94 protein-coding genes, 5 tRNA genes and 1 riboswitch are annotated in these 100,640 nt (G+C 70.9%); of the genes, 33 read left to right on the top strand and 66 right to left on the bottom strand.

Features of this window, described 5'->3' with window-relative positions:
* Positions 1-814, top strand: an 814-nt coding sequence (locus K4G64_RS03330) for a hypothetical protein (RefSeq protein ID WP_260459930.1), incomplete at its 5' end; no start/stop codon positions are given.
* Between the two features lie 59 nt (positions 815-873).
* Here the strand turns inward: K4G64_RS03330 and K4G64_RS03325 are convergent.
* Positions 874-2,313, bottom strand: a complete 1,440-nt coding sequence (locus tag K4G64_RS03325) for a gamma-aminobutyraldehyde dehydrogenase (protein WP_221754487.1) — start codon at positions 2,311-2,313, stop codon at positions 874-876.
* Positions 2,314-2,477: 164 nt separating this feature from the next.
* Here K4G64_RS03325 and K4G64_RS03320 point away from each other — a divergent pair, with 164 nt between their 5' ends.
* From K4G64_RS03320 to K4G64_RS03290, 7 genes are all read left to right on the top strand, one after another.
* Entirely contained in the window at positions 2,478-3,017 is a 540-nt protein-coding gene (locus K4G64_RS03320) for an Lrp/AsnC family transcriptional regulator (protein WP_221754486.1), read from the top strand.
* A 19-nt stretch (positions 3,018-3,036) separates the two neighbouring features.
* A complete protein-coding gene (locus K4G64_RS03315) occupies positions 3,037-4,398 on the top strand; it encodes an aspartate aminotransferase family protein (protein WP_374206350.1) in 1,362 nt (453 codons plus the stop codon).
* A gap of 206 nt (positions 4,399-4,604) precedes the next feature.
* Positions 4,605-5,354, top strand: a complete 750-nt coding sequence (locus K4G64_RS03310; RefSeq protein ID WP_221754485.1) for an ABC transporter ATP-binding protein — start codon at positions 4,605-4,607, stop codon at positions 5,352-5,354.
* Positions 5,336-6,988, top strand: a complete 1,653-nt coding sequence (locus tag K4G64_RS03305; protein ID WP_221754484.1) for a hypothetical protein — start codon at positions 5,336-5,338, stop codon at positions 6,986-6,988. The genes K4G64_RS03310 and K4G64_RS03305 overlap by 19 nt, the downstream gene beginning before the upstream one ends.
* A 114-nt stretch (positions 6,989-7,102) precedes the next feature.
* Positions 7,103-7,510: a VOC family protein gene (locus K4G64_RS03300; protein ID WP_221754483.1), complete on the top strand. Its 408-nt coding sequence runs from the start codon at positions 7,103-7,105 to the stop codon at positions 7,508-7,510.
* Between the two features lie 30 nt (positions 7,511-7,540).
* The gene (locus K4G64_RS03295) at positions 7,541-8,662 is read left to right on the top strand and encodes an LOG family protein (protein ID WP_221754482.1); all 1,122 of its coding nucleotides are present in this window, start codon (positions 7,541-7,543) and stop codon (positions 8,660-8,662) included.
* A gap of 146 nt (positions 8,663-8,808) precedes the next feature.
* Complete coding sequence (locus K4G64_RS03290; protein ID WP_221754481.1) at positions 8,809-9,513, top strand: LAETG motif-containing sortase-dependent surface protein; 705 nt, start codon at positions 8,809-8,811, stop codon at positions 9,511-9,513.
* A 123-nt stretch (positions 9,514-9,636) separates the two neighbouring features.
* Here the strand turns inward: K4G64_RS03290 and K4G64_RS03285 are convergent, their stop codons facing one another.
* The 5 genes from K4G64_RS03285 to rlmN form a co-directional block, all read right to left on the bottom strand.
* Positions 9,637-10,437, bottom strand: a complete 801-nt coding sequence (locus K4G64_RS03285; RefSeq protein ID WP_221754480.1) for a maleylpyruvate isomerase family mycothiol-dependent enzyme — start codon at positions 10,435-10,437, stop codon at positions 9,637-9,639.
* A gap of 25 nt (positions 10,438-10,462) precedes the next feature.
* A complete protein-coding gene (locus K4G64_RS03280; protein ID WP_221754479.1) occupies positions 10,463-11,482 on the bottom strand; it encodes an ABC transporter ATP-binding protein in 1,020 nt (339 codons plus the stop codon).
* The gene (locus K4G64_RS03275; RefSeq protein WP_221754491.1) at positions 11,482-13,083 is read right to left on the bottom strand and encodes an iron ABC transporter permease; all 1,602 of its coding nucleotides are present in this window, start codon (positions 13,081-13,083) and stop codon (positions 11,482-11,484) included. Before K4G64_RS03275 ends, K4G64_RS03280 begins: the two co-directional genes overlap by 1 nt.
* 38 nt (positions 13,084-13,121) lie before the next feature.
* Complete coding sequence (locus K4G64_RS03270; RefSeq protein ID WP_221754490.1) at positions 13,122-14,159, bottom strand: thiamine ABC transporter substrate binding subunit; 1,038 nt, start codon at positions 14,157-14,159, stop codon at positions 13,122-13,124.
* A gap of 124 nt (positions 14,160-14,283) precedes the next feature.
* A riboswitch (TPP riboswitch) is annotated at positions 14,284-14,390 on the bottom strand.
* Positions 14,391-14,444: 54 nt separating this feature from the next.
* Positions 14,445-15,551 (bottom strand): 23S rRNA (adenine(2503)-C(2))-methyltransferase RlmN, encoded by a 1,107-nt coding sequence (gene rlmN / locus K4G64_RS03265; RefSeq protein ID WP_142159051.1) that lies wholly within the window; start codon positions 15,549-15,551, stop codon positions 14,445-14,447.
* A 1,086-nt stretch (positions 15,552-16,637) separates the two neighbouring features.
* Between rlmN and K4G64_RS03260 the strand changes: the two genes are divergently transcribed.
* Positions 16,638-17,243, top strand: coding sequence for a dihydrofolate reductase family protein (locus K4G64_RS03260; protein WP_221754478.1), 606 nt, complete (start codon positions 16,638-16,640; stop codon positions 17,241-17,243).
* 94 nt (positions 17,244-17,337) lie between these two features.
* Positions 17,338-17,493 (top strand): hypothetical protein, encoded by a 156-nt coding sequence (locus tag K4G64_RS03255; protein WP_221754477.1) that lies wholly within the window; start codon positions 17,338-17,340, stop codon positions 17,491-17,493.
* 35 nt (positions 17,494-17,528) lie between these two features.
* On the opposite strand, the gene K4G64_RS03250 is transcribed toward K4G64_RS03255, so the two are convergent.
* The 6 genes from K4G64_RS03250 to rpsB all read right to left on the bottom strand — a co-directional run bounded on the left by K4G64_RS03250 (position 17,529) and on the right by rpsB (position 22,826).
* Positions 17,529-17,978: an SRPBCC family protein gene (locus K4G64_RS03250; RefSeq protein WP_031103422.1), complete on the bottom strand. Its 450-nt coding sequence runs from the start codon at positions 17,976-17,978 to the stop codon at positions 17,529-17,531.
* Between the two features lie 118 nt (positions 17,979-18,096).
* Positions 18,097-19,224 carry a phosphatidate cytidylyltransferase gene (locus K4G64_RS03245; protein ID WP_221754476.1) on the bottom strand — a complete coding sequence of 376 codons (1,128 nt, stop codon included), beginning with the start codon at positions 19,222-19,224 and terminating at the stop codon, positions 18,097-18,099.
* Positions 19,224-19,781, bottom strand: coding sequence for a ribosome recycling factor (frr, locus tag K4G64_RS03240; RefSeq protein ID WP_006136598.1), 558 nt, complete (start codon positions 19,779-19,781; stop codon positions 19,224-19,226). The genes K4G64_RS03245 and frr overlap by 1 nt, the downstream gene beginning before the upstream one ends.
* Before the next feature lie 165 nt (positions 19,782-19,946).
* Positions 19,947-20,705, bottom strand: a complete 759-nt coding sequence (gene pyrH, locus K4G64_RS03235; RefSeq protein WP_030852122.1) for a UMP kinase — start codon at positions 20,703-20,705, stop codon at positions 19,947-19,949.
* Between the two features lie 184 nt (positions 20,706-20,889).
* Entirely contained in the window at positions 20,890-21,726 is an 837-nt protein-coding gene (tsf, locus tag K4G64_RS03230) for a translation elongation factor Ts (RefSeq protein ID WP_221754475.1), read from the bottom strand.
* Positions 21,727-21,899: 173 nt separating this feature from the next.
* Positions 21,900-22,826 carry a 30S ribosomal protein S2 gene (gene rpsB / locus K4G64_RS03225; RefSeq protein ID WP_221754474.1) on the bottom strand — a complete coding sequence of 309 codons (927 nt, stop codon included), beginning with the start codon at positions 22,824-22,826 and terminating at the stop codon, positions 21,900-21,902.
* Between the two features lie 274 nt (positions 22,827-23,100).
* On the opposite strand from rpsB, the gene K4G64_RS03220 reads away from it, so the two are divergent.
* Positions 23,101-23,682 carry a M23 family metallopeptidase gene (locus tag K4G64_RS03220; RefSeq protein ID WP_221754473.1) on the top strand — a complete coding sequence of 194 codons (582 nt, stop codon included), beginning with the start codon at positions 23,101-23,103 and terminating at the stop codon, positions 23,680-23,682.
* A gap of 482 nt (positions 23,683-24,164) precedes the next feature.
* Here the strand turns inward: K4G64_RS03220 and K4G64_RS03215 are convergent, their stop codons facing one another.
* The 17 genes from K4G64_RS03215 to K4G64_RS03135 form a co-directional block, all read right to left on the bottom strand.
* On the bottom strand, positions 24,165-24,722 hold the full coding sequence (locus tag K4G64_RS03215) for a TetR/AcrR family transcriptional regulator (protein WP_221754489.1): 558 nt from the start codon (positions 24,720-24,722) through the stop codon (positions 24,165-24,167).
* Between the two features lie 93 nt (positions 24,723-24,815).
* Complete coding sequence (whiG, locus tag K4G64_RS03210; RefSeq protein ID WP_031103428.1) at positions 24,816-25,658, bottom strand: RNA polymerase sigma factor WhiG; 843 nt, start codon at positions 25,656-25,658, stop codon at positions 24,816-24,818.
* 272 nt (positions 25,659-25,930) lie between these two features.
* Positions 25,931-27,091 (bottom strand): DNA-processing protein DprA, encoded by a 1,161-nt coding sequence (gene dprA / locus K4G64_RS03205; RefSeq protein ID WP_221754472.1) that lies wholly within the window; start codon positions 27,089-27,091, stop codon positions 25,931-25,933.
* Positions 27,088-28,713 carry a YifB family Mg chelatase-like AAA ATPase gene (locus tag K4G64_RS03200; protein ID WP_221754471.1) on the bottom strand — a complete coding sequence of 542 codons (1,626 nt, stop codon included), beginning with the start codon at positions 28,711-28,713 and terminating at the stop codon, positions 27,088-27,090. Before K4G64_RS03200 ends, dprA begins: the two co-directional genes overlap by 4 nt.
* Complete coding sequence (locus tag K4G64_RS03195) at positions 28,714-29,115, bottom strand: YraN family protein (RefSeq protein ID WP_221754470.1); 402 nt, start codon at positions 29,113-29,115, stop codon at positions 28,714-28,716.
* Between the two features lie 76 nt (positions 29,116-29,191).
* A complete protein-coding gene (locus K4G64_RS03190) occupies positions 29,192-29,500 on the bottom strand; it encodes a DUF2469 domain-containing protein (RefSeq protein WP_003993268.1) in 309 nt (102 codons plus the stop codon).
* A 56-nt stretch (positions 29,501-29,556) separates the two neighbouring features.
* Positions 29,557-30,081 (bottom strand): NUDIX hydrolase, encoded by a 525-nt coding sequence (locus K4G64_RS03185; RefSeq protein WP_221754469.1) that lies wholly within the window; start codon positions 30,079-30,081, stop codon positions 29,557-29,559.
* Positions 30,071-30,850 carry a signal peptidase I gene (gene lepB, locus K4G64_RS03180; protein ID WP_221754468.1) on the bottom strand — a complete coding sequence of 260 codons (780 nt, stop codon included), beginning with the start codon at positions 30,848-30,850 and terminating at the stop codon, positions 30,071-30,073. Before lepB (K4G64_RS03180) ends, K4G64_RS03185 begins: the two co-directional genes overlap by 11 nt.
* A 51-nt stretch (positions 30,851-30,901) precedes the next feature.
* Positions 30,902-31,861: a signal peptidase I gene (gene lepB, locus K4G64_RS03175; protein ID WP_221754467.1), complete on the bottom strand. Its 960-nt coding sequence runs from the start codon at positions 31,859-31,861 to the stop codon at positions 30,902-30,904.
* On the bottom strand, positions 31,749-32,843 hold the full coding sequence (lepB, locus tag K4G64_RS03170; RefSeq protein ID WP_221754466.1) for a signal peptidase I: 1,095 nt from the start codon (positions 32,841-32,843) through the stop codon (positions 31,749-31,751). The genes lepB (K4G64_RS03175) and lepB (K4G64_RS03170) overlap by 113 nt, the downstream gene beginning before the upstream one ends.
* Entirely contained in the window at positions 32,836-33,561 is a 726-nt protein-coding gene (lepB, locus tag K4G64_RS03165) for a signal peptidase I (RefSeq protein WP_221754465.1), read from the bottom strand. The genes lepB (K4G64_RS03170) and lepB (K4G64_RS03165) overlap by 8 nt, the downstream gene beginning before the upstream one ends.
* A gap of 45 nt (positions 33,562-33,606) precedes the next feature.
* On the bottom strand, positions 33,607-33,957 hold the full coding sequence (rplS, locus tag K4G64_RS03160; protein ID WP_030852073.1) for a 50S ribosomal protein L19: 351 nt from the start codon (positions 33,955-33,957) through the stop codon (positions 33,607-33,609).
* Positions 33,958-34,093: 136 nt separating this feature from the next.
* Positions 34,094-34,927, bottom strand: coding sequence for a tRNA (guanosine(37)-N1)-methyltransferase TrmD (gene trmD, locus K4G64_RS03155; RefSeq protein WP_221754464.1), 834 nt, complete (start codon positions 34,925-34,927; stop codon positions 34,094-34,096).
* Positions 34,927-35,487, bottom strand: coding sequence for a ribosome maturation factor RimM (rimM, locus tag K4G64_RS03150; RefSeq protein WP_221754463.1), 561 nt, complete (start codon positions 35,485-35,487; stop codon positions 34,927-34,929). Before rimM ends, trmD begins: the two co-directional genes overlap by 1 nt.
* 82 nt (positions 35,488-35,569) lie before the next feature.
* Positions 35,570-35,809 (bottom strand): RNA-binding protein, encoded by a 240-nt coding sequence (locus tag K4G64_RS03145; protein ID WP_003973401.1) that lies wholly within the window; start codon positions 35,807-35,809, stop codon positions 35,570-35,572.
* Positions 35,810-35,811: 2 nt separating this feature from the next.
* Complete coding sequence (gene rpsP, locus K4G64_RS03140; protein ID WP_030852064.1) at positions 35,812-36,228, bottom strand: 30S ribosomal protein S16; 417 nt, start codon at positions 36,226-36,228, stop codon at positions 35,812-35,814.
* Positions 36,229-36,522: 294 nt separating this feature from the next.
* A complete protein-coding gene (locus tag K4G64_RS03135; RefSeq protein ID WP_184908477.1) occupies positions 36,523-37,125 on the bottom strand; it encodes a hypothetical protein in 603 nt (200 codons plus the stop codon).
* A gap of 558 nt (positions 37,126-37,683) precedes the next feature.
* On the opposite strand from K4G64_RS03135, the gene K4G64_RS03130 reads away from it, so the two are divergent.
* Positions 37,684-38,538 (top strand): class I SAM-dependent methyltransferase, encoded by an 855-nt coding sequence (locus K4G64_RS03130; protein WP_221754462.1) that lies wholly within the window; start codon positions 37,684-37,686, stop codon positions 38,536-38,538.
* A gap of 136 nt (positions 38,539-38,674) precedes the next feature.
* On the top strand, positions 38,675-39,277 hold the full coding sequence (locus K4G64_RS03125; RefSeq protein WP_221754461.1) for a hypothetical protein: 603 nt from the start codon (positions 38,675-38,677) through the stop codon (positions 39,275-39,277).
* A gap of 83 nt (positions 39,278-39,360) precedes the next feature.
* Here the strand turns inward: K4G64_RS03125 and ffh are convergent, their stop codons facing one another.
* From ffh to K4G64_RS03100, 5 genes are all read right to left on the bottom strand, one after another.
* The gene (ffh, locus tag K4G64_RS03120) at positions 39,361-40,911 is read right to left on the bottom strand and encodes a signal recognition particle protein (RefSeq protein WP_221754460.1); all 1,551 of its coding nucleotides are present in this window, start codon (positions 40,909-40,911) and stop codon (positions 39,361-39,363) included.
* Positions 40,912-40,992: 81 nt separating this feature from the next.
* Positions 40,993-43,440 (bottom strand): [protein-PII] uridylyltransferase, encoded by a 2,448-nt coding sequence (locus tag K4G64_RS03115; RefSeq protein ID WP_221754459.1) that lies wholly within the window; start codon positions 43,438-43,440, stop codon positions 40,993-40,995.
* 38 nt (positions 43,441-43,478) lie between these two features.
* Positions 43,479-43,817 (bottom strand): P-II family nitrogen regulator, encoded by a 339-nt coding sequence (locus K4G64_RS03110; RefSeq protein ID WP_215206978.1) that lies wholly within the window; start codon positions 43,815-43,817, stop codon positions 43,479-43,481.
* Positions 43,814-45,157, bottom strand: a complete 1,344-nt coding sequence (locus K4G64_RS03105) for an ammonium transporter (RefSeq protein WP_221754458.1) — start codon at positions 45,155-45,157, stop codon at positions 43,814-43,816. The genes K4G64_RS03110 and K4G64_RS03105 overlap by 4 nt, the downstream gene beginning before the upstream one ends.
* A gap of 338 nt (positions 45,158-45,495) precedes the next feature.
* Positions 45,496-46,992, bottom strand: coding sequence for a hypothetical protein (locus K4G64_RS03100; RefSeq protein ID WP_221754457.1), 1,497 nt, complete (start codon positions 46,990-46,992; stop codon positions 45,496-45,498).
* A gap of 445 nt (positions 46,993-47,437) precedes the next feature.
* Between K4G64_RS03100 and K4G64_RS03095 the strand changes: the two genes are divergently transcribed.
* Positions 47,438-48,103 carry a bifunctional DNA primase/polymerase gene (locus K4G64_RS03095; protein WP_221754456.1) on the top strand — a complete coding sequence of 222 codons (666 nt, stop codon included), beginning with the start codon at positions 47,438-47,440 and terminating at the stop codon, positions 48,101-48,103.
* A gap of 173 nt (positions 48,104-48,276) precedes the next feature.
* Here K4G64_RS03095 and ftsY read toward each other — a convergent pair whose 3' ends face one another.
* On the bottom strand, positions 48,277-49,476 hold the full coding sequence (ftsY, locus tag K4G64_RS03090; RefSeq protein WP_189594217.1) for a signal recognition particle-docking protein FtsY: 1,200 nt from the start codon (positions 49,474-49,476) through the stop codon (positions 48,277-48,279).
* Positions 49,477-49,626: 150 nt separating this feature from the next.
* Between ftsY and K4G64_RS03085 the strand changes: the two genes are divergently transcribed.
* Positions 49,627-50,598: an LLM class flavin-dependent oxidoreductase gene (locus K4G64_RS03085; RefSeq protein WP_221754455.1), complete on the top strand. Its 972-nt coding sequence runs from the start codon at positions 49,627-49,629 to the stop codon at positions 50,596-50,598.
* Between the two features lie 544 nt (positions 50,599-51,142).
* Here K4G64_RS03085 and K4G64_RS03080 read toward each other — a convergent pair.
* The 4 genes from K4G64_RS03080 to K4G64_RS03065 form a co-directional block, all read right to left on the bottom strand.
* On the bottom strand, positions 51,143-52,561 hold the full coding sequence (locus K4G64_RS03080; RefSeq protein ID WP_221754454.1) for a sugar porter family MFS transporter: 1,419 nt from the start codon (positions 52,559-52,561) through the stop codon (positions 51,143-51,145).
* Between the two features lie 222 nt (positions 52,562-52,783).
* Positions 52,784-56,389: a chromosome segregation protein SMC gene (smc, locus tag K4G64_RS03075; RefSeq protein WP_221754453.1), complete on the bottom strand. Its 3,606-nt coding sequence runs from the start codon at positions 56,387-56,389 to the stop codon at positions 52,784-52,786.
* 212 nt (positions 56,390-56,601) lie between these two features.
* The gene (locus K4G64_RS03070; RefSeq protein WP_030852030.1) at positions 56,602-56,805 is read right to left on the bottom strand and encodes a hypothetical protein; all 204 of its coding nucleotides are present in this window, start codon (positions 56,803-56,805) and stop codon (positions 56,602-56,604) included.
* Between the two features lie 379 nt (positions 56,806-57,184).
* A complete protein-coding gene (locus K4G64_RS03065; protein ID WP_190902770.1) occupies positions 57,185-57,466 on the bottom strand; it encodes an acylphosphatase in 282 nt (93 codons plus the stop codon).
* A 161-nt stretch (positions 57,467-57,627) separates the two neighbouring features.
* On the opposite strand from K4G64_RS03065, the gene K4G64_RS03060 reads away from it, so the two are divergent.
* Both K4G64_RS03060 and K4G64_RS03055 read left to right on the top strand, forming a co-directional pair.
* The gene (locus tag K4G64_RS03060; protein WP_221754452.1) at positions 57,628-58,770 is read left to right on the top strand and encodes a CAP domain-containing protein; all 1,143 of its coding nucleotides are present in this window, start codon (positions 57,628-57,630) and stop codon (positions 58,768-58,770) included.
* A gap of 168 nt (positions 58,771-58,938) precedes the next feature.
* The gene (locus tag K4G64_RS03055) at positions 58,939-59,337 is read left to right on the top strand and encodes a helix-turn-helix domain-containing protein (RefSeq protein ID WP_190902768.1); all 399 of its coding nucleotides are present in this window, start codon (positions 58,939-58,941) and stop codon (positions 59,335-59,337) included.
* On the opposite strand, the gene mutM is transcribed toward K4G64_RS03055, so the two are convergent.
* The 8 genes from mutM to recG all read right to left on the bottom strand — a co-directional run bounded on the left by mutM (position 59,327) and on the right by recG (position 66,735).
* Positions 59,327-60,187 carry a bifunctional DNA-formamidopyrimidine glycosylase/DNA-(apurinic or apyrimidinic site) lyase gene (gene mutM, locus K4G64_RS03050; protein WP_221754451.1) on the bottom strand — a complete coding sequence of 287 codons (861 nt, stop codon included), beginning with the start codon at positions 60,185-60,187 and terminating at the stop codon, positions 59,327-59,329. The two genes, K4G64_RS03055 and mutM, sit on opposite strands and share 11 nt — an antisense overlap.
* A gap of 106 nt (positions 60,188-60,293) precedes the next feature.
* Positions 60,294-61,142, bottom strand: coding sequence for a ribonuclease III (rnc, locus tag K4G64_RS03045; RefSeq protein WP_190902766.1), 849 nt, complete (start codon positions 61,140-61,142; stop codon positions 60,294-60,296).
* 7 nt (positions 61,143-61,149) lie between these two features.
* Complete coding sequence (gene rpmF / locus K4G64_RS03040) at positions 61,150-61,323, bottom strand: 50S ribosomal protein L32 (RefSeq protein ID WP_003951102.1); 174 nt, start codon at positions 61,321-61,323, stop codon at positions 61,150-61,152.
* Positions 61,324-61,325: 2 nt separating this feature from the next.
* On the bottom strand, positions 61,326-61,976 hold the full coding sequence (locus K4G64_RS03035; protein ID WP_221754450.1) for a DUF177 domain-containing protein: 651 nt from the start codon (positions 61,974-61,976) through the stop codon (positions 61,326-61,328).
* A gap of 128 nt (positions 61,977-62,104) precedes the next feature.
* Positions 62,105-63,193, bottom strand: coding sequence for an ATP synthase F0 subunit B (locus tag K4G64_RS03030; protein ID WP_221754449.1), 1,089 nt, complete (start codon positions 63,191-63,193; stop codon positions 62,105-62,107).
* Positions 63,194-63,314: 121 nt separating this feature from the next.
* A complete protein-coding gene (gene coaD, locus K4G64_RS03025; protein WP_185012222.1) occupies positions 63,315-63,794 on the bottom strand; it encodes a pantetheine-phosphate adenylyltransferase in 480 nt (159 codons plus the stop codon).
* Positions 63,795-63,820: 26 nt separating this feature from the next.
* A complete protein-coding gene (gene rsmD, locus K4G64_RS03020) occupies positions 63,821-64,408 on the bottom strand; it encodes a 16S rRNA (guanine(966)-N(2))-methyltransferase RsmD (protein WP_221754448.1) in 588 nt (195 codons plus the stop codon).
* Between the two features lie 107 nt (positions 64,409-64,515).
* A complete protein-coding gene (recG, locus tag K4G64_RS03015) occupies positions 64,516-66,735 on the bottom strand; it encodes an ATP-dependent DNA helicase RecG (RefSeq protein WP_221754447.1) in 2,220 nt (739 codons plus the stop codon).
* Positions 66,736-66,922: 187 nt separating this feature from the next.
* On the opposite strand from recG, the gene K4G64_RS03010 reads away from it, so the two are divergent.
* Together K4G64_RS03010 and K4G64_RS03005 are read left to right on the top strand one after the other, a co-directional pair.
* A complete protein-coding gene (locus K4G64_RS03010) occupies positions 66,923-68,761 on the top strand; it encodes an HSP90 family protein (protein ID WP_221754446.1) in 1,839 nt (612 codons plus the stop codon).
* Positions 68,758-71,697, top strand: a complete 2,940-nt coding sequence (locus K4G64_RS03005; protein ID WP_221754445.1) for a tetratricopeptide repeat protein — start codon at positions 68,758-68,760, stop codon at positions 71,695-71,697. The genes K4G64_RS03010 and K4G64_RS03005 overlap by 4 nt, the downstream gene beginning before the upstream one ends.
* A 42-nt stretch (positions 71,698-71,739) precedes the next feature.
* Here K4G64_RS03005 and K4G64_RS03000 read toward each other — a convergent pair whose 3' ends face one another.
* Positions 71,740-73,551 carry a DAK2 domain-containing protein gene (locus K4G64_RS03000; protein ID WP_221754444.1) on the bottom strand — a complete coding sequence of 604 codons (1,812 nt, stop codon included), beginning with the start codon at positions 73,549-73,551 and terminating at the stop codon, positions 71,740-71,742.
* A gap of 268 nt (positions 73,552-73,819) precedes the next feature.
* On the opposite strand from K4G64_RS03000, the gene rpmB reads away from it, so the two are divergent.
* Positions 73,820-74,005, top strand: a complete 186-nt coding sequence (gene rpmB, locus K4G64_RS02995; RefSeq protein ID WP_004924906.1) for a 50S ribosomal protein L28 — start codon at positions 73,820-73,822, stop codon at positions 74,003-74,005.
* 174 nt (positions 74,006-74,179) lie between these two features.
* On the opposite strand, the gene thiD is transcribed toward rpmB, so the two are convergent.
* Together thiD and K4G64_RS02985 are read right to left on the bottom strand one after the other, a co-directional pair.
* Positions 74,180-74,971 (bottom strand): bifunctional hydroxymethylpyrimidine kinase/phosphomethylpyrimidine kinase, encoded by a 792-nt coding sequence (gene thiD / locus K4G64_RS02990; protein WP_221754443.1) that lies wholly within the window; start codon positions 74,969-74,971, stop codon positions 74,180-74,182.
* Complete coding sequence (locus K4G64_RS02985; RefSeq protein WP_221754442.1) at positions 74,968-75,933, bottom strand: thiamine-phosphate kinase; 966 nt, start codon at positions 75,931-75,933, stop codon at positions 74,968-74,970. Before K4G64_RS02985 ends, thiD begins: the two co-directional genes overlap by 4 nt.
* 206 nt (positions 75,934-76,139) lie before the next feature.
* On the opposite strand from K4G64_RS02985, the gene K4G64_RS02980 reads away from it, so the two are divergent.
* Positions 76,140-76,373 carry an Lrp/AsnC family transcriptional regulator gene (locus tag K4G64_RS02980; RefSeq protein ID WP_031106939.1) on the top strand — a complete coding sequence of 78 codons (234 nt, stop codon included), beginning with the start codon at positions 76,140-76,142 and terminating at the stop codon, positions 76,371-76,373.
* 20 nt (positions 76,374-76,393) lie between these two features.
* Positions 76,394-76,912 carry a DUF3515 domain-containing protein gene (locus K4G64_RS02975; protein ID WP_308122200.1) on the top strand — a complete coding sequence of 173 codons (519 nt, stop codon included), beginning with the start codon at positions 76,394-76,396 and terminating at the stop codon, positions 76,910-76,912.
* Positions 76,913-76,993: 81 nt separating this feature from the next.
* Here the strand turns inward: K4G64_RS02975 and K4G64_RS02970 are convergent, their stop codons facing one another.
* From K4G64_RS02970 to K4G64_RS02960, 3 genes are read right to left on the bottom strand one after another with little or no spacing between them, the layout of a single operon-like run.
* Positions 76,994-78,151: a D-alanine--D-alanine ligase family protein gene (locus K4G64_RS02970; RefSeq protein WP_221754441.1), complete on the bottom strand. Its 1,158-nt coding sequence runs from the start codon at positions 78,149-78,151 to the stop codon at positions 76,994-76,996.
* Between the two features lie 59 nt (positions 78,152-78,210).
* A complete protein-coding gene (locus K4G64_RS02965) occupies positions 78,211-79,221 on the bottom strand; it encodes an NAD(P)H-dependent glycerol-3-phosphate dehydrogenase (RefSeq protein WP_104781452.1) in 1,011 nt (336 codons plus the stop codon).
* Positions 79,218-80,003, bottom strand: coding sequence for a 1-acyl-sn-glycerol-3-phosphate acyltransferase (locus K4G64_RS02960; protein WP_221754440.1), 786 nt, complete (start codon positions 80,001-80,003; stop codon positions 79,218-79,220). The genes K4G64_RS02965 and K4G64_RS02960 overlap by 4 nt, the downstream gene beginning before the upstream one ends.
* Positions 80,004-80,161: 158 nt before the next feature.
* On the opposite strand from K4G64_RS02960, the gene cofC reads away from it, so the two are divergent.
* Positions 80,162-80,800: a 2-phospho-L-lactate guanylyltransferase gene (gene cofC, locus K4G64_RS02955; protein WP_221754439.1), complete on the top strand. Its 639-nt coding sequence runs from the start codon at positions 80,162-80,164 to the stop codon at positions 80,798-80,800.
* Between the two features lie 9 nt (positions 80,801-80,809).
* Entirely contained in the window at positions 80,810-81,013 is a 204-nt protein-coding gene (locus tag K4G64_RS02950) for a hypothetical protein (RefSeq protein ID WP_221754438.1), read from the top strand.
* Positions 81,014-81,084: 71 nt separating this feature from the next.
* On the opposite strand, the gene K4G64_RS02945 is transcribed toward K4G64_RS02950, so the two are convergent.
* The 4 genes from K4G64_RS02945 to leuC all read right to left on the bottom strand — a co-directional run bounded on the left by K4G64_RS02945 (position 81,085) and on the right by leuC (position 84,398).
* A complete protein-coding gene (locus K4G64_RS02945) occupies positions 81,085-81,726 on the bottom strand; it encodes an HU family DNA-binding protein (RefSeq protein WP_221754437.1) in 642 nt (213 codons plus the stop codon).
* 136 nt (positions 81,727-81,862) lie between these two features.
* Positions 81,863-82,093 carry a hypothetical protein gene (locus K4G64_RS02940; RefSeq protein ID WP_221754436.1) on the bottom strand — a complete coding sequence of 77 codons (231 nt, stop codon included), beginning with the start codon at positions 82,091-82,093 and terminating at the stop codon, positions 81,863-81,865.
* 277 nt (positions 82,094-82,370) lie between these two features.
* On the bottom strand, positions 82,371-82,964 hold the full coding sequence (gene leuD / locus K4G64_RS02935) for a 3-isopropylmalate dehydratase small subunit (protein WP_221754435.1): 594 nt from the start codon (positions 82,962-82,964) through the stop codon (positions 82,371-82,373).
* Positions 82,965-82,970: 6 nt separating this feature from the next.
* The gene (gene leuC, locus K4G64_RS02930; RefSeq protein ID WP_221754434.1) at positions 82,971-84,398 is read right to left on the bottom strand and encodes a 3-isopropylmalate dehydratase large subunit; all 1,428 of its coding nucleotides are present in this window, start codon (positions 84,396-84,398) and stop codon (positions 82,971-82,973) included.
* Positions 84,399-84,593: 195 nt separating this feature from the next.
* Here leuC and ndgR point away from each other — a divergent pair, with 195 nt between their 5' ends.
* A complete protein-coding gene (ndgR, locus tag K4G64_RS02925) occupies positions 84,594-85,310 on the top strand; it encodes an IclR family transcriptional regulator NdgR (protein WP_003993203.1) in 717 nt (238 codons plus the stop codon).
* Between the two features lie 182 nt (positions 85,311-85,492).
* Here ndgR and K4G64_RS02920 read toward each other — a convergent pair.
* The 9 genes from K4G64_RS02920 to K4G64_RS02880 all read right to left on the bottom strand — a co-directional run bounded on the left by K4G64_RS02920 (position 85,493) and on the right by K4G64_RS02880 (position 89,597).
* Positions 85,493-85,565 (bottom strand) — tRNA-Glu (locus K4G64_RS02920).
* 28 nt (positions 85,566-85,593) lie between these two features.
* A tRNA-Gln gene (locus tag K4G64_RS02915) sits at positions 85,594-85,665 on the bottom strand.
* A 20-nt stretch (positions 85,666-85,685) separates the two neighbouring features.
* Positions 85,686-85,758: transfer RNA gene (locus K4G64_RS02910), tRNA-Glu, on the bottom strand.
* Positions 85,759-85,798: 40 nt separating this feature from the next.
* Positions 85,799-85,871: transfer RNA gene (locus K4G64_RS02905), tRNA-Glu, on the bottom strand.
* Between the two features lie 21 nt (positions 85,872-85,892).
* Positions 85,893-85,964 (bottom strand) — tRNA-Gln (locus K4G64_RS02900).
* Positions 85,965-86,054: 90 nt separating this feature from the next.
* Positions 86,055-86,786, bottom strand: coding sequence for an HAD family hydrolase (locus tag K4G64_RS02895; protein WP_221754433.1), 732 nt, complete (start codon positions 86,784-86,786; stop codon positions 86,055-86,057).
* A gap of 193 nt (positions 86,787-86,979) precedes the next feature.
* Positions 86,980-88,464, bottom strand: coding sequence for a glutamate--tRNA ligase (gene gltX, locus K4G64_RS02890; RefSeq protein WP_221754432.1), 1,485 nt, complete (start codon positions 88,462-88,464; stop codon positions 86,980-86,982).
* Positions 88,457-89,233, bottom strand: coding sequence for a fumarylacetoacetate hydrolase family protein (locus K4G64_RS02885; RefSeq protein ID WP_031109874.1), 777 nt, complete (start codon positions 89,231-89,233; stop codon positions 88,457-88,459). Before K4G64_RS02885 ends, gltX begins: the two co-directional genes overlap by 8 nt.
* Before the next feature lie 172 nt (positions 89,234-89,405).
* Positions 89,406-89,597 carry a hypothetical protein gene (locus K4G64_RS02880; protein ID WP_221754494.1) on the bottom strand — a complete coding sequence of 64 codons (192 nt, stop codon included), beginning with the start codon at positions 89,595-89,597 and terminating at the stop codon, positions 89,406-89,408.
* Between the two features lie 602 nt (positions 89,598-90,199).
* Between K4G64_RS02880 and K4G64_RS02875 the strand changes: the two genes are divergently transcribed.
* The 8 genes from K4G64_RS02875 to K4G64_RS02840 form a co-directional block, all read left to right on the top strand.
* Positions 90,200-94,105 (top strand): nitrate- and nitrite sensing domain-containing protein, encoded by a 3,906-nt coding sequence (locus K4G64_RS02875; RefSeq protein ID WP_221754431.1) that lies wholly within the window; start codon positions 90,200-90,202, stop codon positions 94,103-94,105.
* A 9-nt stretch (positions 94,106-94,114) separates the two neighbouring features.
* The gene (locus K4G64_RS02870) at positions 94,115-94,528 is read left to right on the top strand and encodes a roadblock/LC7 domain-containing protein (RefSeq protein WP_030231800.1); all 414 of its coding nucleotides are present in this window, start codon (positions 94,115-94,117) and stop codon (positions 94,526-94,528) included.
* A 110-nt stretch (positions 94,529-94,638) separates the two neighbouring features.
* Entirely contained in the window at positions 94,639-95,034 is a 396-nt protein-coding gene (locus tag K4G64_RS02865) for a DUF742 domain-containing protein (protein ID WP_030851927.1), read from the top strand.
* Positions 95,015-95,590, top strand: a complete 576-nt coding sequence (locus K4G64_RS02860; protein WP_104781463.1) for an ATP/GTP-binding protein — start codon at positions 95,015-95,017, stop codon at positions 95,588-95,590. Before K4G64_RS02865 ends, K4G64_RS02860 begins: the two co-directional genes overlap by 20 nt.
* Positions 95,591-95,965: 375 nt before the next feature.
* On the top strand, positions 95,966-99,280 hold the full coding sequence (locus K4G64_RS02855) for a nitrate- and nitrite sensing domain-containing protein (protein WP_221754430.1): 3,315 nt from the start codon (positions 95,966-95,968) through the stop codon (positions 99,278-99,280).
* 10 nt (positions 99,281-99,290) lie between these two features.
* Positions 99,291-99,704, top strand: a complete 414-nt coding sequence (locus tag K4G64_RS02850; protein ID WP_003993185.1) for a roadblock/LC7 domain-containing protein — start codon at positions 99,291-99,293, stop codon at positions 99,702-99,704.
* 94 nt (positions 99,705-99,798) lie between these two features.
* Complete coding sequence (locus K4G64_RS02845) at positions 99,799-100,377, top strand: DUF742 domain-containing protein (RefSeq protein WP_097220932.1); 579 nt, start codon at positions 99,799-99,801, stop codon at positions 100,375-100,377.
* Positions 100,358-100,640 (top strand): ATP/GTP-binding protein (locus K4G64_RS02840; RefSeq protein WP_221754429.1); only part of this gene is annotated, 283 nt, incomplete at its 3' end. The genes K4G64_RS02845 and K4G64_RS02840, both read left to right, overlap by 20 nt.

Below are 100,640 nucleotides of genomic sequence, written 5' to 3'. Positions count from 1 at the left end.
TGCAGATCGTCGGCAGCGTCAGATGGGTAGAAGGGACAGGGCCCCCGGCGAGGAGCACGGGATCGACGGTGGCACCGCCTGCCCCTGGTGCGCCACGCGCAACCGCCCGGAGCGGCACTTCTGTGCCCGGTGCGCGATGCCCATGGCCGGTGACGGACCCGCCCCGGCCCCACTGCCCTGGTGGCGGCGGCTCGGCCCGTTCGGCAGCCGGGAGACGCCCTGGGCGGGCGACCGTCCCCGGCTGCGCCGCACCTTCGACCGTGTCCTGTCCTGGCTGGGCATCGCGCTGGTGCTGGCCCTGCTGATCGCGCTGGTGGTCAACATCCCGCAGGGCATCCAGGCCACCCGGGACCACTTCGCCAAGCGCGCCCCGGTCTCCCCGGACCGCTACAGCGCCTCGCGCTCCTACCCGGGCCACAAGCCCGACCTGGTCTTCGACAAGCTGAACGACACCTGGTGGGGCCCGGGCGTCTCCGAGTCGGCTCAGGGCCAGTACATAGAGGCGCGCTTCGACGAGCCCACCCGGCTGCTGGACCTGATCATCACGCCGGGCACGTCCACACGCGCCGATCAGCTCTCCAAGTCGGCGCTGCCGCACCGCCTCACGGTCACCGTCACCGGAAAGGACGGCAAGACCACATCCCGCGGCCTGACCCTCGACCAGGGGGCGGGCCCGCAGCGGCGCGCCTTCCGCGTCGGCGAGGTGACCGCCGTCCGCTTCACCATCGATTCCGCCTACGGCACCTCGGCGAAGAAGCAGGTCGCCATCGCGGAGATCGAGTTCTTCGGCCCGTCCAGCGCGAACAACACCTGAGCGCACGGCGGCCCCGGACGGATCCTGCCGTCCGGGGCCGCTCGCTCGGGTCGGGGCGCTTACGCGTCCAGCGACGTCATCACGTGCTTGATGCGCGTGTAGTCGTCGAAGCCGTAGCCGGAGAGGTCCTTGCCGTAGCCGGACTTCTTGAAGCCGCCGTGCGGCATCTCGGCGACCAGCGGGATGTGGGTGTTGATCCACACGCAGCCGAAGTCGAGCTTCTTGGACATCCGCATGGCGCGGCCGTGGTCCTTGGTCCACACGGAGGAGGCCAGCGCGTACTCGACGCCGTTGGCCCACTCCACGGCCTGCTCCTCGTCGGAGAAGGACTGGACGGTGATGACCGGGCCGAAGACCTCGTTCTGGATGATCTCGTCGGTCTGCTTCAGGCCCGAGACGACGGTCGGGGCGTAGAAGTAGCCCTTGTCGCCGACCCGCTTGCCGCCGGCCTCCACGCGCGCGTGCGCGGGCAGCCGCTCGATGAAGCCCTCGACCTGCTTGAGCTGGTTGGGGTTGTTGAGCGGGCCGAACAGCACGTCCTCGTCGTCCGGCTGCCCGGTCTTCGTCTCGGAGGCGGTCTTGGCCAGCGCGGAGACGAACTCGTCGTGGATGGACTCGTGGACGAGCACGCGGGTGGCGGCCGTGCAGTCCTGGCCGGCGTTGAAGTAGCCGGCGACCGAGATGTCCTCGACGGCCTTGGCGATGTCGGTGTCCTCGAAGACCACGACCGGGGCCTTGCCGCCCAGCTCCAGGTGGACGCGCTTGACGTCCTTGGCGGCGGACTCGGCGACCTGGATGCCGGCGCGCACGGAACCGGTGATGGAGGCCATCGCCGGGGTGTCGTGCTCGACCATCATGCGGCCGGTCTCACGGTCGCCGCAGATGACGTTGAAGACGCCCTTGGGGACGATCGAGCCGATGATCTCGGCCATGAGGACCGTCGAGGCCGGGGTGGTGTCGGACGGCTTCAGCACCACGGTGTTGCCCGCCGCGATCGCCGGGGCGAACTTCCACACGGCCATCATCATCGGGTAGTTCCACGGCGCGACCTGCGCGCAGACGCCGACCGGCTCCCGGCGCACGATGGAGGTCAGGCCCTCCATGTACTCACCGGCCGAGCGGCCCTCCAGCATCCGCGCCGCGCCCGCGAAGAAGCGGATCTGGTCGACCATCGGCGGGATCTCCTCGGAGCGGGTCAGCCCGGTCGGCTTGCCCGTGTTCTCCACCTCGGCCGCGATCAGCTCCTCGGCGCGCTCCTCGAAGGCGTCCGCGATCTTCAGCAGGGCCTTCTGCCGCTCGGCGGGCGTGGTGTCGCGCCAGCCGGGAAAGGCCTCGGCGGCCGCCGCCATAGCGGCGTCCACGTCCGCCTGCCCGGACAGCGGAGCGGTCGCGTACGCCTCACCCGTCGCGGGATTGACCACCTCGGTGGTCCGTCCGTCGGCGGCGTCCCGGAACTCACCGCCGATGTAGTTGCGCAGACGACGAAGCTCGGTGCTCACTGCCGGCCCTCCAGTTCGGATGTCCAGTACTTGAGACACCCACCCTAGTCGGCCGACCCACGTTTTCAACACCCCCACTCCCTTCGATCGTGCGGAATCCGCAGGAGTCGGGGACTCAAACAACGGATTTCATCGCTCCAGGCTTGCGGAAGTGTCGAGACCTCGTGCACAGTGACCTCGTGGCCAGTCGAAGCGCAGACCAGAAGGGCTCGCGGGAGTCCCGCGAGCCCTCCCGCGAGTCCAGGAACGGCAGCTCGGCCCAGCTGGACGCCGTCTCCCTCGCCATCATCGAGCAGCTCCAGGAGGACGGCCGCCGGCCGTACGCCGCCATCGGCAAGGCCGTGGGCCTGTCGGAGGCGGCCGTGCGCCAGCGCGTCCAGAAGCTGCTCGATCAGGGCGTGATGCAGATCGTCGCCGTCACGGACCCGCTCACCGTGGGCTTCCGCAGACAGGCGATGGTCGGCGTCAACGTCGAGGGCGACGTGGAATCGGTCGCGGACGCGCTGTCGGCGATGCCCGAATGCGAGTACGTGGTGATGACCGCGGGCTCCTTCGACCTGATGGTGGAGATCGTCTGCGAGGACGACGACCACCTTCTGGAGGTCATCAACAAACGCATACGGGCGGTGCCCGGAGTGCGCTCCACCGAGAGCTTCGTCTACCTCAAGCTCAAGAAGCAGACCTACATGTGGGGAACCCGATAATCGTGAGGACCCGATAGCCGTGAGCAAGGACCTCTCCCAGTCCGCGTACGACCACCTGTGGATGCACTTCACGCGCATGTCGTCGTACGAGAAGGCCCCCGTGCCCACCATCGTCCGGGGCGAGGGCACGTACATCTACGACGACAAGGGCAAGCGCTACCTGGACGGCCTCGCCGGCCTCTTCGTGGTGCAGGCCGGGCACGGCCGGGTCGAGCTCGCCGAGACCGCCTTCAAGCAGGCCCAGGAGCTCGCGTTCTTCCCGGTGTGGTCCTACGCCCACCCCAAGGCCGTCGAGCTGGCCGAGCGCCTCGCCGGGCACGCGCCGGGCGACCTCAACAAGGTCTTCTTCACCACCGGCGGCGGTGAGGCGGTCGAGACCGCCTGGAAGCTGGCCAAGCAGTACTTCAAGCTGACCGGCAAGCCCACCAAGCACAAGGTCATCTCCCGCGCGGTCGCCTACCACGGCACCCCCCAGGGCGCCCTGTCCATCACCGGTCTGCCGGCCTTGAAGGCTCCCTTCGAGCCGCTGGTGCCGGGCGCGCACAAGGTGCCGAACACCAACATCTACCGCGCCCCGATCCACGGCGACGACCCGGAGGCCTACGGCCGCTGGGCCGCCGACCAGATCGAGCAGCAGATCCTCTTCGAGGGCCCGGACACCGTCGCCGCGGTCTTCCTGGAGCCGGTGCAGAACGCGGGCGGCTGCTTCCCGCCCCCGCCCGGGTACTTCCAGCGGGTCCGCGAGATCTGCGATCAGTACGACGTGCTGCTCGTCTCGGACGAGGTCATCTGTGCCTTCGGCCGTCTGGGCACGTACTTCGCCTGCGACAAGTTCGACTACGTGCCGGACATGATCACCTGCGCCAAGGGCATGACCTCGGGCTACTCCCCGATCGGCGCGTGCATCATCTCCGACCGCCTGGCCGAGCCGTTCTACAAGGGCGACAACACCTTCCTGCACGGCTACACCTTCGGCGGCCACCCGGTCTCCGCGGCCGTGGGCCTGGCCAACCTCGACCTGTTCGAGCGCGAGAACCTCAACCAGCACGTCCTGGACAACGAGGGCAACTTCCGCGCCACCCTGGAGAAGCTCCACGACCTGCCGATCGTCGGCGACGTCCGCGGCAACGGCTTTTTCTACGGCATCGAGCTGGTGAAGGACAAGAACACCAAGGATTCCTTCAACGACGAGGAGACCGAGCGCGTCCTGTACGGGTTCCTCTCCAAGGCGCTGTACGACAACGGCCTGTACTGCCGGGCCGACGACCGCGGCGACCCGGTCGTCCAGCTCGCCCCGCCGCTGATCTCCGACCAGTCGACGTTCGACGAGATCGAGCAGATCCTGCGCGCCACGCTGACGGAGGCGTGGACGAAGCTCTGACGCCCGTCGCTCAGATCGTCTTCCTGGATGATCAACACCGGCCCCGGTGCCGCCCGTTCGAGTGAGAAACGGCGGCCCGGGGCCGCGTGCTGTCCGGCGTCCCGCCGCCTTCTGCCTAGCGTGCCCAGTGACCGATCGGCCCTGCCTTCGTTCCCCCGCACGGGGGATGGCACGGGAACTACGGATCTGAACCGAGGTGTACGCGCATGGAGGCCCCGCCGGACAACGACGTGCTCTGGGCACGCGCCCTGCACTTCCAGCACGACGACGGCTCGCCCGCGCTCTGCGGCGTCTCGCTCGGCGTGCGCGAGGGCGAGATCCTCGCCCTGAGCGGCCCGCGCGGCAGCGGCAAGACGACCCTGCTGCGGTGCCTGTCCGGCCTGGTGCCCGTACGGCGCGGCGAGGTCTGGTTCAACAGCGTGCCCGTGCACACCATGGGCCCGCTCACCCGCGAGCGGCTGCGCCGCGACCGCTTCGGCTGGATCGATCCGGCCCCCTCCCTGGTCCCGGAGCTCAACGCCTGGGAGAACACCGCCCTGCCGCTGATGCTGCGCGGCACCAGCCGGCGCCGCGCCAAGACCGCCGCCCTGGAGTGGCTGGAGCGCCTGGACATCGGCGACAGCGCCCGCAAACGGCCGCACCAGCTGGTGCAGGCCGAGCGGCAGCGGGTCTGCATCGCCCGCGCCCTCGCCCCCGCGCCGTCGGTGCTGTTCGCCGACGAGCCCACGGCGCCCCTGCACCGCGCCGACCGCACCCATGTGCTGCGCACCCTCACCACGGCGGCCCGCTCCCACCGCATCACCGTCGTCCTGGCCACCCATGACGCGGAGACCGCGGCCCTCGCCGACCGCACGGTGTCGCTGCTGGACGGGCGGCGCGTGCAGACGGTGCACCTGCCGCCGGTCGCCGAGCCCCGCGAGCCGGAAGGCCGGGCCGCGTGCTCGCTCTCCGTCTGACCCGCGGCGCCCACCCCGCCGTCCAGCTGCGCCGCCTGATGGTCGCGGCGGCCTCGGCGGGCACGGCCTTCCTGCTGCTCGCCGCCCTCGGCTACGCGCTGGGCCACCCCGGCTCCCCCGGCGCCGCCCTGCTGCGGCTGGCCTGGTGCGCGGCCCCGCTGGCCGCCACGATCTACTTCGCGGTCGCCGTGGCCCGTACCGACCCCGGCACCAGGCCCCGCGCGGGCCTCTCGGCGATCGGTCTCGGCCCGGTGCGCATGATGGCCGTCTCGGCGACGACAACGGCCCTGTCCTGCACGCTGGGCGCGATGCTCGCCCTGCTCGTCTTCCTGCACCTGCGGGGCGACCTGACGGGCATGCCCTTCGACGGTGCCGCCGCCGAGTCCCTCGCCGCGGACCGCCCCCTGCCGCTGCCGGGCGCCCTGACCCTGCTGGCACTCGTGCCCGTCGGCGCGTCGGTGGCGGTGGCCCTGGCCCTGCGCCCGCGCGAGGCGAGGGCCACCGGGCCCGGGGCGGCCCGGTCGTACGGCCGCTTCGGCACGTACCGACGCACCAGCACCCGCGAGACCTCCGGGGCGTACGGCCGGTTCGGCCGGCAGATCATCCGGCCCACGAAGGGCGCCCAGGCCACCGCGGGTGGGGCCGAGACCGCCACGACGAGCGGCCCGCCCGCGGCCCGGGCCGGCGGATCCGCGCCGGCGGCGGTCACGGGGCCCGGCGGCGCCGTGAGCGCGGTCGCGGACCCGCCGGCTCAGCTGCCCGGCCACATGCTCGACGACGCGGCCCAGCCGGGCGCCCCGGAGACGGGCGCCGGTGACCCTGCCGGGCTGCCCGCATCCCCTCACCCGGACGCGGCGGGCGCGCGCGGCCCGGCCGGCGATCCCGGCCCGTGGCTCAGCCCGCGCGCGGCGGCGCCGGACGCGGCCGGAGCCATCAGCCCCGCCGGCGCCCTGGCCGGACACCCCGGCCCGGGCGACGCGATGTCCGACGCCCCCGATGACTCCACGACCCCTGACGCGGCTCTGCCGGACACCATCGCCGCCCCCTCCGGTCTCCCCTGGGGGATCACCGTGCTGGCCGCGGGCCTCGCCGTGGAGAGCTACACGAGCCGTACCTCCCCGACGCCGCCCGACCTCTCCTTCTCCGGTGCGTCCCCGGGCGTGATGGCGGGCTGGGCGCTCGCCGCCGTCGGCCTGGCGCTGGCCGGTCCCGGCCTGACCCATCTGTGCGGACGGCTGCTCCAGTCGGCCCGCCCCGGTGCCCTGCGGCTCCTGGCCGGCCGCATCCTCATGGCGGAGTCCGTCCGCATCGGACGCCCCCTCGGGGTCGTCTGCGCGGTGCTGTCCGCCGCGTGGGCCATGGCGCTGCTGCATGCCCCGGACGGGCTCTCGCTCGGCCCGCTCACCACCCTCGGCGTGGTCCTCGTGACCGGCTGCACCACGGCGACGCTCCTCACGGCGGCCGTCGAGGCCCGGCAGGCCCGCGCCGCCACCACCGCCGCGCTGCTGCGCCTCGGCGCCCCCGCCACGATGCTGCGCAGCGCCGCCGCTGTACGTGTCGTCGCGCTGCTCGCCCTGTTCGGTCCGCTCACCCTGACGGTCGCGGAACTGGCGGCACTGCCCCTGGCGCGCTGAGCCCCGCGCCCTGCTGAGAACTCGTACGGGAAAAGTCCCCGTACGGCGATGAGTTCCGGACCGACCCCCGGTCTATCCCGCGTAACGACACGGACGTGATGGGAGAGACCTCGCATGTACCAGCAGATGATCTTCGTGAACCTGTGCACCGGCGACCTCGGCGCCTCGAAGAAGTTCTTCACGGAGCTGGGCTTCACGATCAACGAGCAGTTCAGCGACGACACGACCGCCTCGGTGGTGATCAGCGAGACCATCGTGGTCATGGTGCACACCAGGGAGAAGTACCTCCAGTTCACCAAGAAGGAGGTCGCGGACTCGAAGAAGACCAGCGAGGTGCTGATCGCGCTGAGCTCCGAGAGCCGCGAGAAGGTCGACGAACTGGTCGAGAAGGCGGTCGCCGCGGGCGGTTCCATCTCGGGCGAGACCCAGGACCACGGCTTCATGTACGGCCGCGCCTTCGACGACGTGGACGGCCACACCTTCGAGGTCGTGTGGATGGACCCCGCGGCCGTCCAGGGCTGACGGTGTGGGGACACGACCTAGCATGGGCGGGTGCAGACGATGCCCGCCCATGCGGCCCACCACGACGACCGTGAGATAGAGACCCTCGAGGAGTTCGACGCGACCGTCTCGGCGCGCGGCACCCTCGCCGGATACCGCGTCCAGGCCGTCGACCTGACGGACCGTACGCGCGAGCTGCTCACCACGGACACCGCGGGCGCGGTCTTCCTCGGCTGCGCGATGCGCGAGGACGCGGACGCGAAGGTCCGGGTCGATGGCGCCCTGGTCTTCCCGCCGGTCCCGAGCCTGCCGTTCGACCCCTACCGCGGTCTGGTCTACTCCCCGGACGAACTCTTCGCGTCGCTGGCCGACGGCTATGAGGCCACACCCGACGCCCTCGCCTACGCCTGGTTCCAGCGCACCAAGGCGGACCGCGACATCTACGCGTCCATGCTGCGCTCGGTCCACGACGACTCCGTCTCGGACGCGCTCGACGAACTCCTGTCCGGGGCCCGGGTCATGGGCGTCATGGGCGGCCACGCCATGGCTCGCGGAACCGAGGAGTACGCGGGAGCGGCCCGGCTCGGCCGGGAGCTGGCCCGCGCCGGCTTCACGATCGCCACCGGTGGCGGCCCGGGCGCCATGGAGGCGGCCAACCTCGGCGCGTACGCCGCCCCCTTCGACGACGAGATGCTCACCGAGTCGCTCGAACTCCTCGGCAAGGCACCGCACTTCACCCCGTCGATCACCCAGTGGGCCTCGGCCGCCTTCGAGATACGCGCCCGCCGGCCCCAGGGCGGCCGCTCGGTGGGCATCCCGACCTGGTTCTACGGCCACGAGCCGCCGAACGCCTTCGCCTCCCACATCGCCAAGTACTTCGCCAACGCCACCCGCGAGGACGGCCTGCTGGCCCGGTCCAACGCGGGTGTGGTGTTCCTGCCGGGCGCCGCGGGGACGCTGCAGGAGATCTTCGACAACGCGACGCCCAACTACTACGAGTCGCGCGGCGAGCCGACGCCGATGGTGCTGGTGAACCGCGTGCACTGGACGGAGAAGTTGCCCGCGTGGCCGTTGCTCCGGTCGCTGGCCGCAGGGCGCTCGATGGAGGCCCGGATCGCGCTGGTCGACCGGATCGAGGAGGCACCGGAGGCCTTGAAACGTCTCGGCGGTTAATAAGAAGGCAAAGCAAGTGCTTGCGACCTGCATATGCGTTGACACTACTTATGCGACGCTTATAGACCTGTGAGTCTCCCGGTAGTGCTGATGCCCAGTCAGCACTGCCTCAGCCCCCCGCTTTAGCAATCCTGTAAAGGACAAACGTGGCAGTTCTGTCCGTATCCCACCGCGCGCGTGCCGTGCGGGTCCTCGGTGTCCTCTCCGCCTCGGCCGCGCTCGCGCTCGGCACCGCGGGCAACGCGCTCGCCTGCGACATCACCGAGTTCTCCGCCGAGGCGAAGTGCGACGGCGACAAGGGCGTCATCACCGTCACCGACGTCGACCCCGCCGGCATCCCGGCCACGGTCTCCGTGTACCTGCAGAACAACGGCGCCGACGCGAGGAAGGTCGGCACACAGGTGGTCAAGGGCTCGCGCGAAGGCACCACCATCACCTTCGCCGACGACTGGAAGCCGAACGCCGAGTACCGCATCCACGTCAAGGCCGCCCGCTACGTGGACGAGGACATCAAGCCCAACCTCGTCACCCCGGCCACCGCCTGCAAGAAGGAGGAGGAGCCCCCGGCTTCGACTCCCCCGGCTTCGACTCCCCCGGCGACCCCGACCCCGTCGGCCTCTCCCTCCAAGCCGGCGGAGGAGACCGAGACCCCCGCTCCGGAGCCGTCGGAGAGCCAGAGCACCTCGCCGGCGGGCAACGTGCCCGCCCCGGCCGGTGACTCCAACCTCGCCGAGACCGGTGCCAACTCCAGCACCGGCCTCATCGCCGGCATCGCGGCGGCCCTGGTCGTCGTCGGTGGCGGCGCGGTGTTCTTCGGCATGCGCCGTCGCGGCACCAACGGCGACAGCTGACACCCGCGCACACCGTGCCGTGGCCCGTCCCCCATCAGGGGGGCGGGCCACGTCCCGTACCGGGGGCCCACGTCCCGTACCGAGGGGCGGGCCACGTCCCGTGTCAGGGGGACGCGGCCCCTTTCACCCGAACGTCGCCCGCTCCAGCCAGAACTCCAGCAGCTCCCGCTCGCCCAGCACCTCCAGCTCCGGCGCGTCCAGCGGCAGTCGGCGGTAGAACGCCAGCAGGACGGAGGTGAGCGGCCCGCGCAGGGCCACGGTCGCCTTCCGATGGCCCCGGCTCCAGGCGACACCGTCCTCGGTGAGTTCGACGAGCCACTCGGCGTTCACCTCCGGCCCGGTGTCGGTGGCGTGCAGGTGGATGCTGCGGCCGGAGCCGCGCAGTTCCTTCGCCGCGTCGTGCGGCACCGTCCGCTGCACGTACTCCACGATCTGCAGCCACTCGTCGATCGCGTCGGCGGCCACCTCGGGCGCCACCTCGTAGGGCAGCCCGGCCGCGAGCGTTGCGTCCGCGCGGTGCACGGTGATCTCGTGCGTCATCCGGCGGGCCCAGAACCCTGCGGTGAGGATCCCCGCCCAGCTCCACACCTTCGTGTCCGGCCCGGCCTCCCGCAGGGCGGCGACGACCTGTTCGCCGCTCTCCGCCAGCCAGGCGTCCAGGACGTCGGCGTCCCCCCGGGGCCCGGGCCCGGCGAGACCCGGTACCCGCTCCTCGGGCACCTCCTCGTCGGCCCGGGTCCGCACGATGAACTCCACCCAGCGCAGGGCGCCGCCCATGTGCCGTACGAGGTCCTCCAGCGACCAGTCCGGGCAGGTCGGCACGGTGCCGGACAGATCGGCCCCGGAGGTCACCACGGACCTCAACAGGTCCACCTGGTGAGCGATTTCGTCGCAGTAGCGGTCGTGTGCGAGTAGCGGCGTCATGCCCGGCACAGTAGGCGGCGGAGGATCAGCCGAGCACCACGATTTCGGCCGCGTCGAACTCCACGCCGACCTCGTCCCCGGTCTCCGGCGCGTCCCGCAGCGCGCACGCCGCCTCCAGGCGCGGGGCGTCCGGGGGCTGGAGGTGCACGGCGACATGGGTGCCCCGGAAGGTGCGCGCGGCCACGGTACAGCGCAGCCCCGCGTCGGCGGGCACCAGGCGCACCCCGGCGGGCCGCACCAGCAGGGTCCGGGTGCCCTGCGGGGTGTCCTCCGGCACCGGCACCTTGCCCCACGGCGTGTCCGCGGCCTCGGTCCCCACCGTCGCCTCGACGACGTTCTCGAAGCCGAGGAAGCGGGCGACGAACGCGTCGGCGGGCCGCTGCCACACCTCCAGGGGCGTACCGGACTGGGCGATCCGCCCGTCCCGCATCACCACGACCCGGTCGGCCAGCGCGAAGGCCTCCCCCTGGTCGTGGGTCACGGCGAGCACGGTGGTGCCCAACCGGCCGAACAGTTCCTTCAGTTCAACGACGAGACGCTCCCGCAGCGACCGGTCGAGCTGTCCGAGCGGCTCGTCCAGCATCAGCAGCCGGGGGCTCGGGGCGAGGGCCCGGGCCAGTGCCACCCGCTGCTGCTCTCCGCCGGACAGCGCGGCGACGGCCCGGCGGCCCGCGCCCGGCAGCCCCACGAGGTCCAGCAACTCCTGCACCCGCTCGGCCTGTCGCCGCTTGGGCTCGCCGTGCATCCGCAGTCCGAAGGCCACGTTGCCGCCCACGTCCCGCTGCGGGAACAGCTGGTGGTCCTGGAACATCAGGCCGACTCCGCGCCGGTGCGCCGGCAGACCCGCCTGGTCGTGCCCGTCGAGCAACACCCGGCCGGAGTCGAGGGGTTGCAGTCCGGCCACCGCCCGGAGCAGGGTCGACTTGCCGCTGCCGCTGGGTCCGAGCACACACACGATCTCGTGCTCGGCGACCTCCAGATCGACGGCGTCCAGCACGGCCCGGCCGCCGAAGCGGACCGTCGCGTCCCGCAGGGCCAGCAGCATCAGAACTCCCCCGTCCGGTCCGTGCGGAGCCTCTCCAGCACCAGCAGGGCCACGGCGCACACCACCATCAGAATCGTCGAAAGGGCCATCGCCTGGCCGTAGTTAAGGTCCCCGGGCCGCCCGAGCAGCCGGGCCACGGCCACCGGCAGCGTCGGTCGGTCGGGCCGTGCGATGAACACCGTCGCCCCGAACTCCCCGAGGGACACGGCGAAGGCGAACCCGGCGGCGATCAGCAGCGCCCGCCGCACCAGCGGCAGGTCCACCTCCCGCCACACCCGCCAGGGCGAGGCCCCGAGCACCGAGGCCGCCTCCCTCAGCCGCACGTCCACGGCCCGCAGCACGGGCAGCATGGTCCGTACGACGAACGGCACTCCGACCAGCGCCTGCGCGAGCGGCACCAGGATCCACGAGGACCTGAGGTCCAGCGGCGGCTCGTCGAGGGAGATCAGGAACCCGAAGCCTACGGTCACCGCGGACACCCCGAGCGGCAGCATCAGCAGCGCGTCGAAGCCGCGCACGAACCGCCCGGCGTCCCGGCGGGTGAGCGCGGCCGCGGCGAGCCCGCCGATCAGCACGGCGATGAGCGTGGCGGCGACGGCGTACGACAGGGAGTTGCCGATCGCCTCGATCGGCGGAACCAGGAACACTCCCCCGTCCTCGCTGGTCAACGCCCGGTAGTAGCCGAAGCCCGGCGCGTCCAGGGACCGCTGCACCAGCACGGCGAGGGGCAGCACCAGGAGCACGCCGACGGTGACCAGCACCCCGCCCAGCAGCGCCCACTGCCCCGCTCCGCGCGGTCGGCGCGAGGTCACGGACGCGTCCACGAGCCGCAGCGCGGTCTCCCGCCGCCGCACGGTCCAGGCGTGCACGGCGAGGATCGCGCCCACCGCGACGAACTGGATCAGCGTCAGCACGGCCGCGGTCGACAGGTCGAAGATCTCCGAGGTCTGCCGGTAGATCTCCACCTCCAGGGTGGAGAAGGTGGGCCCTCCGAGGATCTGCACGACACCGAAGCTGGTGAAGGTGAACAGGAAGACCATCAGCGCGGCGGCGGCCACGGCCGGGGCGAGGGCGGGCAGGGTGACCTGCCGCCAGGCCCGCATCTGGGAGGCCCCGAGCATCCGCGCGGCCTCCTCCTGCCGCGGGTCGAGCTGCGCCCAGAGCCCGCCGACGGTCCGCACGACGACCGCGTAGTTGAAGAAGACGTGCGCGAGCAGGATCGCCCACACCGTGGTGTCCAGGCGTAGGCCCCACAGCTCGTCGAGCAGCCCGCCCCGGCCGACCAGCGCGAGGAACGCCGTACCGACGACGACCGTCGGCAGCACGAACGGGACGGTGACGACCGCCCGCAGGACCTGCTTGCCCGGGAAGTCGAAGCGTGCGAAGACGTAGGCGCCGGGGAGCGCGACCAGCAGCGTGAGGGCGGTGGAGACCAGCGCCTGCCAGGTGGTGAACCACAGGACGTGCCGGACGTCGGACTGGGCGAGCACTTCCCCGATCCGAGCGAGGTGCCAGGTGCCGTCGGCCTTCAGGCCGCGCGCGACGATCGCGGCGACGGGGTAGGCGAAGAAGACCGCGAAGAACACGACGGGCGCGGCCAGCAGGCCGAACCGCGCCGTCGTGCCCCGCCGCCGGGCGGCTACTTCAGTACGAGTGAGGTCCACGACTTGACCCACTGGTCACGGTGTTCGGCGATCTTCGCCGGGTCCATGGTCTCCGGGTCCTTCGCCTGCGGGCCGTACTTCACGAACTCCGGCGGCACCTGGGCGCCCTCGGTCACCGGGTACACGAACATGTTGAGCGGCATGTCCTCCTGGAACCTCTTGCTGACGAGGAAGTCGAGGAGGGCCTTCCCGCCCTTGGTGTTCTCGGCGTTGGCGAGCAGCCCCGCGTACTCGACCTGCCGGAAGCAGGTGTCCTCGGCGACGCCGGTCGGGGCGGTGGTGGGCTTCGGCTTGGTGTACAGCACCTCGGCGGGCGGCGAGGAGGCGTACGACACGACGAGCGGCCGGTCGCCCTTGGCCTTCTTGCCGCTGCTGGAGCCGGAGAACTCCTCGTTGTAGGCCTGCTCCCAGCCGTCGACGACCTTCACGCCATTGGCCTTGAGCTTCTTCCAGTAGCCCTCCCAGCCGTCGTCCCCGTACTTCGCGGCGGTGCCGAGCAGGAAGCCGAGGCCGGGCGAGGAGGCGGAGGCGTTCTCGGTCACGAGCAGGTTCTTGTACTGGGGCTCGACCAGGTCGTCGAGGCTCTTCGGCGGCTCGAGCTCGTGGTCGGCGAAGTACTTCTTGTCGTAGTTGACGCAGATGTCGCCGGTGTCGATGGGCGTGACCCGGTGCTTGTCCTGGTCGACGCGGTACTCGGGCTTGATCGTGTCGGAGCCCTTCGGCTCGTACGACTGGAACAGCCCGTTGTCGAGTGCCCGCGAGAGCAGCGTGTTGTCGACGCCGTAGAAGACGTCGCCCTGCGGGTTGTCCTTGGTCAGGATGGCCTTGTTCACGGCCTGCCCGGCGTCGCCGTCCTTCAGGACGTCGACCTTGTAGCCGGACTGCTTCTCGAAGGCCGCGATGACGTCCTTGGAAACGGCCCACGAGTCGTGGCTGACGAGCGTCACGGTCTTGGAGTCACCGGACCCCTGACCGCCGTCGGACGATCCGCACGCGGCGAGCGCGCCGGCCATGCCGAGCCCGACGACGACGGCTGTCAGCCGCTTCTTGTTGTTGCTCACTGGATTCCTCCTGGAGTGACCAGGAGAAGACGCGGCCCTGCCCGGGACTTCCGTGGTCCCGGGCAGGGCGCAACAGCTCGAGTGGTGACCGATCTCCCTACCCAGAATGACCTGGGCCAGGTTCGGAGGGTCTGCGGCCGTGTGCCGCACTCTCAGCGCTGTGGCGCTCCCCTGTCGGAATATGCAGGTGTGGATGGTGCAGGTGTCGCATATGCAGATGTGCTTACGACAGTCAGACTACCGTTCGGTGGCCGCGAGCTGACCACACGCCCCGTCGATCTCCTGACCACGGGTGTCCCGGATCGTCACCGGCACACCATGGGCGGCGATGGCCTCCACGAACGCCTTCTCGTCCTCGGGCCGGGAGGCGGTCCACTTCGACCCGGGCGTCGGGTTCAGCGGGATGAGGTTGACGTGCACGGGCCTGCCCTTGAGCATCCGGCCGAGCCGGTCACCACGCCAGGCCTGGTCGTTGATGTCCCGGATCAGCGCGTACTCGATGGACAGCCGCCGCCCCGACTTGGCGCTGTACTCGAAGCCGGCGTCCAGCACCTCGCGGACCTTCCAGCGCGTGTTCACCGGCACGAGGGTGTCGCGCAGCTCGTCGTCGGGGGCGTGCAGCGAGATGGCGAGGCGGCACTTGAAGCCCTCGTCGGAGAACCGGTGGATGGCCGGGACGAGCCCGACCGTCGAGACGGTGATGCCGCGCTGGGAGAGGCCCACACCGTCGGGCTCGGGGTCGGTGAGCCGCCGGATGGCGCCGGCGACCCGGTTGTAGTTGGCGAGCGGCTCGCCCATGCCCATGAAGACGATGTTGCTGAGCCGCGCCGGGCCTCCGGGCACTTCCCCGTCCCGCAGCGCCCGCATGCCGTCCACGATCTGGTGCACGATCTCGGCGGTGGACAGGTTCCGGTCCAGTCCCGCCTGCCCGGTCGCACAGAACGGGCAGTTCATCCCGCATCCGGCCTGCGAGCTGATGCACATGGTCACCCGGTCCGGGTAGCGCATCAGCACGGACTCGACGAGCGTCCCGTCGAACAGCCGCCACAGGGTCTTGCGGGTGGTGCCCTGGTCGGTCGACAGATGCCGCACGACGGTCATCAGCTCGGGCAGCAACGCCTCCCGCAGCTTCCCCCGGGCACCGGCCGGAATGTCCGTCCACTGCTCCGGATCATGCGCGTACCGCGCGAAGTAGTGCTGCGAGAGCTGCTTGGCACGAAACGGCTTCTCCCCGACAGCCGCGACGGCCTCCTTGCGCTCGGCAGGAGTGAGATCGGCAAGATGCCGCGGCGGCTTCTTGGCTCCGCGGGGGGCTACGAAAGTGAGTTCTCCGGGCTTAGGCATGGCCGTACCAGTGTCGCAGATCCAATCGGGTGACCTGCGGCTGCCGCTCGCCGGGTGTCGACGGCGGTCGTCACCGGTCACGGCCGAGCGACTCCGGACGACCCCGGGACGGCCCGGCCCGATCACCCGTTGGCGAGGAACCAGGTCAGAGATATCCGCATTTGCCTGACAGGAGACACCCACCAAGGGAAAATCATTTGTCCGCACAGGCCAATGGGGTGGGTAGACAGTGAAGCAATCCGACGGCGCGCCCACCGGATCCCGCATCAAAATGCGAGCCAAGATGGCCATTCGGAACTTGAGGGCACTCACTCGACACAGGCCTGACGATAGGGTCAATCATGCGGGCGCGTTTCATCATCGTCACGTTGCTGACCGCTGACAACGACTCGATCACCTCTGCGTCGATTCGCTCCATTCGAGTTGCGAACCTGATGGCATCGATCCAACTCAGGTCACCACCGGCGCATCGGATGCGAACATCTACGTGGTGGTGAACGGCCCCGAGTTCGACAACGAAAGCCGCGGGCAAGGCTGGACTCTCTCATCATGGGATAAAAATATTGCGTTCACTGGGACGCAATAGAAGAGGCGCCATCCTCGCCGGCCCGGTTCACCGACAACTGGTGGATCTGGAAAGACTCCAACTATGGAAACGTGCGACTTCGCAGCGTCGACGAAGTAAGCAACTCCGAGCATCGGACCTTCTTGACCGGACTTCGTCTCGGTGTCGCGGGCGCTGGTCTGTTCATCGCCATCGACAGCCTGTTCCCCCTGCTGGCCAATCGACGAAGGAAGCTTGATCGGTCGCCCCCGACCAGCATGTGCCGGAGCCCGACCTCCGCCTTCACGAGCAAGAAGAGCAGTCACCCGAACCGACACAGCGTTTGGTTCCTGCGAGAGCAGCTACACGGGTGGGGTTGGGGATAGGGATCGCTGTAGCCGCACGCTACGTTCGCCGCCTGTCACAACGCTGATCCCTGCCTGCACCCGCAGGTCCGTACGCTGCCTGGATCGCACAGCGCGGCGATGAGTTTGTGGCTCCGGGCCGGTCCAAGCTCGTGACACCGAGGAAAGGACATCGCCATGTCGGAGCTTCTCGTCGACTTCATCACCTCCCTCGACGGTTACGCGTCGGGAGAGGGATGGCCCGGCTTCTGGGGCCTCGAGGGGCCGGAGTACCTCGCATGGCTGGGCGAGCAGCCCGAGGTCACCTACCTGATGGGAGCGAACACCTACCGCCTGATGTCGGGCTTCGCCGCCGGCGAGGTACCGAGTGGCCAGGACGAGTTCAGGCCCGAGGAGGAAGCGTCCGTCGACGAGCTCACGCAAGCGTCCAAGGTGGTGTTCTCCTCCTCACTCGAGGAGCCACTGACGTGGGCCAACTCCACACTCGTCCGCGACGACGCCGTCGAGGCGGTCCGCGCCATGAAGTCGAAGGGCTCGGGGCTCCTCAGCACGATCGGCAGCCTCAGCCTGAGCCGGTCCCTGCTACGAGCGGGCCTCGTCGACCGCTTCCGGGTCGTTATGTTCCCGGTGATCACCGGGGCCACGGGCGAGGAACGCATCTACGACGGCTATCCGGACGTCGCCCTCGAGATGATCGAGCACCGCACCTTCGACGGCCGCATCCAGCTGGTCGAGTACAAGCCCCGCGTACTCGAGCACCCCCCGCTCGGCGCCCCTGCGTGACGTCACCACGACCACCGGCCTGGACAACCGCCAGACCGGCGTCGACGGGAGCGGAACCACGTGTTCCCGCCAGAGCACCGGGCACGCGCGAGAAATGACCTCCTTCTACGCGGCATCGGTGGAGCTCGCAGGGAAGTGGCAGGGCCCGCCGTGGTTCAAGTGGGCCTTCCTGGGTGTATGGGCGCTCTGCGGGGTGTTCGTGCTGTTCAAGCTGCGGCAGAACGGCTGGAGGTTCCCCCGGCGGCGGTGAGGCACGCGGACTGCGCCGTCGGGGAGCGTGACGTTCTACTCGCCCGTGTGCTCCAGCCGGTCCTTGAGGAGCTGCTCGTTGCGCGGGAGTTCCTTGCGGACCTGGGGGCGTACGACGAGCGGGACCAGGACCTTGCCCATGCCGTGGCCCTCGAAGTCGATGTCGATCGTGACATGGGAGCGGCGGCCCTCGTCGTAGGGCTCGACCTCGCCGTGCACCTGCGCCCGAACGGGGCCGTCGACACCGCGCATGCCCCAGCTGTGCGGCGGGTCGTACTCGGTGACCTCCATGGTCATCGGCATGACGCGCCGTCCTACGTGCCGGGTCACCCGGACCTTCGAGCCGATGCCGACGGGTCCCTCGTCGAGACGCTCCGCCGACACGGCGCTCAGCTGCCACTCCGGCATGTGCCCGGCATCCATGACGTACTGGTAGACCTCCTCGGGGCGGCGGTCGACATCGATGCTCTCTCGGATGATGGCCATGATGGCCTCCTTTGGGAGGTACATCTGAATCGTCCCACTTCGTACCTCCATGGTCTCCCCGAAACGTCGGAGAGCCCCTGCCCGGTCGGGCAGGGGCTCTCCGGCAAGGCCGGTCGGATCAGCCGGATCCCACGAACAGCACGAGCAGCAGCCACACCACCGGAGCCGTGGGCAGCAGCGAGTCGAGCCGGTCCATGATGCCGCCGTGGCCCGGCAGCAACGTGCCCATGTCCTTGATGCCGAGGTCCCGCTTGATCATGGACTCGCCGAGGTCGCCCAGCGTGGCGGTGACCGCGACCGCGAGGCCCAGCACCAGACCCTGCCACCAGGCCCCGTCGTCGATGAGGAACTGCATGCACAGCGCCCCCGCGACCATGGCGAAGGAGACCGCGCCGAGCAGGCCCTCGCGGGTCTTGCCGGGGCTGATGCGCGGCGCGAGCTTGTGCCGGCCGAACCGCCAGCCGACGGCGTAGGCACCGGTGTCGCTGACGACCGTGAGCAGCAGGAAGGTGAGGACCCGCTGCGGCCCGTCGTCCGCGGTCAGCATCATCGCGACGAAGGTCGCCAGGAACGGCACGTAGAACGCCGCGAAGACGCCCGCGGTGACGTCCCTCAGGTAGCCCTCGGGCGGTTCGGTCATGCGCCAGACCAGGACGGCCAGTGCCGTGAGCGCCATCGCCACCCACGCGCCCTCGGCGCCCCGGACGTACCCGGCGACGACCATCGCGGCACCGCCGAGCGCGAGCGGCACGAGGGGCGCCCGGATACCCTTGCGCTCCTCCAGCCGCTTGGTCAGCTCCCACAGGCCCACCACGACGGCCACGGCCACGACACCGACGAAGACGGCCTTGACGACGAACAGCGACGCGACGATCACCGCACCGAGCCCGACACCGACCCCTATCGCGGCGCTCAGGTCGCGGCCCGCGCTCTTCTTCGGCGGCTTGGGCGCCGGCTGCGAGGCGTCGGGCATGAGCTCCGGATTCGTGTCGTTTCGGACCGGGGCGCCGCTCAGCCGAGCAGCCCCCCGGTCGTCATCCTGGTTTCCGCCGAATTCGGTCACGTCGGGCACGATGGGCATGGGGCGAGTCTGAGGCGCTTCATACGCATCGTATGCGGGACCCGCCGGAGCGGCCCCTTGGACGTGCCCGTGGCCCGGACCCCGGACGTGCCCGTGACCATGCCCTTGGTCGTTGGGCCCCCAGTACCCGGCCTGTGGCGGCGCCCCCCAGGAAGAGTCGTTCATCAGACCTCGAGCAGCTCCGCTTCCTTGTGCTTCAGGAGCTCGTCCACCTGCGCGACGTACTTCGCGGTGGTGTCGTCGAGCTCCTTCTCCGCACGGCGGCCCTCGTCCTCGCCGACCTCGCCGTCCTTGATCAGCTTGTCGATGGCTTCCTTGGCCTTGCGGCGCACGGAGCGGATCGAGATCTTCGCGTCCTCGCCCTTGCCCTTGGCGACCTTGATGTACTCGCGGCGGCGCTCCTCGGTCAGCTCGGGGAACACCACCCGGATGATGTTGCCGTCGTTGCTCGGGTTGACGCCCAGGTCGGAGTCGCGGATCGCCTGCTCGATGTTGCGCAGCGCGCTCTTGTCGAAGGGGGTCACCACGGCCATACGCGGCTCGGGCACGGAGAACGAGGCCAGCTGGTTGATCGGCGTCGGCGCGCCGTAGTAGTCGGCCACGATCTTGTTGAACATCGCCGGGTGCGCACGGCCGGTGCGGATCGCGGCGAAGTCCTCCTTGGCGACCACGACGGCCTTCTCCATCTTCTCCTCGGCCTCGAGGAGGGTCTCTTCGATCACCACTTGCTCCTGCGTGTCTTGAGTAGGCCCGGCTGCGGTTCCATGTGGGGCGGCGGCCGGCTGCGTCGCGTCTTCTTCCTGCACGGTTCCCGACCGGCGGGACATTGTCCATCCCCCGGCCCGGCTCCGTCCCGTCCGTCCCCCGGACGGGGTTGTTCTCGGGTCTCAGTCCCGGCTGCCGGGGTCCCCCACCAGCGTGCCGATCTTCTCACCCTTGACGGCACGTCCGATGTTGCCCTCGGCCAGCAGCTCGAAGACCACGATCGGGAGCTTGTTGTCGCGGCACAGCGTGACGGCCGTGGCGTCGGCGACCTTCAGATCGCGCGTGATGACCTCGCCGTAGCCGAGGTGGTCGAACTTCACCGCGTCCGGGTTGGTCTTGGGGTCGGAGTCGTAGACCCCGTCCACGCCGTTCTTGCCCATCAGCAGCGCCTCGGCGTCGATCTCCAGGGCGCGCTGGGCGGCGGTGGTGTCGGTGGAGAAGTACGGCATGCCCATCCCCGCGCCGAAGATGACCACGCGGCCCTTCTCCAGGTGCCGCACGGCGCGCAGCGGGATGTACGGCTCGGCGACCTGGCCCATGGTGATGGCGGTCTGCACCCGGCAGTCCACGCCCACCTTCTCCAGGAAGTCCTGGAGGGCGAGGCAGTTCATGACCGTGCCGAGCATGCCCATGTAGTCGGAGCGGGCCCGGTCCATGCCGCGCTGCTGGAGTTCGGCGCCACGGAAGAAGTTGCCACCGCCGATGACGATCGCGATCTCCGCGCCGTCGCGTACGACGGCCGCGATCTCGCGGGCGATCTTGTGCACCACGTCGGGGTCGACGCCAAGGCCGCCGCCACCGGAGAAGGCCTCTCCGGACAGCTTCAGCAGAAACCGGCCGCGCACTTTGCCGTCGTCGCTCTTCTGGGCCTTGGTCGTCATGGGGGATCCCGCCTCTTTCACGTGTTGCACATACCAAGAAGGCCATTGCCGGTGGGGCGTGGTTCGCATCCCATACGGCAATGGCCTCCTCGTCAGATCTGCTGTCGTCCGCCACTCATGTGGCGGCGTACGCGGACGACTGCTGTCGACCCTATAGGGGTCGGGCGTCGATCGCGGTACGGACTCAGATGCCGACCTTGATGCGCGTGAAGCGCTTCAGGGTGACACCGGCCTCGTCCAGAACCTTCTGGACCGACTTCTTGTTGTCGAGCGCGTACGGCTGGCCGAGCAGCGTGGCGTCCTTGAAGAAGCCGTTGAGGCGACCCTCGACGATCTTCGGCAGGGCGGCCTCGGGCTTGCCCTCGGCGCGGGTGGTCTCCTCGGCGACGCGGCGCTCGGACTCGACGACCTCGGCCGGCACGTCCTCCTTGGAGAGGTACTTCGGCGCGAAGGCGGCGATGTGCTGGGCGACGCCCTTGGCGATCTCGGCGTTCGGCTTGTCCAGCTCGACGAGGACACCGATCTGCGGGGGCAGGTCGGGCATCGTGCGGTGCATGTACGCCGTCACGTAGCCGTCGGCGTACTGCGCGAAGCGGTCCAGGACGATCTTCTCGCCCAGGTTGGCGTTGGCCTCGTCCACGAACGCCTGGACGGTCTTGCCGGGCTCGATCTCGGAGGCGAGCAGGGCCTCGAGGTCGGCCGGGGAGGTCTTGGCGACGTGCTCGGCGATGGTCTTGGCCACGGCCTGGAACTTGTCACCCTTGGCGACGAAGTCCGTCTCGCACTTCAGCTCGACGAGGACACCGGAGGAGTTGTCGTCGGCGATGATCGAGACGACGGCACCGTTCTCGGCGGAACGGCCCTCGCGCTTGGCGACGCCCTTCTGGCCCTTGATGCGGAGCGCCTCGACGGCCTTCTCGACGTTGCCCTCGGCCTCGTCCAGCGCCTTCTTGCAGTCCATCATGCCGGCGCCCGTGAGCTCACGGAGCTTCTTGACGTCGGCGGCGGTGTAGTTCGCCATGAGTCTGTGAATCTCTCTCGAAGTCTGGAAGATCGAAGATCTGCGGATGCGCCCATGGAGCCGGAAGGCGCTGTCCTTCCGCTGACCTACGGGTCAACGGCGGGAGCGGACTTCACCAGCGCCGAAGGCGCTGGTGGGTGCGGCCGCTCCCGCCGTCAACTCGGACTGACGGGTCAGGCCTGCTCGGCCTCGGCCGGCTTCTCGTCCTCGGCCGGCTTCTCGGCCTCGGCGGCCGGAGCAGCCTCAGCAGCCGGAGCGGCCTCGGCAGCCGGAGCGGCCTCGGCGGCGGGGGCGGTCTCGGCAGCCGGAGCGGCCTCGTCGGCCTTCTTCTCGCCCTCGAGCAGGTCGCGCTCCCACGCGGCCAGCGGCTCGCCCGCGGCCTTGTCGCCCTTGCCCTCGGTGGCGACACCGGAGCGGGCGATGAGGCCCTCGGCGACCGCGTCCGCGATCACACGGGTGAGCAGGGTGACGGAGCGGATCGCGTCGTCGTTGCCCGGGATCTTGTAGTCGACCTCGTCGGGGTCGCAGTTGGTGTCGAGGATCGCGACGACCGGGATGTTCAGCTTCCGGGCCTCACCAACGGCGATGTGCTCCTTCTTGGTGTCCACGATCCAGACGGCGCTGGGCACCTTCTGCATCTCGCGGATACCGCCGAGGGTCTTCTCCAGCTTGGCCTTCTCGCGCGAGAGCACGAGAAGCTCCTTCTTGGTCAGACCGGACGCGGCGACGTCCTCGAAGTCGATCTGCTCGAGCTCCTTGAGGCGCTGCAGACGCTTGTAGACGGTCGAGAAGTTGGTGAGCATGCCGCCCAGCCAGCGCTGGTTGACGTAGGGCATGCCGACGCGGGTGGCCTGCTCGGCGATGGCCTCCTGCGCCTGCTTCTTCGTGCCGACGAACATGACCGTGCCGCCGTGGGCGACGGTCTCCTTGACGAACTCGAAGGCGCGGTCGATGTACGACAGCGACTGGAGCAGGTCGATGATGTAGATGCCGTTGCGCTCCGTGAAGATGAAGCGCTTCATCTTCGGGTTCCAACGACGGGTCTGGTGACCGAAGTGGACGCCGCTCTCCAGCAGCTCCCGCATCGTGACGACGGCCATGGCCGTATCTCCTTGAATTTCTCGGTTGTGCCGCGGATGCCGGACGGCTTCCGCGCCTGACGCCCACTGCGCGCCGTTCCACGAGGGACCGAGGGGCGCTTGATACGGGCCCGTTGCCGGGGTTCGTATCGGGGCGTGCGAAGTCGACCCGATGACTCGGGTCGCCACCAGAAGTGTACGGGACCCGTGGGGTGCCGGGTGACGCCGATGTCCACAAGCGGGCGCCCGCCCACAGCCGCGAGCAGCGACGCCGGTGGTCCGGAACGCTTTCCGCATGCGAGCGAACCGTTGTGTGCGTGTCTGTGCACGCCTGATCCTGCTGGTGATCGTCACGGCGACGGCCCTGCTGGCCCCGCCGCCCCCGCTGTTCGCGGCGGACGCGCCTCCGGCCGGCACCGACCCGCCGGCCACCGTGCCGGCCATCGGCCGCGCCTGGCCCGTCGGCTCACGCCCCCGGGTCCTGCGGGGCTGGGAGCCCCCGGCGACGGTCTACGGCCCGGGCCACCGGGGCGTGGACCTGGCGGCACCGGCGGGCACCCCCGTTCGAGCGGTGGCCCAGGGCCGGGTCGCCTTCGCGGGCCGGGTGGCCGGCAGGGGGGTCGTCTCGGTGGACCTCACGGCTACGGGCGATCCGCCCCTGCGCACGACGTACGAGCCGGTGACGGCCACGGTCGAGGAGGGCGAGGAGGTGGAACCGGGCGAGGTGATCGCCACGGTGGACGCGACCGGCTCACACTGCACGGCACCGTGCGTCCACTGGGGCCTGCGCCGCGGCGATAGCTACCTGAACCCGCTGTCGCTCCTGCCACCGTGGCTCCTGCACCGGGGGCCGTCGAGACTGCTGCCGCTGGCGTAGCGGGGGGCCGCCGCCCGCGGCCGCGGGTTTGCGCGCCGCCGCTGGCACAGCTTCGGGTGTACGTGCCGCTGGCGTCGCTGTGGGTGCGCGCCACTGGTGTAGCCCCCTGCCGCTGGCGGGGCCGCGGGTGCGCGCCGCTGGCGTCGTCCCTGCCGCTGGCGGGGCCGCGGGTGCGCGCCGCTGGCGTCGTCCCTGCCGCTGGCGTGGCCGCGGGTGCCTGCCTCCAGCGCAGCCAAGGGCGCGCGTGTCGGTCGCGTACGCAGCTTCGGGTGCACGTGCATGGTGCAGGGCGCCGCCGGCCCAGTCACAGATGCGCGCGCCGCTTACGTAACCGCGGGCGCACGTACCGCCGGCGCAGCTACAAGTCTGCGTGCCGCGTACGCAACCGCGGGTGCACGTGCCACCGGCGCAGCCACGGGTGCCCCTGCCGTTCAGGCGACGGCCGCCGCCCTGCCGCGCCCCCCGGCCCCACCTCCGCGGCGTCAGCCCCGCACACCCCGCAGCGCCATCGACACAGCCGCATCGGTGATCGCCCCGGGCTCCTCCGCGGCCCCGAGCTCGATCCTGCGCACGGCCGCGTCCACCACGCCCTGGACCAGCATCGCCGCCAGCCGGGGCTGCTCGTGCCCGAGCTCGCCCAGCGCCTCGACGATCATCGCGACCAGTCCCCCGTGCGCCGCCCGGATCTTCTCCCGGGCCCCGGCGTCGAGCTCACTCGCGGAGATCGCGACCACGGCCCGGTGCCGCCGGTCGCCGACCAGCTCCAACTGCTGCCGCACATACGCCTCGACCTTGGCCTCGGCGGTCTCCGCCCGTTCCATCGCCGCCGACACGTCCGCCGCCCAGACCGGGAAGTCGACCTCGCACAGCTCCTCGACCACGGCAGCCCGCGACCGGAAGTACTCGTAGACGGACGAACGCGCGAGGCCCGTCCGCTCGGCGAGGGCCGGGAAGGTCAGCGCCTCCGTACCGCCCTCGGACAACAAGGAACGAGCCGCGTCCAGCAGGGCGGCTCGCTGCATCGACCGGTGCTCGGCCACGGAGGCCGCTCGAATCCTTGGCACGTCAACACTCTACGGACGCGTCCCCCCGGACGGGAGTGGTTGTCGCCGACCCGACGGCATCCGGGCAGGTCAGCGGCCGAAGCTCGCCAGTTTCGCTCTCAGCTGCAGCACCGACTTGGTGTGGATCTGACTGACCCGGCTCTCGGTCACGCCCAGCACGTTCCCGATCTCGGCCAGGGTGAGGCCCTCGTAGTAGTACAGCGTGACCACGGTCTTCTCCCGCTCCGGCAGCGTGTTGATCGCCCGCGCCAGGAACCTCCGCAGCTCCCGGTCCTCGGCGACCTCCACGGGGTTGTCGGCGGCGGTGTCCTCCAGCGTGTCCATGACGCTGAGCCCGTCGCCGCCCTCACCGCCCCCGTGCAGCAGTTCCTCCAGGGCCACCACGTTGGCCAGCGACAACTGGCTGAACACCGCGTGCAGTTCCTCGACGGCGATGCCCATCTCGGAGGCCACCTCGCCCTCGCTCGGGGTGCGTCGCAGCCGGGCCTCCAGCGTGGCGTACGCCCGCTCCACGTTGCGCGCCTTCTGCCGCACCGAGCGGGGGATCCAGTCCAGCGCCCGCAGTTCGTCGATCATCGCGCCGCGGATCCGGGTGATCGCGTACGTCTCGAACTTGATCTCCCGGTCGATGTCGAACTTCTCGATCGCGTCGATCAGCCCGAACACCCCGGAGGAGACGAAGTCCGCCTGCTCGACGTTGGACGGCAGGCCCACGCTGACCCGTCCCGCGACGTACTTCACGAGCGGCGAGTAGTGCAGGATCAGCTGCTCCCGCAGCCGCTCGTCCCCCGTCGCCTTGTACGACCGCCACAGCTCGTCGAGCGTCGAGGGAGCGGGCGGCCGCACGCTGCCACCGTCACGGGCGGCTGGGGGGATCGCCGCCCGGTCGGACCCGGAGGTGTGCTGGGGCATTCGTCGCCTTGTGCCGTTCTGCTGCGGAGTGGTGCTGCTGGGGTGGGCTGTCTGTCTGATGTCGAGTTGCCTGTCCGTGTCGGGACCCTCGTGAGCGTAGCGTGACTGCGGTGTCGCGGTGTGCGAAGAGCTGAGGCCAAGGCGAGCGCAGATACGTTCCTGAGGGCGTCCCGGCGGGGCGTGGCGATCGTCCGGTGTGATCACCGGATGGCCCCAACTGGGCGCATTTCCAAGGGTTCTCGGGGTTCCCCCGGACGGCCGAACACCCACGGTCAGCCCGGCCCGCGACCGCCGCGGACCGACATCACCGCCTGGCGTGTCAACTTCCAGCCATCGCCGTGTCGTTCGACGTAGCCGAGTGCTCGGAGTTCGTACAGTCTCGCGATCGCGTCGTCCGGTGCGGTCTGTGCGGAGCGCGCGATCTCGTCCGGCCGGGCCACCCCGCGTCCCGGAAGCGCGGCGAGCACCTGCCGGGCGGCAGGTTCCAGCAGGTCCCGGGGCAGGACGGGGCCGCGCCGGTCGGGGGCCAGTTCCCCGATGTCACCGACCAGTTCGACGACGTCCGCGACGTCGGTGACCAGGGCGGCCTCCCCGCGCAGCAGATCGTGCACTCCGGCGGAGAGCCCGCTGGTGGCCGGGCCCGGCACGCCCATCGTGTGCCGGCCCAGGCGCTGCGCGGCCCGCGCGGTGACCAGGGAGCCACTGCGGTGGGCGGCCTCGACGACCACCGTGCCGCGGGTGAGGGCCGCGATGACTCTGTTCCGCAGGATGAACCGGCTCGGCGTCGGATGGTCCCCGGGTGGCAACTCGCCGATCACCAGACCCTGTTCGGCGATCCTGCCGATCAGCTGGGTGTGGCCGCGAGGGTAGGGCCGGTCGACGCCGCAGGCGAGGACGGCGACGGTGGCGCCGCCGGCTCCGAGCGCTCCGCGGTGGGCGGCGCCGTCGACCCCATAGGCGCCGCCGGACACCACGACCCAGCCGTGCTCGGCGAGGCCGGCGGCGAGGGTCGCTGCCATATGGGCCCCGTACTCGGTGCAGGCCCGGGCGCCGACCACGGCGACGGACTTCAGCGCCCACATCCGCAGACTGGGCCGGCCGCGCACCCACAGTCCCAGGGGCCGGGCGTCACCGAGATCGTCGAGCTGCCCGGGCCACTCCGGGTCCCCGGGAGGGACGAACCGCACCCCGGCCTCCCGGGCGGCCTCCAGATCGCGGTCCGGCCGGGCGGCCTCCGCCCTGGCCAGGAGCCCGGCCCACCGCTTCCCGCTCGCCCCCGGGAGGACGGGCCCGCCCTGCCGTAGCCGCCGCACCACCTCCCCGGCCCCGAACTCCCGCACCCACCGCCCGCCGACGTCGTCGCCGGGCTCGAGGACCCGGGTGAGAAGGACCCGGCCGAGCAGCTCGCCGTCCGGTTCGCCGGCGGCGCTCATGTCAGCGCTCCGATGGCCATGGGGACGCCGCGCGGCACACCGGTGCGCAGCTGGAGCGCGAGGGCGACGTCCGTGGCGTCGGGCCGGTCGTGGCCGAGGAGGTCGGCGACGGTCCAGGCCACGCGCAGGACGCGATCGAGGCCGCGGGCGGTCAGGACACCCCGCTCCAGATTCCGCTCGGCCTCGTCCGTCGCGCCGGGCACGGCGTACCAGCGGCTGCGCAGCTCACGGCCGGGCACCTCGCTGTTCGTGCACCAAGGGGTGCCCGCGAGGCGCTGCACGGCCCGCTCGCGGGCCGCCCGCACCCGGTCGGCGACCGTCGCGGTCGACTCGCCCCTGGCCCCGACGGCGGTCAGCTCGGTGCGGGTGATGCGGTCCACCTCGACGCGCAGGTCGACCCGATCCAGCAGCGGGCCGGAGAGCCTGGTCTGGTAGCGGCGGATCGCCGAGGGCGGGCATTCGCACAGGTCGTCCCGCTGCGAGAAGCGGCCGCACGGGCAGGGGTTGGCCGCGAGCACCATGAGGAACTTGGCCGGGAAGCGCACCACTCCCGCGCTGCGGGCGATCACGACGTGCCCCGCCTCCAGCGGCTGACGCAGGGCGTCCAGGGCCTGGCTGTTGAATTCCGGCGTCTCGTCGAGGAACAGCACCCCGCGATGGGACAGCGACACCGCCCCGGGCCGTGCGATGCCCTGGCCGCCGCCGACGAGGGCCTGCATCGTGGCCGAGTGGTGCGGGGCGCAGTAGGGCGCGACGTCGATCAGCGGCTTGCCCGGGGGCAGCAGGCCCGCCACCGAGTGGACCGCGGTGACCTCCAGCGACTCCTGGCGGCCGAGCCGGGGCAGGATGGCCGGCAGCCGCTCGGCGAGCATGGTCTTGCCGGCGCCGGGCGGTCCTTCGAGGAAGAGGTGGTGCCCGCCCGCTGCGGCGACCTCCACCGCCGTGCGCGCAGAGGTCTGCCCGACGACGTCCGCCAGGTCGTGACCGTGGTCGTGCTGGGCGGCGCCGATGCCGTGCATCCCCGTGGCCGCGCCCGTGCCCGGTACGCGCAGTCCGGCGAGGAGTGGGTCCGGGCGGCCCTGCTCGTCCTGTTCCTCGTCCGGCACGGGCTCGTCCGCCAGGACGGCGATCAGCTGCCGCAGGCTGCGCACGCCCAGCACCGACACCCCGGGCACGAGGGACGCCTCGGCGGCGGCACATTCGGGCACCACCACCTGCTCGTATCCCGCGTCGGCCGCCGCCAGCACCGCCGGCAGCACCCCCCGCACCGGCCGCACCCGCCCGTCCAGCCCCAGTTCGCCGATCATCACGATGTCGGCGAGGACCCGGGGGTCGACGCGCTCCGCGGCACCGAGGACCGCCGCCGCGACGGCCAGGTCGAAGCCGCTGCCGGACTTCGGCACCGAGGCCGGGCTCAAGCCGACGGTGAGCTTCTTCTGCGGCCACTGCGCGCCCGAGTTGACGACCGCCGCGCGCACCCGGTCCCGGCTCTCCGTGAGGCTCTTGTCGGGCAGTCCCACCAGCGTGAAGGCCGCGACGCCGGGTTCGAGATCGGCCTGGACCTCGACGACCACGCCCTCGACGCCGACCAGCGCCACCGAACACGTACGGGCGAACGCCATTCAGGCCACCCCCCGTACATGCTCGACCACGGCGGCGCCGCGGGCCGGCAGCAGCACCCCGACCACGTCGATGCGGACCCCGCCGGGCGGCGCGCCCCCGTGTGTCTGGATCCACCGCTCGGCCAGGTCTCGCAGCCGCTCCGCCTTGTGCGGGGTCACGGCCGCCATCGGATGCTCGAAGGGGCCCTGCCTGCGGGTCTTCACCTCGCAGATGACCAGGACGTCCCCGTCCCTGGCCACGATGTCGATCTCGCCGGTCCGGCCGGAGCGCCAGTTGCGCTCCAGGACCGTCAGACCGGCCTCGGCCAGCCGCCGTGCGGCCAGGCTCTCCCCGTACTTCCCCATGGCACTGCGTGCCAGCTGTGCGGTCATGTCGGCACCACCTCCGGCGCCAACGATCACGCAGCCGCCCCCAAGAAGTGGATCTTGGTGGACGGCTCAGCGATTGTGGACAACTCCGTCACCCACTCGAGGAACCTCAGCCGCTCGGCAGCTCCAGGTCGCTCTTGTTGAGCTCCTCGATGTTCACGTCCTTGAACGTGAGCACCCGGACCTGCTTCACGAACCGCGCCGGACGATACATGTCCCACACCCAGGCGTCGGCCATGGACACCTCGAAGAACACCTCACCCTGGACCGAGTGCACCTGCATCTCGTAGTCATTGGTCAGGTAGAAACGCCGCTCGGTCTCGATCACATATTTGAACAGACCGACGACATCGCGGTACTCCCGGTAGAGCTTCAGCTCCATCTCGGTCTCGTACTTCTCGAGGTCCTCGGCGCTCATGGCATGTTCCCCTTCAGCCGTGCGATCCCCCCATTGTGCGCCAGTCCCGTGAGCCCCTAGACGATTTCCGGGTCAAGGATCACTGGCCTGGCCGGGGGACCTTCGTCGAGCAGCGTGTGCAGCAGCCCGGCGAGTCTGGTCGGATACACCGTCTCATGTGCCCGGCTCAGTTCCGGACACGTCCACCAGCGCGCTCCGGCGACGCTCCGCCGTTCCAGCTCGGTCAGCCCGGTGGCCGCCACCGTCGTGCGGTCCGTACGGGCCAGGTAGTACCACTCGTCCTGGTCCCAGCGGCGGCCGGCGAACGGGAAGGAACACCTGCGCCGCCACAGCACCGGGCCGAGCTCGACCCCGGTGATGCCCGTCTCCTCGGCGAGTTCCCGCAGGGCGGCCTGTTCACGGGTCTCGTCGCCCTCCACGCCCCCGCCGGGGGTGAACCACCAGTCGTCGGCCGGGTCGTCCGGTTCGTGCCCGTGCAGCAGCAGGATGCGGTCCCGCGGGTCGAGCAGGACGACCCGGGCGACCTTGCGCAGCCCGCCCTCGTAGGTGTCCTGGCCCGCTCCCGCGGCCTCAGCGGACACCTGCGGGCTCCGCGCTCCCCCGTCGGGCCCGGTCGGCGCCGGTGCGCTTGGCGATGGGTCCGTAGGCGCCTCCGCCCAGGACGAGCACCGCGCCGGCGATCACGAGAAGGATGATCGTCCGCAGCGGACCGGGCGAGGAGAGGGCGCCGAGCGGCTCGAAGCCGGTGGGGCGCTCCAGCATGCCCTTCATCGGCCATACGACGGAGTCGACACGGGCGTCCACGGCGGAGCGCGCCACGGTGCCGCTGGCGGCGTCGGTCAGGTGGGCGGTGGAGTCCACGGAGTTGCCCCGCTCGTCACCGAGCAGGAACAGCCGGCCCTTGGGGACGGTCACGGTCGGGAAGTTGCTCATCTCGGCCGGTGTGCCCTTGGGCAGGTACGTTTCGTCGATCTCCTTGCCGTTGACCTTCAGCTTGCCGTCCTTGCAGCAGGAGACGGTGTCGCCGCCGATGGCGACCACACGCTTGACCATCGGCGCGTTGGCCCACGTGGTGTCCTTGAAGACGACGACGTCACCGCGGCGCACCTCGCCGCCGTCGACGCGCTGCGCCAGGATCCGGTCGCCCGCGTCGATCGTCGGGGTCATCGAGCTGGTGGGCACGGTGTACGGCCGGTAGACCACCGCTCCCCAGGCGAATCCGCCCAGGAACAGCACGAGGCCCAGTGCGACGGCCAGCCCGGACAACCGCTGTCCGGTCCGGCTGCCCACCGGGCCCGTGCTCGAGCCGCCGCCGCGCGGGGCCGTGTGCGTCATGCTCTCGCCACCCATGGGTCCGCACCCTACCCGGGGGTACCGGCCGGGGTCAGCCCACGGCCGGGATCACTGCTTCCTGCGACGCCACCACACCACCGGCACCACACCGGCCAGTGCCAGGCCCTGCGGCGCGGCCGGCAGGCCCGCGGCGGCCTGCTGGTCGCTCAGCCCGGGCTGGTCGAAGGTGTCCGGGACCGGCAGCGTCCCCCAGCGGTCGATCGGCCAGGCCTTCACGATGGCGCGTCCGACGACCTCCTCGACCGGGACCATGCCGTGGTACTTCTCGGCCTGGTTGTAGCGCGAGTCACGCGAGTTCTGCCGGTGGTCGCCCATGACCCAGATGTAACCCTGCGGCACCTTGACCTTGAACTGGCCGCCCTGGTCGTCGTTCGAGCAGGGCGTGTTGCCGGGGTAGACGTACGGCTCGTTCAGTGCCTTGCTGTTGACCTTCAGCGGGCCGGTGCCCTTGCACTCGACCGTGTCGCCGCCGACCCCGATCACCCGCTTGATCAGGTCCTTCTCCTCCACCGACGGCATCAGGCCGATCCAGCTGAGGAAGGTCTGCAGCGCGTTGGGGTCGGGCGTCGGCTCGCCCCTGAGCCAGTTGCCGGGGTCGTGGAAGACGACGACCTCGCCGCGCTCGGGCTCGGAGCCGAACCAGGGGGTGAGCTTGTCGACCAGGACGCGGTCACCCTGCTGGAGGGTGTTCTGCATCGAGTCGGAGGGGATGGAGAAGGCCTGCACCAGGAAGGTCTTGATCAGCAGCGCCAGCACCAGCGCGATACCGATCAGGATCGGCAGCTCCTTCCAGAAGGAGCGCGGCTTCTTCGATGTCCGGGCCGTGCCGCCCGGCCCCTGGTCCTCGGCTGTCGTGTGCTCGCCCGTCATCCTGTCGTCCTCGGCCGTCCCGGAGTCACTCCCGGGGGTCACGGCGCTGTCCGCGGCCGGGACGGCGGATTCCGCGGGGCGTCCGCGATGCTCCTCGCCGTCGTGTCCGGACCGTGCGCCGACCGCCACATCCCCCACGCCAACTCCTCACTCTGTGCCGCCGCCTGCCCCACACACGGCGCAGGCCCACCACTCCCATAACGAGCGGGAGTTCCGCAGGAGTCGGGAGTTGGATCGTCTCGTTCGAATCGTAGGAGGCAACCCTATGCGACAGTTCGGGAGCTGCGGTCGACCCAGGGGCCGCGTCGGACACGGAAGCGTAGGTATTCGGTTCCTCCAGCATGTTCCAGTGTCCGAAGGGCCAGGCGATGACCATGGCGCGGCCCACCACCTCGCTCTCGGAGACCGTGCCCCCGTAGTCGGTGTCCTGGTGGGCGCGGGAGTCGGCGGAGTTGTTCCGGTGGTCGCCCATCACCCACAACCGCCCCTGCGGGACCGTGATGTCGAACGGCGTGTCGGACGGGGCGGCGCCGGGATACAGGTAGTCCTCGACCAGCGGGACGCCGTTGACGGTCACGCGCCCCTGCGTGTCGCAGCACTTGACGCGGTCGCCGCCGACACCGACGACACGCTTGATGAGGTCCTTCTCGTTCTCGGACGGCAACAGGCCGATGAAGGTGAGCCCTTCCTTGACCTGCTTGATGACGACGGGGTCCGACTTCTGCGTGGTGGGCTGCTCGTCCTGGAGCCAGCCGCCCGGGTCCTTGAACACGACGACGTCCCCGCGCTGCGGCTTCGAGCCGAACCACGGGGTGAGCTTGTCGACCAGGACGCGGTCGCCGATCTGGATCGTCTGCTCCATGGAGCCGGACGGGATGACGAAGGCCTGGACGAGGAACGTCTTCAGCACCAGCGCTATCAGGACGGCGACGCCCACGAGGAGCGGTATCTCCTTGACGGCACTGCGCCTGCGACGCCGCTTGACCCTGCGCTGCAGCTTGCGGCGCTCGGCACGCGTACGGCCGCTTCCCGACGGGCCGGCGGCGCGCCGGACACCGGTGGGCAGCAGGTTCTCCGCCGGTCCCGCTGGGACGCCGCGCGGTTTGCCGCGGTTACCCATGGGCGCCCGCCCTTCCGGGGGCGGGCACGCGCGCGTAGGCGTCGGGGCGCCGCAACCCGGTGGCGTGACCGAAGGGCCAGATGATCCAGTCGGCTCGGCCGATCACGTCGCCGACGGGGATCATGCCGCCGCCCGGCGAGCCGAGGTGGTCGCGGGAGTCGCTGGAGTCGCCGCGGTGGTCGCCGAGGACGAAGAGGGTGCCGCGGGGCACGACGACGTCGAAGGGCACCGCGGACGCGCTGTCGCCGGGGTACAGGAAGCCCGACTCGTCGACCGGCCGGCCGTTCACCTGGATTCTCCCCTCCCTGTCGCAGCAGACCACGTGGTCTCCCCCCACGCCGACAACGCGTTTGACGTAGTCCGCGTGCCCGAAGTACCCGGTCCCGTCGAACACGACGATGTCTCCCCGCCGCGGCGCGGCACCGAAACGGTACGCCAACTTATTTACGAGAACCCGGTCCCCGATCCTCAAAGCCCGCTCCATGGATCCGCTGGGGATCTGGAACGGGCGCACCACGAACGTGCTGAGCAACAGCAGGAACAACAGGCAGACCAGCAGGGTGAGAGTGATCCGGCCGCCCGGGACGTGGGCACTGAGGCGCGAGACCAACGCGAAACGCGACCGGTCCTCCGGCCCTGCGGGTTCCGAGGTCGTTGTCTCGGAGCCGGAAGGGCGGGAGGAGCGGTCGCGTTCCGTCGGCTGTGCTTCGGTGTCCATCGGAGCCAGATGCTATCCGGCCCCGACCTGAACCCCGGAGAGCGCTCAGTTCTCGCGCTTCTCCTTGATCTTCGCGGCCTTGCCGCGCAGCTCGCGCAGGTAGTACAGCTTGGCGCGGCGGACGTCACCCTTGGTGACGAGCTCGATCTTCTCCACGATCGGGGTGTGCACCGGGAAGGTGCGCTCGACGCCGACGGAGAAGGAGACCTTGCGGACCGTGAAGGTCTCGCGCACGCCGGAGCCCTGGCGACGGATCACAACGCCCTTGAACTGCTGCACACGGGAGCGGTTGCCCTCGATGACGCGGACGTGGACGTTGACGGTGTCGCCCGGACGGAAGGCGGGGACGTCGCTGCGCAGCGACGCGGAGTCGACGGTGTCGAGCAGGTGAGACATTTCGTCTGCTTTCCTCGCTGATGCCACAGGTCATCAACGGAAACTAGGTGTTTCGGGATCAGGTGTGTGCGGGTCGGGGCGGACGTCGTCTCCCCCTGTGGCAGGGGCGCACGCCGGACGGACGCACAACAGCTCGCTATTCTTCCACGCCGTCGGTCCTGCGCCAAAATCGGCCGTACGGCTCCCCCGCCGGGTCGGGTGCCCAGCCCAGGATGGAGAGCATCTCGCGATCCTTCTTGTCGAAGGCCTTGGGGTCGCACCGCTCGATGAGGTCGGGCCGGTGCGCGGTCGTGCGCTTCAGGGCTTCGTCTCGGCGCCAGCGGGCGATCTTGCCGTGGTGGCCGCTGAGCAGCACCTCGGGGATGTCCCGGCCGCGCCACTCGGGCGGCTTGGTGTAGACGGGCCCCTCCAGCAGGTTCGCCATGGCGCCGGGCGCGAAGGAGTCGTCGCGGTGGGACTCGGCGTTGCCCAGGACCCCGGGCAGCAGCCGCGCCACGGCCTCCGTGACGACGAGGACGGCCGCCTCGCCCCCGGCCAGGACGTAGTCGCCGATGGACACCTCGTAGACCGGCATCCGGGTCGCGTACTCGTCGACGACGCGGCGGTCGATGCCCTCGTAGCGGGCCGGGGTGAAGATCAGCCAGGGCCGCTCGGAGAGCTGGACGGCGAGTTCCTGGGTGAAGGGGCGGCCGCTGGGGGTGGGGACGATGAGGGCGGGCGCCCGGGCGCCCGTCTCGTAGCCGTCGGCCAGGACGGAGTCCAGAGCGTCACCCCACGGGTCGGTCTTCATGACCATGCCGGGGCCGCCGCCGTACGGGGTGTCGTCGACGGTGTTGTGCCGGTCGTAGGTCCACGAACGCAGGTCGTGGACGTGCACGTTCAGCTGTCCACGCGCGCGTGCCTTGCCGACGAGGGAGACGTTCAGCGGTTCCAGGTACTCGGGGAAGATCGTGACGACGTCGAGGCGCATTACGACTCTTCCTCGCCGGAGGCATCGTCCCGGCTGGAGGCGATCTCGGCGCGGTCGTCGATCAGGCCCGGCGGGGGGTCGATGACGGCCTTCTGCTCCTCGAGGTCGATCTCGGTGACGATCTCCTCGACGAAGGGGATCATCACCTCGCTGCCGTCGGGGCGTTCGACGATGAACAGGTCCTGCGAGGGCAGGTGGGAGATCTCCGTGATACGGCCGACCTCGGTGCCGTCCGCGGTGACCACGTCGAGATCCATGAGCTGGTGGTCGTAGTACTCGTCGTCGCCCTCGGGCAGTTCCTCCGGGTCGATCTCGGCGATCAGGAGGGTGTTGCGCAGGGCCTCCGCGCCACTGCGGTCGCTGACGCCCTCGAAGCGCAGCAGGAGACGGCCGCTGTGGACGCGACCGGTCTCGATGGTGAGCGGTCCCGCGCCGGCGGGATCGGTGGTGAGTACGGCGCCGGGGCCCAGCCTCAGCTCCGGCTCGTCGGTCCGTACCTCGACGGTGACCTCACCCTTGATGCCATGGGCACGGCCGATCCGTGCGACTACCAGCTGCACGTGTGCAATCTCCTGTCATACGACTGCGGGCCGGGGACGGCCCTCAGGCCTTCCCCGGCCCGAGCCGGTTGCGCGATAAGCGTCAGCGGACGTGGTCCACGTCGACGAGGTCGACGCGGACGCCGCGACCGCCGATGGCGCCCACGACGGTGCGCAGGGCGCGTGCGGTGCGGCCGTTGCGGCCGATCACCTTGCCGAGGTCGTCCGGGTGGACCCGGACCTCGAGCACGCGACCGCGGCGCAGGTTGCGCGAGGCGACCTGCACATCGTCAGGGTTGTCGACGATGCCCTTCACGAGGTGCTCGAGAGCCTCCTCGAGCATGCTCAGGCCTCGGTCGAAGCGGACTCGGCGGCCTCGTCCTTCTTCTCGGCCTTCTTCTTCTGGGTGATCGCCTCACCCTTGCCCTCGTCGTCGCCGCCGATGGCCTCGAACGACGGGCGCGCGGCCTTCTCCGGCTGCGTCAGCAGCGGAGCCGGGGCGGGCTCGCCCTTGAACTTCTGCCAGTCGCCGGTCTTCTTGAGGATGGCCATCACGGGCTCGGTCGGCTGGGCGCCGACACCGAGCCAGTACGCCACACGCTCGGCGTCGACCTCGATCACCGACGGGTTGTACGTCGGGTGGTACTTGCCGATCTCCTCGATGGCCCGGCCGTCACGGCGGGTACGGGAGTCGGCGACGACGATGCGGTAGTGAGGCGAACGGATCTTGCCCAGACGCTTCAGCTTGATCTTGACTGCCACGGGAGTGGGTTCTCCTGGTTTTGACGTGGTTGGGCACGGCGGAAATGCCGCGTGGGGATTTGCGGTACCCGAGTGCCCGATGGACGCGTCAGCCGGAGGCGAGAGGGTTCCTGTGCGACTGTCGAGTACAGCTAGCCATTGTGCCACACCCGGCGGGTCGCTCCGGGCCCGGGTCCGGAGCCGCTGTGCGGGCATGCCGAGAGCGCACCCGGCGCGGGTGGGGCGCGTCGGGTGCGCGTCACGGCCCGAGCCCTGCGCCACGGACCGGCAGCCACGAGATGCCGGTGCGGGACGTCAGCTCGCTGCGGCTCCCACGACGTCCGGGATCCGGAACGGCTTGCCGCAGCCGCCGCAGACGATGGGGGCCTGGGCGAGGACCGACGGGACGACGCGGACGTTGCGGCCGCAGTCACAGACGGCCTTGACGCGTACGCCGCCACCGGAGGAGCCGTGCCGGGCGGCCGGCCCCCGGAAGGTGCGGGAGGTGTCGGAGGAGGTCGCGGCGGTGTGTGCCTTCAGGGCGCGCTGGAGACGCTCCATCGTCGGGCGGTAGCGCCGCTTCGCCTCGGGGGTGAGCGTGACCAGGGAGAAGCCGCTGCTGGGATGCGGTTCCTCGGGGTGGTCCAGGCCCAGCTCCTCGGCGATCGCGAGGAATCTGCGGTTGTGGTAGCGGCCGGCACGGGAGGTGTCGCGGACGCCGCGCGAGGCGGCGATGCCATGGACTGCCTCATGGAGCAGTCGCTCGAAGGAGAGCTCGTGACCGCACGCGGACGACGACTCCCCGATCAGGGACTCTGGCGCGGCAAGGTCGGGCAGCTCGGGGTGGTACCGCTGAATATCGGCCCACGCCTGTGCCAGCTCTGCGGCGAGTACAGGTGGTGTCTGTGTCGTGCTCACGTAATGACAACGAGCCGGGGTGCCCCAGTGTTCCGATTCCGGGGCATCCCAAATAATTTGCACGTACCCGTCAGTTGCCTCTGATGCGTCCCGACGAGGGCGGGTGCGCAAATCTGTGGATAAGCCTCACAGCTCACCACAAGGTGGTGCGTAGTCCCGCGTACGCCCCGGCGCGTACGGCCTGTTCGCGCGCCGGTTCGGCGGGAGTCCGCTGATGCGCAAGAGGTGTTTCGGTCGCCTCGCGCCCCACAGGGCAGGCGCCTGCCTCACTCAGTCAGCGCGTGCGACGACCGCGACGTTACCGGGTACGCCGTCGGCGCCCGGCACCGACCCGTCCTCGGCCACGGACGGTGGACGATCATGCGAGATCACCGGCCCAGGTTGCCGGAATGTGAAATCTCGCCATAGGCACATGACAACTCATAAGCCCTGCCGCATTCCACTGGACGACACGTCGAGGGGGGAGTTTCCTGGCATACGGGGGTAGTGCGAGCGCACTGTCACGGGGGCCATGGAATCGGGCAAGAGGCAACTCTCGGCGGATTGGGGCGCTTACTTATGACACCTACGCTCGTGCGGCAGCACCTGCCTCACGCGGGGGCCGTACCCCGCGTGGACCTGCGTGCACGCGCGCGTGACTGGTCCGAGATCCAGGAGCGGATGCTCGTACCGCTCTACGAGGCCGTCTACGAGCGACTGGAAGTGGGTCCCGCCACGCGGCTGCTCGGCCTCGGCTGCGGTTCCGGGCTCTCCCTGCTGATGGCCGCCGCCCGGGGAGCGACGGTCACCGGTGTCGACATCTCCCCCGAAAGAATGGCCCTGGCGCGGGAGCGGCTGCTGCCCGAGACGCCGGGTACGCGTGCGCGGCCGGACATCCGGCTGGTCGACGGCTCGCCCCGGGACACCGCGGTGCCGGGCGCTTCCGGATACACCCTGGTGACGGCCTTCGAGCCGATCGGGTGCCTCGCGGGCGACTCCGAGGGCCTGGGCGGGCTGCTCGCGGAGGCGGCACCGCTCGCCCAGCGCGGTGCGGCCGTGGTGCTGGCCGGCTGGGGTCCGCCGGAGCGGTGTGCCACGGCGTCCGTGATGCGGGTGGCCACGAAACTGGCGGAGCCGCTGCGCCATTCGGGCAGCTGGCGTCCGGCCTGCCGCGACGACCTGGAGGACGTCGCCCAGCGGGCCGGTCTCAGGCCGGACGGGTCGGGGCGGGTGGCGTGCCCCTTCGGGTACGCCGACGTGGACAGCGCGGTACGCGGCCTGAAATCGACGGGACTGTTCGACGCGGCGATGACGGCGACGGACCAGGTGCAGGTGGACAAGGAGCTGACCGAGGCCCTGCATCCGCACCAGCGGCAGGACGGGACGGTGTGGATGCCGAACGTGTTCCGGTACCTGATCGCCCGGACACCCTGACGAACGCGTTTCCGATGCAGGTGTGAACAGTGTGAAGAAGGCACCACGAGGTGCCTTTGGTTTCACCAAGTGGATCATGAGCGCCTATGGTGATCCACCACTCGGGGGACCTACACATCTGCATACAGGAGCTGCTGTGCCGCACCACCAGACCGCGCTGCGCCTCGTCGCGCCCGTCGCCGTCCTCGCTCTCACGCTCACCGCCTGCGGAGGCGGCGACGACACCGCCGACGCGAAGAGCACGGGCACCGCCCGGGCGAAGGCCTCACAGACGCCGGAGCCCACCTCCGGCGGCGAGATGGGGACCGGCGAGAGCGCGACGGGCAAGGTCACGGAGGAGCCGGGCGAGGTCACCTACCAGGTGCTGGCGCAGAAGGTCGACGTGGGCACCGAGGCGGAGGCGGCGAAGGCCGTCTCGGAGCCCGACAAGGTCAAGGGCAAGCTGCTGGCCGTCGCTCACCTGAAGTACACGCACACGAGCGGGCCCGCCCTCACCGACGGTTCCGATGCGCACGACGGCACCACGGTCTTCGCCGACGGGCAGCGCGGCACCGTCCTCATCGGCGCCTCCGAGGACGCGGCGGGCTGCGAGGACCCGTACGACGTCGACAGCTGGAAGCAGGGCGAGAGCCATGTCTTCTGCGAGACGTACGTGATCCCGGCGAACGCCAAGAGCATCGAGGTCCACTGGGCCGAGGAGGACGGCGAGCCGTACATCTGGAAGTTCCCGAACGGCTGACCTGCGAGCCGCCTGCTGACGACTGAGGGCGCCCCCTCCGGACAGGAAGGGGCGCCCTCGGCGCGGTTCGACAGGACCGGACGTCAGCCCATGAACTTCTTGAACTCGTCGGGGAGTTCGAAGTCCTTGCCACCCTGCTGCGGCAGTCCGAAGGCGCTGCCGCCCTCGGCCGCGGCGGCCCGGCGGGCGGCCTCCTCCTGCTCCTGCTGCTTGCGCTTCATCGGGTTGCCGGAGCGCTGCTTGCCCTTGGCCTTCTTCGGCTGCTTCTTGGTGCGGCCGGGGCCACCGCCCATGCCGGGCATCCCCGGCATCCCGGGCATCCCGCCGCCCTGGGCCATGCGGGACATCATCTTGCGGGCCTCGAAGAACCGCTCGACCAGGTTCTTGACCGCGCTGACCTCGACGCCGGAACCCCGGGCGATACGGGCGCGGCGCGAGCCGTTGATGATCGTCGGCTCCTGGCGCTCGGCCGGGGTCATCGACTTGATGATGGCGGCCGTGCGGTCGACGTCCCGCTCGTCCAGGTTGTTGATCTGGTCCTTCATCTGACCCATGCCCGGGAGCATGCCAAGCAGCTTGGAGATGGAGCCCATCTTGCGGACCTGCTCCATCTGGGCCAGGAAGTCGTCCAGGGTGAAGTCCTGGCCCTTCTTGGACGCCAGCTTGGAGGCCATCTTCTCGGCCTCTTCCTGGCTGAACGTCTTCTCCGCCTGCTCGATCAGGGTGAGGAGGTCACCCATGTCGAGGATGCGGGAGGCCATCCGGTCAGGGTGGAACGCGTCGAAGTCGTCGAGCTTCTCGCCGTTCGACGCGAACATGATCGGCTTGCCGGTGATCTGCCGGATCGACAGGGCGGCACCACCACGGGCGTCACCGTCGAGCTTGGAGAGCACCACGCCGTCGAAGCCGACGCCGTCGCGGAAGGCCTCGGCCGTGTTGACGGCGTCCTGGCCGATCATCGCGTCGACGACGAACAGGATCTCGTCCGGGGAGACGGCGTCGCGGATGTCCGCGGCCTGCTGCATCATCTCCTGGTCGATGCCGAGACGGCCGGCGGTGTCCACGATCACGATGTCGTGGACCTTGGACTTGGCGTGCTCGATGGAGTCCTTGGCGACCTTGACCGGGTCGCCGACGCCGTTGCCCGGCTCGGGGGCGTAGACCGCGACACCGGCGCGCTCGGCGACGACGCTCAGCTGGTTGACCGCGTTCGGGCGCTGGAGGTCGGCGGCGACCAGCAGCGGCGAGTGGCCCTGCTCCTTGAGCCAGCGGCCGAGCTTGCCCGCGAGGGTGGTCTTACCGGCACCCTGCAGACCCGCCAGCATGATCACGGTGGGCGGCTGCTTGGCGAAGCGCAGACGCCGGGTCTCGCCGCCGAGGATGGTGACGAGCTCGTCGTTGACGATCTTGAGGACCTGCTGGGCGGGGTTCAGCGCCTTGCTGACCTCGGCGCCGAGGGCGCGCTCCTTGACGTTCTTGATGAACGTCCGGACGACGGGAAGCGCCACGTCCGCCTCGAGGAGCGCGATCCGGATCTCGCGCGCCGTGGCGTCGATGTCCGCCTCGGAGAGCCGTCCCTTGCCGCGCAGGTTCTTGAAGGTCGCTGAGAGGCGATCGGAAAGAGTATCGAACACGGCGCTCGCGGTCCTCAGGGTTGGTGGCTACAGGGAATCGCCCTCCAGGGTATCCCGGCGTGACAAGTCGCCGGGTCGGCCTCACCCACGCAGTGTCTCCTCCAGCTTCCGCGCCACCGACGCCGCCTCGTCCCCGGGCAGCGGCGCGCCCTCCGGGCCTGTCACGTAAAAGGCGTCGACGGCGTTGGCGCCGAGGGTCGAGACATGGGCGCTGCGCACCCGGACGCCGGCGTCCTCCAGGGCCCGCCCGATGCGGTACAGCAGGCCGGGGGCGTCCTGGGAGCGGACCTCGATGACCGTGGCCAGCCGGGAGGCGGCCGGGTGGACGGACACCCGGGCCGCGGGGGCGACCACGCCCCGGCGGCGCGGATAGGCCGCGTCCCGTTCGGCGAGGCGGCCGGCGACGTCCAGGGAACCGTCGAGCGCCCGGACCAGGTCCGAGCGCAGCCGGGCGGCCTGCGGCAGCGAGCCGTACTCGGCGGCGACCCGCCAGTCCAGCAGCAGCACGGAGCCGTCGACGCCGTCGGGGAGGGTCAGGGAGCGCAGCTCGGCGGTGCGGACGGTCAGCCGGTGCATGGCGAGGACACCGGCCACCGCGGGCAGCACCCCGGGCTGGTCGGGTACGGCGATGAGCAGCTCCACACCCAGCGGCTCGGGCTCGCCGGACGGCTCCTGACCGGCGGACGGCTCGGTCTGCGCCCGCAGCGACAGCACCGGGCTGCCCGTCGCCGCCGCCTCCAGGGCGAGCCGCTCCTGCTCGGCGGTCGGCGCGGCCTCCTCAGGTTCGTCCGGGGCGTCGCCCGCGAGCACCGCCGAAACCCGTTTGACCAGGTCGGCGACGAGCGAGCCGCGCCAGGACGACCAGGCGGCAGGGCCGGTCGCGAGCGCGTCGGCCTCGGTGAGCGCGTGCAGCAGCTCCAGGGTGCCCTGGGAGCCGACGGCCTCGGCGACGGAGCGCACGGTGGCCGGGTCCTCCAGGTCGCGCCGGGTGGCGGTGTCGACGAGCAGGAGGTGGTGGCGTACGAGGGTGGCGACGACGGTCACGTCATGGTGGTCGAAGCCGATCCGGGCGGCGACGTCCTTGGCGATGATCTCGCCGGCCACGGAGTGGTCGCCGGGCCAGCCCTTGCCGATGTCGTGCAGCAGCGCGGCGACCAGCAGCAGGTCGGGGCGGCTGACCCGGCGGGTGAACTCGGAGGCGCGCACCGCGGTCTCGATCAGGTGCCGGTCGACGGTCCACAGGTGTACGGCGTTGCGCTGCGGGCGGCAGCGGACCCGTTCCCAGTCGGGCAGCAGCCGGGTGATCAGCCCCTCGGCCTCCAGCGCCTCCCACACCTCGATGGTGGGGCGCCCCGAGCCGAGCAGGGTGACGAGCTGTTCGCGTGCCTCGGCGGGCCATGGGGTGGGCACCGGTCGCACGGTGGCGGCCAGGCGCCGTACGGCGTGCAGCGAGAGCGGGAGTCCGGCCTGCGCGGCGGCGGCCGCGGCGCGCAACGGCAGCACGGGGTCGCGCTCGGGGCGCGCGGCGCGGGCGAGCACCACCTCGCCGTCCTGTTCCACCACGCCCTCGGCCAGCGGGGAACGCTCGCCGGGCGGTTTCCCGCCGCCCAGCATGGCGCGCAGCCGGGGCCGCACGGCGCGTGAGCGCAGGACGCGCCCCACCTCGCGCCAGGTGACGTCGCTGGCGTACGAGACGAGCCGCGCCGCCTCGTAGACCTGCCGCAGCAGGGTGTCCGCGTCGAGCAGGCCGAGTTCGGCGGCCACCTGGTCCTGCTCCTGGAGGGCGAGCCGGTCGGTGGCGCGCCCGGTGGTCAGGTGCAGGGCGTCCCGGACGTCGAGGAGCCGGCGCCGGGCGTCGGCGAGGCCCTCGCGCGGGGCGTCGGCGAGCCAGGAGGCGGCGACGGCGCGCAGGGCGGTGGCGTCCCGCAGCCCGCCGCGGGCCTCCTTCAGGTCGGGTTCCAGCAGGTACTGCAACTCGCCCTGGCGCTCGGCGCGTTCGGCGCACAGTTCCTGGAGTTCGGGGAGGCGCTTGGGCGCCTGGTTGCGCCAGTCGGCCAGGACGGCCGTGCGCAGCGACGCGGTGAGGCCGAGGTCGCCGGCGATGTGCCGGGCGTCCAGCAGGCCGAGCTGCACCTTGAGGTCCTCAGCAGCGGTCTTGCGAGCCTCGGCAGGGGTGCGGACCGAGTGGTCGAGGTCCAGGCCCAGGTCCCAGACGGGGTACCAGAGCCGGTCGGCGAGGGCCGCGACCGCCTTGGTGTCGCCTCCGTCGTGCAGCAGGAGCAGGTCGAGGTCGCTGCGCGGGGACAGCTCGCCCCGTCCGTAGCCGCCGACGGCGACGAGGGAGGCTCCGCGCAGCCCCTCGGCGCCCGCGGCGAACAGGCCGGTGAGCCACTCGTCCGTGAGGTCGGCCAGAGCCGCACGGCGCGGCGGCCCGGACCGCGTCCCCTCGGTGAGGAGACGCAGCCGGGCCGCCGCGTAGCCGCTGGGTCCCGAGTCCTCTGCTTCCTTCTGCACGTCCGTACCCGTCACCCAGTGGCTCCTGTTCCGTTCGTCTGCTCAGCGGGCCTTCAGAGCGCGTCGGGACCGCGCTCGCCGGTCCTGACCCGTACGGCCGTCTCGACCGGAATCGACCAGACCTTGCCGTCACCGATCTTGCCGGTGCGGGCCGCCTTGACCACCACGTCGATCAGCTGCTCGGCGTCGTCGTCCTCGACCAGGACCTCGATGCGGATCTTGGGGACCAGGTCGACGGTGTACTCGGCACCGCGGTAGACCTCGGTGTGGCCCCTCTGCCGACCGTAGCCGCTGGCCTCGGTGACCGTCAGGCCCTGTACTCCGAAGGCCTGCAGGGCCTCCTTGATCTCGTCGAGCCGGTGCGGCTTCACGACGGCGGTGATGAGCTTCATGCGTCCACCTTCTTGCTCTCGGCGCCGCCCACGGCGGCCGCGGCTGCGGCGGTCCTGGCGGCACCGCCACCGGCGCCGCTGAAGTCGTATGCGGTCTCGGCGTGCTCGGCCTGGTCGATGCCGGCGATCTCGTCGTCCTCGGGGACCCGCATGCCCATGGTCTTGTCGAGGATGAAGGCGAGGACCGCGGAGACGACGAGGGAGTAGGCCAGCACCGCGAAGACACCGGCGCACTGCTTCCAGAACTGGGTCAGGCCGCCGCCGTAGAAGAGGCCCTCGACGGTGGACTGGCCCTTGCCGCTGGCGAAGAGGCCGATCAGCAGGGAGCCGGCGACACCGCCGACGAGGTGGACGCCGACGACGTCGAGGGAGTCGTCGTAGCCGAACTTGTACTTCAGGCCGACGGCCATGGCGCACAGCACACCGGCGATGGCGCCGACCGCGATCGCGCCGAGCGGGGTGACCGCTCCGCCGGCCGGGGTGATGGCGACCAGGCCCGCGACGGCGCCGGAGGCGGCACCGAGCGTGGTGAACGCGCCGTGCCGGATCTTCTCGTAGATGAGCCAGGCCAGCATGGCGGCGGCCGTGGCGACCTGCGTGTTGACGAACATCAGCGCGCCCACGCCGTCGTCGTTGCCGAGCCAGGAGCCGGCGTTGAAGCCGAACCAGCCGAACCACAGCAGACCGGCGCCGAGCATGACCAGCGGCAGGCTGTGCGGGCGCATCGGGTCCTTCTTGAAGCCGACGCGCTTGCCGATGACGAGGATCACCCCGAGCGCCGCGGCACCCGCGTTGATGTGCACCGCCGTACCACCGGCGAAGTCGATGACGCCCAGCTCGAAGGCCCAGCCGCCGGCGCCCCAGACCCAGTGCGCGACCGGGAAGTAGACGACCGTGGCCCACAGGGCGATGAACAGCGCCCAGGCGCTGAACTTCACGCGGTCCGCGAGGGCGCCGCTGATCAGGGCGGGCGTGATGATCGCGAACATCAGCTGGAAGACCAGGAACACGAAGACCGGGATGGTGTAGCCGGGCCACAGCTCCGTCAGGCCGATGTTGCCGAGGCCGACCCAGTCGGAGTTCCAGCCGATGATGCTGCCGGAGTCGGTGCCGAACGCCATGGAGAAGCCGTACAGCACCCACAGGATGGTGACGATCCCGAGGCTGATGAAGCTCATCATCAGCATGTTGAGGGTGCTCTTGACGCGGACCATGCCTCCGTAGAAGAAGGCAAGACCCGGGGTCATGAGCATCACCAGGGCGGAACAGATGAGCATGAACCCTGTGTTCGCGGCAGAGAGCTTGGGAGCCTCTGCGGCAAGGGTGATGGCTGGTGCCATCGGCGTCTCCTCGTCATGTGTACGGCCCCGTGCGGGCGAAGCCTCGAGCGGATTGAGGGGCGGGCCGGTTATGCGCCACGAGATTGGCGCAGCGCGGTTTCGGTCGAGGCCCCTCGTTGTTTCGCGACCGTGACGAAGGCGCGTTCTGTGTTACGCGTCGATGAACTGCCGGATTGCGGACGATCTGATCGTTATCGTGGCGCAACCTTCGGCTTTCGGACAGCCGGGGGCAACACAGACCGGCCGCGGTCGGCCTTCCGATGACCTGGCATGGGGGAGCCGAGTCGGGCAGTTCGGGAGGGCCGGCCGCGGCCGGGGTTCTGGGGTGGTGCGGCTTGTCAGACCGCCTCGGCGGTCTCGGGCAGTTCTGCGGAGAGCCGCTCGGTGAGGTCGACGACCTCGCCCAGGTCGCCGAAATCGCGGGCGGCGGTGTCGACCGTCTTGCGGATGCGGGTGTTCACCCGCTCGGAGCGGACCTTCTTGGCGACCTGCATGGCCTCGGTGGCGAAGACCGTGCTCCGCTCGGGCTCGCGCTGGAGGAGGTGGACCGTGGCCATGCCGATCAGGTTCAGCGCGTAGGAGCGCTGGTGCTCGTCGTCCTCGGCGAAGAGCTCGACCGCCCGGTTCATCAACGGCTCGGCCAGCGAGGCGTAGGTGGGGCTGCGCCCGGCGACGTAGGCCAGATCGCGGTAGGAGTGGGAGTTCTCGCCGTACAGCTCGGCCTCGGAGAAGAAGCGGATCCAGTCGGGGTCCGGCTCGTCCCACTCGTCGGCCTCGGAGAAGGTGTCCTCGGCCATCCGGACCGCCCGCTTGCACTTGCCGGGCTGCCCCATGTTCGCGTAGGCGCGGGCCTCCATCGCATACAGCATCGACTGGGTGCGCGGGCTCGCGCAGTCCCGGCTGCCGTACTGCGCGAGGTGGATCAGCTCCAGCGCGTCGTCGGGCCGGCCGAGGTGGATCATCTGGCGGCTCATGCTGGACAGCACGTAGGAGCCGAGGGGCCGGTCGCCCGCCTCCTTGGCGGCGTGCAGCGCGAGGACGAAGTACTTCTGCGCGGTCGGCTGGAGCCCGATGTCGTACGACATCCAGCCGGCCAGTTCGGCGAGTTCGGCGGCGACCTTGAACAGGCGGCGGGTGGTGGACTCCGGCTGGGGCTCCTGGAGGAGGTCGGTCACCTCGTGCAGCTGCCCGACGACCGCCTTGCGGCGCAGGCCGCCGCCGCACTGGGCGTCCCACTGCCGGAACATCACCGTCGTGGACTCCAGGAGGTCCAGCTCCGGCTTGGAGAGGCGGCCGCGGGCGCGTCCGGAGCCGCCCGCGGGCTCGGGTGCGGTTCTCGGGGCCGCGGGCGAGGGGACGAGCCAGCGCTGCATGGGCTCGATGAGGGCCGGGCCCGCAGACAGCACCAGCGAACTCCCGAGGAAGCCGCGCCGCGCCAGCATCAGGTCGCTGCGCGAGAACTCGCTGAGCAGGGCCACCGTCTGCGGGCCCGTCCAGGGCAGGTCGACGCCGGTCGCGGAGGGCGACTGGCGCGCGGTACGCAGCCCCAGGTCCTCGACGGAGACGACGACGCCGAAACGCTCCGAGAACAGCTCGGACAGGATCCTGGGGATCGGCTCGCGGGGGTTCTCGCCGTCGAGCCAGCGGCGCACGCGCGAGGTGTCCGTGGAGATGTGGTTGGCGCCCAACTGGCGTGCCCTGCGGTTGACCTGGCGGGCGAGCTCGCCCTTGGACCAGCCGCTGCGCGCGAACCAGGAGGTGAGCAGCTCGTTCGGGCGCTTGTCAGCGTGCGTCGCGCCCGCAGCGTTCGTTCCGCTTCCGCCGTTGCCGCTCACTGGAACGCCCCCATCCCTGAGACCACTTGTCGCCGAGTGCGCCAAGCCCTATCAGCATGCCGGTTCATACCGCCGTCCGTCCGGCCCTTGTCACCCTTCGAACGGAATGACGACTTGCCTCCGGCATACCCACGAGCGCATGTGCCCCCAGGACTCGTGCACACAAAGTAATCCTACGATCACCCGTCCAGCCACGGCTCATACGGAAACGCCACCATTCGCCACCCCTTCGAATGAACTCACGTACGGCTACGCGCGATTCACTTGACACAGCACGACCAGGAGCGGGTGCAGCGATGCATTCGGGGGCGCGCGTCGTCGGGCACGCCACCCTGGGCACATCCGGGCGCTGAATGAACCGACCACCGCCGGGAAGGCGGAAACGGAGAGTCACGCATCGCGTCCGCAGCGTAACCACCGCTGCGTCGGACCCGTTGGAGGGGGCATGGGCTTCACGATCGGCATCAGCCGGGGCATGCGCGACATCCGGACCGGATCACGCCGCCGCAGCCGTACGTCGGACGGCACGGCGGTGGCCGAGTACACCGGACTGTGGGGCTGGGACGTGGTGCCGGGCGCCCGGGCATCGGCGGGCGCCTGTTCCTGCGGCCATGACGACTGCCCGGCGCCGGGCGCGCACCCGCTGGACTTCGCGCCGGTACTCACGGCCGGGGCGACGCTGGACGACGTGACGCGGGCGTGGGGCGAGTTCCCCGGCGCCTCGATGATGCTGCCGGTCGGCCGGGCGTTCGACGTCATCGAGGTGGCCGAGCCCGCCGGCCGCCGCGCGCTGGCCCGGCTGGAGCGCATGGGCCTGCCCGTCGGCCCGGTCGCGGCGACCCCGGACGGCCGCGCCCACTTCTTCGTCGCCCCCGGCGCCGCCGCCGATCTGCCGGGGCTGCTGTACCGCATGGGCTGGGACGACCCGGACTCCCTCGACCTGCGCGGCCTCGGCCCGGGCGCGCACATCACGGCGCCGCCCTCCGACCGCGGCGGTCTCGGCCCGGTGCGCTGGCTCCGCTCCCCCGCCCTGGACTCCGCGTCCCGCCCGCCGGAGGCCCGTCTGGTGCTGGGCACGCTGGCGTACGTGGCCCATCGGTCGCGGGCCTAGCCTCGGCACACGCGCGTACGGCTCGGACGGAGACACACAGACGCGCACGGCTCAGACGCACACGGCGAAGCGCCCGACCCCGACCGGATCCCGGGGGGCGGGCGCTTCGCCGTGCGTGTACGACTTTCGTGCGTGTACGACTTTCGTGGGTGAGTCCTCGGTGGGTGCCGAGCTCACTCTCCGATAAGGGCGTCAACGAACGCCTCCGGCTCGAACGGCGCCAGGTCGTCCGCGCCCTCGCCGAGCCCGATGAGCTTGACCGGGACGCCCAGCTCGCGCTGGACCGCGACCACGATGCCGCCCTTGGCCGTGCCGTCCAGCTTGGTCAGCACGATGCCAGTGATGTCGACGACCTCGGAGAAGACCCGGGCCTGCACCAGGCCGTTCTGGCCGGTGGTGGCGTCCAGGACGAGCAGCACCTCGTCGACCGGGGCATGCTTCTCCACGACCCGCTTGACCTTGCCGAGCTCGTCCATGAGGCCGGTCTTCGTGTGCAGGCGGCCGGCGGTGTCGATGAGCACGACGTTCGCGCCCATCTCCTTGCCCTCCTTGACCGCGTCGAAGGCGACGGACGCCGGGTCGCCGGCCTCCGGCCCGCGCACGGTGTGGGCACCGACGCGCTCGCCCCAGGTCTGGAGCTGGTCGGCGGCGGCGGCACGGAAGGTGTCGGCGGCGCCGAGGACGACGCTCTGGCCGTCGGCCACCAGGACGCGGGCGAGCTTGCCGGTGGTGGTGGTCTTGCCGGTGCCGTTGACGCCGACGACCATCACGATGCCCGGCTTGCGGTCCTCCGGCTCGGTCTTGACCGCGCGGTCCATGTCGCGGCCGACCAGCGTGATCAGTTCCTCGCGCAGCAGGGTGCGCAGTTCCTCGGGGGTGCGGGTGCCGAGCACCTTCACGCGCTCGCGCAGCCGCTCGACCAGTTCCTGGGTGGGCTGCACGCCGACGTCGGCGGTGAGCAGCGTGTCCTCGATCTCCTCCCAGGTGTCCTCGTCCAGGTGCTCGCGCGACAGCAGGGTGAGCAGCCCCTTGCCGAGGGCGTTCTGTGAGCGGGAGAGCCGGGTCCGCAGCCGGACCAGGCGGCCGGCGGTGGGTTCCGGGATCTCGATCTCGGGAGCTTCGGCGGGCGGCTCCTCGACTACGACCGGAGCCGAGCCGTCCGGGAGATCCACCTCCTCTATCGTGCGCCGCGGTTCCTCCCGCGGCGTCTCGGCCTCGTCGCCGACGTGCGGCTCGGCCGGTGGGGCGGTGATGTCGGGCGCTGCGGGCGGGGGCGGGGGCAGCTGCTTCTTGCGCCGGCTGCCGACGATGAGCCCGCCGAGCGCGCCGAGCACGACCACGGCGATGACTACAGCAAGGATGACGATGTCCATAACGCGTCCAGTATCAGTCATGGGACCCCGGGTCACCCTGCTCGCACCGCGCCGGAGGGCCGGGCGCCGCCGGATCTCCACACCCCTGGATGTCTGACTCATCGTCAGCTAACGTCCCCCGGACACCCGCCGGTGGAGGGAGACGCCCCCATGCCCGTCACGGTCGCACGCTTCAACCTCGTCGCTCCCGGGGCGAGCCCCGCCGAGCTCGGTGCCCGGTACCGGGCGGCCCTGGAGATGGCCGCGTACGCCGACGACCGGGGCGTGAGCACCGTGCAGACGGAGGAGCACCACGGGGCGGACAACAACTGGCTGCCGTCGCCGTTCGCCTTCGCGGGGGCCGTCTTCGGCGCCACCCGGCGGGTCGCGGTCACCGTCTCGGCGATCATCGGCCCGCTGCACGACCCGCTGCGGCTGGCCGAGGAGATCGCCGTGCTGGACCTGCTGAGCCACGGCCGGCTGGTGACGGTCGCCGGGATCGGGTACCGGCCGGAGGAGTACGACCTCTTCGGCGTGGACTTCGCCCGGCGCGGCACGCTCCAGGACGAGCTGCTGGAGACCCTGCTGAAGGCGTGGACCGGCGAGCCCTTCCCCTACCGCGGCCGCACCGTCCGCATCACCCCGCGCCCCTTCACCGACCCGCATCCGCTGCTCCTGGTGGGCGGCTCTTCACGGGCCGCCGCCCGCCGCGCCGCCCGCCTCGGCCTGCCCTTCTTCCCCAGCGCGCACCTGCCGGAGCTGGAGGCGTACTACAAGGAACTGCTGGTCGAGTACGGCACCGAGGGCTGGGTGATGATGCCCGCCGCCGAGACGCCCCTGCTGCATGTGACCGAGGACCCGGACCGGGCCTGGGCGCGGTACGGGCAGCACTTCCTGCACGAGGCTCGGACCTACGCCTCCTGGCAGTCGGGCAAGGTGCGCTCGGCGGTGAAGTCGGGCGCGACGACGGTCGAGGACCTGCGTGCGGAGGGCGTGTACCGGATCCTCACCCCGGACGCGTGCGTGACCCTCGGGCTGGATTCCTACGTCCTGCATCCGCTGGCGGGTGGGATGCCGGTGGAGGAGGGGTGGCGGAGTCTGCAGCTGTTCTGCGAGCAGGTGCTGCCGCGGCTGGGGAGCTGACGAGCCGCGGATATCCGGTGGTCGGCCGCTGCTCCATGGTGATCCACTGGTGCCGTGACCCTCTCGGTCGATGTGTTCCTGCGCGAGCCGGACGGACAGCGGCGGATCCTCGACGTCCCCGAGGGGCGTGACGACTCGGCCGGGTTCGAGTCCTGGCGTCGCACGGTGTGGGGATCGGAGCCGGTATGTGCGCTGGGCGCCCGGTTCCTGCCGGTGCCGGCCGACGACGACCTGACGATCGAGGCCGAGGAGGTCGCGGAGTTCCCGCCCGAGGTGGCGGTGCTGCGCGATCACCTCGACGCGATCGCCGAGAACACGTGGCGACCGCGAGGACTCGCCGAGCACCGGGCGGGGCTGGTGCGGCGGCTGCGGAACCTGGAGGTGGCCCGCCCTGCACGCCCGGCTGATCGAGGGCGGCGTCCTGATCTGGTGAGACGACAGACCGCCGCCCCGGCTCGGGCAGTGGCCGAACCGGGGCGACGGCGGGTTACGGGGAGAGGGGCAGCGGGGACTTTGGCCCTTCCCCCCGAGTCTCGGGACGGGCCTAGCCCATCTCCTCCAGGGCCTTGCCCTTCGTCTCCTTGACGAACTTCAGGACGAACGGGATCGAGAGCGCGGCGAACGCGGTGTAGATCACGTACGTCGCGGAGAGGTTCCAGTCGGCCAGCGACGGGAAGCTCGCGGTGATGGCCCAGTTGGCGATCCACTGTGCGGCGGCGGCCACGCCCAGCGCGGCGGCACGGATCCGGTTGGGGAACATCTCGCCGAGCATGACCCAGACGACCACACCCCAGGACAGGGCGAAGAAGAGGACGAAGAGGTGCGCGGCGATCAGGGCGATCCAGCCCTGCGCGGCCGGCAGCTTGCCGTCGACGAGGTGGTATGAGAACGCCCAGGCCTCCAGCGCCAGACCGACGACCATGCCGACCGAGCCGATGATCGCGAGCGGCCTGCGTCCGATGCGGTCGACGAAGATCATCGCGATGACGGTGCCGACGATGTTGATGATCGACGTGGTGAAGGAGTAGAAGAACGAGTCCGCGGGGTCGACACCGACGGACTGCCACAGCGTCGAGGAGTAGTAGAAGGCGACGTTGATGCCGACGAACTGCTGGAAGACCGACAGGCCGATGCCGACCCAGACGATCGGCTTGAAGAAGAAGCTGCCGCCGAGCAGGTCCTTGAAGCTGGACTTGTGCTCGCTCTTCATGGCGCCCTCGATCTCGGCGACACGGGCGTCGAGGTCGACGTCCTTGCCCTCGACCTCGGCGAGGATCTCCCGGGCGCGCTCGTGCTTGCCGACGGAGATGAGGAAGCGCGGGGACTCGGGGATGGCGAAGGAGAGCAGCCCGTAGAGGACGGCCGGGACGACCATGACGCCGAGCATGACCTGCCAGGCCTCCAGGCCCATCAGCTTGCCGCGCTGGTCACCGTCGGCGGCGTTCAGCAGGCCCCAGTTGACCAGCTGCGACACGGCGATGCCGATGACGATCGCGGCCTGCTGGAAGGAGCCGAGCCGGCCGCGGTAGGCGGGCGGGGCGACCTCGGCGATGTAGGCCGGGCCGATCACGGAGGCCATGCCGATGGCGAAGCCGCCGACGACGCGCCAGAAGGCGAGGTCCCACAGGGCGAAGGGCAGCGCCGAGCCGACGGCGCTGACGGTGAAGAGGACCGCGGCGATCTGCATGCACCGGATACGGCCGATGCGGTCGGCTATGCGGCCGGCGGTGGCTGCGCCGACGGCGCAGCCGATGAGGGCGATGGCGATGACCTGGGCGAGGGCCGCGGAGCCGACGTCGTAGCGGTCGCGGATGGCCTCGACTGCGCCGTTGATCACGGAGCTGTCGTAGCCGAAGAGGAAACCGCCCATCGCGGCCGCCGCCGCGATGAAGATGACGTGCCCGAGATGATCGGGGTGAGCCGTCCTGGCTCCTGACTGGGGTGCCTGCGCTGTGCTGGTCACGTGTACTCCTCGGGCCACCGGCAACGCTGCCGGAGGGAATCAGCCCTTCGAGGTCCACCTGAAGGTACCTGAAGGTAAAAGGAACGTTGCAGAGACTATGCCTTCAAGTTTCGAAGTCAATAGGCCAGTCACTCTGGATCTGAGGCAGGAGTGTGGGGGCTATGTGTTCAAGTGTTGAAGTAGTGAAGACCCGCAGGTGAGACAGGTGTAGACCACACGCATCTAGCGGAGGCGCTGGCTGATGACCTTCGACACACCGTCGCCCTGCATGGAGACGCCGTAGAGGGCGTCGGCGACCTCCATCGTGCGCTTCTGGTGGGTGATCACGATCAGCTGGGAGGCCTCCTGGAGCTCCTGCATGATCCGGATCAGCCGCTGGAGGTTGGTGTCGTCGAGGGCGGCCTCGACCTCGTCCATGACGTAGAACGGGCTGGGCCGCGCCTTGAAGATCGACACGAGCATCGCCACCGCGGTCAGCGACCGCTCCCCGCCCGAGAGCAGCGACAGCCGCTTGACCTTCTTGCCCGGCGGACGCGCCTCGACGTCCACGCCCGTGGTGAGCATGTTGTCGGGGTCGGTCAGGATCAGCCGCCCCTCGCCACCGGGGAACAGCCGGCTGAAGACGCCCTCGAACTCCCGGGCCGTGTCACGAAAGGCCTCGGTGAAGACCTGCTCGACGCGCTCGTCGACCTCCTTCACCACCTGCAGGAGGTCCGCCCGCGTCTTCTTCAGATCCTCGAGCTGCTCGCTGAGGAACTGGTGGCGCTCCTCCAGCGCCGCGAACTCCTCCAGGGCGAGCGGGTTCACCTTGCCGAGCTGCTGATAGGCACGCTCGGCTGCCTTGAGGCGCTTCTCCTGCTCGGCCCGGACATACGGCCGGGGCCGGTTGCGCGGATGCTCCGGGTCCTCCGGCAGCTCCTCGCCCTCGGCGGGGGGCGAGGGCGACACGAGCTGGTGCGGTCCGTACTCCGCCACCAGTCCGGCCGGTTCGACACCCAGCTCCTCCAGCGCCTTGGTCTCCAGCTGCTCGATGCGCAGCCGCTTCTCGGCGCCGAGTACCTCGCCGCGGTGGACCGAATCCGTCAACTTGTCGAGCTCGGCCTTGAGATCGCGCCCCTCGGTGCGGGCGCGGGCGAGTTCCTGCTCCCGGCGGGCCTTCGCGGCCTCGGCGGCGGTGCGTTCCTCGTCGGCGCGGGCCAGGGAGACCTCGACGTGCGCGAGCAGCTGCCGCGCGCCCGAGCCGACGGCCTCGGCGACGGCCGCCTCGTGCCGCAGCCGGGCCCGCCGCTGTTCGGCACGCGCGCGTGCCTCGCGTTCGGCGCGGGCGGCCCGGTCGAGCGAGTCGGCCCGGCCGGCCAGCCCCTTGACCCGTTCCTCGTGCGTACGGGCCTGGAGGCGGGCCTCCATCTCGGTCTGGCGGGCGTTGGCACCGTCGGCGGCGAGCCGGTCCCGGACGGAGGTGTCGGGCTCCTCCTCGATCGGCATCTCCTCGGCGACGGCGAGCCGCTCGGCGAGTTCCTCGACCTCTTCGAGCGCCCGGTCGAGGGCCTCCTGGGCCCGGGCCGCTGCGGCGGTGGACCGCTCGGCCTCCCCCGCCGCGCCCCGCGCCTGTCCGGCGAGGCGGCCGAGCTGCTGGGCGACGGCCGACTTCTCCCGGTCGGCGGCCCGTCGCCGCTCCCCCAGCTCCTCGACCAGGGCGGCGGCTTCCTTTCGCCGCTCGACGGCGGCGTGCTGGGCCTCGGTCAGCTCCTCGCAGCGCACCGCCAGCTCTTCCAGCTCGGCGGCGGCCTCGTCCACGGAGGCCTGGACCTCGAGGAGGCTGGGGGCGCCGGCGGAGCCGCCGTGAGCGAAGTGGGCGCCGAGGAGGTCGCCTTCGGCGGTGACCGCGGTGAGGTCGGGGTGGGCGTAGACGAGGTCCTCGGCGTCTTCGAGGGTGCTGACGACGACGATGCCGTGCAGCAGCCGTCGGACGGCCGGCATGAGGTCGGAGGGGCCGCGTACCAGGTCTGCGGCGTAGGTGTGGCGGGCGTCTGCGGGGCCGTTGTGGCCGGTCGCGCCCACGTGGCGGCAGCCGCTTGTCGGACACAGCCCCTCGCCCCTGAGGGCGTCTTCTCCGGCCAGGAGCAGCGTGGCCCGGCCGCCGTCCTGCTTGCGCAGCAGCCGGATCGCGTCGGCCGCCGAGGCCGGGGTCGTGACGGCGATCGCGTCCGCCGCCGCTCCGAACGCGGCGGCGACGGCGACCTCATGGCCAGAGGTCACCGTCAGCAGTTCCGCCGCCGGGCCGAGCAGGCCGGAGAGGCGGTCCTTCGCCGCGAGCAGTATTCCGGTGCCGTCCTTGCGGCGCAGGCCGAGGGCCAGGGTTTCGTGCCGGGCCTGGGTGGCGGCGCGCCCCCGTTCCGCCGCCGTGGCGGCCTCGCGGGCGGCCGTGAGGGCGGCCTCGGCCTCGGAGAGCTGCTGCTTCGCGGCCTCGTGCTGTTCGGCGAGGTCGGCGTCGCCGGCGTCGAGGCCGTCCACCTCTGCCTGGAGAGCTTCGTACTCCTCCCGGGCGGCGACGGCACGTTCCTGCGCCTGGTCGCGGGCGGCGGCCAGGCGCTCGATCTCGGCCTGGGCGGAGGCAGCGCGGGAGCGGGCGGCGTTGACCTGGCCGCTGAGCCGGGCCAGGCCCTCGCGCCGGTCGGCGATGGCGCGGGCGGCGTCCTTCAGACGCCGTTCCTCCTGGGTCAGGGCGCGTTCCAGCTCGGCGCGGTGGGCGACCGTGTCCTCCAGGGCGCGTTCGGCCGCCTCCAGGGCCGCCTCCAGCTCGGCCTCCTGCTCGCGGATGCGGGCGGCCTCGCGCTCCATGTCCTCGGGGTCGCGTCCGCGCCGCTCCTCGGGGGGCGCGGAGGTGGCGCTCTTCACCCGGGCGTCGGCCAGCGAGATCGTGCCGCGCACCCGTTCGGCGAGCTGGGAGAGCTCGTACCAGGTCTGCTGGGCGCGCTGGAGCCTCGGCGTGAGCTGCCGGACCTCGTCCTCCAGGAGGGCCTCGCGCTGTTGTGCCTTGCGCAGGTCCTGCTCGGCGGACTCCTTGCGCGCCTTCAGCGCGGCCTCGTCGGCGACCTCGGCCTTGAGGGCCTCCCGGAGCCGTACGAGGTCGTCGGCCAGCAGGCGCAGGCGGGCGTCGCGCAGGTCGGCCTGGATGACGGCGGCCCGGCGGGCGACGGCGGCCTGGCGGCCGAGGGGCTTGAGCTGGCGTCTGAGCTCGTCGGTGAGGTCCTGCACGCGCGCGAGGTTGGCCTGCATCGCGTCCAGCTTGCGCAGCGCCTTCTCCTTGCGCTTGCGGTGCTTGAGGACGCCGGCGGCCTCCTCGATGAAGGCGCGGCGGCCCATGGGATCGGCGTGGAGCACGGAGTCGAGCTGGCCCTGCCCGACGATCACGTGCATCTCCCGGCCGATGCCGGAGTCGGAGAGGAGGTCCTGGATGTCGAGGAGGCGGCAGGTGTCGCCGTTGATCTGGTACTCGCTGCCGCCGTTGCGGAACATGATCCGCGTGATGGTGACCTCGGCGTACTCGATGGGCAGGGCCCCGTCGGAGTTGTCGATGGTCAGGGACACCTCGGCGCGGCCCAGCGGGGGGCGGCCGGTGGTGCCGGCGAAGATGACGTCCTCCATCTTGCCGCCGCGCAGCGACTTGGCGCCCTGCTCGCCCATGACCCAGCTGAGCGCGTCGACGACGTTGGACTTGCCCGAGCCGTTCGGTCCGACGACGCACGTGATCCCCGGCTCGAACCGGAGGGTGGTCGCCGAGGCGAACGACTTGAACCCGCGGAGGGTCAGGGCCTTGAGGTGCACGCCGCCGGACTCTACCGCCCGGGTTGGTCTCACTCCATGAACCCACGGTTTCGCCGTTGAACGGGCAGGGCACATCAGACGTTAAAGACGGTGAAAGGATGCGGGGGCAAGAAAGAAGGGACGCCGACAGGGCGTCCCTTGCACTTCTGACAACTAGGCGGTTGTGACGGGCGGCCCAACCACTGCTGTGCTGTTGTGGAGCGGTGCAGTGATCAGGTGAGCGCAGGCTCCGCCTGGTGTGCGTCAACGCTCTCCATGATCCTGTCGTGAGAAGCGGCAGCCGTCAGCGCTTCGTTCTCCGCCTGGATTCGTCCGAGCTCGGATTCCAGGTCCTGGACGCGCTGCTGGAGCCGTCGCATCTCGGCGAGGAGTCGCGGGTCGGAGCCGCCGACGTAACCGAGAAGCGCCTTTGCCATGATGGATGGTCCTCCACAATGCGTGACCGACCGCTGCGGTGTGGGTCGTGAGGGATTCGCACCCGCGGTCTTGGCAGGGCCTGGAGTTGTGCTGCCGTTCAGCCATGCCAAACAGCTAAGGTGCGCGGGGCTTTCAGCGTCTCACCAAAAAGTTTGACGGTCAACACGATCACGCCCCGTATTGGGGGGCGACCCGGGCACGCGCGGCCTGGAAACGGCCGTACTGCGGCTTCTGCGGGGCCCTAGGGGCGTGGCGATCATCCTTGCGTGTGGAGCGGGCCAAGGCAAGCGGTTCTGGCAATCACCAGCGAGTTTCCCTCCGGGACGGCCGCCTGCGGCACGTCCGCGGGCGGCCCAGGGGGCCGCCCGGCGGGAGTGATCACCGGATGGCGAAGCCGTCGTAGCCGCCGCGAGGTGTGTCCCAGATCTCGGTGACACCGTCCACGCGTCCGGGCGTGTCGTCACCGTGGAGCCACTCCAGCAGCCCTTCGCAGCCCTCGCGCCCGCCCTCGGCGACCACCTGGACCCGGCCGTCGCCCAAATTGAGAGCAAAGCCACTCAGGCCGCCGATCTCCAACGCCTTGGCCCGCGTGAACCAGCGGAAACCCACACCTTGGACGCGTCCACGCACCCAGGCGACCAGTCGCACATCCTCGCTCATGACTGCAACCTAACCGTCCAATCTCTCTCCGGGCACTTCCTCCACTTGCGCCATGCGGTACCGTCCCCCCTCAACGAATCTCATATGAAACTCACACGATCGAGTGAGTTTGGTGTTGATCTCGAGGATGAGTCGACCGCCAGGACGAGGAAGGCCAGGACATGGGACGCCACCGACGCTCGGACGCCGGCCGCGCCGCCACGGGCCGCGCCACGGGAATCACCCACCCCGACGGCTTCGCGGGGGGCCACGATCCGCTGTACCCCACCGCGGACGACGCCCCGACGATGGGCATCGCGCCCTATCTGAACCCGGAGGCGTACGCCGGCAGCTACGCGACGACCGAGGCCTACCTCTTCGGGGACGCGGCGTCCGCCGCGGGTGACCGCTTCGAGGACACGGCCCTCTTCGCCAGTGACGGGTTCGCGAGCGACGGCTTCACGCCTGACGGTGGCGCGCGGCGTGCCGGTTCGCACCGCCGCCGCAAGAAGACCGCCCGCCCCATGCGCACCGGTCTGCTCGGAGTCTCCGCCGCCGTCGCCCTCGGCACGGTCGCGGTCGCCACCGGCGCCGTGCCCGGCCTCGACAACTACAAGCTCGGCGGAGGCGGCGGGGCCGACAAGGTCCAGGCCGGAAACACGCCGACGAACACCCCGGTCGAACAGGGCGGCACCTCCGGCAGCGCCGACAGCCGTGGCGAGGCGCCCACCAGCCGGGACGCCGAGCGTTCCGACTCGCCGTCGCCGTCCGCCTCGAAGTCGTCGGCCGCGCCGACGAAGACGCCGGAGAAGCCGGAGAAGACGCAGGAGAAGACCCCGGAGAAGAAGACGCCGGCGGCCACTCCGAGCAAGAAGCCGGACAACACGCCCTCGCGGACGGCCACGGAGGCGCCGAAGAAGCCCAGCGCCTCCGCCGCCCTGTCCGGGGAGTCCGCCGCGGCGGCCAAGGTCCTCAGCCTCGTGAACGAGGAGCGGGCCAAGGTCGGCTGCAGCCCGGTCGCCGCCAGCAGCGCTCTGGCGGGGCTGGCCCAGAGCTACAGCGAGGACATGGCCGCGCGGGGCTTCTTCGACCACACCGACCCGGACGGCAGCACCCCCTGGGACCGGGCCGAGAAGGCCGGGATATCCAACCTCGGCGGCGAGAACATCGCCCGCGGCCAGGCCGACGCCGCGGCCGTGATGGACGCCTGGATGAACAGCCCCGGCCACCGCGCGAACATACTGAACTGCGACTTCAAGACGCTGGGCGTCGGCGTCGAGCTCGGCTCGGGCGGCCCTTGGTGGACGCAGAACTTCGGCTACTGAGCCCGGCTGACCACGCCCAGGCGGCGGCCAGGCCCTCGTTGGTCTGAGCGCCGGGCGGCGGTTCAGGTCGCGCTCGGAGCCGGTGCTGCTGTTCCAGCCCGGAGAAGGGCACTAACTTGCAGTTAGTGCAACCTGTCGGTTAGCGCTGTGCTGGCGTACCCTGGTCGCATGACCACCACCCAGGAGCTCACGGAGGGGCTCGGCGACCTCCCGTACAACGTGTTCGCCAAGGCCTGTCCGTCGCGCGGCACGCTGGAGCACGTCATGGGCCGCTGGGGCGGCCTCACGCTCGGCGCCCTGTATGAGGGCTCGCTCCGCTTCAACGAGCTGCGCCGCCGGGTCGACGGGGTGAGCGAGAAGATGCTGTCCCAGACGCTGCACGCCCTGGAGCGCGACGGCCTCGTCCACCGCGAGGCCCAGCCGACCAATCCGCCCCGGGTGGACTACGAACTGACGCCGCTGGGACGCCAGGTGGCCGAGCGGCTGCTCGCCCTGATCCACTTCGTGGAGGGCAGCATGGACGAGGTCCTGGCCGCGCGCGAGCGGTACGACTCCGCTAGGGCGTGATCCGCGGCGGCCGCTGGCACGTCGGGCAGTAGTAGCTCGACCGGTTCATCCAGGGCCGCCGCCGCATGGGCGTGCCGCAGCGCCGGCAGGGCAGGCCCTCACGGCCGTACGCGTCGAGCGACCGGTCGAAGTACCCCGACTCGCCGTTGACGTTGACGTACAGGCTGTCGAAGCTGGTGCCGCCCACGGAGAGGGCAGCGTTCATCACGTCCCGCACATGGCCCAGGAGCATCAGGGTGCGCGGGCGCGTGAAGCCGGCCGTCGGGCGCTCGTAGTGGATGCGGGCGCGCCACAGGGCCTCGTCCGCGTAGATGTTGCCGACGCCGCTGATCAGCGACTGGTCCAGCAGGGCCCGCTTGATCGTGGACCGCTTGCGGCGCAGCGCCTGGTGGAAGGCCTCGTCGTCGAAGAGCTCGTCGAGCGGGTCCCGGGCGATGTGCGCGATGACATCGGGCAGGCCGTCGGGGGTGGTCTCGTGCAGCGAGAGGCCGCCGAAGGTGCGCTGGTCGACGAAGCGGAGTTCGGTGTCCAGGGTGTCCGTGAAGCGGACGCGGATGCGCAGGTGCTTCTCGTCCGGGGCCGTGTGCGGCTGCACCAGCAGCTGGCCGCTCATGCCGAGGTGGGCCAGGATCGACTGGTCCGTGTCCTCCAGGGGCAGCCACAGGTACTTGCCGCGGCGGCTGGGCACGCCGATGCGGTGGCCTTTCAGGCGGTGCGCGAAGTCGTCGGCGCCCGCGAGGTGGCGGCGCACCGCGCGCGGGTGCAGCACCTCGGCCTCGGCGACGGTCCGGTGGGCGACCCACCGCTCGAGACCGCGCCGTACGACCTCGACCTCGGGCAACTCGGGCATGGGGTCCCCCGTCACGTACCTGTGGATGACGCGAGCGCCCGCCCCGGGCAGGGGCGGGCGCTCGGGTGCGCTGTGCGTGCCGCCCCCCGGAAAGGGGCGGCGGCGGTCAGCCGTCGGCAGGGCCGTCGGTGACCGTCCGGGCGGCCTGAGCAGCTGCCGTCTGCGTCTCCTCGGCGGCCTTCGCCGCCTTGGCACGCTCGTCCGCCGCGGCCCGGATGGACCGCCATGCGGACTCGGCGGCCTGCTGCTCCGCCTCCTTCTTGCTGCGGCCGGTGCCGGTGCCGTACGAGACGCCTCCGACGCGGGCGGCAGCAGTGAAGGTCTTCTCATGGTCGGGGCCGGTCTCCGTGACCAGGTACTCGGGAACACCGAGCCCCTCGGTCGCGGTGAGCTCCTGGAGACTGGTCTTCCAGTCCAGGCCGGCTCCGAGGTTCGAAGACTTTTCGATCAGGGGGTCGAACAGGCGGTGCACCAGCTCCGCCGCCGAGTCCAGTCCCTGGTCGAGGTAGACCGCGCCGATCACCGCTTCCAGCGTGTCGGCGAGGATGGACGCCTTGTCCCGGCCACCCGTGCCCTCTTCGCCCCGGCCGAGCCGGATGAAGGAGCCCAGGTCGAGCCCGCGGCCCACCTCGGCGAGCGCACGCGAGTTCACCACCGCGGCCCGCAGCTTGGCCAGCTGGCCTTCTGGGAGGTCGGGGTGGGTGCGGTACAGCGTGTCCGTGACCACGAGGCCGAGGACGGAGTCCCCGAGGAACTCCAGGCGCTCGTTGGTCGGCAGACCGCCGTTCTCGTATGCGTACGACCGGTGGGTCAGTGCGCGCACCAGAAGGGCGGACTCGAGCTTGTAGCCGAGCCGCCCTTCCAGAAGCGTGTGGGACGAGGCCTGGTTGTCCGCCGGAGCACTCCCGCTCGCACGGGAAGACTTGTTCTTAGGCGTGGACACAGTGCCTCTCACCAGCCGCTCAGACCTCGAGGACCTGGCGCTTGTTGTAGGTGCCGCAAGACGGGCACGCGATGTGCTGCTGCTTGGGCTCGTGGCAGCGCTCGCACGCAACCAGGGTGGGGACCGCAGCCTTCCACTGCGACCGGCGGTGGCGCGTGTTGCTGCGCGACATCTTCCGCTTCGGAACAGCCACGGCTACTTCTCCTGCTTCTCGTCGACGCCCGCTTCCGCTTCGGCGCCGCTCATCTCGTCCTTCTCGCCGTCCTTCATGGTGCCGGCGAGTCCCTGCAGTGCCGCCCAACGGATGTCGACGGCGTCGTGGTGGTGGTCCGGGTCGTCCGCCAGCCGCGCGCCGCACTCGGCGCACAGACCGGGGCAGTCTTCCCGGCACACCGGCTGCATCGGCAGTGCGAGCACCACCGCATCACGCAGCACGGGCTCGAGGTCGAACAAGCCGTCCTCGAGGAAGAGCCTGTCCTCGTCGTCCTCGGCGTCGTCGCCCGGTTCCGCGATCACGCGGCCCCGGTCGTCGGCGTCAGGGTACGAGAACATCTCCTGGAACTCCGCTTCGAGCTCCTGCTCGAGCGGCTCCAGACACCTTACGCACTCCCCCTGGGCGGCGGCACGGGCGGTGCCTGTGACGAGCACCCCTTCCATGACCGACTCCAGGCGGAGTTCGAGCTCCACCGGGGCGCCTTCCGGCACTCCGATGACTCCCTGGATACCGAGGTCCGTGGGAGCGTCGACCGTGCGGGTCAGGCGCTGCAGCGCACCAGGCCGCCGGCCCAGCTCGTGTGTGTCGAACACGAGGGGGTTGCGGTGGTCGAGGCGGGCGTTCAGGGCCATTCCTGCTTTCGATCTGGTGAGCTCGGGGCACGCTGCCCTTCGGTGTTCCCGGGCAGCGTTGATCGCGGACGTACGCGCGACCGAAGAGCCAGGATACTGGACCTTTCGCTGTCGGCCCAATCCGGTGCTCAGCCCTGGCCGCGGCCCTGCTCGTAGGCCCGCAACTGCTCGGCGCTGATCATGCCGGTGTCGAAGAGGCTGGTCTCGTCGAGGGCGTACCCCTGCTGGGCGTGGTGGCCCTGCTGCTGCGCCTGCTGCTGGGCCTGGTTCGGGTCGTACGCCGCCTGCTGGGGGTCGTAGCCCTGGTACGCGTAGGGATCGGCGTGCTGGTAGCCGTAGGGGTCCTGCTGGGCCGCGTAGGCCTGCTGCGGGTAGCCGGCGTACGGATCCTGCTGCTGGACCGGGTCGCCTCCCGCCGGGGCGTAGCCGGCGGCCGGGGCGTACGTCGGCTGCGCGTAGTCCTGCTGGTGGGCGGGCTGCCCGGCCGGGGCCTCCCGCTCGGCGAGGGCGGCCAGGTCGGCGAGGTAGTCGGCGTCGCTGGAGTGCTGGACGGTGCCCGTGTCGTCGGCGAGGGCACCGAGGTCGTCGGTGGCGATCCGGCCGTGCAGCTTCTGCCGGCCGCGGCCGACGGCCTCCAGCGTCTTGGCGAGGACCGCCTCGAAGGCACCCAGCTTGACGTCGACGTACTCGTCGGCGCTGCGGCGCTGGGTCTCCGGGTCGTGGCTGCGCTCGGGGGCGTCCTCGTCCTCGTAGCCCTGCTCGTCGGTGCCGGGGCCGGTGCCCAGGAGCTTCTCGCGGCCGCGGCCGACGGAGCCCAGGGTCTTGGTGAGGACGACCTCGAAGTTGGCGAGCTTGGAGTCGACGTACTCGTCGGCCTCGGCGCGGATCTCCTCGGCCTCCTGGCGGGCCTCGGCGAGGATCCGGTCGGCCTCGGCCTGGGAACGGCGGGCGACCTCGGTACCGGAGGTCAGCGACCCGCGCTCGGCGTGCGCGCTCTCGATGATCTGCTGGGCCTCCTGGCGTGCCTGCTCGACCATCTGCTCGCGGCCACCGATCAGCTCCTGGGCCTGGGCGAGGGAGTCGGGCAGGGCCGCGCGCACCTCCTCCAGCATCGCGAGCAGGTCGGCGCGGTTGACCACGCACGAGGCCGACATGGGCATGGACCTGGCGCCGGAGACCGCGGAGACGATCTCGTCGAGCTTCTTCTGCACGTCCACCGTGTGCTCGCCACTCTCTACAGATGCGTTGGAGACGGACGGGACGACTGTACGGCCATGGGGTCCACGGCGGACACCGGGTGACGGGCAGTCAGGCCCCACAGGGGCCCCGGGGGACGGTTCAGTCCTTCCTCAGGCGCTCGGTGAGCTCGCCGAGGACCTCGGCCGGGACCAGGTGGGAGACGTCGCCGCCCCAGGTCGCGACCTCCTTGACCAGGGAGGACGACAGGAAGCTGTAGGTGGGGTTGGTGGGGATGAAGAGGGTCTCCACGCCCGAGAGGCCGTTGTTCATCTGGGCCATCTGCAGCTCGTAGTCGAAGTCGCTGACCGCGCGCAGGCCCTTGACGATGGCGGGGATGTCGCGCTGCTTGCAGAAGTCGACGAGCAGGCCGTGGAAGGCCTCCACACGGACGTTGCCGTACTCGGCGGTGACCCGGCGGATCAGGTCGATCCGCTCCTCGATCTCGAACAGGCCCTTCTTGGCCTGGTTGATCATCACCGCGACGTAGACCTCGTCGTACAGCCTGGAGGCGCGGGAGATGATGTCGAGGTGTCCGTTGGTGATCGGGTCGAACGACCCGGGACAGACGGCGCGGCGCACTTGTGATCCCTCGCTCTCCGGTCCGGTCATCGTGCGTCTTCGCACGTAGAGGCGGCGCGACCGTACCAAAACGTTCCCTCGCCGTAGCGACGGGCCCTCAGGGGTTCGAAGCCCTCGGGCCACCGGAATTCACCGCCTCTGGTGCTGCGCTCCACGGTGACGAGGGCTTCCTCCGCGAGCCAGCCCTCGGTGCGGAGTGTGAGGAGGATCTCCCGAAGATCGTCGTCCGTGACGGCGTACGGGGGATCGAGGAAGACGAGGTCGTAGGGGTCGCCAGGGGGTGTCGCGCGGATGATCTGTTCCGCTTTGCCCGCTCTGACGTCGGCGCCGGGGAGGCCGAGGTTCTTGACGTTCTCGCGGACCGTGCGGACGGCTTTGGCGTCGGCTTCGACGAGGAGGGTGTGGCCGGCGCCCCGGGAGAGGGCTTCCAGGCCCACGGCCCCGGATCCCGCGTACAGGTCGAGGACGCGCTCGCCGTCCAGGGGACCGCCGAGGAGGGACTGCCAGGTGGAGAAGAGGCCTTCGCGTGCGCGGTCGGAGGTGGGGCGGGTGCCGGTGCCGGGGGGTACGGCGAGTCGACGTCCGCCGGCTGTGCCGGCGATCACGCGGGTCATCTCGGGTCCTTGGTTGTGGGTTGCATCAAGGTTCAGTGTGGCTGGTCGCGCCCGCGCGGCGGTAGCCGCATATGGCTTACAGCCCCGCGCCCCTGGGGCGGCGTCACTCACCCCTTTTCCAGGTACTGCTCCCTTTCCTCGTCCAAGAGGGCGTCCAGAGCCGTCCGGAGAGCGGGGAGACGGGTCAGCTCCGGGTCGTCGGCCACGACGGCCGTCGCTTCCTGTCTGGCCTCGGCGATGATCTCCTCGTCCTCGATGACGGCGAGGACCTTCAAGGATGTGCGGGCACCCGACTGAGCCTGGCCCAAGACGTCTCCCTCGCGGCGTTGTTCCAGGTCGATGCGGGAGAGCTCGAAGCCGTCGAGCGTGGAGGCGACGGCGTTCAGCCGCTGGCGGGCCGGGCTCGCCTCGGGCATCTCCGTGACCAGGAGGCAGAGGCCGGGGGCCGAGCCGCGGCCGACGCGGCCGCGCAGCTGGTGGAGCTGGGAGACGCCGAAGCGGTCGGCGTCCATGATCACCATGGCGGTGGCGTTGGGGACGTTGACGCCGACCTCGATGACCGTCGTGGCGACCAGGACATGGGTCTCGCCGGCGGCGAAGCGGCGCATCACGGCGTCCTTGTCGTCGGGGTGCATCCTGCCGTGGAGCACCTCCACCCGCAGGCCCTGCAGGGGGCCCTTGGCCAGCTGGTCGGCCACGTCGAGGACGGCGAGGGGCGGGCGCTTCTCCGCCTCGTCCTCCGGGGACTTCTTCCTGGCGGACTTCTTGGGGTCGTCCTCCTCGTCGCCGATGCGGGGGCAGACGATGTAGGCCTGGTGGCCGTTCTCCACCTCCTCGCGGACCCTTTCCCACGCGCGGGACAGGAAGTGGGGCTTGTCGGCGGCCGGGACCACATGGCTGGCGATCGGGGAGCGGCCGGCCGGGAGCTGGTCGAGGACGGAGGTCTCCAGATCGCCGAAGACGGTCATGGCGACCGTGCGCGGGATGGGTGTGGCGGTCATGACGAGCAGATGCGGGGGCTGTTTGCCCTTGCCGCGCAGGGCGTCGCGCTGCTCGACGCCGAAGCGGTGCTGTTCGTCGACCACGACCAGGCCCAGGTCGTGGAACTGCACCTTGTCCTCGATCAGCGCGTGCGTGCCGATGACGATGCCGGCCTCGCCGGTGGTGAGGTCGAGCAGGGCGTGCCGCCGGGCGGCCGCTCCCATGGAGCCGGTGAGCAGCACGACCTTGGTGGCCTGCTCGGCCCCGCCCAGCATGCCGCCCTCGGCCAGCTCGCCCATCATCTCGACGACGGACCGGTGGTGCTGCTGAGCGAGCACTTCGGTGGGCGCGAGCATGGCGGCCTGCCCACCGGCGTCGACCACGGCGAGCATGGCGCGCAGGGCGACCAGGGTCTTGCCCGAACCCACCTCCCCCTGCAACAGCCGGTGCATCGGATGGTCGGTGGCCAGGTCGTCGAAGATCTCTCTCGAGACGCGCTGCTGGCCGTCGGTGAGGGTGAAGGGGAGGCGGGCATCGAAGGCGGTGAGGAGGCCGTCGGGGGCCGGCTTGCGCGGGACGGCGGGGAGTTGGGCGTCCGCGTGGCGGCGGCGGGCCAGGGCGACCTGGAGGACGAAGGCCTCGTCCCACTTGAGGCGGGAGCGGGCGTCCTCGATGTCCGCCTTGGTGTGCGGGCGGTGGATCTTGAGGAGGGCCTCGGGGAGCGGGACCAGGCCGCGGCCCTCGCGCAGGGTGTCCGGGAGCGGGTCGACGGCCTCCTGGGCGGTGGGCAGAACCGTCTGGATCGCCTTGCCGATCTTCCAGGACTCGAGCTTGGCGGTGGCGGGGTAGATCGGAATCAGGGCGCCCGCCCAGGTCTCGACGGACTCCTCCGGGTCGCCGCGCAGCAACTCATAAGCCGGATGGGCGAGTTGGAGGCGGCGGTTGAAGACGGAGACCTTGCCCGCGAACATCGCGCGGGTGCCCGGCAGGAGTTCCTTGTGGGGCTTGTGGACGCCCGCGCCGAAGAAGACCAGTTGGAGCCGGCCGCTGCCGTCCGTGATCGTGACCTCCAGGCGCTGGCCCTTGCCGCGCGGGGCCTTGGCGGAGGCGAAGGTGTGCAGTCGGGCATCGGCGACCTGCGCGACCACCGTGACGTGCTCGTCCATGGGGAGGTCGGCGAGGTGGGTGAGCTGGCCGCGCTCCTCGTATCTGCGCGGGTAGTGGTGGAGGAGGTCGCCGACGGTGAGCAGGCCGAGGTGCTCGGCCATCACCTTCGCGGTGGCGGGGCCGAGCACCGACTTCAGCGGTTGTCGCAGGGGTTCTTCCAGTGCGGGCACGAGATCCATTGCACACCACGCCACTGACAATGGCTTCCAGGCCGCGGCCGGATCGTCGTAAAGATCCCGGAAACCCCTGGTCACGCCGCTGGTTCGGGTCTTAGGATGACGCGCCCCCGGCCCTCCTTCGCGGTCACCGCCCCACCGGGACCGCCCGACCCCGCGCCGTCGCGAGTCCCCCACCGGCGCCGTGAAGATGGACTCCCAGACCTCACAGGCATCCCAGCCCTCCCCTTCGCCCCAGCCACCTCATACGTTCCAGGTCGACCTGCGTGGTCTGGTGGACCTGCTCTCCCACCACCTCTACTCCAGCCCCAAGGTCTATCTGCGCGAGCTGCTGCAGAACGCCGTGGACGCCGTCACGGCCCGTCGCGCGGACGAGCCCGACGCCCCTGCCCGGGTGCGGCTGTACGCCGAGGGCGGTGCCCTGCGTGTCGAGGACACCGGCGTGGGGCTCACCGAGGCGGACGTGCACAGCCTGCTGGCCACCATCGGGCGCAGTTCCAAGCGCGCCGAGGGGCTGGAGGAGGCCCGGTCCGACTTCCTGGGGCAGTTCGGCATCGGGCTGCTGGCCTGTTTCGTGGTCGTTGAGCGGATCCGGGTCGTCAGCCGCAGTGCCCGCACGCCCGGGGCGCCGCCGGTGGAGTGGACGGCGTCCGACGACGGTTCCTACACCGTGCGGACGCTGCCGGACGCCGAGCGGCCCGAACCGGGCACGACGGTGCATCTGGTGGCCCGGGCGGGGGCCGCGGAGTGGCTCGCGCCCGGGCGGGTCGCGGAGCTGGCCCGGGACTTCGGGTCGCTGCTGCCGTACGACGTCCGGGTCGGCGACGAGGCGGTCACCGACCTTCCGGCGCCCTGGGACCGTCCGTACCCGGGCCCGGCCGCGCGCCGGGTCGCCCTCGCCCGGCACTGCCACGACCTGTTCGGCTTCACCCCGCTGGACACGATCGACCTGTCCGTGCCGCTGGCCGGCATCCGCGGGGTGGCGTACGTACTGCCGTCGGCGGTGAGCCCCGCCCAGCGCGCGGGGCACCGGGTGCACCTGAAGGGCATGCTGCTGACCGAGCGGGCCGAACAGCTGCTGCCCGACTGGGCGTTCTTCGTGCGCTGTGTGCTCGACACGGACAGTCTGCGGCCCACGGCGTCACGCGAGGCGCTGTACGAGGACGAGACGCTGGCCGGGGTGCGGGAGGCGCTGGGCGAGCGGATCCGGGCGTGGCTCACGGGGCTGGCGGCCGGGGATCCCGAGCGGCTGGCCGCGTTCCTCTCGGTGCACCACCTGGGCGTGAAGTCGCTGGCCCGGCACGACCGGGAGATGCTGCGCACGATGCTGCCGTGGCTGCCGTTCGAGACGACCGACGGGCGGCTGTCCCTGGAGGAGTTCGCGCAGCGGCACACCGTGGTGCACTTCACGCGGACCGTCGAGGAGTTCCGGCAGGTCGCGCCGATCGCGTCCGCGCAGGGCATCGGTGTGATCAACGGCGGCTACACCTACGACAGCGAGCTGGTGCAGGCGCTGCCGTCGGTGCGGCCGGGCACCGTGGTCGCCGAGCTGGACGCGGAGACGGTCACCGCGCATCTGGACGCGGTCGACCCGGCCGAGGAGCTGGCCCTGTCGGGCTTCCTGGCGGCGGCCCGGGCCCGGCTCGACCCGCTGGGCTGCGACGTCGTGCTGCGGGCCTTCCACCCGCTGTCGGTGCCCGCGCTGCACCTGGACGACCGGGACGCGCGGCACGAGCAGGCCCGGGCGGACGCCGAGGCGCAGGCCGACGACCTGTGGGCGGGCATCCTCGGGTCCCTGCGGGGCAGCGCTCCCCGCGCGCGTCTGGTGCTGAACCATCTCAACCCGCTCGTGCGGCGGATCAGCGCGCTGCCCGACCCGGAGCTGATCGGCACGGCCGCGGAGTCGCTGTACGGGCAGGCGCTGCTGATGGCGCAGCGGCCGCTCAGGCCGGCCGACTCGGCTCTGCTCAACCGCGCGTTCATCGGTCTCCTGGAGTGGGCCACGCACAGCGAGGACGGTCGGGCATGAGCGAGATCACGGACTTCGACGCCCTGCGCGCGGCGATGGCGGAGAACTCCGGGCAGCCGGAGGGGCCGGCCCGCAACACGCGCGCGGAGGAGCTGCTGACGGCGGCCGAGAAGCTGAACATCCCGCTCGCCGTGATCGAGGCGCTCGGGCACCAGCTGAAGGTCTACAACTACAGTTCCGAGAAGGGGAAGATGTTCGTCCCCTTCGCGCGGCTGCTGCGCATGTGGGACGAACGGCCCGAGGACTTCGACGAGTACGAGACCCACTCGCTGCACTGGGTCTTCAAATGGGTCTCGGCCGGCATGCTCGACCAGCCGCACATCCCGCTGACGTCGATCGAGAAGTGGCTCGGCGAGATGGAGCACCGCTACCGGCTCGCCGGGCACTCCGAGCGGGCCGTGCGCAGCGCCGAGCACAGCGTGGCGGCGCATGTCGGTGACGTGGCGCGGGCCGAGCGGGCGTACGCCGCGTGGCTGGCCGCCGACCGGGACAGCATGGCCGACTGCCACGCCTGCGAGCTGCACGGCCAGGGCTGGTGGCAGGCGGAGCAGGGGCGGGACGCCGAGGCGCTGGAGCTGTGGCGGCCGGTGCTGGAGGGCGAGTACACCTGCGCCCACGAGCCGCACACGGCCCTCGCCTCCTGTCTGGTGCCGCTGCTGCGGCTGGGCCGCCTCGACGAGGCCCGGGCCTGCCATCTGCGGGGCTTCCGGCTCGTCCGGGCGATGGAGAGCATGCGCGGCGCGTACGCGGACCACGTGGAGTTCTGCGCGCTGACCGGCAACGAGGCACGGGGCCTGGAGCTGCTCGCGGAGCGCCCGGCGTACTTCACGGACGACGGGCAGCCGCGGAGCAGGCTCGACTTCATGAGCGTGGTGGCCCTGCTGATGGACCGGCTGACCGTGCTCGGGCTGGGCGACCGGCAGGTGCCGGGTCCGGCCGGGCGGGAGTGGACCGCCCGCGAACTCGCCGCGCACGCGCGCGGGGAGGCCCTCGCCCTGGCGGCGCGCTTCGACGAACGCAACGGCACGGCCCATGTGAGCGAGCGGGCACGCGCGCGTATGGCACGGCAACCGCTGGTGGAGCGGCTGCCGCTGGGAGTGCGGTCGGTACGGCCGACTCCCCCGCCCGCTCCCACCGCGGCTCCGGTTCACGTGACCGGGCAGCCGGATCTGCCCGCGCTGCTGGCCGAGGCACGGCGGCTGTCGGATCACCTGCGGCCGGGCGCCGTGGAGGCCTGGGCGGCGGCGGCCGAGGCCGCGGAGGGCGTCGAGCTGGACCCGCGCGACCGTGCCGAGATGGCCGACCACGAGGCGATGGCCCTCGGCCCCGAAGGGGCCGACCTCTTCGAACGGGCCGCCGAGCTCTACGCGGAGGCGGACGACCCGGGCGAGGCCCTGGCGGCACGCGCGCGTGGGGCGTACGTCCGCGCGCTCGCGGGTGACGTGGACGGCGCCGCCGTGGCGGTGACCGGCCTCTACGACGAGGTCCTCGCGCTGTACGCCGCCGACGGCACGGGGATACGGCAGACGGCGTCCGTCGTGATGAGCCGGGCGCGGATCCTGACGCGCCGCACGCACGGCGCCGAGGGCGACGGAGCGGTCCTCGGCGAGGCAAAGGCCGCCGTACGGGAGGTCCTGGCACTCGTCGACGGGCGGACCGGGGAGGACGTGCGGCTGGCCGCGCGGGTCGCCGAGGCGCAGGCGATGCTCGGGGAACTGGCGGGGCTGGCCGGGGATCTGGAGACGGCCGCGGAACTGTTCGCCCGGGGCGCGTCGGCGTTCGTCGCTGCGGGGTTGCCGTGGTTCGCGGTGGAGTACGAGGCCCGGCTGGCCTCCCTCGCCCACCACCTCGGCGACGTGGCTCAGGCGGAACGAGCACTGCGGGCGGCCCTGGAGCACGGCGGGCAGCAGCTGGAGGCGCCCGGGCGGGCCCAGTTGCACCTTCAGCTCGCAGAGGTCGTGGGCGGCCGGGGCGACGCCGTGGAGGCCGCCGAGCACGCGCTGGAGGCCGCCCACTGGGCCGACGAGGCGGGCGACTCGGCGACGCTCGGTGCCTGGGCGCGGCAGCAGCTCGGCGGGTTCCTGCTGCGGCAGGGCCGGTGGGCCGAGGCCGCGGAGGTGCTGGAGGCGGCCCTGCCCGACCTGACCGCCGAGACGCACGGCGACGGGGCCCTCGTGCAGACGCAGTGGTGGCTCGGCGACTGCCTGAGCGAGCTCGGCGAGCACCGCGCCGCCGCCGAACGGCGCCTGCAGGCCGCCGAGATCGCCCGGCACTGGCCCGAACAGCAGGACCACGCGACGCTCGCCCATCTGGCCGGGGAGTCCCTCGGGCTGGCCGGACTGCCGGCCGAGGCGGACCGGGCCTACGCCCGCGCGGGCGACCTGTGGCGCGCGCTCGGCAACACCCACGGGCTGATCCGCTCCCTGCGCGCCCGCGCCTGGCTGGCCCTGCGGGAGGAGGACGGGCTGGACGAGGCGCGCGGTCTGATGGCGGGGGCGGTCCGGGAGGGCGAGGCGGCACAGAAAGGGGCGGCCGACGAAGAGGCCCGGCAGCAGCTGACCGCCGAACTCGGCCACACCCACGCACAGTTCGGCGACCTGCTGACCCGTTCCGCCGTCGAGGACATCGAAGACGCCTCGGTCCGGGACCTGTTCGAGGAGGCGCTGGCCCAAGTGGTCCAGGCGGTGGAGGTGTTCGCCTCCCTCGGGGACGGCGCCCTGCACAGCCGCACCGGCGCGGAACTGGCCGCGGGCCGACTGGAGGCCGACCTGGACCGCCCCGAAGACGCGGTGGCACGCGCGCGTGGGGTGCTGGCTGCGTACGAGGGGTACGACGGCGCGGTGACGGGCGACGGTGAGGGCGAGGCCGAGGCGGTGCGGGCCCGGCGGGCGGAGGCGGAGCAACTGCTCCGGCTGCTGACGGAGCGGCCGGACTGAGGAGGCGCCGGCCTGTCGCACGCCCTGTGCGGCAGGCCCGCCCTACTCCACGCCGATGAGGAGCAGGGCTCCCTGCCTACCGCCCCGGTACACGACCGTGTCGACGGCGAGGTACCCCTCGCGGACCCGGCCCTCCAGGTGCCCGGCGACGGTGTCGGGAACATCGTCGCCGAGGACCAGGGTGACCATCTCGCCCCCGGCCGAGAGCATGCGGTCCAGGACGGCCGCGGCCGTCACCGCGAGGTCGGAGCCGATCACGGCCACGTCCCCGTCGATCAGGCCCAGGACGTCACCGGCCTGACAGATGCCGGCCATCGTCCAGGACTGGTGTTCGGCGATGGTGACCTCGGCGTAGCGGGTGGCCCCGGCGGCGGAGGTCATGGACACGACGTCCTCGTCGAAGCGGCGGTCCGGCTCGTGCACGGCCAGCGCCGCGATGCCCTGGACCGCCGAGCGGGTCGGGATCAGGGCCACCCGGATGCCCTCCGCGCGGACCTGCTCGGCGGCGGCCGCGGCGGTGTGGCGCAGGTCGGCGTCGTTGGGCAGCAGCACGACCTCGCGCGCGTGGGCCCGCCGTACGGCCTGGACCAGCTCGCCGCTCGCGGGCGGCTCCCCGGGGCGGGCGAGCACGGTCGTCGCGCCGGCCTCGGCGTACAGCCCGGCCAGGCCCTCGCCGGGCACGACGGCCACGACGGCCCGCTGGGCGCGCTCCCGGGGCGGCCGCTCGGCCCCGGTGGTGTGGACGTCGCCGGCGCCGAAGTGGGTGATGCGGATGCGGTGGGGCCGCCCGGCCTCGATGCCGGCCTCGACGGCGGCGCCCGCGTCGTCGACATGGACGTGGACGTTCCACAGCCCGTCCCCGCCGACGACGACGAGGGAGTCCCCGAGGGCGTCGAGCCGCCCCCGCAGCCGCTCCACGGCCGCGTCCTCGGCATCCAGCAGGTAGATCACCTCGAAGGCGGGCCCTTCCTGGCCGGGCAGGGGTGCGGCGCCGTCGGCGCACTCCGCCGGGGCGCCGTCGGCCGGGGCGTGGCCGTCGTCGGAGACCTGGCCTTCGGCGGGGTCCACGCGCGCGTGGGGGACCCCGGCGAGCCCGGTGCACGCACTCCCCGCCACCCCCCGGGTGCGCTCCCTCTCCCCCGTGAACGTCTCCACCAGCGCCCCGAGCACCGCGACCAGCCCCCGCCCGCCGGCGTCGACCACCCCGGCGCGTTCCAGGACGGGCAGCTGGCCCGGGGTCGCGGCGAGTGCCGTGCGCGCTCCGTCGTAGGCCGCCCGGGCCACGGTCCCGCAGTCGCCCTCCGCGCCGTCGGCCGCGTCGGCGGCGGCCGAGGCGACCGTGAGGACGGTGCCCTCGACGGGATGGGCGACGGCTCTGCGGGCGGAGTCGGCCGCGTGCCGCAGGGCGAGCCGCAGGCCCCGGCCGTCGGCGCGGGCGGTGTCGTCGCCGGCCAGCACCTGGGCCATGCCGCGCAGCAGCTGGGCGAGGATCGTCCCGGAGTTCCCGCGAGCGCCGATCAGGGCGCCGTGCGCCATCGCCCGGGCGGCGTCGGCGAGCGTGGGCTCTCCCACGGTCCCGGCGGCCGCGTTCCCGGTGTCCGTGTCCCCGGCGCCGGCTCTCCCGGCACCCACCGCGGCTTCGGATCCCGCCGCGTGCCCCGCGAACACCGCCTCGACCGCCGCGACCGCCGACTCCACCGTCAGATACAGATTGGTGCCGGTGTCGCCGTCCGCCACCGGATAGACGTTGATCGCGTCGATCTCCTCACGCGCCCGCCCCAGTGTCTCGAGCGCGAGACCGCACCAGGTGCGCACCGCGAGAGCATCGAAGAATGTCTGCGGCACCTGCGCCACTACGCCTCCCTGAGCTGCTGGACGTGGCTCGCAGCGTAGACCCCGGGGCGGTGCCGACCGGAAGAGGGAGGGGCCGGGCCCCTGAGCTGCCATGGTAGTTTCGTTCTACGGGTGCAGCCGTTGTATGCTGCTCCGGTTGCCCGATCTGATCGGGCCTTCCCCCTGGCAACGCCACTCAGATTTCGACCGGCTCCCTCGGAGCCCGAGAATCTTGATCCCGGCCTGCCGGGATCAACCGTAAGTGCATCTGAAGTCTTTGGAGTGACCCGTGGCTGCCAACTGCGACGTCTGCGGCAAGGGGCCGGGCTTCGGCAACAACATCTCGCACTCGCACCGCCGTACGCCCCGTCGCTGGAACCCGAACATCCAGCGTGTGCGTACCGTGGTGGGCGGGACGCCGAAGCGCGTGAACGCTTGCACCTCGTGCATCAAGGCCGGCAAGGTCTCGCGCTGACGCTCAGCTAGCGCGCGGCCACTGCTGGTTCGCTGCAGAGCCGGTCCACCTCTGGTGGGCCGGCTCTTTGCCGTGCCTGCGAGACCTGCCCCGGGGTGCCGCGGCCGCGCCAACGCACCGTGACACCCCACCCGTGGCACCGCACCGCGATACCGCACCCCGGTGCCCCGGTCGCTATACGTCGCCGCGGAAGCGCCAGCCGTGATCCACCGGCCCGATCCCCCCGCCGAGCGCGAACCCGGCCGCGACGGCCCCCGTGACGTACTCCTTCGCCGCCGCCACCGCCTCCGGCACGGACCGCCCCTTGGCGAGCCCGGAGGCGATCGCCGAGGCGAGCGTGCAGCCGGTGCCGTGGGTGTGGCGGTTGTCGTGCCTCGGCGCCCGCAGCCAGTGTTCCTCGGAGCCGTCGGTGAGCAGGTCGACGGCGTCCCCGGGCAGGTGCCCGCCCTTGATCAGCACCCAGCGCGGCCCGTACTCCAGGACGGCCGCCGCAGCCCCCCGCATCTCCCGCTCCGACTGGACCTGGACCCCGGTGATCTGGGCCACCTCGTCGAGGTTCGGCGTGGCGACCGTCGCCGCCGGAAGGAGCTTCGTACGGACCGAGTCCAGCGCGGAGGCGGCGAGCAGGGCGTCGCCGTGCTTGGAGACGCCGACCGGGTCGACGACCGCCGGGGCGTCCGTCCCCGCGATCAACTCGGCGACCGCCTCCACGAGTTCCGCGGAGGCCAGCATCCCGGTCTTGACCGCCTGGACGCCGATGTCGTCGACGACACTGCGGTACTGGGCCCGCACGGCCTCCACGGGCAATTCCCAAGCCCCCTGCACGCCGAGGGAGTTCTGCGCGGTCACCGCCGTCACGACGCTCATGCCGTGCACGCCGAGCGCGAGCATCGTCTTGAGGTCGGCCTGGATGCCCGCGCCTCCGCCGGAGTCGGAGCCCGCCACCGTGAGGACGCCCGGGATCATGACTCTATGTCCCCGAAGTGGTCCCAGCCACCCTTGCTGGTCCACGGCGCCCCGTCGACCGTCACCTGAGGCAGCGCCGAGGGGTTGAGGACCTCGCCGATCACCTTCCAGCGGGCGGGCAGCTTCACGTCCGGCGGGAACGTCGCCACGATCGCGTGATCCTCTCCCCCGGTCAGCACCCACTGCATGGGATCGACCCCGACGGCCTGCCCGATGTCGTTCATCTGCGACGGGATGTCGATCGCGCCGGAGCGGATGTCGATCCGCACCTTGCTCGCCTCGGCGATGTGCCCGAGGTCCGCGATCAGCCCGTCGCTGACGTCGCACATCGCGGTCGCCCCGAGCCCGGCGGCGGCCGGACCCGCGTGATACGGCGGCTCGGGCCGCCGGTGCGCCTCCACGAACGCCCGCGGCGAGCGGAACCCCCGGGACAGCACCGCGTACCCGGCGGCCGACCAGCCCAGCCAGCCGGTCACCGCGACGAGGTCGCCGGGCTGCGCGCCCGCCCGCGTCACCGGCTCCTGGTTGCGCAGATCGCCGAGCGCGGTGATCGACACCATGATCGAGTCGCCGCGCACGACGTCACCGCCGACCACGGCCGCGCCCGCCACCTGGCATTCGTCGCGCAGGCCGTCCATCAGCTCGCTCGGCCAGGTCACCGGCAGCTCGGCCGGGACGACCAGACCGAGCAGCAGCGCGGTCGGCACGGCGCCCATGGCGGCGATGTCGGCGAGGTTCTGCGCGGCCGCCTTGCGACCCACGTCGTAGGCCGTCGACCAGTCCCGCCGGAAGTGCTGGCCCTCCACCAGGATGTCCGTGCTCGCCACGACCCTGCGGTCGGGTGCGGCTACCACGGCGGCGTCGTCGCCGGGGCCGACCCGGACCGCCGGGGTGGTGGTCAGACGGGAGGTGAGCTCCCTGATGAGCCCGAACTCACCGAGCTCACCAACAGTGCCCTTCATTGCCCTTTCTCCCCTTCTGTCCCTGTCCGTGCCCGGTCGCGAGGCCTCTCGGTCCTCGCTACGGTCGAAGTGACCGTCAAGTTCTGCCGGACCTGCACCCCGGCACGCACAACCCGGTCCCCACGGGTCTCCCCGCGGCGAGTGGCGACGCGATACCGTGGCGTTCCTTTTCCCCACATGATCCTCGTGGCCGCCCTGGAGGTTCCGTGGTACAGGCGTACATCCTGATCCAGACCGAGGTCGGGAAGGCCTCGGTCGTCGCCGAGACGATCAGCAAGATCCCTGGGATCATCCAGGCCGAGGACGTGACGGGACCCTACGACGTCATCGTGCGGGCCCAGGCCGACACCGTCGACGATCTCGGCCGCATGGTGGTCGCCAAGGTCCAGCAGGTGGACGGCATCACCCGCACCCTGACCTGCCCGGTCGTCCATCTGTAGCCCCCGTCTACCCTGTGCCGGTGAACTCTTTCCGTCACCGGCACCGTTGTGTCCACCGCGTGTTCCGCCTGCCCGCTGTCGCGCTGTTGATCACTGTTGCGGGCTGCTCCTCAGCAGACGACAGCGCGTCGGCGGCGGTTCCCAGTCCAGACACGAAGGTCGCGGAACTGTGCCGGAACCTGGACAAGGTACTGCCCGAGAAGGTGGACGGTGAGCGCCGGGCGGATCCCGAGCCCTCGTCGGCACTGACGGCGGGCTGGGGCAGCCCGGCGATCATACTGCGCTGCGGTGTGCCGCAGCCGCCGAAGATGGTCGATCCAAAGGTCGCCGAGGGACGGGATCCGGATGCCGTCGCCGGGGGCGTGAACGGGGTCGACTGGCTGATGGAGGAGCAGGACGGCGGGGGGTACGTGTTCACCACCGCCAACCGGGAGGCGTACGTCGAGGTCCGGGCGCCCAAGGGCGTGGACAGCTCGGGTGTGTTGATCGATCTTGCCGCGGCAGTGAAGAAGGCGATCCCCAAGGGGATCGCCTCCTGATCGCGGGGCTGGTGCTCTCGTCCTGAGTCCGCGGGCCGTTCATGGCTGATCGCGCAGTTCCCCGCGTCCTTGCGGGTCGATTCAGCGCAGGCCCGTCGAGCGCCGCAGCGCCGCCCGCACCAGCAGGTCGATCAGCTCCGGGTAGCTCACCCCGCTCGCCTGCCACATCTGCGGGTACATCGAGATGGGCGTGAAGCCGGGCATCGTGTTGATCTCGTTGATCACGAACTCGCCGTCCTCGGTGAGGAAGAAGTCCGCGCGGACCAGGCCCTCGCAGGACGCCGCGTCGAACGCGTCGACCGCCAGGCGCTGGACCTCGGCCGTCTCCTCCGGGGTGAGCGGCGCCGGGACGAGCCCCGGGGTGGAGTCGATGTACTTGGCCTCGAAGTCGTAGTACGCCTGCGCCTGGGGCGGGGGGATCTCCGCGGGGAGGGAGGCGCGGGGGCCGTCCTCGAACTCCAGGACGCCGCACTCGATCTCGCGGCCGCGCAGCGCGGCCTCCACGAGGATCTTCGGGTCGTGCCGCTGGGCCTCGGCGATGGCCTCGTCGAGGCCGGAGAGGTCGTCGACCTTGGTGATGCCGATCGACGAACCGGCCCGCGAGGGCTTCACGAACAGCGGCCAGCCGTGCTCGCCCGCGAAGTCGACGATCTTCTTGCGGGCGGCGGCCCGGTCCTGCTCCCACTCACGGGGACGCACCACCACGTACGGGCCCACCTTCAGCCCGAACGAGGTGAACACCCGCTTCATGTACTCCTTGTCCTGGCCCACGGCCGAGGCGAGCACACCCGAACCCACGTAGGGGACGCCGGAGAGCTCCAGGAGGCCCTGCAGGGTGCCGTCCTCGCCGTACGGGCCGTGCAGCACCGGGAAGACCACGTCGACCTCGCCGAGCGCCTTGGGGACCGATCCCGGCTCGCTGTAGACGACTTCGCGGCTGGCGGGGTCGACCGGGAGGATCACCGCGCCCTCGGCCGACTCGGCGAGCAGGTCGACGCTCGGCGGGCGCCGGTCGACGATCGCCATCCGCTCCGGTTCGTCCGCCGTGAGCGCCCAACGCCCGTCCTGGGTGATGCCGATCGGCAGGACGTCGTACTTGGTCCGGTCGATGGCCTTGAGGACGGCGCCGGCGGTGACCACGGAGATCCCGTGTTCGGAGCTGCGCCCGCCGAACACGACGGCCACACGCGGCTTGCGAGGCGGCTGCTCGGGGCTCTGGGGGAGGTTCTCGGTGCTCATATCGGGTTGAGGGTACCCGTTGGTAGGGCCCCTGGTAAGCGCCGTCGGCCTCGCGTCGCTCAGCGTCGTTCGGGCTTCGCGCTGCGCGACATCAGCTCCTTGAGGGCCACCACCGGGGGCTTGCCCTCGTGCACGATTCCGACGACCGTCTCGGTGATCGGCATGTCGACTCCGTGCCGGCGGGCCAGATCGAGCACCGACTCGCAGGACTTGACGCCCTCGGCGGTCTGCTTGGTGACCGCGATGGTCTCCTGGAGGGTCATGCCCTTGCCGAGGTTGGTGCCGAAGGTGTGGTTGCGCGACAGCGGCGAGGAGCAGGTGGCCACCAGGTCGCCGAGGCCCGCGAGTCCGGAGAAGGTCAGCGGGTCGGCGCCGAGCGCCATGCCGAGCCGGGTGGTCTCGGCGAGGCCGCGGGTGATGAGGGAGCCCTTGGCGTTGTCGCCCAGGCCCATGCCGTCCGCGATGCCGACGGCGAGGCCGATGACGTTCTTCACGGCTCCGCCCAGTTCGCAACCCACCACGTCCGTATTGGTGTACGGGCGGAAGTACGGCGTGTGGCAGGCGGCCTGGAGCCGCTGGGCGACGGCCTCGTCGGTGCAGGCGACCACGGCCGCGGCCGGCATCCGCGCGGCGATCTCCCGCGCCAGGTTGGGCCCCGTCACCACGGCGATCCGGTCCGGGCCGACCTTGGCGACGTCGTCGATGACCTCGCTCATCCGCATCGCGGAGCCGAGTTCGACGCCCTTCATCAGCGACACCAGGACCGTGTCGGGGGCCAGCAGTGGGCTCCACTCGGCGAGGTTGCCGCGCAGGGTCTGCGAGGGGACCGACAGGACCGTGAAGTCGGCGTCCGCGGCGGCCTCGGCGGGATCGGTGGTGGCCCGTACGTTCTCCGGGAGCTCGACGCCCGGGAAGTAGTCGGGATTGGTCCGCGTGGAGTTGATCGCCTCCGCGACCTCCGGGCGGCGCGCCCACAGGGTGACCTCGCACCCCGCGTCGGCGAGCACCATGCCGAAGGCCGTACCCCACGAACCGGCGCTCAGAACCGCCGCCTTGACCGGCTTGCTCACTTGCCCAGCCCCTCTTCCTGCACGGTCTGTCCGGACTTCTGGTGCGTCTGCGCCTGGGTGCGGCGACGCTGCTCGATCCGCTCCCTGCGCGGGTCGTACGGCGTCCTGGGCGCCTTCTCGCCGCGGATCAGCTCCAGCTGTTCGGTGACGGCGGCCATGATGACCTCCGTGGCCTCCTTCAGCAGCTCCGCGGTCATCTCACGGTCGTAGAACCGCGCGAGGTCCACGGGCGGCCCGGCGAGCACGCGGTGCGTCTTGCGCGGCAGCAGATGCGGCTTCTTCGCGTACGGCGGCAGCAACTCGTTGCAGCCCCACTGCGCGACGGGGATCACCGGGCACTTGGTCTGCAGGGCGACCCGCGCGGCCCCGGTCTTGCCGGTCATGGGCCAGCCGTCCGGGTCGCGGGTGAGGGTGCCCTCGGGATAGAAGGCGACGCATTCCCCCCGGTCCACGGCGTCGATCGCGGCCCGGAAGGCGCTCAGCGCGTCCGTGCTCTCGCGGTAGACGGGGATCTGTCCGGTGCCCCGCATCGCGGCTCCGACGAATCCCTTCTTGAAAAGCCCGCTCTTCGCGAGGAATCGCGGGACGCGCCCGGTGTTGTACTGAAAGTGCGCGTAAGCGAAGGGGTCGATGTGCGAATTGTGATTCACCGCGGTGATAAATCCACCCTCTGCCGGAATGTGCTCCATTCCGCGCCAGTCCCGCTTGAGCAGAACCACCAGCGGCGGTTTGCAGATCACCGCGGCGAAGCGGTACCAGAAGCCGATTCTGCGGCGGGGCACGCGGACACCTTCCTCTAGGGCCTGAAGCCGGGGCCACGGGGGGCCGCACAAGTGTCGCCCCAGGCCGCCGGTCTGTCGAGAACACCGTACGCCCCGGCACGCCGCCGACCCGAGGCCCCGGGTGACAATGACCGCGACAAGAGGAGGACGGAACACCCGTGCAGTGGACCCTGGTCGTACCCCTGAAGCCCCTGGCCCGCGCCAAGAGCAGGCTTGCGGACACCGCGGACGACGGGCTGCGGCCGGACCTGGCACTGGCCTTCGCCCAGGACACGGTGGCCGCCGCGCTGGCCTGCCCGGCGGTAGGGGATGTGGCAGTCGTCACGGACGACGCCCGGGCGGGCCGCGAGCTGGCCGCCCTCGGTGCCGCGATCATCGCCGACGAGCCGGGCGGCGGCCTCAACGCCGCCCTCGCACACGCGACGCGGTTCGTACGGTCCGCGCGCCCGGCCCGCGCGGTGGCCGCCCTCAACGCCGATCTGCCGGCTCTGCGCCCCGCGGAATTGTCCCGGGTACTCGATGCCGCCACCGAATTCCCGCGCGCATTTCTCCCGGACGCGGCCGCTATCGGCACAACCCTGCTGGCCGCCGCCCCGGGCCGCGAATTGCGCCCGGCCTTCGGCACGGATTCCAGGGCCCGGCACCGCGCCTCCGGGGCGGTGGAACTGCCCTTGACCGCGGTGGATTCCGTACGCCAGGACGTGGACACCGGCGATGACCTGCGCAGCGCGCTGGCCCTGGGGGTCGGCCCTCATACGGCCGCGGCCGCCGCGCGGTTGCTGATCCCCGGGCAGTAGGCTGCGGCCATGCAGGCGACCGCGTACACGTACGACCCCGAAAGCCGCAGCGGGCAGGTGCTCCTGGACGACGGCACCCCGGTGCCCTTCGACGCGGCCGCGTTCGACGCGGGGGGCCTCAGGCTGCTGCGCCCGGGCCAGCGGGTCCGCATCGAGGTGGTGGGCGCCGAGGACGCGCTCCGGATCACTCTGGTGACCCTGCAGACCCTCTGATCACACCCTGAACACGCCGCGGGCCGGACTCCATGCGGAGTCCGGCCCGGCGCGTGAGTACCCCAGCGCCCTTACTTCTTGCGGGCGGTGGTCTTCTTGGCGGTGGTCTTGCGCGCCGTCGACTTCTTGGCAGGCGCCTTCTTGGCCGTGGCCTTCTTCGCCGGGGCCTTCTTCGCGGTGGTCTTCTTCGCGGCGGTGGTCTTGGACGCCGCCGTGGTCTTCTTGGCGGGCGCCTTCTTCGCCGTGGTCTTCTTCGCGGCCGCGGTCTTGGTGGTGGCCTTCTTCGCCGTCGTCTTCTTGGCGGTGGCCTTCTTCGCGGCGGCCGACTTCGCGGTCGCCTTCTTCGCGGCGGCCTTCTTGACCGTCGCGCCGGCACCGCCGGTCAGGCTGCCCTTGGGCGCCTTCTTGACGGAGACCTCGCCGCCACGCGGGAGCTTCTTCGAGCCGCTGACCAGGTCCTTGAAGCCCTGACCGGCGCGGAAGCGCGGAACGGAGGTCTTCTTGACCCGAACCCGCTCGCCCGTCTGAGGGTTGCGGGCGTACCGGGCCGGGCGGTCGACCTTCTCGAACGAACCGAAGCCGGTGACCGAGACCCGCTCACCCCCGACGACCGCGCGGACGATGGCGTCCAGTACGTGGTCGACAGCCTCAGCGGCCTGCTGTCGGCCGCCCATCTTGTCGGCAATCGCTTCTACGAGCTGCGCCTTGTTCACGTCTTCCCCTTCGGAGACATCGCCAGAACGAAAGTGTTCAAGCTTTTTCGCACGTTAGGCAGATATATACCGCAAATCAAACACGAAACGGGCTTATCACCCTTGTGCCGCAGCGAACTCGACGGTGTCCAATGGTTCAGCGTTCCTCGTCGGGGAGACGTCCCTCGTCGAGGTCCGCGGTGAACCGCTCCAGCCGTTTTGCCGCGTCGGCGAGATCGTGCTTGGCCGCGGCCGTAATGACCAGCAGCTTCCGGGTCAGCGCCATCCGTACGCCCTCCGGGACTTGCAGTGCGCGCACTCTTGTGTGCGCTTCCTTGAGTTGGTCCGCGACTGCCGCATAGAGCTCGAGTTGGCCGTCGTGTCCCATGCACAGATTGTGCCATCTGGGGCGAGTTGTCGCCTGCGCAGGGGACAACTGCCGCCTCCGAAGGCCTTCCCGGCACACGTGGAAGTCACGGCTGTACCCCTCGCGTACCCCAGCAACCACCTGCTTAACGTGGGAAGTTGGCAGCTGAACAGCGGGTGGGCAGGGCCGTTCGGGTGCAGACACGGCTGTACCCCCGATCGGGCTGATCGGGGGTACAGAGGGGGTGTTGCGGTGGCCGAAAGTCGCCTTGTTCAGGGGCGGCGGATCGTGCTCCGGATCAGATCTGGATCGTCTGCGGCTTGAACGTGGGGCGCTTCGCCTCGTACGCGGCGATGTCCGCCTCGCTCTTCAGGGTGATCGAGATGTCGTCGAGGCCGTTCAGCAGCCGCCAGCGGGAGTTCTCGTCCAGCTCGAAGGAGGCGGTGATGCCCTCGGCGCGCACCTCGCGGCTCTCCAGGTCGACGGTGATCTCGGCCTGCGGGTCCTTCTCGGTGAGCTCCCACAGCGCGTCCACGGTCTCCTGCTCCAGAACCACCGTGAGCAGGCCGTTCTTGAGCGAGTTGCCGCGGAAGATGTCGGCGAAGCGGGAGGAGATCACGGCCTTGAAGCCGTAGTTCTGCAGCGCCCAGACGGCGTGCTCACGGGAGGAGCCGGTGCCGAAGTCGGGGCCGGCCACCAGCACGGTCGCGCCCTGCCGCTCGGGCTGGTTGAGCACGAACGACGCGTCCTTGCGCCAGGCCTCGAACAGCCCGTCCTCGAACCCGTCGCGCGTGACCTTCTTGAGCCAGTGCGCGGGGATGATCTGGTCGGTGTCGACGTTGCTGCGGCGCAGCGGGACGGCCCGGCCGGTGTGGGTGGTGAAGGCTTCCATGACTGATCAGACTCCAGCGGGCGTGGGGGCGTCGGCGGACAGGTCGGCCGGGGAGGCCAGGTGGCCGAGGACGGCGGTGGCGGCCGCGACCTGCGGCGACACCAGGTGGGTACGGCCGCCCTTGCCCTGCCTGCCCTCGAAGTTGCGGTTGGAGGTGGACGCGGAGCGCTCACCCGGGGCCAGCTGGTCGGGGTTCATGCCCAGACACATCGAGCAGCCCGCGTGCCGCCACTCGGCACCGGCCTCCTTGAAGACGACGTCCAGACCCTCGGAGACGGCCTGCAGACCGACCCGCGCGGAGCCCGGGACGACCAGCATCCGTACGCCGTCGGCGACTTTGCGGCCCTTGACGAGCTCGGCGGCGGCGCGCAGGTCCTCGATGCGGCCGTTGGTGCAGGAGCCTACGAAGACGGTGTCCACCTTGATGGAGCGCAGCGGCTGGCCGGCCTCCAACCCCATGTACTCCAGGGCCTTTTCGGCGGCGAAGCGCTCCGAAGCGTCTTCGTACGAAGCGGGGTCGGGGACGGACGCCGAAAGCGGTGCGCCCTGGCCCGGGTTGGTGCCCCACGTGACGAACGGCGACAGCTCGGCGGCGTCGATGACGACCTCGGCGTCGAACTCGGCGTCGTCGTCCGTCCTGAGCGTCTTCCAGTACGCGACGGCGGCGTCCCACTCCTCGCCCTCGGGGGCGTGCGGGCGGCCCTGGAGGTAGGCGAAGGTGGTCTCGTCCGGGGCGATCATGCCCGCGCGGGCGCCGGCCTCGATCGACATGTTGCAGATGGTCATGCGGGCCTCCATCGAGAGCTTCTCGATGGCCTCGCCGCGGTACTCCAGGACGTAGCCCTGGCCGCCGCCCGTGCCGATCTTCGCGATGATCGCCAGGATCAGGTCCTTGGCGGTGACGCCCTCGGGCAGTTCGCCGTCGACCGTGATCGCCATGGTCTTGGGGCGGGACATCGGCAGCGTCTGGGTGGCCAGCACGTGCTCCACCTGGGAGGTGCCGATGCCGAACGCCAGCGCACCGAAGGCGCCGTGCGTGGAGGTGTGGGAGTCGCCGCAGACGACGGTGGTGCCGGGCTGGGTCAGACCCAGCTGCGGGCCCACGACGTGCACGACACCCTGCTCGACGTCGCCCAGCGGGTGCAGGCGCACGCCGAAGTCGGCGGCGTTCTTGCGCAGCGTCTCCAGCTGGACCCGGGAGACCGGGTCGGCGATGGGCTTGTCGATGTCGAGGGTCGGGGTGTTGTGGTCCTCGGTGGCGATGGTGAGGTCCAGGCGCCGCACGGTGCGGCCGCTCTTGCGGAGGCCGTCGAAGGCCTGCGGGCTGGTCACCTCGTGCAGCAGGTGCAGATCGATGAAGAGAAGGTCGGGCTCGCCCTCCGCGCGCCGGACGACGTGGTCGTCCCAGACTTTCTCCGCGAGTGTCCTACCCATCGCTGTTCCCTCCGGCCGACGACGATCCGCCGACCCAACTAGAGATCTTGAGGAGGCGGTGCCCGTACCCCTGATTCCGGGCACGCACCACCAGGCCCTTACGTCACGGGCCGTTGTGACTTCGTGATTCCAGGGTGGCGCGTTCCACGGAAAATTGAACTTGCGTTTCACAGAGTGAGACGGGAGTATCGTTTCATGGACAACAGTAGCGGCGTCGGCGTTCTGGACAAGGCGGCCCTCGTCTTGAGCGCTCTGGAGTCCGGTCCGGCCACCCTCGCGGGTCTGGTCGGTGCTACCGGACTGGCACGACCCACGGCCCACCGCCTGGCCGTGGCCCTGGAACACCACCGCATGGTGGCGCGCGACATGCAGGGCCGTTTCATTCTCGGCCCGCGCCTGGCAGAGCTTGCCGCGGCCGCGGGTGAGGACCGTCTCCTCGCCACCGCCGGCCCGGTGCTCACGCATCTTCGTGACATCACGGGCGAGAGCGCGCAGCTCTATCGCCGCCAGGGCGACATGCGCATCTGCGTCGCCGCGGCGGAGCGGCTGTCCGGACTGCGGGACACCGTCCCGGTCGGTTCGACGCTCACGATGAAGGCCGGCTCCTCGGCGCAGATCCTGATGGCCTGGGAGGAGCCCGAGCGGCTGCACCGCGGCCTGCAGGGGGCGCGCTTCACGGCGACGGCGCTGTCGGGTGTGCGGCGGCGGGGCTGGGCGCAGTCGATCGGTGAGCGGGAGCCGGGGGTCGCGTCCGTGTCCGCGCCGGTGCGGGGGCCGTCGAACCGGGTGGTGGCCGCGGTGTCCGTGTCCGGGCCGATCGAGCGGTTGACGCGTCACCCGGGGCGGATGCATGCGCAGGCTGTGATCGACGCCGCGGGGCGTCTCTCCGAGGCGTTGCGGCGCACCGGCTGAACCGACGGAGCGTTCCGGGGGAGGCCGGCCTCAACGCCGCGGCAGGCCTTTCCCGACCACGCGCCATGGCACGGACGGTTTGATCGTCGCGTGCGGGCCGGTGGTGGTTGTTCGCGCAGTCCCCCGCGCCCCAACGCATACGCAGAAGGCCCCTCACCGAGGTGAAGGGCCTTCGTAGTGTGTACCCCCGACCGGATTCGAACCGGCGCTACCGCCTTGAGAGGGCGGCGTGCTAGGCCGCTACACAACGGGGGCGTGGAGCCTGCGTTTCCGCAGGTCCGAGCTGGTCTACCTGGACTCGAACCAAGACTAACTGAACCAGAATCAGTCGTGCTGCCAATTACACCATAGACCAATGTGGTTTAGACCAGTCAGTACCCCCGACCGGATTCGAACCGGCGCTACCGCCTTGAGAGGGCGGCGTGCTAGGCCGCTACACAACGGGGGCCCTAGCAGTCCCGAGATGATCGTCGATCGCTCGGAACCAGTACCCCCGACCGGATTCGAACCGGCGCTACTGCCTTGAGAGGGCAGCGTGCTAGGCCGCTACACAACGGGGGCGATGCAGATGAGCTCTGCGAGCTGGCCTACCTGGACTCGAACCAAGACTAACTGAACCAGAATCAGTCGTGCTGCCAATTACACCATAGGCCACTGGAACGCAAGCCCCGGAGGGGGTCCGTGTTCTAGTTGTGCGCCTGGGATTCCGGCCTTCCGGCCCGCTCCCGCGGCGCAGGAAGAACATTACCCGAAGGTGGACGGGGCTCCAAAACGAGTATCCGAGCCCAGCAGGGACGGCAGTTCGGCGAGGGACGCGATGCGGTGCGGTCCGACGGGCGGGTCGATCGTGGCGTACGGACCGCTTCGGTCGATCCACACCGACAGCAGTCCGGCGTCGGCGGCGCCCCGTCCGTCGATCTCCGGGTGGTCGCCGACGTAGGCGACCTGGTGCGGGGGCAGTCCGAGGAATTCGCAGGCCGCCAGGAACGCCCCGGCCTCCGGCTTGGAGATGCCGAGCTCGGCCGCGCACAGGATGGTCTCGAAGCGGTCGTGGACGCCGAGGGCGCGCAGCTTGCGGTCCTGGACGTGGAGGCTGGAGTTGGAGAGCACCGCGTGCCGGTGGCTGGCGGAGAGGGCGTCGAGGACGGGCAGGACGTCCGGGAAGAGGGCCCAGACCGCCTCGTAGTGGGTGACGTACCGCTGGAACCACGCGTCGGCCTCGGCGTCGGTGAGGTCCCGGTCCAGGAACACCCGTACGCGGTCGCGCCGCTGGTCCTCGAAAGTGGCCTCGCCGGCCGAGAAGCGGGCCCATTGCAGGTGGGTGATCTCCCGCCAGTGGTCGATGGCCTGCTCGACGCTGTCGTAGCGGTCGAGCAGGCCCTCGGTCGTGAGGTGGGCGCGCATGCCGAGGCGGTCGGCGGTGGTGTAGTCGAAGAGGGTGTCGTCGACATCCCAGACCACGGCTTGGATGCTCATGTTCCGACCGTACCCACGGCGGTGTGCACTCAGCCCAGGGGCAGGGTGCCGGTCAGCGAGCGTGCGGACGATCTTGCCGAAGGCGTTGGGGACGCAAGGTGGCCGGAAGCATGACCTCCGGGTGACGCCTGGGCGGACACGGCGAGGGCGGCGTCCGAACCGGACGCCGCCCTCGCCGTGTGCTGCCGTGTGCTTACGCGGTGAGCTTCGCCAGCGCCGCGTCGATCCGGGCCAGGGTGGTCTCCTTGCCCAGGACCTCAAGGGACTCGAAGAGCGGCAGGCCGACCGTGCGGCCGGTGACGGCGACACGGACGGGGGCCTGGGCCTTGCCGAGCTTGAGGCCGTGGGCCTCGCCGGCGGCCAGGACGGCCTCCTTGAGCGACTCGGCGGAGGTCCAGTCGGCGGCCTCCAGCTTCTCGCGGGCCGTGCGCAGCAGGGCGTCCGAGCCCTCCTTCATCGCCTTGGCCCAGCTGGCCTCGTCCTCGACCGGCTCCGGCAGGAACAGGAAGTCGACGTTGTCGGTGATCTCGGAGAGGACCTTGAGGCGGGTCTGCGCGTGCGGCGCGATGGCCTGCCACTTCGCCTCGTCGAAGGCCTCCGGGGCCCAGGGGGCGAACGGCGCCTGGAGCCAGGGGCGGCAGCGCTCGGTGAAGTCCTTCACGTCCAGCATGCGGATGTGGTCGCCGTTGATGGCCTCGCACTTCTTCAGGTCGAAGCGGGCCGGGTTGGGCTGCACGTCGGAGATCTCGAACGCCGCGACCATCTCGGCGATCGAGAAGACGTCCTGGTCGGCCGAGAGGGACCAGCCGAGCAGGGAGAGGTAGTTGAGCAGCCCCTCGGGGAGGAAGCCGCGCTCCCGGTAGAGGTTGAGGGAGGCCTGCGGGTCACGCTTGGAGAGCTTCTTGTTGCCCTCGCCCATCACGTACGGCAGGTGCCCGAAGGACGGGATCTCCTTGGCGATGCCCAGCTCGATCAGCGCCTTGTACAGGGCGATCTGGCGCGGGGTGGAGGAGAGCAGGTCCTCGCCGCGCAGGACGTGGGTGATCTCCATCAGGGCGTCGTCGACCGGGTTGACCAGCGTGTACAGCGGGGCGCCGTTGGCGCGGACGATGCCGTAGTCCGGGACGTTCTCCGGGGTGAAGGTCAGCTCGCCGCGGACCAGGTCGGTGAAGGTGATCGTCTCGTCGGGCATCCGGAAGCGGACGATCGGCTCGCGGCCCTGGGCCTGGTACTCCTCGACCTGGGCGGCGGTCAGCTCGCGGCAGTGGCCGTCGTAGCCGGAGGGCTTGCCGGCGGCGCGGGCGGCCTCGCGGCGGGTGTCCAGCTCCTCCTGGGAGCAGTAGCAGCGGTAGGCGTGACCGGCGTCGAGGAGCTTCTGCGCGACGTCCTTGTAGAGGTCCATGCGCTGCGACTGGCGGTACGGCGCGTGCGGGCCGCCGACCTCGGGGCCCTCGTCCCAGTCGAAGCCCAGCCAGCGCATCGAGTCGAGCAGCTGGGTGTACGACTCCTCGGAGTCGCGGGCGGCGTCGGTGTCCTCGATGCGGAAGACCAGGGTGCCCTGGTGGTGCTTGGCGAACGCCCAGTTGAACAGGGCGGTGCGGACCAGGCCCACGTGGGGGTTACCGGTGGGCGAGGGACAGAAACGGACGCGTACTGGAGTGCCGGGTGCGCTAGCCACGCTTGACAACCTTGTTGGTGAGAGTGCCGATGCCTTCGATGGTGACGGCGACCTCGTCGCCGACGTTCAGGGGGCCGACCCCAGCCGGGGTGCCCGTGAGGATCACGTCGCCGGGGAGCAGCGTCATGGCCTCGGAGATGTTGACGATCAGATCCTCGACGGAGTGGATCATCTCGCTGGTCCGGCCCAGCTGGCGCTGCTGGCCGTTGACGGTGAGCTGGATGGTGAGGTCGCTCGCGTCGAGGTCCGTCTCCACCCATGGGCCGAGCGGGCAGGAGCTGTCGAAGCCCTTGGCCCGGGCCCACTGCTTCTCGCGCCGCTGCACGTCGCGGGCGGTGATGTCGTTGGCGCAGGTGTAGCCGAAGATCACGTCCTTGACGCGCTCGCGCGGGACCTCGCGGCACATCCGGCCGATCACCACGGCCAGCTCGGCCTCGTGGTGCACCTCCTCGGAGAACGAGGGGTACTGGATCTCGTCGCCGGGGCCGATCACCGAGGTGGACGGCTTGAAGAAGGCGAAGGGGGCGTCGGGGACCTCGTTGCCCAGTTCCTTCGCGTGCTCGGCGTAGTTGCGGCCGAAGGCGACGACCTTGTTGGGGAGCACCGGCGGCAGCAGCCTGACCTTGCTCACCGGCACCTTGGTCCCGGAGAGCTCGAAGTCCGCGAACGGGATGCCCTTGATGATGTCCAGGACGAGTTCGTCCTGCTTGTCGCCCTCGATGGCGCCGAAGGCGACGTTCCCGTCGATGGAGAACCTGGCGATGCGCACGGGATGCTTGGCCCCTTGACTGAACGGCTGGAGTCTGACGGTCCAGGCTAACGCGGGGAGGTGTCCCCGCCCCGCGCATTACGAAGGGGCGCCCCGTCGCGGGGGGCGCCCCTGGAAAATCCGTGCCCCGCCGACATGAGCATCCGGCGGCCGGCACGCGTACTTGCTGGTGTCACTCCGCGGCCGCGGCGGCCGCGACGGGGATCTCCATCAGGATGGTGCGCTTGGGGTTTGCGGTCTGGGTCGGCAGGTCGACGGGGTGCTCCGGCTGCTCCGGCGTCTGCAGTTCGTCGGCGTCTTCCAGGTGTGCCAGCGTCGTGCGTCGCGGGTTGGCGATCTTGTGGAACATCGTCGTCGTCTTCACTGTTTACGTGACCCTGTCCTGTGGAGGGCGCCGGGCGGGGTGTGAACCCCCGTACGGGCGCGGGTTGTCGGTTGTGCCATCGATGTAAAGCGTCAGGCTAAACATCCGATTCCCCGGCCCGTCCGCGCAGGGGGCATGATCGGCGTGTGAGTTTCCTCACGAACCCGAGGGCGAAACGGTCAATCCGGACTCACACCCCACCCCAACGAAACGGACATTGGCCCACTGAAGCCATCATTCCGCTCCTGATCATGGCGACTGGGACACCCGGCACGGCTCGTCGACTCGCGGGATTACGCCCGAAATGGGCGAACTCGCTTTCTACGACCGGTGATCCGGCACTCACGTGCTGTCACCTACATCACGGCTCGGCCTACGGGCCTTGTTGGAGATCCTGTGCTGTGCTGGAATCTCACGGACCGCCGCGGGATCGAGCCGGCGCACAGGGGGCGCACAGACGCGCCGAGCGGCGGTGAGAAGGGGGAACCAGCGCCGGTCACTCACGACCACCACGGGGGCGTTTTTCAGGGCGTCCCCAGAACGCCGACACCGTGCCCCGCCGTTCAGGCGACGGGGTGCCTGGTCCAGAGGTTGCGACGCTAGTGCAGGGACGTTTCAAGAGGGATGGCAGCGCTTCGGCGGAGCCGGAGCCGCACGGCGGGACTGGCCCCATGAATGGCGGCTCCTCGCCCCAGCACGCCCAGAACCAGGGCCCTGCCGGTGACGGTGGAGAGCGCTCCGGGCCGACGGCATCCGGCTCCACGAGCCCGTCCAAGGGGCTGAGGCCGCCGACGGGTCCGGTGGGACCGGGTCCGCGAATAGCCCTGCGGAACTGGCGCATCTCGACCCGCCTGGTGTCGCTGCTCGCGCTCCCGGTGGTCGCCGCCACGTCGCTGGGCGCGCTGCGCATCAACGACTCCATGGACAACATCCAGCAGCTGGACAACATGAAGCTGCTGACGGATCTGACCAAGCAGGCCACCGACCTGTCGGCCGCGCTCCAGGAGGAGCGCGACCAGTCGGCCGGCCCGCTGGCGCACGGCGGCAAGGCCACGGACTTCACGGTCAAGGGGCTTCGCGAGAAGACCGACCGGGCGATGAAGAACTTCCTCGACAGTTCCGAGGAGATCGACAGCAGCAGCAAGGACGGCAACCTCAAGGGCGTCCGCGAGTACCTCGTGCAGCTCGCCGGCGAACTGGGCGACCTGGAGCAGATCCGCAAGGGCGCCTACGCCTCCGAGGACAACTCCACGCAGACGATCGAGGCGTACCACCGTCTGATCGAGAACCTGATCGACCTCTCCCAGGACATGGCCGAGGCGACCAGCAACCCGGACATGATCCAGCGCACGCGTGCGCTCGCGGCGTTCTCCTCCGCCAAGGAGTACTCCTCGATCCAGCGCGCGGCCCTCGCGGCGGCCCTGCCCGCGAGCAACACCACGACCGGCAAGCTCTCGTCCAACGACCGGCTCTACGCCGAGTCCGCCCTGGAGAGCCAGAACTCCGAGCTCCGCAGCTTCAAGAGCATCTACGGCGAGGACTCCGCCGCCGAGCTGCTCAAGCCGATCGAGGACGGCGGCAACTCGACGATCAAGGCGACCGACACCTACGCGGGTCGCGCCCTGAAGTCGGCGAGCGGTCTCGCCCAGCAGGACAAGCGGTCCTACCGCGACTGGCTGGACGACAGCTCCACCAAGATCCAGCAGATGAAGAACATCGAGCACACGCTGCTCGAGGAGATGGAGCAGAAGGCCCGCGAGCTGCGCAGCGCCACCGAGCGCGACGCGATCATCTCCGGTGCCCTGATCCTGATCGTGCTCGGTGTGTCGCTGGTCGGCGCCTTCGTCGTGGCGCGGTCCATGATCCGCTCGCTGCGCCGCCTGGAGGACACCGCGACCAGGGTCGCCTCCGACCGTCTGCCCGAGCTGGTCAAGCAGCTGTCCGAGTCCGACCCGCAGGACGTCGACACGTCCGTGGAGTCGGTCGGTGTGCACTCCCGGGACGAGATCGGCCGGGTGGCCTCGGCCTTCGACGACGTGCACCGCGAGGCGGTCCGCCTCGCCGCCGAGCAGGCCCTGCTGCGGGGCAACGTCAACGCGATGTTCACCAACCTCTCGCGCCGCTCCCAGGGCCTCATCCAGCGTCAGCTCTCGCTCATCTCCGAACTGGAGTCCCGCGAGGCCGACCCGGACCAGCTGTCCTCGCTGTTCAAGCTCGACCACCTCGCCACGCGCATGCGCCGTAACGGTGAGAACCTCCTCGTCCTCGCGGGTGAGGAGCCCGGCCGCCGCTGGACCCGTCCGGTGCCGCTGGTCGACGTGCTCCGCGCCGCCGCGTCCGAGGTGGAGCAGTACGAGCGCATCGAGCTGGCCTCGGTGCCGACCACTGAAGTAGCCGGCCGCGTGGTCAACGACCTCGTGCACCTGCTCGCCGAGCTGCTGGAGAACGCGACGTCGTTCTCCTCGCCGCAGACCAAGGTCAAGGTCACCGGTCACGCCCTGCCCGACGGCCGGGTGCTGATCGAGATCCACGACACCGGTATCGGCCTGTCGCCGGAGGACCTGGCCGCGATCAACGAGCGGCTCGCCTCTCCCCCGACCGTGGACGTCTCCGTCTCCCGACGCATGGGTCTGTTCGTGGTCGGCCGGCTGTCCCAGCGGCACGGCATCCGCATCCAGCTGCGTCCGTCCGACTCCGGTGGTACGACCGCGCTGGTCATGCTGCCCGTCGATGTCGCCCAGGGCGGCCGCAAGCCCCAGCCCAAGCAGCCCGGTCAGCCGCCGGTCGGTGGCGGCGGTCCCGCCGCCGCTCAGGCCGCCGCAGGTGCGGCCGCGGCCCGGCGTGCCGCCGGGGCCGGCCAGGGCGCCGGTGCCCTCGGGGCCGGCCCGTCCGGTGGTGCCTTCGGTGGCGGCGCTCTCGGGGCCGGTGCGTCCGGCGGTGGCCGGCTCGGTCCGGGTCAGAGCCCGCGGGCCGCGCTGCCCGGGCGGGACGCGGACGGTGGCCGTCCGGGCGCGCCGGGCGGTGCGCGCGGACCGCAGGGTCCCGGCCCGTCGGCGTTCGAGCAGGGTGGTCCCTCGCAGGGCCGTCCGGCTCAGGGCGGTGCCGGTGCGTTCGGCCAGCAGCCGCAGGGCCAGCAGGCTCCGGGTGCCCCGCAGGGTCTGCAGGCCGCGGGTACCAACGGGCCGCAGGGCCAGGACGCCTTCGGCGGTGGCCGGAGCCGGAAGAAGCAGGGCGGCAACGCCGATCAGGGCAAGGGCGGCCGCAGGCAGCTGCCGCCGCGCGGTGGTCCGCGCGCCGAACTGCCGGGTGGCGACTCCCAGCAGCGCGTGCCGAGCTGGAGCGACGAGAACGCCCAGCCGCCGGTGCCGCGCGCCTCGCTGGACGCCCCGCGCGGCCACGAGGAGCCGGACGTCTCCCGCACCTCGTCCCTCCCGCGCGTCGACGACCGGCAGGGCCCGGGCGCGACGACCGAGATGCCGGCCGTGCCCCGCGGCAACGACCGGCAGGGCCTCGGCTCGCCGGCCGACTTCGGTGCCGCTCAGCAGGCGGACCCGTTCGGCCCCGGCGCGAACGCTCCGCAGGACCAGGGCCAGTTCCTCCGTCCGGACGTCTTCGGCACCCCGGGCGGCCGCCCGGACGCGTCGTCCACGTCGGGCCAGTACCCGGCGCCGCAGTCCTACGACAACGGCTCCACCGGTCAGTACCCGGCCCCGCAGTCGTACGACAACGGCTCGACCGGCCAGCACCCGGCGCCCCGCCAGGACGGCAACTCGACGGGCCAGTACCCGGCTCAGCGTCAGGACAACGGCTCCACGGGCCAGTACCCGGCTCCCCGCCAGGACAACGGCTCGACCGGCCAGTACCCCGCACCCCGCCAGGACAACGGCTCCGGGCGGCCCACCCTCCCCGGTCCGGCCACGCAGGCCGACCCGGCGGGCACGGGCCAGTACGAGAGGCCGCAGCCGAACGGTGGTCGGGGCCCGGCCGACTTCGGTGCCTCCCGTCCGCCCGCCCCCCAGACCCGCCCGGTCCGGCAGGAGCCCGAGGCCCTGCCGCCGGCGTCCGGTCCCGGCGACGGTCGTACGCCGCTGTACGACACGCTGGAGACCAACTGGTTCCACGGCCAGCAGGAGCAGCAGCCGCAGAACAACGGCTCCGCTCCGGCCGCCCCGCAGCAACCGCAGGGACCCACCGGTCCGCAGCGGTCCGCACCCGCCGGCTGGCGTACCTCGCCGAACGACGACCTCGTCCGCCAGGCCGAGCGAGTCCGCCAGCCCGCCGCGGGTGGTGTCACCACCTCCGGCCTGCCGCGCCGGGTGCCCCGGGCCAACCTCGTCCCGGGCACGGCTCAGCAGCAAACCCACCAGAGCGGTCCGCAGGTCTCGCGTGCGCCCGATGACGTGCGCGGCCGGCTGACCAATCTCCGTCGGGGAATCGCACAGGGTCGTCAGGCCGGGTCCACCCAGACCGGCAGCCACCCACGGCCCACTCACCAGCAGGAGCGTTAGTTGAGTCCGATGAGCCAGGCGGCACAGAATCTCAACTGGTTGATCACCAACTTCGTGGACAACACCCCCGGGGTGTCCCACACCGTCGTCGTGTCCGCCGACGGTCTCCTCCTGGCGCTGTCCGAGGGCTTCCCGCGCGACCGCGCCGACCAGCTCGCGGCCGTCGCCTCGGGCCTGACGTCACTGACGGCAGGCGCCTCCCGGATCTTCGAGGGAGGTGACGTGGCGCAGACGGTCGTGGAGATGGAGCGGGGATTCCTCTTCCTGATGTCCGTCTCGGACGGCTCGTCCCTGGCCGTACTCGCCCACCCCGAGTGCGACATCGGCCTCGTCGGCTACGAGATGGCGCTCCTGGTCGACCGCGCGGGCGCGGTCCTCACCCCGGACCTGCGAGCTGAGCTCCAAGGCAGTCTGCTCCACTGATCGGCCCCGGCACCACCCGTCTCACCACATCACCGTCCGGCCGCCACACACCCCACACAGGCCCCGTCAGACGGCTTGCTGACCGACTTGCTGTCCCGCCCGGAGGACCCATGACCCCGCCTACCGCCTCTCATGATCCGTACGCGGAGCCGTACGAGGACGAGGGCGACCAGCCGCTGGTACGGCCGTACGCCATGACCGGCGGCCGGACCAGGCCGCGCTACCAGCTGGCGATCGAGGCACTGATCAGCACGACCGCGGATCCCGCCGCGCTGATGGGACTGCTCCCGGAGCACCAGCGGATCTGCCACCTGTGCCGTGAGGTGAAGTCGGTGGCCGAGGTCTCGGCGCTGCTCAACATGCCGCTGGGTGTGGCCCGGATCCTGGTCGCGGACCTCGCCGAGGCCGGTCTCGTCGCGATCCACCAGCCGGGCGGCGACGACGCCACCGGCGCACCGGACGTGACACTGCTCGAAAGGGTGCTCAGTGGACTTCGCAAGCTCTGACGCGGGTCGATCGACCACCTCCGCGAAGATAGTGGTGGCGGGCGGCTTCGGCGTGGGCAAGACCACGTTCGTGGGTGCCGTCTCGGAGATCAACCCGCTGCGCACCGAGGCCGTCATGACGTCCGCTTCAGCGGGCATCGACGACCTCACCCACACCGGGGACAAGACCACCACCACGGTGGCCATGGACTTCGGCCGAATCACCCTGGACCAGGACCTGATCCTGTACCTCTTCGGTACGCCCGGTCAGGACCGCTTCTGGTTCATGTGGGACGACCTGGTGCGCGGCGCCATCGGCGCGGTGGTGCTCGTGGACACCCGGCGCCTGGCCGACTGCTTCCCGGCCGTGGACTACTTCGAGAACAGCGGGCTGCCGTTCGTCGTCGCGCTGAACGGGTTCGACGGGCAGCAGCCCTACCAGCCCGAAGAGGTGCGCGAGGCGCTGCAGATCGGACCGGACACCCCGATCATCACAACGGACGCCCGGCACCGGGCCGATGCGAAGAGTGCCCTGATCACGCTGGTCGAGCACGCTCTGATGGCACGGCTGAGGTAGCACCCAAATCAGAAGTGCCATACGGCAGTTGTCGTAGATGCACCGGAGCCGGCTGTGTCCTTTGACACGGTCGGCCAAGGTGTTCATAACGTTTCGGCAGAGGAATCGGGTGGTATGGCCACTCGTCGCGCACATCCGGTCTCGCTGCGCGCACAATCGCCCCGCCTTTTGGCGGGGCTCGCTCTTTATGACCGTTTTATCTGGGGCTTACATCACCCCGATTCCCCGCCTCGGACTGTTTGGAAGAGCGCAGGTCGTCGTGCTGGAATGCCTGAACTGCCCAATAGTCAATGACGTACTCGTCCGTCGCCGACGACTGGGCTCTGAACACTGCGGCACAACGTTGGTGCCGACCGCCGAGAGGTTGTTGGTCGAGTGAGGCGAAGCAAGAACAGTCCCGAGCCGTCGGCCCGGGGCAACTTCACCCCGCCGCCGCGCACAGCGGCGCCCGCCCCCGTGCCCGGTTCGGAACCGGCGGCCGCGCCCGCCGAGAGCGGCGGCCGTCTCTCCCCGCGCAACTGGCGCGTGGCGACCCGGCTCAACGCGATCCTGCTCATACCCGTGGTCGTCGGCCTCGTCATGGGCGGCTTCCAGGTGAAGAGCTCGATCGACACCTGGCAGGAGGCCGAGGACGCGGAGAACACCGCGCGCCTGGTCCGCGCCTCGCTGCTCTACGCCAACGCGCTCTACAACGAACGTGACGGCTCGGCCGCGCCCCTGCTGAAGGGCAGCGCCCAGAACGCCCAGGACAAGGCGACCGTCACCCAGCTCCGCAAGGCCACCGACGAGGCGGCCGACGCGTTCGACACCGCCGCGCAGGACATGCCTGCCAAGCCCGGCCTGGAGCGCCGGCTCGACCTCTTCCGCAAGGCGGAGCCCAAGCTGGCCACCCTGCGCCAGGTCGCCTACACCTCCAAGCTCAAGGGCGTCCAGACCGAAGAGGGCTACGTCGAGGTCGCCCACCCGCTGACCGAGTTCGCCAACGAGCTCGGCCTCGGCACCGGCAACATCACCAGCTACGGCCGGACCGTGTACGCCATGGAGCTGACCAAGGCGGCCCTGTCGCTGCAGCGGTCCATCGGCATGCACATCCTGGTCAAGCCGGGCCCGGACGCCGGCAACCTCGCCAGCCAGCGCATCGCCCTCTCCTCGTACGCCTACCTCGAGCGCATCGCCGTGCAGGAGTACATCGGCGGTGGCACCCAGCAGGACGCGGACAAGCTCGAGGCCGCCGAGGCCAAGCTCAAGGCCGACGGTGCCGCGATGGCCCGCGAGGCCAAGGGCAAGAACCCGGACTACGTGCCGCCGCCCGCCAACCCGACGACGATGATCTCGGCCGTGGCGACACTGCCGAGCACGGACCCGAGCGCCCGTGCCGCACTCGCCGAGAAGGGCGTCACCGCCGAGAACTGGTGGGCGGTCAACACGCTCAAGTTCAACGCGTACGAGAAGATCGAGACGGACATGGCCGACAAGGCCGTGAGCGAAGCGTCCGACATCGCCGACGACGCCCAGCGTGACGCCTACATCACCGGTGCCGCCGTCGTGGTCGCCCTGCTCCTGGCCTTCATCCTGGCCGGTGCGGTCGCCCGCCAGATGAGCCGCTCGATGCGCCAGCTGCGCAACGCCGCCTTCGGCATCGCCGAGCAGCGTCTGCCGATGCTGGTCGACCAGCTCTCCCGCACCGATCCCGGCCGTGTCGACACCCGTGTCCAGGCCATCCCGATCTCCACCACGGACGAGATCGGCGAAGTCGCCCGCGCCTTCGACCAGGTCCACCGCGAGGCCGTCCGGCTCGCCGCCGAGCAGGCCCTGTTGCGGGGCAACATCAACGCGATCTTCACCAACCTCTCGCGCCGCAACCAGTCGCTGATCGAGGGCCAGCTGACCCTGATCACCGACCTGGAGAACAACGAGGCCGACCCGGACCAGCTGGAGAACCTCTTCAAGCTGGACCACCTCGCGACCCGTATGCGCCGCAACGGCGAGAACCTCCTGGTCCTCGCCGGCGAGGAGCCCGGCCGCCGCTGGGACCAGCCGGTCCCGCTGGTCGACGTGCTGCGCGCCGCCTCCTCCGAGGTGGAGCAGTACGAGCGCATCGAGCTCTCCGGCGTCCCGGAGGCCGAGATCCACGGCCGCGCCGTGACCGACCTCGTGCACCTGCTCGCCGAGCTGCTGGAGAACGCGACGACGTTCTCCTCCCCGCAGACCAAGGTGCGTGTGACCGCGACCCGTCTCCCCGACGGCCGCGTGATGATCGAGATCCACGACAAGGGCATCGGCCTGACCGCCGAGGACTTCGCGGACATCAACCACAAGCTGGCCAACCCGCCGACCGTGGACGCCGCGATCTCGCAGCGCATGGGCCTGTTCGTGGTCGGCCGGCTGTCCGACCGGCACGGCATCCGCGTCCAGCTGCGCCCCTCGGGCGAGCAGGCCGGCACCACCTCGCTGGTCATGCTGCCGGACGCGATCACCCACGGTGGTGGCGGCGAGCAGCACGTGGACCGCGACGAGTTCACCGTCTCGCAGATCATCCCGGAGCAGAACTTCGGCGGCGAGGACTTCAACCAGCAGCAGTCCATGCGCACGGCCGCGGAGCTCGGCTTCGACGACAGCCGCTACTCCGACGTCCCCGACGACATACGGGAGCTGGACCCTGTCGGCCGCTCCCTGATGCGCGAGGAGCGCCGGGCGGCCCTGGAGTCGCAGTCGAACGAGCAGCCCGCTCTGCCCGGGCAGAGCGGCCCGCAGCACGACCAGGCGACCGGGTACCGCGACGAGTACAACGGGCAGCAGGGCTACGACGCCGGACAGGCCTACGACACCGGCCAGAACGGCTACCCGGAGCAGCAGCCGTCCGCGTACGACCGCCAGACGCCGTACGAGCAGCAGCAGCCGTCGTACGACGAGCAGCGGCACACGGCGTACGAGGAGCCGCAGCGCTCTGCGTACGACGAGCAGTACTACGCGCCGGGCGGCGGTGTGCCGCAGAACGACACCTTCTCGCCGAACGGCGGCTACCCGGAGCCCTCCTATGCGGAGCCGGCCCAGGAGGAGCCCGCGGCGCCGAACTCGGGCGGGCAGAGCGGTTTCGCGGCGTTCGAGCAGCGGCGTCACCAGGACGACTGGCCGCAGCAGGACGGCTACCGGAACGGCTACCCGAGCCAGTACCCTTCTCAGGCCCAGGAAACGGAATCTGCGCAGGCCGCTGACGCGAGTGAGCAGGACCGCGTAGGCTTCGACCGGCCGGGACCGACCCAGTCCGCCGCCCCGTCGCTCACCGACGCCGGGCTTCCCCGTCGCGGAGCCACCGCGAGCGGTGCGAACGGCACGGGCGGCGCACGGCACGTGAGCCAGGAACCTGCGGCCTCCACCCCGGAGAGCAACGGCGACAGCGACTGGCGCTCGGCCAACGACGAGCGGTGGCAGCAGGCCTCGCAGCTCCGGAAGCCGAAGGCCGGCGGGGTCACCTCCTCCGGCCTGCCGAGGCGGGTACCCAAGGCCAACCTGATCGAGGGTGCCGCCGAAAGCACCCCCCAGGGAGGCCCCCAGGTCTCCCGTGCTCCGGAGGACGTCCGGGGCAGGCTGAGCAATCTGCGTCGGGGCGTCCAGCGCGGACGCAGCGCAGGCAGTGAAACGAACGGCCAGGGCTTCGGTCCTGACAGCACCTACAACCAGGAGCGTTAGTGTGAGCCCGATGAGCCAGGCGGCACAGAACCTGAACTGGTTGATCACCAACTTCGTGGACAACACCCCGGGGGTGTCCCACACGGTGGTGGTCTCCGCCGACGGACTCCTTCTGGCGATGTCCGAAGGGTTCCCCCGCGACCGTGCCGACCAGCTCGCGGCCGTCGCCTCCGGTCTGACGTCCCTGACGGCAGGCGCCTCCCGGATCTTCGAGGGAGGCGCGGTGAACCAGACGGTTGTGGAGATGGAGCGGGGATTCCTCTTCATCATGTCCGTATCCGACGGCTCGTCCCTCGCCGTCCTCGCACATCCGGAGGCGGACATCGGCCTCATCGGGTACGAGATGGCACTGCTGGTCGACCGAGCCGGTACGGTCCTGACACCGGACCTTCGCGCAGAGCTCCAGGGGAGCCTGCTCAACTAACTGACGGACGGTGCGTTTTGGCGTCCCGTGGCCGTAAGGTTTCGGGACGCGGCTCCACAGCGATGGGTGCCAGGCACAGTCGGAGGAGGAGAAAGTGGCAACACCCCCAGGCGGTTCGTCTTCGGGCAACTGGTCGTACGGCCCTGCCCAGGGCCAGGGCGACGGTGGTCAGAACCCGAACCGTTACAACTTCCCCTCCGCACCGAGCCACCGGCAGCCGTACGCGCCGCAGGGCCCCGGCCCTTCGCCGTACGACCAGCCGCCGGCGCCGCGCATCCAGCCCGTGCAGCCGCAGCGCCGCACCCCCGAGCCGTCGCCCGCCGGGGGGTCGAACAACCCGCTGGTGCGTCCGTACGCCATGACCGGCGGCCGGACCCGCCCGCGCTACCAGCTCGCCATCGAGGCGCTGGTGCACACCACTGCGCAGCCGCACCAGATGCAGGGCCAGTTGCCCGAGCATCAGCGGATCTGCAACCTCTGCCGGGAAATCAAGTCGGTCGCCGAGATCTCGGCGCTCCTCACGATCCCTCTCGGCGTGGCCAGGATCCTCGTCGCCGACTTGGCGGAGGCGGGACTGGTCGCCATCCATCAGCCCGGCGGCGACGAGAACGCCGGCGGCCAGCCAGACGTGACACTGCTCGAAAGGGTGCTCAGTGGACTTCGCAAGCTCTAGCGGAGGGCCTTCCCGCTCCACCACGTCCGCGAAGATCGTGGTGGCTGGCGGCTTCGGCGTGGGCAAGACCACGTTCGTGGGTGCCGTCTCGGAGATCAACCCGCTGCGCACCGAGGCCGTCATGACGTCCGCTTCGGCGGGCATCGACGACCTCACCCACACCGGGGACAAGACCACCACCACGGTGGCCATGGACTTCGGCCGAATCACCCTGGACCAGGACCTGATCCTGTACCTCTTCGGTACGCCCGGTCAGGACCGCT

Source organism: Streptomyces sp. WAC04114 (assembly GCF_019733245.1).
Classification (GTDB): domain Bacteria; phylum Actinomycetota; class Actinomycetes; order Streptomycetales; family Streptomycetaceae; genus Streptomyces; species Streptomyces massasporeus_A.
This window is presented reverse-complemented; position numbering and strand designations above follow the sequence as displayed.

Bases quoted from the DNA above. Each gene is read 5' to 3' on its own strand.
- lepB (WP_221754465.1), bottom strand. From the start codon at position 33,561: ATGGACACCGAAGCACAGCCGACGGAACGCGACCGCTCCTCCCGCCCT.
- K4G64_RS03055 (WP_190902768.1), top strand. From the start codon at position 58,939: ATGACCACCACCCAGGAGCTCACGGAGGGGCTCGGCGACCTCCCGTAC.
- K4G64_RS03035 (WP_221754450.1), bottom strand. From the start codon at position 61,976: ATGGCCCTGAACGCCCGCCTCGACCACCGCAACCCCCTCGTGTTCGAC.
- K4G64_RS03255 (WP_221754477.1), top strand. From the start codon at position 17,338: ATGACCTCCTTCTACGCGGCATCGGTGGAGCTCGCAGGGAAGTGGCAG.
- K4G64_RS03285 (WP_221754480.1), bottom strand. From the start codon at position 10,437: ATGACGCCGCTACTCGCACACGACCGCTACTGCGACGAAATCGCTCAC.
- K4G64_RS02870 (WP_030231800.1), top strand. From the start codon at position 94,115: ATGAGCCAGGCGGCACAGAATCTCAACTGGTTGATCACCAACTTCGTG.
- K4G64_RS03280 (WP_221754479.1), bottom strand. From the start codon at position 11,482: ATGCTGCTGGCCCTGCGGGACGCGACGGTCCGCTTCGGCGGCCGGGCC.
- K4G64_RS03110 (WP_215206978.1), bottom strand. From the start codon at position 43,817: ATGAAGCTCATCACCGCCGTCGTGAAGCCGCACCGGCTCGACGAGATC.
- K4G64_RS02970 (WP_221754441.1), bottom strand. From the start codon at position 78,151: ATGAGCACCGAGAACCTCCCCCAGAGCCCCGAGCAGCCGCCTCGCAAG.
- K4G64_RS03005 (WP_221754445.1), top strand. From the start codon at position 68,758: ATGAGCGAGATCACGGACTTCGACGCCCTGCGCGCGGCGATGGCGGAG.
- trmD (WP_221754464.1), bottom strand. From the start codon at position 34,927: ATGCGCCTCGACGTCGTCACGATCTTCCCCGAGTACCTGGAACCGCTG.
- pyrH (WP_030852122.1), bottom strand. From the start codon at position 20,705: ATGACGACCAAGGCCCAGAAGAGCGACGACGGCAAAGTGCGCGGCCGG.
- K4G64_RS03220 (WP_221754473.1), top strand. From the start codon at position 23,101: ATGCGAGCGAACCGTTGTGTGCGTGTCTGTGCACGCCTGATCCTGCTG.
- rpsB (WP_221754474.1), bottom strand. From the start codon at position 22,826: ATGGCCGTCGTCACGATGCGGGAGCTGCTGGAGAGCGGCGTCCACTTC.
- K4G64_RS03130 (WP_221754462.1), top strand. From the start codon at position 37,684: ATGACACCTACGCTCGTGCGGCAGCACCTGCCTCACGCGGGGGCCGTA.
- K4G64_RS03245 (WP_221754476.1), bottom strand. From the start codon at position 19,224: ATGAACGACTCTTCCTGGGGGGCGCCGCCACAGGCCGGGTACTGGGGG.
- rplS (WP_030852073.1), bottom strand. From the start codon at position 33,957: ATGTCTCACCTGCTCGACACCGTCGACTCCGCGTCGCTGCGCAGCGAC.
- K4G64_RS03310 (WP_221754485.1), top strand. From the start codon at position 4,605: ATGGAGGCCCCGCCGGACAACGACGTGCTCTGGGCACGCGCCCTGCAC.
- K4G64_RS03300 (WP_221754483.1), top strand. From the start codon at position 7,103: ATGTACCAGCAGATGATCTTCGTGAACCTGTGCACCGGCGACCTCGGC.
- ftsY (WP_189594217.1), bottom strand. From the start codon at position 49,476: ATGGACATCGTCATCCTTGCTGTAGTCATCGCCGTGGTCGTGCTCGGC.
- K4G64_RS03250 (WP_031103422.1), bottom strand. From the start codon at position 17,978: ATGGCCATCATCCGAGAGAGCATCGATGTCGACCGCCGCCCCGAGGAG.
- K4G64_RS03070 (WP_030852030.1), bottom strand. From the start codon at position 56,805: ATGGCAAAGGCGCTTCTCGGTTACGTCGGCGGCTCCGACCCGCGACTC.
- K4G64_RS03010 (WP_221754446.1), top strand. From the start codon at position 66,923: ATGGACTCCCAGACCTCACAGGCATCCCAGCCCTCCCCTTCGCCCCAG.
- K4G64_RS03260 (WP_221754478.1), top strand. From the start codon at position 16,638: ATGTCGGAGCTTCTCGTCGACTTCATCACCTCCCTCGACGGTTACGCG.
- K4G64_RS02850 (WP_003993185.1), top strand. From the start codon at position 99,291: ATGAGCCAGGCGGCACAGAACCTGAACTGGTTGATCACCAACTTCGTG.
- thiD (WP_221754443.1), bottom strand. From the start codon at position 74,971: ATGATCCCGGGCGTCCTCACGGTGGCGGGCTCCGACTCCGGCGGAGGC.
- K4G64_RS03105 (WP_221754458.1), bottom strand. From the start codon at position 45,157: ATGGCACCAGCCATCACCCTTGCCGCAGAGGCTCCCAAGCTCTCTGCC.
- K4G64_RS03085 (WP_221754455.1), top strand. From the start codon at position 49,627: ATGCCCGTCACGGTCGCACGCTTCAACCTCGTCGCTCCCGGGGCGAGC.
- K4G64_RS03145 (WP_003973401.1), bottom strand. From the start codon at position 35,809: ATGCTCGAGGAGGCTCTCGAGCACCTCGTGAAGGGCATCGTCGACAAC.
- K4G64_RS03065 (WP_190902770.1), bottom strand. From the start codon at position 57,466: ATGAGCGAGGATGTGCGACTGGTCGCCTGGGTGCGTGGACGCGTCCAA.
- dprA (WP_221754472.1), bottom strand. From the start codon at position 27,091: ATGAGCGCCGCCGGCGAACCGGACGGCGAGCTGCTCGGCCGGGTCCTT.
- ndgR (WP_003993203.1), top strand. From the start codon at position 84,594: ATGGACAACAGTAGCGGCGTCGGCGTTCTGGACAAGGCGGCCCTCGTC.
- leuD (WP_221754435.1), bottom strand. From the start codon at position 82,964: ATGGAAGCCTTCACCACCCACACCGGCCGGGCCGTCCCGCTGCGCCGC.
- recG (WP_221754447.1), bottom strand. From the start codon at position 66,735: ATGGATCTCGTGCCCGCACTGGAAGAACCCCTGCGACAACCGCTGAAG.
- K4G64_RS02940 (WP_221754436.1), bottom strand. From the start codon at position 82,093: ATGGGACACGACGGCCAACTCGAGCTCTATGCGGCAGTCGCGGACCAA.
- K4G64_RS03200 (WP_221754471.1), bottom strand. From the start codon at position 28,713: ATGGCGTTCGCCCGTACGTGTTCGGTGGCGCTGGTCGGCGTCGAGGGC.
- K4G64_RS03060 (WP_221754452.1), top strand. From the start codon at position 57,628: ATGGGACGCCACCGACGCTCGGACGCCGGCCGCGCCGCCACGGGCCGC.
- rsmD (WP_221754448.1), bottom strand. From the start codon at position 64,408: ATGACCCGCGTGATCGCCGGCACAGCCGGCGGACGTCGACTCGCCGTA.
- tsf (WP_221754475.1), bottom strand. From the start codon at position 21,726: ATGGCGAACTACACCGCCGCCGACGTCAAGAAGCTCCGTGAGCTCACG.
- K4G64_RS03190 (WP_003993268.1), bottom strand. From the start codon at position 29,500: ATGAGCGCCGAGGACCTCGAGAAGTACGAGACCGAGATGGAGCTGAAG.
- lepB (WP_221754466.1), bottom strand. From the start codon at position 32,843: ATGGGTAACCGCGGCAAACCGCGCGGCGTCCCAGCGGGACCGGCGGAG.
- lepB (WP_221754468.1), bottom strand. From the start codon at position 30,850: ATGGGTGGCGAGAGCATGACGCACACGGCCCCGCGCGGCGGCGGCTCG.
- whiG (WP_031103428.1), bottom strand. From the start codon at position 25,658: ATGCCCCAGCACACCTCCGGGTCCGACCGGGCGGCGATCCCCCCAGCC.
- K4G64_RS03270 (WP_221754490.1), bottom strand. From the start codon at position 14,159: ATGGCCGGCGCGCTCGCCGCGTGCGGATCGTCCGACGGCGGTCAGGGG.
- K4G64_RS03095 (WP_221754456.1), top strand. From the start codon at position 47,438: ATGGGCTTCACGATCGGCATCAGCCGGGGCATGCGCGACATCCGGACC.
- K4G64_RS02865 (WP_030851927.1), top strand. From the start codon at position 94,639: ATGACCCCGCCTACCGCCTCTCATGATCCGTACGCGGAGCCGTACGAG.
- leuC (WP_221754434.1), bottom strand. From the start codon at position 84,398: ATGGGTAGGACACTCGCGGAGAAAGTCTGGGACGACCACGTCGTCCGG.
- K4G64_RS02950 (WP_221754438.1), top strand. From the start codon at position 80,810: ATGCAGGCGACCGCGTACACGTACGACCCCGAAAGCCGCAGCGGGCAG.
- K4G64_RS02895 (WP_221754433.1), bottom strand. From the start codon at position 86,786: ATGAGCATCCAAGCCGTGGTCTGGGATGTCGACGACACCCTCTTCGAC.
- mutM (WP_221754451.1), bottom strand. From the start codon at position 60,187: ATGCCCGAGTTGCCCGAGGTCGAGGTCGTACGGCGCGGTCTCGAGCGG.
- K4G64_RS02985 (WP_221754442.1), bottom strand. From the start codon at position 75,933: ATGAAGGGCACTGTTGGTGAGCTCGGTGAGTTCGGGCTCATCAGGGAG.
- rlmN (WP_142159051.1), bottom strand. From the start codon at position 15,551: ATGCCTAAGCCCGGAGAACTCACTTTCGTAGCCCCCCGCGGAGCCAAG.